Genomic DNA, 112,572 nt, shown 5'->3' on the forward strand with positions numbered 1-112,572 from the left:
GGGCGGCATGCTCGCGGCGGTGGAAAGCCTGAAGGGCGAGGCCGCGGCCAGCTATCATGGCGACCACAGCCAGCCGGACCTGCCGAAGATTCGCACCTTGAAGGAAGAGCTGAACCGGGTGATCCGTTCCCGGGCGGCCAATCCGAAGTGGCTCGAAGGCGTTAAGCGTCACGGCTACAAAGGTGCGTTCGAAATGGCCGCGACAGTCGACAACCTGTTCGCCTTCGATGCCACCACGCAGTTGATCGACGATCACCAGTACGCGTTGCTGGCCGATGCCTATTTGCTCGATCCGGACACCCGGGATTTTGTTCGTGAACACAATCCCCATGCCTTGCGCGACATGACCGAACGCATGCTCGAGGCGCAACAACGGGGGATGTGGAAGGAGCCCGGCGAGTACCGCGAGGCGCTGGAAAACTTGTTGCTGGATATAGAAGAAGACGGCTAATCACCGCAAATCCTGTAGGAGCGGGCTTGCCCGCGAAGGCAATTTGTCAGCCAACGATGATGTTGAATGTAATTGCCACTTCGCGAGCAAGCTCGCTCCTACAGGGATTGAGGCGTCCGTGAACCGACCATGACCGAGATAAAACGATGATCGACACCCCGCACTTTCCCCTCTCCGCCGTGGTCGGCGCTGACGATTTGAAGCTGGCCCTGTACCTGACCGCCATCGACCCGAAAATCGGCGGTGTGCTGATCGAAGGCCCGCGGGGCATGGCCAAGTCGACCCTGGCCCGGGGTCTGGCGGACCTGCTGGCCAGCGGTCAGTTCGTCACCTTGCCATTGGGCGCCACCGAGGAACGCCTGGTCGGCACCCTCGATCTCGATGCGGCGCTGGGCGAGGGGCGCGCACAGTTTTCCCCCGGCGTACTGGCCAAGGCTGACGGTGGCGTGCTCTATGTCGACGAGGTCAATCTGTTGCCCGATCACCTCGTTGATCTGCTGCTCGATGTGGCCGCCAGCGGCACCAATCTGGTGGAGCGTGACGGCATTTCCCATCGGCACTCGGCGAAGTTCGTGCTGATTGGCACCATGAACCCGGAAGAGGGTGAACTGCGTCCGCAATTGCTTGACCGTTTCGGCTTGAATGTCGCCCTCGGTGGTCACACTGCACCGACCGAGCGCGGGCAGATCATCCGTCGTCGCCTGGATTTCGACAGTGATCCGCAAGGTTTCTGCGCCGAATGGGAATCGGCGCAGGCGTCTCTGCGCGAGCGTTGCCAGAACGCACGCAATGCACTGGCTAGCATTCCCCTCGACGACCAGGCGCTGGCACAGATTACCGAGCGTTGCTTTGCTGCCGGGGTCGATGGATTGCGCGCCGATCTGGTCTGGCTGCGTGCCGCACGGGCTCATGCCGCCTGGCGCGGGGCGAACGCCATCGCCGAGGAAGATATCGACGCAGTCGCCGAGTTCGCCTTGCGCCATCGTCGTCGCGAGCATTCAGCTCCGGCGCCTCAGCCATCCCAGGCGACGCAACAATCGGCGCCGCAGCACGCCAACCCAAGCGAAGGGCAGGGCCAATGGGGCGAATTGCCGGCCCAGGCACTGGCGGTCGGCGCACGACGTGAAGTGCCGAGCTGGCCAAAAAAGCCCTAGGCATTCGCCCTCGCTGTGACGCGGGGGCGAATGCCAGACCCCGGGCCGGGCGGCTGGACCACGGCAAACAAGGCAAGCGTCATGCAGCACGTAGCGGTTCGGTCAACTGGCCCGGCACCTTGCTTAATGGTCGGCCCCGTCAGCGTGCTGATCTGTTGTATCAACTGCGCACCCGTTCGCCCCATGAACTGTGGCTGGTGATTGTCGATGCGTCGGCTTCGACCCGCCGTCATCAGGCGTTGAGTGATGCCAAAGGCTTGCTGGCGCAGCTGTTCGATGATGCCTACCGCCAACGTGCGCGCCTGGCGTTGCTGACCGCCAGCGGCTCGGTGCCCAAGTGGCAGGTGCAAGGGTTGAAGGCTTCCAACGGTTTGCGCCATTGGCTTGATGGGCTCGGCGCAGGCGGCGGAACGCCGTTGCTGGCGGCGCTGGGTGAGGCGAGGCACTGGCTGACCGCGCGGCAAAAACGCTTTCCGGCGGAACAGCAAAGACTTTTATTGGTGACCGATGGGCGGCTGAAGGACTGGTCCATGCTGCCGGCAATCGAATGTCCAGGGCTGGTGATCGACATCGAACGCGGGCCGATTCGTCTTGGGCGCAGCAAAGTATTGGCTGCGCAGCTGCAATCGGATTATCGACATATGGACGATCTGCTTCCAGGCTGAACATTGCGCTGTCTGTGCTGGCCTCTTCGCGAGCAAAGTTGCTCCCACATCAGATCTGGCAAAGATCCAGTGTGGGAGCGGCGGTGCGGCGATCCGACTTGCTCGCGACGGCATCAATCCGGTTTCGGGTCGTCAGGGTAAAAATTCATCGACGATCTATGCTCACTGGGCAAATCCATCACAGGAGTGAACCATGCGTATCCTGGCCGTCAATGAACAGGGCGATTTTCGCGTCAAGGCTTACGCCGGCACCAATGGCGTGCTGTTGGCCATGGACCTGGCCGAATCCCGTCGCATTGGCCTGTTGGGTTTTGCCATTGAAAAACAGCAGGGCAGCAAACCCTGGATGTTTCTGTTCAATAGCCTGACGTTCCCGGACAAGGACCATACCTTCCCCCAGTTGCACGCCACGCCCAGTGATATCGCACCGTTACAGAAATTCCGCTGGGCCGATTACGCGGTCAATCCGGGGATGACGATCCATTATCGGGTCTACCTGGTCTACGGCAGCCACAATGCGCCACAACTGGGTGAGTGCCTGGAGGTAACGGTCACCTCCGACGATGGCCATCCCGGCAACCAAAGTGTCAGTTTCAACCGCGCAGTAGCCGCCAGTCAGGCGTTCGAGCGCAAGTTTCCCGACCTCGATGCACTCATTGGCAAAAAGAACAAGCTGCCCATCGAAGCCTGGCCCGATGCCCCGCGTAGATGGTTGGAGAACGGTTTGCTCGGGCGCTTGTTGGGGTTTATCGCGCGTGCTGTCGATGGCCAGTGGGCGCTGGATATCGCCATCTATGAGTACCAGTTACAGGTGATAGTCGACGCAGTGGAGGCTGCGCTGGAACGCGGCGTGAAAGTTCGCGTCCTTTATCACGCGCAACCGGGCGAAGACACTACCGTCTTGAACGAGGTCAGCCTGAAAAATATCCCCCAGGCGAACAAACGCGGGCGGGTCACCCACAATATCTTTCACAACAAGTTCATGGTCTTGAGTCGGCTCGACGCAGCGGGGCAGTATCAGCCCGAAGCGGTACTCTGCGGCAGTACCAACTTCACCCCCAACGGCGTTTACCGTCAGGCCAACGTGGTGCATGTGCTGGACGATACGCGGCTCAGTACCCGTTATCTGCAAACCTTCGAGCAGGTCTGGAGCACGCCGGCAGATGTCGGCGCCACGCGGCAATGGATCACGCAGCACAACCCGATGGATCCGACGCAGGCACTTTTCGCCGGGTTCTCGCCGCGCTCGGGCGGGGGTGACCTGGATGAGTTCGTCTCGATCATCAATGCCGCGAAAAAGGACGTGCTGTTCGTCACTGCGTTCGCCTTGCCCGACGCCATCCTCAACGCCTTGCTCGGCTTGCCCCATGACGACATCCTGCGCTATGGCCTGCAAAACACCGCCAGCGAAATCACCGGGTTTCACGCCGACCGCACCGCTGAATTCACCACCGTTGCCCTGCTCGACAAAGGGCTGGAAGGCTGGCTCAAGGAAAGCAGGGAGGGTCAGAAGGGCAATATCCTGGTGCACACCAAAGCCATCGTCACTGACTTCACCAGTGATGCGCCGACGATCATAAGCGGTAGCCACAACCTCAGCGCCGCAGCCAGCAACGGCAATGACGAAAACTATCTGATCATTCGCGGCGACACCGATCTGGCAGACCGTTATGGCCTGGAATTGCTACGGTTCTACGAGCATTACCGCTTTCGTTATTTCGCGAAAAAACTTGCGCTCAAGCAGGTCCAGCCGTTGGCGACGGATAACAGCTGGACTGATCACTATTACCGCGCGGGGGATCTACGGATGTTGTCGCGACTGCGGTTTACCGGCCAATAGCGATCCATCAGTCCGCGTTCATGGCCCGGCGATACTGACGCGTGCGTTTGGCGATGTATAACTGATCAATAATCAACGCCAACAACGCCGAAATCTTGGGTCGGGTGGTGCGCCCACGACTCAAGCGATGCAGCTGGAATTTGACCACCGCCATGCTCGCCAGCGCCGCCAGCGGCTTGCGCTTCCAGCGGATCGGCGGCAGTTGCGGATGGCTGTTCTGGCCTTCGCGCCAATGCTTGACCAAGTGCGGCTCCACGGCCAGCGCGGTGCCGATGCCAGCCATGGCGATGCCGCTGTCGAGGACCTGTTCGACAATTTCCAAACGCCGGATCCCGCCCGTCACCATCACCGGCATCCGCGCCACGCTGGCCAGTTCACCGGCCATTTCCAGAAAGTACGCCTCCCGTGCCAGGGTCCGGCCGTCGCGCGCTTCGCCTTGCATGGCCGGTGCTTCGTAACTGCCACCGGAGAGTTCCAGCAGGTCGATCGGTTGTTCGTTGAGCCACAGGATCACCTGCCGTGCATCATCGGCATCGAAACCACCGCGCTGGAAATCCGCTGAGTTGAGCTTTACCGACACACAAAATTGCGGCGACACCGCGTGGCGAACCGCCGCGACGACGGACAACAGCAGGCGCGCACGATTTTCCAGCGAACCGCCCCATTGATCGGTGCGCCGATTGGTGAGCGGCGAAAGGAACTGGCTGATCAGGTAGCCGTGGGCGGCGTGGATCTGCACACCGGTAAAACCGGCTTTCTCCGCCAGTGCGGCGCTGGTGGCGAAGCGTCGGATCACTTCCTGGATATCGTCCTCGCTCATGGGTTTGGGCTCGGCGAACATCTTCGAAAACTGGCCGAGATCCAGCGCAACCGCCGATGGCGCCAAGGCTTGCTGGCCGAGGTTGGCCATGGTCTGGCGACCAGGATGATTGAGCTGCACCCAGAAATGCGCACCGCCGGCCCGACCGACGCTGGCCCACTGGCGGAAGCGTTCCAGGTGGTGCTCGTCCTCCAGCGCTACACCGCCGGGGCCGGTCATGGCGCGGCGGTCGATCATCACATTGCCGGTCAGCAACAAGCCGGCTTCGCCCCCGGCCCAGGCCTGATAGAGGCGCAACAGCGCCTGGTCGGGCACCTGATCGGTGTTCGCGAGGTTCTCTTCCATCGCGGCTTTGGCAATGCGATTGCCGATGGTCTGGCCGTTGGGCAAATTCAAGATCTGGAAGGGCGACATGCTTGACTCCTCGAAGTGATGAGCAGAGGCTAAGCTTAAAGTTAACTTTAATGTCAAGCGAATAAATGAGGCCCCTATGAAGATTGGTGAATTGGCGCAGTTGAGCGGGTTGACCGCCTCGCGCATCCGCTTTTACGAATCTCAGGGCTTGATCCGCCAGGTCGAGCGTTCTTCCAACGGTTATCGGCATTACTCGCAACAGGCGCTACAAACCCTGCAACTCATCCAGTGCGCACAACAGGCCGGTTTCAGCCTGGAAGAACTCAAGCAGTTGCTGCCGGATAATGTGACCGGCGCGTTCAAGCACGATGAGTTGATGGCGGGCCTGCATCGCAAGATCGAGCAGATCGAAGAGATGCAACGGCACCTGGCCCATAGCAAGGCGCAGTTGCAGGGGTGGATCGACACCATTCAGGACAAGCCCGAAGGCATGTCCTGCGATGAAAATGCCGAACGGGTGATGACGTCATTCAAGCATTAGGTCAGGTATCGACCTTGACCAGCGCCTGGTCCAGCGTGTCACCATCGAGCAACCGGGGCAGGCCGATGCTGATGGTCACCGGGTGTTGAGTGGGTTCAGCCTGCGCCGATTTTTCAGCACTTCATCTTCAATGGTTTTGTACGTCGCCGACCTTGGTGTTGTGCTGGTTATCGAGAATCACCTTACCCCACGGTCGGTAGCGTAGGGAGAACACTGACGTCGGGTGGCAACCCGGCGATGAAGTTTGCAGGGGCATCGGTTCGGCACGGAAGGGTTGCCCGGCAGCGCTGACTTGCCGAAAGGCTTCCCTGACGATGCCGATGGAGCAGGGCAGTGCATTGGCGTAGCCGTTGCGAACCAATGGTGGCAAACGTCCAGTGCCGGCGCCGTCCTGCCACCACACCTGAATACCGGCGCTCGCCACGTCGCCCAGCCATTGGCCATTCACTTGCGGTGCGAGTTTGCCGACGCTGAATACGCTGATGTGCAGTGGCGCGTCGAGCTTGCCGGCAAAGTCCTTGAGCTGGCGTTGCAACCTTTGCCGGCGATCCAGTGGCAGAAAGTGCAGGTCATCCAGTTCCAGGGGCAAATACCAACCGCTGACCGGCAGTTTCCACTCCTCGCGCAGCTTCTGCTGCTGGGCCAGTGACTGCCCCAGTTGCGTTTGCCAGTACGTTGCCAGCCCGGCGCTGTCCAGCTCATCGATGCGTTGGTAATAGGCCGGGTCCATGCGCAGCCCCAGCACCAGTTTCAGGCCTTGGGCCCGGGCCAGTTTCAGGCTGCCCGCAAGCCAGCCGTTGGCGCCGCCGAAGTCCGAATCGCCGTAGGCCGTCCACTGCACAATCACCGTATGCACGCCTTGGCGAGCGGTGTCCTGCCAGATCCGCTGCCATTGCGCCTGGCTCAGGTTGGCATCGGCATTGAGCGGCTGGTAGAAAATACGCTCGTCGGCATGGGTCGCCGCGCTGCCCAGCAACAGGCACAACGCCAAAAGAAGTTGCCTCATCAGAAATTCAACTCCACGCCCAGTAGCACGCCGTTGCCGCCGTCATACAGATTGCCGCCCAACGCTTGTTGATACTCGGTGCGTACAGTCAGGTGTGCGCGATAGGCGTTGTAAATGTCATCGTTGAACCACCATTGCCAACGCAGGCCCAGACCGGTGCGCAGATCCTGGCGCCAGTCGTTGCTCGGGTCCTGGCTGGCGAACTCGAGGAAACCGTACGGCATGATCGTTTGCGCGCCGTTGAACGGCAGCTTCCAGGTGTGCCCTTGCTGGAAGCGCGACAGCCATTGATGGTCGCCGGCCTTGGTCCACCACGCCGCGTCAAGGTAGAGGAAGCGCTCCTCCCAGTCGCTTTCATCGACTCGCCAATCGTTGCGGAATCGACCCTGATCAAGGAACGACGCCGTGGCGCGCAACAGGTAGTCAGTGGTGGTGTGTCCATCGTCACGATGATCGTCCACCTGATCGGACAGCTTTTCGGGTACCAGCATCTGGCCGAGGCTCAGGCCATGGTTGTCCTGGTCATCGAACTGGCTTTGTTTGTAGAGCTCGCCATAGAAGTTGATGTTGGCGGTGCCCCAGGGCTTGTAGCGCAGGCCGACGCCGGTGCCGAGGGATTCGGCATAGCTCGAACGGCCCACGCCGCCAAGCAGCACGCGGCCATAGACCGACAGCGTGCTGCCGGCGCGGCTGGGTTCATCGCCCAATGCGTGGTCCCACATGGCCAGTTGCACGTTCTGCGAACTGGAGCGCCGCTGCGTGCCGGTGCTCTGGTCAGGGCGCACGAAGTCGTTGGTCGATATCCCGGCCGGCGACCAGGTACTGGCGATGGTGACTGAGTCACGACGGGACAGGCTTTCGTGAGCGCGGCGCTGGCGATAGCGCCGCGCTTGCATGCTGCCTTCCTCGTCATCGGCGGCCACCGGGTTCTGCTCCAGGTCGATCACGCGTTCCAGTTCTTTGCGTGCCGAGGCGCTGTCTTCGACCTCGTCATAACGCCAGGCCAGGGTTTCGCCGAGGCGATAGTCTTCCGGGAAATCCTGGGTGGCGCGTTGCAGATACGGGATGGAGCGGGCGCGTGCTGCCTGGGTTTCTGCACTGGCCAGGCGCACGCCGTAGTCGGCACGATAACGGGGGTTGTTCGGCTCGCGGCGCGCCGCTTCGGCAAGCCATTCGGCGCTTTGTTGCAGGTCGCCGGCCTTTTGCGCCGTGACCGAAGCCGCATAGTAATGCTCGGCATCCGGTACCAGCTGCAGGGCGGAACGCTGGCGTTGCAGCGCGAGCGTGTGATCACCCCGGGCATCGGCAATCGCCGCGCCCAACGTCCACTCATTGGCGCCCCGGGTGCGGCTTAGCTGCCAGTAACGTTCGGCTGTTTGCGTGTCGCCGATATTCAGGGCGCCGCGGCTGGCAGTGAGGCGGGCATTGTCGCTGAGTTCGGCGTCCGGAATGCTGCGCCAGATGGCCAGGGCACCGGCCGAGTCTCCGGCAGCTTCCAGGGCGTAAGCGAGTGGCAAGCGACTGTTTCGGTCACCCATTTTTTCGGCGGTCTGGTAATACACCACCGCTTCGCCGGGGCGCTCAGGCATTGCGCAGCGGCCGAGGGCGCGGTAATCGCCTGCGGCTTGCGGGTGATCGCCAATGACCTGTTGAACCGCGCCGCACTGGCCGTTTTCCGCCAATTGCGCCAGCAGTTGCCCTCGAGTGGCGGGGTCGACGCGGTTGAGCAGCGAAACGATGCGTTGCTGTTGTGCCGCGGTCGGTGTCGACGCGGCATACAACCCTGCCAACCGTTGTAGCAAGGGCGTCGGCAGATTGCCGCCGTGGCGGTCGTAGGCGATCTCGAGCAACTGTTGCACATGTTCCCGTTGGCCGGCATTCAACGCCAGGTAGGTAGCCTGATTGAGCGAGTCGAAATTGCCGGTCTGCTGGTAATGCCGCTCCCAGAAGACCGCCGCTTCGCTGTTGCGGCCCGATGCCTGGAGCAGTTCGGCGCGGCGTTTGACCACGTCGGCGGTCTGCGGTTGGCTGGCGAGGTAGGCCATGACTTTGTCGCTGCGGCCCTCATCCTGCCAGACATCCAGCAGGCGTTCGCGGCGTCGCGAGTCCCAGGGTTCCGGCAGGCGTGTTGTTTGCAGCAGTTCGGTGGCTTGCAGACGCTGGGCGAGGATCAGCCAGGCCTGCGGATTTTCTTCGGGTTGGCAACTTTTCAACTGAGTCAGCGCAGCTTGCGGATCATGCCGCGACAGCCAGTCGGCGGTTTCCAGGCAGGGCCGCTGCAACTCACCACTCAAGCGTTGCACCGTGGCGCTGTCGCCGGTTTGCCGCGCCAGTTCCCACAGGCGCTGGCGCTGCGCCGGATCGGCAAGATCGGCAGGCGGCAGCGATTGCATCCAGCGCTGTGCCTGCTGGACGTGGCCCATGGCAATTGCCCGATCGACCATGGCCTGTCGAGTCTTGCGCGCGGCTTCCGGGCTTGGCGCTTTTTGCAGCAATTGCTGCAAGGGTTGCTCGTCAAGGCGTTGCACGTAGGCGTTGGCCAGGCGTTGCCAGCCTTGGGCATCGAGTTGTTGGTTCGCGGCCAGAGGCGCCAGTTCCTTGACGGTGCCATCCCAATCGCGCAATTGCTCGGACCAATTGGCCTGGGCCAGTTGCAGCGCTCGCTCATCACCCTTGGGCGGCAGTTGCGCCAGCCAGTCATGGGCCGAGGCTGCACCGCCGCGCTTGGCCAGGCTCGCGCTGTAGGCCTGCCACAGGCGCACGCGATGCTCCAGATTGCTGGAGGCTATCCACTGCTCCACCTGTTTTCTGTCTGGCGGATCCTGCTCGATCCAGGCCAGGCGCAGATTGAGCAGGGTGTCGCTGTTGGCCGGGGTATCCGGTAGCGCTTGCACGGCCTCTTCGTAGCGTTGCTGCTTGACCAGCGATTGCACCAGTAACGCCCGCGCTTCATCGTTTCCTGGCACTTCGCTCAGCAGGTGGCGCATCAGCCGTTCGACTTCCTTCCAGTTGCCGTTTTTCGCTTCGCGGTAACTGCGGTCCATATAGGGGTAACTGCGGAACTGATCGAAATCGGTCAACGGTTCGGCTTGCACCCACGCTGTCGTGTTCAGGCAGAGCAACAGGCTACCGGCCATCAAGGTTTGACGATGGACGGGCTTCATACGACCTCCCGGGCAATGCAGTAGGCAGCGTGCTGCTCGCTCGTCTGATCGGACAGGGCCTGTTCGAGGATTTCCTGGGTGATCATGCCGCGTTCAATCAAGTGTTCACCTAGAGACATTTTTTCCGCATCGAAATCGATCAGCGCCTGATTGAACAGGGTTGGCGGCACCATGCCGCGTACTTGCAACAGGTTGCCCAGCAACACCTGGTGATGGCTGACGCGCTCGATCAGGTCTTCGTCGTCCTGATGTTGCTCAAGCACCTCAAGCATCTGATGTACTTCCTCGCTTTGACGAGGGCTGGCGTACCAGTAGCGGATCCCCAGCGTAACCCGACCTTGTGGTGCAAGGCGGCAACGCACCGGGCGTTTCAGTTGACGGCTGATGGCTCCCAGAGACACCTGGCTCACCGGACCTTCGGAAGCCAGCACCAAGGTTCCGTTTTCCTCGGCGACCGGCAGCACGCCATAGTGTGTGGCGATTTTGCGCGGCACCGCATCGATCAGGCGCTTGTCGAGTTTGAACGGATTGAGTGGCGCCCATTCCAGGTCCAGCTGTTCGGCCAGGGTCTGCACCAGTTGCGTAGTGTCGATGTGTCCGCGCAGCAGCAGTTCGTGACCCAGGCGCCGGCGTACCGGGTTGGTGATCGCTGCCTCGAGTTGATCTTCAGTGAGCAGGCCTTTTTCCACCAGTCGATGGCCCAGCGGTGTGCGCTGGGCCTCGGCCAGGGCCGGAAATTCATGAGTGGTCTTGTCCCAGGCGACGCGACGTGAATCGCCCATTTGCATCACCTGGCGTAGCGCTCGAAGGTTGGCGAAGAAATTGACGAAATTGCTCCACATCATTCGGGGGGCTGACAGCAGCCCTTCGCCCAGACCGTAATAACGGGTGACAAACCAACCGCGCTGAAACAGCCGATTGAGCAGCATGAAACCGTTGAGCCACAGCAGGGTCGCCAACAACGTGCTGTCGGAGAGGAACGACGGGTACCGCCAGGCATTCGGCGTGATCACGGTGACCAGCCACATCGCCAGCAACACCAGAAGCAGAATGTTCACCAGGAAGCTCAACAGGTACGCAATCAGGCCACGGCGGTCGCGCCACAGAAAATAATTGAGCAGGCCCTTGGAGCTCCAGCCCAGATTCTTGGTGCCCTGGAACACTATACCGACGATCCATCGTGACTTCTGGCGGATCGCGTGCCGCAAATCCCTGGGGAAGTGCTCGCGCACGCAGATCACCTGGGAAAACGCACGGTCCATCCCGAACACCCAAGGCTGTTCAAGCGCCAGTTTCGGGTCGGTCACCGAGTAGCGGGCGAAGATGCACTTCATGCCTTTTTGCTTGAGGCGAAAACCGATGTCGTAGTCCTCGGTGAGGCTCTGCACGTCGAACGCAATGCCATCACCGTCCTCGAGCAGGGCACTGATGGCCTTGCGGCTGAAGCAAGTGCCGACCCCGGCGCTGGGCACTTGCCCGGTCAAGGCCTCGCGCACGATGACATCCTTGCCATGGTTCTCGGCGAACTCGTCGACATAGTGCCCGGCGGTGAAGCCTTTCCATTCCGGTGCGTAGGGGTAGACCGGAATCTGGATCAGGTCCTTGGCCGGCAGCAGGTAGTTGAACAGGCGCAATTCCATGGGCGAAATCACGTCCTCGGCATCGTGCAGGATGAAGCCGGCGAACTGGATTTTTGCATCGTTTTCAAAACGCAGGATCGCGTCGATCACATTGTTCAGGCAGTCGGCCTTGCTGGTGGGGCCGGGGCGCGCGCACACCACTTTGTGCACGTTGGGATAGTGCAGGCACACCGCATCGACGTCGGCCTGGGTCTCGGCGTCGTTGGGGTAGGTTCCGACGAAAATCTGATAGTTCTCGTAGTCGATGGTCGAGGCGGCCAGGCGCGCCATTTCGCCGACCACGCCGACTTCGTTCCACGCCGGCACCATGATCGCCAGGGGTTTTTCGCCGATGGAGTACAGCCGTTGCTCATCGGCGCGCTTGAACTTTTCATAGATCCGCCAGCGCCGGATCAGTTTGCGGGTCCAGTACACCAGGTCGATGAACAGGTCATCGAGCCCGAGTATGAACATCAGCAGGGCCAGGGTAATCGCGAGGTATTTGAGTGCGAACAACGCATAGGCAAAAAAGTCGACAAAAGCCAGGTTCATACGGCTTTACCCGCCGCCCGGTGTTTCAACCAGATGCCGAGGCGATTGGCGATGCGTTCGCTGGCGTGTCCGTCGCCATAAGGACTATGGACCCGGCTCATGCGCTGGAAGGTGGCGTCATCATCGAACAACAGGCTCGATTCCTTGACGATACGATCGGTGTCGGTGCCCACCAGCACCACCGTTCCGCCTTCGAGCGCCAATGGCCGCTCCGTGACATCGCGCAGCACCAACAACGGTTTGCCAATGGCGGGGGCTTCCTCCTGGATGCCACCGGAATCGGTGAGAATGAAATGCGCGCGGCCCATCAGCCAGACGAAATGCTGGTAATCCTGCGGCGCTACCAGATAGATATTGGGTTTGTCCGAGAGAACGCTGTAGACCGCCTTTTGCACCTGCGGATTGAGGTGCACCGGGTAGACGAATTGCACATCGGAATAACGTTCGGCGAGGGTGGCCAGGGCCAGGCAGATGTTGCGAAAGCCGCCGCCGAAGTTCTCCCGGCGATGCCCGGTGATCAGCACCATGCGCCTGTTGTCGTCGAGCACGGCCAGCGGCGAGTCGGCCGCCGGGTGCCAGTGGGTTTCCTGTTGGTGATTGCGCATCCATACCAACGCATCAATCACCGTATTACCGGTGACCTCAATGTTGGCCTTGGACACACCTTCGCGCAGCAGGTTGTCTTCGTTATTGGCGGTCGGCGCGAAATGCAGGTCGGCGATGACCCCGGTCAGGTGCCGGTTGGCTTCCTCCGGCCAGGGTGCGCGCAAGTTGCCGGTACGCAAACCCGCCTCGACGTGGCCGATGGGCAACTGGCGATTGAAGGCGGCGAGGGCGGCAATGAAGCTGGTGGTGGTGTCGCCGTGCACCAGCACGACATCCGGTTGCACCCGCTCGTAGGCTTTGTCGAGCTGCCCCAGCAATTGTTCGGAGAGGCCGTTGAGCGTCTGGCCCTGGGTCATCACCTGCAAGTCTTCATCGACCGTCAGTTCGAACGAGTCGAGGACCTGCTTGAGCATTTCCCGGTGCTGGCCAGTGGAGCAGATGTTCAGGGTGATACCCGGCCAATTGCGCAGGACCCGCGCCAAGGGCGCCATCTTGATGGCCTCCGGACGCGTACCGAAAACCATCATGACTTTAAATGACATCAACCCTCCTGGGACCGCACGCGCCGGATACGTCGCGGCTGCTAAAACCGGCTATTTCTCGGACATAGAATAAAGCAGTCGGGTGGGGCGTTGTCCAATGAACTGCACTGGCTCGCAGGTCTTGCTTCGAATGGGTTCATCTGCGCCCGGTTGTGAACCAGATACCCGCCCTTTGTAGCCAACGGTAGCGGTCAGGAGGCCGTGCGTTTGGTAACGATTTTTCCTGTTTGCATGCATCCCCCTGATTCAAAACAAATTTCAATCTCGCTCACATTTCCTCCACATCCGGTGGCACACTTTCTGCTGTCTATTCCGTTGTTACATACCTAGTTCCGGTATAACGGAATAAACATCACCCTGGAGTGCTTGCCATGCATCGCCGACCTTCCTTGTTCAAAGCGTGTGTTTTTCTTTTCGCAGCTTCTGCCGCTGCCATGGGCGTGGCCCAGGCAGCAGACAGCAAGCTCGATAGCGTTCTGGCCCGCGGCAAACTGATTGTAGGCACCGGCAGCACCAACGCGCCGTGGCACTTCCAGGGCGCGGATGGCAAGTTGCAAGGCTTTGATATTGATATCGGGCGCATGGTGGCCAAGGGCTTGTTCAACGATCCGGGCAAAGTCGAGTTCGTGGTGCAGTCGTCCGACGCACGTATCCCCAACCTGCTGACCGACAAGGTCGACATGAGCTGCCAGTTCATCACCGTGACGGCCAGCCGTGCCCAGCAAGTGGCGTTCACCCTGCCGTACTACCGCGAAGGTGTCGGCCTGCTGCTGCCGGCGAACAGCAAGTACAAGGAAATCGATGACATGAAAGCCGCCGGTGACAGTCTCACCGTGGCGGTGCTGCAAAACGTCTATGCCGAAGAGCTGGTGCACCAGGCGCTGCCCAAGGCCAAGGTCGATCAGTACGACAGTGTGGACCTGATGTACCAGGCCGTGAACTCCGGCCGCGCCGACGCGGCGGCCACCGACCAGTCTTCAGTGAAATACCTGATGGTGCAGAACCCCGGCCGTTACCGCAGCCCGGCCTACGCCTGGAGCCCGCAGACCTATGCGTGCGCGGTCAAGCGCGGCGACCAGGACTGGCTGAACTTCGTCAACACCACCCTGCATGAAGCCATGACCGGCGTTGAGTTCCCGACTTACGCGGCGTCGTTCAAGCAGTGGTTCGGTGTGGATCTGCCAACGCCGGCGATTGGCTTCCCCGTCGAATTCAAATGATTCCGTGAGAGTGGGGCGATTTGAGTCGCCCCGCTCAAGGTACTTCTGACCATGAACTATCAGTTGAACTTTGCCGCCGTCTGGCGCGATTTCGACACCTTGCTGGCGGGGCTCGGTATGGGCCTTGAACTGGCGCTGGTGTCGATCGCCATCGGCTGCGTGATCGGCCTGATGATGGCGTTTGCCTTGCTGTCCAGGCATCGCGCATTGCGGGTGCTGGCGTCGGTGTATGTCACGGTGATTCGTAACACGCCGATCCTGGTGTTGATCCTGTTGATCTACTTTGCGTTGCCGAGCCTGGGGATCCGGCTGGACAAGATCCCCTCGTTCATCATCACCCTGTCGCTGTATGCCGGGGCGTACCTGACTGAAGTGTTTCGCGGCGGCTTGCTGAGCATTCCCAAGGGTCTGCGAGAAGCAGGGTTGGCCATTGGCCTGGGCGAGTGGCAGGTCAAGGCCTACGTCACCGTGCCGGTGATGCTGCGCAATGTGTTGCCGGCCCTGTCGAACAACTTCATTTCGCTGTTCAAGGACACTTCGCTGGCGGCCGCGATTGCCGTACCTGAGCTGACCTATTACGCGCGCAAGATCAATGTCGAGAGCTACCGGGTGATTGAAACCTGGCTGGTGACCACGGCGCTTTATGTGGCGGCCTGTTACCTCATTGCCATGATGCTGCGTTACCTCGAACAGCGTCTGGCGATTCGCCGATAGGAGGCCCCATGTACGAATCCCCCAGTTGGTTGCATGAGTTGTGGGTGGCGCGGGAAGTGCTGTGGCAAGGCTTCCTGACCAGCGTCCAGGTGTCGGTGCTGGCGATTTTGCTCGGCACACTGGTTGGCGTCGTCGCCGGGCTGGTGCTGACCTACGGCAAATTCTGGATGCGCGCACCGTTTCGTTTTTATGTCGATGTGATTCGCGGCACGCCCGTGTTCGTGCTGGTGCTGGCGTGCTTTTACATGGCGCCGGCGCTGGGCTGGCAGATCAGCGCGTTCCAGGCCGGTGCGCTGGGTTTGACGCTGTTCTGCGGCTCCCATGTCGCCGAGATCGTGCGCGGTGCCTTGCAGGCCTTGCCGCGTGGGCAGATGGAAGCGAGCAAGGCCATTGGCCTGACGTTCTACCAGGCCCTCGGCTACGTGCTGTTGCCCCAGGCGTTGCGGCAGATTCTGCCGACCTGGGTCAATTCGTCGACCGAGATCGTCAAGGCCTCGACCCTGTTGTCGGTGATTGGTGTAGCGGAATTGCTGCTCAGCACCCAGCAGATCATCGCCCGGACTTTCATGACTCTGGAGTTTTACCTGTTCGCCGGATTCCTGTTCTTCGTCATCAACTACGGCATCGAGTTACTCGGCCGGCACATTGAAAAGCGGGTGGCTTTGCCATGACTCAGACTCAAACCAATGCACAAAACGGCCAACCCCTGCTGGACATTCGCGGCCTGCACAAGCGTTACGACCAGCTTGAAGTGCTCAAGGGCGTCGACCTGACCATGCAGCGCGGCAACGTGGTAACGCTGATCGGTTCCAGCGGCTCGGGCAAGACCACGCTGCTGCGCTGCGTGAACATGCTCGAAGAGTTCCAGGGCGGGCAGATCCTGCTCGACGGTGAATCCATCGGTTATGACGAGGTCAACGGCAAACGCATTCGCCACCCGGAAAAAGTCATTGCCCGCCATCGCGCCATGACCGGCATGGCGTTCCAGCAGTTCAACCTGTTTCCGCACCTGACTGCATTGCAGAACGTCACCCTGGGTCTGCTCAAGGTCAAGAAACTGCACAAGGACGAGGCGGTGGCCCTGGCCGAGAAATGGCTGGAGCGTGTTGGCCTGCTGGAACGGCGTGATCACTTTCCCGGTCAGTTGTCTGGCGGGCAGCAGCAGCGCGTGGCGATTGCCCGGGCGATTGCGATGAACCCAAGCCTGATGCTGTTCGACGAAGTGACCTCGGCCCTCGACCCGGAACTGGTCGGTGAAGTGCTGAGCGTGATCAAGGGCCTGGCCGAAGACGGCATGACCATGCTGCTGGTGACCCACGAAATGCGCTTTGCGTTCGAGGTTTCGGACAAGATCGTATTCATGAATCAGGGGCGTATCGAAGAGCAGGGGCCACCCAAGGACCTGTTCGAGCGCCCGCAATCGCCACGACTGGCGGAATTTCTCAAAAGCACTCGCTTTTAACTTTATTTTCAAAGCAGGAGAAACACCCATGAGCATTACTCGTTACGGCACCGGCAGCACCGCCGCTGGCGGTCAGCCTCGCCCTTTCGCCCGCGCCGTTGAAGCCGATGGCTGGCTGCACGTTTCCGGGCAGGTGCCGGCGGTGGACGGCGAGATCATTGTCGGTGGCATCGTCGAGCAGACCCACCAGACCATGAAAAACCTGATCGCGATTCTCGAAGAGGCAGGTTTCGGCCTGGAAGACGTGGTGCGTGCTGGCGTGTGGCTGGAGGATCCGCGGGATTTCACGAGTTTCAACAAGGTCTTCTCCGAGTACTTCAAACCCGAACACGCCCCGGCGCGGGCCTGTGTGCAGGCGAACATGATGGTCGACTGCAAGGTGGAGATCGACTGTATTGCTTACAAGAAAAAGGCTTGATCGGCGGTTGCTCTTGTAGGAGCTGCCGAAGGCTGCGATCTTCTGGCGTTTTTTGATGGGTGCTGCCAAGGCAAGATCAAAAGATCGCAGCCTGCGGCAGCTCCTACGGGCGACTTTGAATGGGAACCACTGAAATGACCGAAGACACCATCAAGCGCCGGGCACGCGGTCTGGACCGGGCGTTCGATATCCTCGATTTCCTCAAGGAGATCGGCCAGCCACTGCGCCCGAACGACATTGCAAACGGCATCGGCAGCCCCAAATCCACGGTCTACGAACTGGTGGCCTCGCTGCTGGAACGGCGGATCCTGGAGCCGGTGGGCAAGGACGGTCATGTCTACCTCGGTCGTCAGTTGTACTTTCTCGGCCAGGCCCACTTGCGCCATTTCGACCTGACCCGTGAAGCCGATCACGCGCTGCAGGAAATCGTCAGCCAGACCCATGAAACGGCGCAGATGTGTCTGCTCAACGGGCGCAAATACACCGTTGCGCTGATGAAGGAGGGGGAACGGCATTTCCGTATTTCCTCGGACATCGGCGAAAACGCGCCCATCCCCTGGACCGCCTCCGGGCGGCTGTTGCTGGCGCACCTGAGCGACCAGGCAATCGTCGACCTGATCGACCACGACGACTTCATCCTGCCCGACGGCGAACGCTTGCCGCTGGAACAGTTTCTCAAGGAAATCCGTCAGGCCGGGATCGATGGATTTTTCTCTTTCGATAGCGTCGCTGACACCTTTACCCATTGCTTCGCCGCACCAGTCAAAGACCCTGGCGGCGTGGCCATCGCGACCCTGTGCATCGTCGCCCCACGGGCCGATGCCAAGAAAAATTACAACGACTACCGCCGGGTGCTGATCGACAGCGCCAACAGCCTGGCCCGTCGCATCAACGAATAACAGCGGCTGCCTGCGGCCCCGTGAACGAGGAGTTCGACCATGTTTTCTGCCCCCCATACTGCCAACGTGGACAAAGGCGCTGCGCCGATCGGTGCCAGCCTGGTGCGTGACGTCAGCCTGCCCGCGCTGGTACTGCACCGCGAGGCGCTGGAACACAACATTCGCTGGATGCAGGACTTCGTCAGCAACAGCGGCGCGGAACTGGCGCCCCACGGCAAAACCAGCATGACCCCGGCGCTGTTCCGTCGCCAACTGGACGCCGGTGCCTGGGGCATCACCCTGGCCAGCGCCACGCAAACCCGTGCCGCCTACGCCCATGGCGTGCGCCGGGTGTTGATGGCCAACCAGTTGGTCGGCATGCCGAACATGGCGCTGATCGCCGACCTGCTGGCCGACCCGACGTTCGATTTCTATTGCATGGTCGATCATCCGGACAACGTCGCCGACCTCGGCGCCTATTTCGCCTCCCGCGGCGTGCGCCTGAACGTCATGATTGAATACGGCGTAGTCGGAGGTCGTTGCGGTTGCCGCAGCGAGCAGGAAGTGCTCGATCTGGCCAAGGCCATCGTCGCGCAACCGGCCCTGGCCCTGACCGGGATCGAAGGCTACGAAGGCGTGATCCATGGTGATCACGCCGTGACCGGTATCCGCGATTTCGCCGCGTCACTGGTGCGCCTGGCGGTGCAGTTGCAGGACAGCGGCGCCTTCGCCATTGCCAAGCCGATCATCACCGCGTCGGGCTCGGCCTGGTATGACCTGATTGCCGAATCCTTCGAAGCGCAGAACGCCGGTGGACGTTTCCTCAGCGTGCTGCGTCCTGGCAGTTACGTGGCTCACGACCATGGCATCTACAAGGAGGCGCAGTGCTGCGTACTCGACCGTCGCAGCGATCTGCACGAAGGCCTGCGTCCGGCGCTGGAAGTGTGGGCGCACGTGCAGTCATTGCCGGAGCCGGGGTTTGCGGTGATTGCCCTGGGCAAGCGCGACGTGGCCTACGACGCCGGCTTGCCGGTGCCGTTGTTGCGGTACAAGGCGGGTGTGGTGCCGGCCAAAGGCGATGACGTGAGTGCGTGCAAGGTGACCGCGGTGATGGACCAGCATGCGTTCATGACCGTGGCGCCAGGGGTTGGTCTGCGGGTGGGCGACATCATTTCGTTCGGCACATCGCACCCGTGCCTGACGTTCGACAAGTGGCGTGTCGGCTGTCTGGTGGACGAGCAACTGAACGTCATCGAGACCATGGAAACCTGTTTCTAAGGTGCAGGACCGAGGCGCGGCCTTCGCTGTAGGAGCGGGCTTGCCCGCGAAGAGGCCCTACCAGACAAAAGAGAAATCCGCGTATGAACACCATCAACACCCTGGGCCCCAACACTCCACGCATCGCCCTGATAGGCGAATGCATGATCGAGTTGCAGCATCGCGCCGACGGCAGCCTGCAACAGAGCTTCGGTGGCGACACCTTGAACACGGCGGTGTACCTGTCCCGGGAACTGGGAGAGAACGGCACCGTGGATTACGTCACCGCCTTGGGCGATGACAGTTTCAGCGACGCGATGTGCCAGAGTTGGGCGGAGGAAAATATCGGGCTCGGCATGGTTCAGCGCCTGCCGGGACGTCTGCCGGGTTTGTATTGCATACAGACTGACGCCGCCGGTGAGCGACGCTTTCTGTACTGGCGCAACGAAGCGGCGGTACGCGATTGCTTCACCACCCCGGCCGCCGTGCCGATCCTTGCGGCGCTGCCGGATTACGACGTGCTGTACTTCAGCGGCATCACCCTGGCGGTACTCGGCGTGCAAGGCCGGGAAAAGTTGCTGAACACCCTGATCGAAGCCCACCAGTGCGATGCGCGAATTGTGTTCGACAACAACTACCGGCCACGGCTGTGGGCGTCGGTCGAGGACGCCCGGGCGGCGTATCGCCGTGTGCTGCCGCATGTCGACCTGGCGTTGCTGACAGTGGATGACGAAGAGGCGTTGTTCGGTTACTCCGATTGTGAGGCGGTGTTCGCTGCGTATGAGCAGATGGGTACGCCGGAGGTGGTGCTCAAGCGCGGCGCCGAAGCGTGCCTGATTCGTTGTGATGGCGAGTCATTCGAGGTGCCGGCGCAGAAGGTAGCGCGGGTGGTGGACACCACGGCGGCGGGGGATTCATTCAGTGCCGCGTATCTGGCTTCGCGGCTCAAGGGCGGCAGCCCTTCGCAAGCTGCCGAGGCCGGGCATCGGTTGGCGAGCCGGGTGATTCAGGTACCAGGGGCGCTGATCCCGAAGTAAGCGTTGAGTGGCCGCTGGCTGCGCCATCGGTTCGCGGGCAAGCCCGCTCCTACAAAAATTACGCGTACCTGTAGGAGCTGGCTTGCCAGCGATACGGCCCTCAAGCCAAACCATCAATCCCGGAAAAACACCTGCACCAGGTGATAGCCGAACTTGCTCTTGATCGGCCCATGCACCACCCGCAGCGGTTTTTTGAAGATTACCGCATCGATCACGCCGACCATCTGCCCCGGGCGTACTTCACCGAGGTCACCGCCGCGCTTGCCCGAGGGGCAGGTCGAGTACTTCTTGGCCAGGACATCGAACGCTTCACCCTTGGCGATGCGTTGTTTGAGCTGCTCGGCTTCTTCCGAGGTTTTCACCAGAATATGGCGGGCTTGAGCTTTCATGTGGCGGTTACCTTGCAACGGTGGTGGCTATGTGGGTGGCAGCGGGGGCGCGCGATTATGCCTCAACTCAGTTTGGTTGACCGATCATCGTGCGAATCTTGTTGGCCAGCAGGTCGATGGAAAACGGTTTGGCCACCATGTCCATGCCTTCTTCGAGGAAACCCTGGCGTTCGGCGGCGATTTCCGCGTAACCGGTCATGAACAGTACTTTCAGTTCGGGGCGGTGCTGGCGGGCGATTTCTGCCAGTTGCCGGCCGTTCATGCCTGGCAACCCGACGTCGGTCACCAACAGGTCCAGCCGCAGGTCTGACTCCAGCACCGGCAGGGCACTCTTGGCATCTTCGGCTTCATGGGCGCGGTAGCCGAGCTCCTTGAGCAGGTCCAGTACCAGCATGCGCACCGCCGCATCGTCCTCTACCAGCATCACGGTTTCGCCGGCAATCGCCGCCGGTGCCTCGCCGCCGACGGGCGACAGGACTTTTTCCGACTCGGCCGAATGCAGACGCGGCAGGTACAAGCGCACGCTGGTGCCCCGTTCAGGCAGGCTGAACAGACTGACGTGGCCCCCCGATTGTTGGGCGAAACCGTAAATCATCGACAAGCCCAAGCCAGTGCCCTGGCCAATGGGCTTGGTGGTGAAGAACGGGTCGAATGCCTTGGCCAGCACCAAGGGCGTCATGCCGGTGCCGTTGTCGCTGACGGTAATCATCACGTAGTCGCCGGGCTTGAGTGGTTCCAGGGTCGTGATGTCGCTGCCGTCGAGGTACACATTGGCGGTTTCGATCTGCAGCACGCCGCCATCCGGCATGGCGTCCCGGGCGTTGATCACCAGGTTGAGCAAGGCGTTTTCCAACTGACTGACATCCGTGCTGATCCGCCAGATGTTTTCGGCCAGTTGCAGTTTGAGTTCGATGTGGTCGCCCTTGGTTCGACTGAACAAGTCTTCGAGCGAGTGAACCAACTCGTTGGGGTTCAGCGGCTTGCGGTTGAGCGACTGTCGCCGGGAGAACGCCAGCAAGCGATGGGTGAGGGCGGCGGCACGGTTGGCCGAGGACACTGCCGCCTCGGTGAATCGGCCGATCTCGCTGGCACGGCCGTCGGCGATGTAGCGCTGCATCAGGTCGAGGCTGCCGATGATGCCAGTGAGCATGTTGTTGAAGTCATGGGCGATGCCGCCGGTAAGCTGGCCGACCGCATCCATTTTCTGGGCATGGCGCAAGGCGTCTTCGGCACGCTCACGTTCGAACATCTCGTTCTGCAGGCGCTCGTTGGCCTCGGCCAGTTGGCGGGTGCGGGCGGCAACCCGTTCCTCAAGGGTTTCGTTCAGGTTGCGCAGGGCTTCTTCGGTCTTTTTGCTTTCGGTTTCATCGATCACGAAGATGTAGAAACCGTTTACCGCGCCGTCTGCGCCGTGGCGTGGCAGGTAATTCATCAAGGCCTGGCGGATGCTGCCGTCGCGGTGTGGCGTGCTGATGCTGAAACAGCAGGGCCTGCCGGACAGCGCCTCAGTGATGTACGGGGCGCGCAGTGCATAGGCTTCTTCGCCGATCACTTCAAGAATGGTTCGCCCGTAAAGTTCTTGCGGCGTCAGCCCGTACCAGTCGAGGTACGCCGCATTGTTCAGGCGAAAGCGTTCTTCGCGGTCAACGTAACTGATCAGGACCGGCATGGCGTTGATGATCAGTTGCAGCTCGGTCTGGCTCTGGCGCAGGGCCTGTTCGGTGTGTTTACGTTCGGTCAGGTCCAGGGCGGCGCCGAGGAAGCGCATCGGCCGGCCGTGGTGATCCTTGTAGCAGCGACCGCGGGCAAACACCCAACGCATCTGGCCGTCGGTTTGGAGCAGGCGATACTCCTCGGCGTACTCAGTGCCGTGGGTGATGCAATGCTTGATGCTGCGGGCGATCAGGGCGCGGTCTTGCGGGTGTACGCCGTGCAGGTACTCGCTGATCGGCAACTGGCTGGCCATGGCCGGGTCGATCCCGTGCAGTTGGGCAAAATGCGCATCGGCGATGAAACGGTCCTCGCTGATGTCCCAGTCCCAGGTGCCGACCGCATCGGTGGCGGCGAGGGCCAGTTGCAGGCGCTCCTCGGTTTCACGCTGGGCCTTGAGGCTGGCCGCCGAGCGCTGTTCGAGTTCGAGGGCGATGCGCCGGCGTTCGTTGGTTTCGATGGCGGTGACCAGGATCCCGGCCACCTTGGCACTTTCGTCACGGATCGGGCTGTAGGTCAGGTCGAGCCAGAAGTCGGATTCCCGGTCCCCGCGTTGCAGGGTAAAGCGCTGCTCGCTGTAGGTTCGCACCTGACCTTGCAGGACGGCGCTGTATATCGGGTCGGTAAAGTCTTGCAACTCTGGCCAGATCAGGTGTGTCGGTTGGCCGAAAGCGTGTGGATGTTTGCTTCCGGCGAGCAGGGCGAAGCCGTCGTTATAGATCTGCGTCAGCTGCGGGCCCCATAGCAGCAGCATCGGCATCGGTGAGTGAATGACGATGTCCACGGCGGTTCGCAGGCTTTGTGGCCAAGTGCTGGCAGCGCCCAGCGGGCTGCTTGCCCAGTCGATTCGGGCGATCAAGGCCTGGGCATCGCTGGCGGTTGGTGTTGCGTTCATCTGGGAGTCCTGCACATGAGTCGCTTTGGCTGGCCTCTATTCTTGCACAGGTGGTCGATTGTGGAGGACCCGTCAGGGTGAGCGGTCAAGCGACACAGAACCCTGTGGGAGCGGGCTTGCCCGCGAAAGCGGTTTCACATCCGACGCAGATGTTGTCTGAACCACCGCAATCGCGGGCAAGCCCGCTCCCACAGGGGATTGTGGCGCTTCAGGATTTGAGTTCGGGCCGGTCACGAAATTGTTCCAGCGCCTCGGGATTGGCCAGCGCATCAGTGTTCTTCACCTTCTGCCCGTGCACCACATTGCGTACTGCCAACTCAACGACTTTGCCGCTGATGGTCCGGGGAATGTCGGTAACCGCGACAATCTTCGCCGGCACATGGCGTGGCGTGGTGTTGGCGCGAATCGTCTGGCGGATCTGCTGTTGCAGCGCCTCGTCCAGTTCGAGCCCGTCGTGCAAGCGTACGAACAGCACCACCCGCACGTCATCCTGCCACTGCTGACCGATGGCCACGCTGTCGAGTACCTGGGGGACTTTCTCCACCTGACGATAGATTTCCGCCGTGCCGATGCGCACGCCGCCGGGGTTGAGCACGGCATCGGAGCGACCGTGGATCATCATCCCGCCATGGGGCAGTTGTTCGGCGTAATCACCTTGGGCCCAGACGCCGGGGAACAGGCTGAAATAGGATTGGCGCAGTTTCTCGCCATCGGGATCGTTCCACAGGCCAATGGGCATCGCCGGGAAATGCCGGGTGCAGACCAGCTCACCTTTTTCGCCGCTCACCGGGTGGCCTTCGTCGTTCCACACTTCGACGGCCATGCCCAGGCTCTTGCCCATGATCTCGCCACGCCTGACCTGCGACATCGGGTTGCCGTTGACGAAGCACGAGACGATGTCGGTGCCACCGGACATCGAGGCCAGGCACACGTCAGCCTTGAAGTCGCGATAGACGAAGTCGTAACTCTGCGGTGACAGCGCCGAGCCGGTGCATAGCAGCATCTTGAGGCTGCTCAGGTCATGGCTTTCACGGGGCTTGATACCGCTGCTTTCCAGGGTCGCGAGGTATTTGGGGCTGGTGCCAAAGACACTGATGCCCTCGTCGTCGATCAGGTCGATCAGGCGCTGCGGCTCGGGGTGGAACGGCGAGCCGTCGTACAGCACCACGGAGCTGCCTGTCGCCAGCGCCGACACCAGCCAGTTCCACATCATCCAGCCGCAGGTGGTGTAGTAGAACAGCCGTTCACCGGGGCCGAGATCACCATGCAGGCCGTGTTCCTTGACGTGTTGCAGCAACACGCCGCCGGTGCTGTGGATGATGCATTTGGGTACGCCGGTGGTGCCGCTGGAGTAGAGGATATACAGCGGATGGGCGAAGGGCACGGGGACGAAATCCGGCTCGCCGCCGGGCGTGTAGAAATCGTCCCACAACGTCACATTGGCCTGGGTGCGGAATTCTTCTATGTGCGCGTGTGGCCGGGCGTAAGGCACGATGATCAACTGTTGCAGCGAAGGCAGACGCTGGAGAATCTCGTTGACCTTGGCGGTTTGGTCGATGTCCTTGCCGGCGTAGCGATAACCGGCGCAGGTCACCAGCACTTTCGGTTCGATCTGGCCGAAACGGTCAACCACCCCTTGGGTGCCGAAGTCCGGCGAAGAGCAGGACCAGATGGCGCCAAGGCTGGTGGTGGCGAGCATGGCCACCAGGGTTTGCCAGGTGTTGGGCATGCACGCGGCGACCCGGTCGCCAACCCTGACGCCGGCTGCTATCAGCCCGTTTTGAAAGCCGGCGACATGTTCCGCGAGTTCGGCCCAGGTCAAATGTTCACGCAGACCGTTTTCGCCAACGGCTACCACGGCGATCGCATCATCGCGACGCTGTAGCAGGTGTTCGGCAAAGTTCAGCGTTGCGCCGGGGAACCACTGGGCGCTGGGCATCTGCGGGCCTTCGAGCAGCACCGCGTCAGGTTGCTCGTGGAAGCGGATGTCGAAGAAGTCGACGATGGCCTGCCAGAAGTCCGGGCGTTGCTCGATGGACCATTGGTGCAGGGCAGGGTAGTCGTCGATCTTGAGGTGATGCCGCTGATTGATGAAACGCCGGAAGGCCTCCATGCGGGTCTTGCCAATGCGTTTGGCGTCAGGTTGCCAGAGGATGTCGGACATGGTTTGCCTCTTCTTATGCCTTTAGATCCATTCGCGGGCAAGCCCGCTCCCACAGGTTTTGCTTTTTTGCTGGAAATCAGTTCAACACAAAATCCACCGGCTCCAGCTGTGGCGGCAACTCTGTCACACCCAGGGCCGCCAGTACATCACGCTCGATGTTGCGCACGATGGCGTCGGTGGGCAGGTCGTTTTCGTCGCGGCCGAAGGGGTCTTCCAGTTCATCGGCAATCGCATCCAGGCCGAAAAAGGTGTAGCTGACAATCGCGGTGAAAATCGGTGTCAGCCAACCCAGGGGTTCGGCCATGGCAAACGGCAAGAGGATGCAGAACAGGTAAATGGTGCGGTGCAGCAACAGGGTGTAGGGGAACGGCAGCGGGGTGTTCTTGATTCGTTCACAGACGGCCTGGGCATGGGTCAGGCTGGTCAGGTGGTTGGCCATGAGCGTGTAGCGCCAGTCGTTGATCGCCCCTGACTCGTTGAGTGCCGAGCACTGCTGACCGACCTGCATCAGTATCTGCCCGCTGACGTCCGTGGTGTTGCCCTTGGGCATCGGCTGCAGCCAGTCGCCACTGGCGGCCAGTTCGTTTTCCTGGCGCAGCCGCGCGTTGAGGGCATGGGCAAAGCCACACAGGTTGCTGAGGACCGTGTGTCGCTCATCCGTGTCTTTGATAGCCAGGGTTTCACGAATCATCGAGCGGACTTCCACGATCACATCGCCCCACGCCTTGCGCGCTTCATACCAGCGGTCGTAGCAGGCGTTGTTGCGAAAGCTCATGAAGATCGACAACGACAAACCCAGCAGCGTGAAGGGCGTGGCGCTGACCTTGGAAAAGTAGCTGGGGTGCAAGGTTTCGATGAGCACGATGGCCGAGGCGAGCAGCGTCACCATCAGGCTGCGCCAGGCGATGCGTTTGGCAATCGAACCCTTGAGGGACGTCAGCACGCCGATCAGGTTGGGTTTGGGTCTCACGATCATGGGTTTCAGCCGCCCGTCATGTTCATGAAGCGAATGACCTGAACATCGTCGTTTACTTCGAAGTTGTGTCGATAAGGCTTGAGTTTCATCGCCTCGATAATGGCTTTTTCCAGGCGCTCGGGCTGTCCGGGGTGGCTGCGCAAGACCGCCTTGAGATCCACGGCGTGGTCATTGCCCAGGCACAGCAGCAGACGTCCTTCCACGGTCAGTCGCACCCGGTTGCAGGTGCCACAAAAGTTGTGGCTGTGGGGGGAGATGAACCCCAGGCGAATCTGCGGCGCCTCGGCCAGGCGCCAGTAGCGCGACGGACCCTGGGTCGACTCGGCGGAATCAATCAAAGTGTAGCGTTCGCCGATGCGTTCACGGACCTGGGCACTGGAGAAAAACGCTTCGGCGCGGCTGTGCTCGTGGATGGTGCCCAGCGGCATTTCCTCGATAAAGGAAATGTCGAGGTTGCGGTCGATGGCGAAGCTCACCAGATCATTGATCTCATGGTCGTTGCGGCCCTTCATCACCACGCAATTGAGCTTGGTATTGCGAAATCCCGCCTGGTTGGCCGCGTCGATGCCCTTGATCACCTGCGCCAGATCACCGGTGCGGGTCAGTTCGCGAAAACGTTGCGGGTCCAGGCAATCGAGGCTGATGTTGAGGCGCTTGACCCCGGCTTCGAACAACGGCTTGGCCAGTCTGGCCAACTGCGAACCATTGGTGGTCATGCACAGTTCACGCAGGCCGGGCAGGGCGGCGATCCTCTCGCACAGTTGCACCACGCCCGGACGGATCAGCGGCTCGCCCCCGGTCAGGCGGATCTTGCGGGTGCCCAGTGCGACGAAGCTTTGTGCCAGCTGATAAATCTCTTCCAGGGTCAGCACCCGTTGGCGCGGCAGAAACTGCATGTCCTCGGCCATGCAATACACGCAACGGAAATCGCAGCGGTCGGTGACCGACATCCGCAGATAGTCCACGCGCCTTGCAAACCCATCGATCAGGACTCGTTCTGACATGACTTCCTCTCCTGGCACCGAAAAATCTGTAGGAGCGAGCTTGCTCCGGGCGGCGATCCGACGATGGTCGTTAACGATTACGCGCGCTTTCTGGTTAAACGCGGTGCCCTTGGGGCAATCGCGAGCAAGCTCGCTCCTACAGTTACGAACTCCGTTAATAACGGATTTGTTGAACGCAGGCTAAGAGCAACTTCAAGGGGCGTCCAATCACTATTAATAACCGGTTGATCGACCGGCTCTATGATGAATTTAATTTGGCTTTAAAAGTTGCTTTTGTTGATTTCAAGGTATTGAAAAACAAAGTAAAAATACCGTGATAGATGGTTTCGATAACCTGGTCATAAATAGCGATTAGACAATATTTAAACGCCATTCATATGCTTTCTCCGCAAATCGAACAATGACCTGAGTCAGGTCGAAGCCTGTGTGCATTGTCACGGAGAAGTACCATGTCTCAAGTCGACCGATACAAACCCTACAAAGGTGCCGCCGCTGGTTGGGCAGTGAAAACGCGCTGAAGAGCATTCGCGTCATGCTCAAGACCAACCAGAACAGCGGGTTCGACTACCCCGGTTGCGCCTGGGGCGAGTCGCCGGAAAACGGCATGGTCAAGTTCCTGCTGCAATGGGAGCGCGAAGCACAGGTCAGCGGCGGCGAGTGTGATCTGCGTGTGGACGCCAATCCTTCATCCGGAACTCGCCACGCGCTAGTTTGCCCATGCGCACCTGGCGATGTTCGGCTTGCTCAAGACCCTGCGCCAACGCCACACCCATTGGCCGTTCGCCTTCACCCTGATGCTGGTGTTCCTGGGCTACATCGGCCTGGCGTTCAGCCTCTGGCCGAACATCGTGCCGCCGTCGATCAGCCTGTGGGCGGCGGCATCACCGCCGACCAGCCAGTTGTTCATCCTGATTGGCGCGCTGTTCATTCTGCCGATCATCTGATGTACACGGTCTGGAGCTACTACGTGTTCCGCGGCAAAGTGAGGATTGGCGATGGCTAGCATTGAAACGAATCAAACCGCACCCGCGCGCTGGTACAAGCGCCTGGGATGGCTGGTGGTGATCTGGCTGGGCAGCGTGGTTGCCTTGGGTGTGGTGGCGGGGGCGTTGCGGATGTTGATGCACGCGGCCGGGATGAGTAGCCACTGATGGCAAGCCATTAAAGGGTTCCAGTTCACTTTGAGGCGTATGTATGGATTGGATTGGATGAATATCCATTTTTGCGGTAATGGCCACTAACGGTTCCGCCCTTACGGCGGGTTACTTGGGGCTTTTCCAAGTGACCCGCCGTAAGGGCGGAACCGTTAGTGGCCGTTACCAAAGAAACGGATATGTACACCATCGGCTGCACAGTCCGCCCGCGACACACTCTGTGCGCCAAGGACTTCAGTCTCACCGCAAAAACTTTCTTAAAGGGCACAGAGTCTTGTCTTTACTGAGCCCCAAACACCGCCGTCCAGTAAATCCCCGCATCGCTCTTCGGGTCGGTCGCATACGCTGCGCCCAATTCACGGAACTGCGGGTTCATCAGGTTGGCGCAATGACCAGGGCTGACCAGCCAGCCTTCGACCACCTTGCGTACGCTGTCCTGCCCGGCGGCGATGTTTTCGCCGATCTGCTGGAAGTCATAGCCGGCCAGTTCCGCGCGGTCGCCCGGGGTGCGGCCGTCACGGTCCTTGTGATCGAAGTAGTTATTGTTGGCCATGGAGCGCGAGTTGCCTTCGGCGGCGGTGGCCAGCGTGGCGTTCCAGGCCAGCGGCGCGGTCGCATTGAAAGACTGGGTGCCGCATTGACGCGGCTTGGCCCGTGCGGCGTTGAGTTCGATGAGCAGCTTCTGGCCCTCGGTCTGCCAGTCGCCCAGGCGTGAACTCAGCAGTGGCCGCGCCAAGACGATGCGCCACTGATTGTCCTGGCGGCTGACGCCGACATCGACGAATTGCGGGTCGAGTACGATCTGGCAAAAGCTCTCCTGAATCGCCTTCATCGCCGACGCCGCATCGCGCGGCCCGGACAGGCTGATGGCCTGCACGTTCTTCATCGGATAACCCGCAGTGGCCATGGCCTGCTGCAGATTGCCGATGCTCGGGCCGGACAGCACCAGGCGCGGGTCGGACGACAACGGCGGAAGCTCCGCTGAGACCTGGCCGGCACAGCGTTGCAGTTGGCTGCGGTAGACGTTGATCGATTCGACCAATTGCGCTTCGTCCGCCGCCACGGCGTGGGCGGCGAATACCAGGCCCAGAGACAAACCGGTCAAACGCATTGCGGATGAGATGAAACCCATGAATATCCCCTTGAGCAGATTGCGCCCATGATGCGCGAAGTTGGTCCATCCAGGACAACGGATTTATCCAGAGTGTAGTGGGGTGGGCGAAATCATTTCACTACTAGACTGAATCGAACCACTCACCGAGTGACACCGACCATGCGCCTCGACTGGATCGCCACTTGCCTCGCCTTCATGTTGTTTGCCGGCCCGGTGTCCGCTGCGGATCAAGCGCAAAAGCAGCAAGCGGCCGAGAACAAGGCCGAGGTGCTGGAACAGAAAGCCGCCGAGAACAACAACCCCGCACCGGTGCCCAAGGCTGAAGCGATTACCCCGTCCGAAGTCCAGGCCGTCGACCCGGCGGGCGTCGCGCCGCTGGACGATGCGATCACGTGCCTGGCCCGGTCCATTTACTGGGAAGCCAGGGGCAAGGACACCGCCGACATGGAGGCAGTGGCCAACGTGGTCATGAATCGCCTGGGCCACGAGGGCTTTCCGGACACGGTGTGCAAAGTGGTCAAACAGGGTTCAGAAACCAAGAGTTGCCAGTTTTCCTGGTGGTGTGACGGCAAATCCGATTCGGTCCAGGAAGAGGTGCCTTACGCGATGGCCAAGGAAATCGCGCGCAAGGCCCTGAACAAGGAACTGCCGGACCGCACGCAGGGTGCACTGTATTTCCACGATCGTACCGTCAAACCGGATTGGGCCACGCAATACATCAAGACCGTGGATATCGGTTTGTTCCGGTTTTACAAGCCACATGACAATTCGGCCAGATAATAGCGGCTGTTTCGGCCAGATATGGTTTTTTTTGCTGAGGTTGCGCACGGCGTTATCGAAACTGAAATGTTTCTGTTTTATAAGCTTCACAACGAAACCGTGCGCGAATGACGCCATAAGCAGGAGCTACATATGAAGCTGACGAGGGTCTGGATCAGTAATCTCGCGCCGATCGCGGCGCAGTCGCAGGCATGCGTCCAATGACCGTTCTGGTCACCGGTGCGGCCGGGTTCATCGGTTTTCATACGGTCCAGCGTTTGTGCCGCGAGGGTCAGGAGGTTGTTGGTATCGACAACCTCAACGACTACTACGACGTGGAGCTCAAGCACGCACGCCTCAAAGTGCTGGAGACTTTGCCGGGTTTTCGTTTCCGGAAAATGGACATCGTCGATAAACCGGCCCTGATGAGCCTGTTTCAAGAACACCGTTTTACCGAAGTGGTGCATCTGGCTGCTCAAGCCGGGGTGCGCTACTCGCTGGACAACCCGGATATCTATGCGCAATCGAACCTGGTGGGTTTCCTCAATGTGCTGGAAGCCTGTCGGCACCATCGCCCCGAGCATCTGATCTACGCTTCGAGCAGTTCGGTGTACGGCACCAACAGCAAAATGCCGTTCAGTGTCGAGGATCCTGTCGAACATCCCGTGTCGTTGTACGCCGCCACCAAGCGCTCCAATGAACTGCTGGCCGAAAGTTATTGCCATTTGTATGGCTTGAAAGCCAGTGGCCTGCGCTTTTTTACCGTCTACGGTCCGTGGGGCCGCCCGGACATGGCGCTGTTCAAGTTTACCGACGCCATCCTCAAAGACCTGCCCATCGACATTTACAACCAGGGGCAGATGTCGCGCGACTTTACCTACGTCGACGACATTGTCGAAGGTATCGCCCGACTACGCCCAAAGCCTCCGGTGCCGGAAGGCTCCGCCACCGGGGTAAACCGGCTCTTCAACATCGGGCGTGGCATGCCGGTGGCGTTACTGGATTTCGTCGACTGCCTGGAGTCCGCCCTGGGCCTGCAGGCCCGGCGCAACTACATGCCGATGCAGGCCGGTGATGTGGTCAAGACCTGGGCCGATGTCTCGGCACTGGCCGAGTGGGTGGGCTTCAGCCCGCAGGTGACGCTCGAAACCGGCGTCGGCGAGTTTGTGAAGTGGTATCGGCAGTTCTATCAGATTTGAAGCGTTCGCCTCTGATCTCGAAAAATCAAAAGGGCGAGAGAGACCCCATGAACCAAGACATTTTTGTATCCGTACTGATTCCCGCCAAAAACGAAGCGAACAACCTCAAGCCGCTGCTTGAAGAAATCCGCGTCGCATTGGCCGCTGAATCGTACGAAATCATCGTCGTCGACGATGGCAGCACCGATGCGACCCTGCAGGAATTGCGGCAGATCCGCCAGAACGGACTGAACACCCTGCGCATCCTGCATCACGAACGTTCGCTGGGGCAGAGCACTTCGTTGTACCACGCCGCACGGGAGGCCCGCGGGCAGTGGCTGGCGACCCTCGATGGCGACGGCCAGAACGACCCGGCGGACATCCCCGGCATGCTGGCGCTGGTGCGCGGCGAACCGGGCCAGGTTGACGTGCAACTGGTCGCCGGGCACCGGGTCAATCGCCGTGACACCGCGAGCAAACGTTACGCCTCGCGTTTCGCCAACAACCTGCGCCGCCGCCTGCTCAAGGACGCCACCCCGGACACCGGTTGCGGCCTGAAGCTGATCGAGCGCGCGGCGTTCTTGCGCCTGCCGTACTTCGACCACATGCATCGCTATATTCCGGCACTGATCCAGCGCCATAACGGGCGCATGATCGTCCACCCGGTCAACCACCGGCCGCGCACGGCCGGGGTGTCGAAATACGGCAACATCGACCGCGCGCTGGTCGGCATTCTCGATTTGTTCGGAGTCTGGTGGCTGATCAAACGCACGCGGCTGAACACCATTGCCCAGGAGATCGAAGGATGATGTTGTCTCGTGAAACCCTGTGGCTGATCGTCGGCTTTGCGGGGCAGGTTGCCTTTACCGGGCGGTTTGTCCTGCAGTGGCTGTACAGCGAGTACAAGAAACGCAGCGTGATCCCGACCAACTTCTGGTACCTGAGCATCGTTGGCAGTACCTTGTTGCTCGCCTACGCCATCTACCGCCAGGACCCGGTGTTCATCGCCGGTCAGGCGTTTGGCTCCATCGTCTATTTCCGCAACCTGCAATTGATTGCCAAAAGCAGAAGCGTGAAGGAATAAACCATGCGTAGATCACTGTCGCCCAGGGTCGAATGCCTGGGCCTGATGCTGCTTGCCCTGTTGCTGATCGGCGCCGGAATGGGGCTGCGCCAGGCACAGAATGTGGACGAAGAGCGTTTCCTCGGCGTCGCACTGGAGATGCTGCAAAACGGCTCGTGGCTGATCCCGCACCGGGCGGCCGAGATCTACGGCGACAAGCCGCCGATTTTCATGTGGACGGTGGCGTTCTTCACCTGGCTGACCGGCAAGCCGAACATCGCCCTTTATATCCCGGGGCTGTTTTCGGCCGTGACGGTCACGGCGATGGTCTATGACCTGGGTCGTCGCTTGTGGACCCAGCGTACCGGTCGCAACGCCGCGCTGTTGTACCTGGCGACATACCAGACCTACAGCATCCTGCGCACCGGCCAGATCGACAGCCTTTTGATTCTGTTTACCTCCCTGGGCCTCTATGGTCTGGCGCGACACCTGCTGCTCGGCCCGGCGTGGCGCTGGTTTTACGCGGGCTGCGCGGCCATGGGCATCGGCGTGATCACCAAAGGCGTGGGTTTCCTGCCGGCGCTGTTGCTGATTCCGTACGCCTATGCGGTGCGCAAAGACTGGCCCGGTGTGGTGGCCATGCCCGGCGAGGCGCGCAAGTGGTTGCTGGGGTTGGTGGTGATGCTGGCAGCGATTGCGATCTGGCTGTTGCCGTTGGCCTTGTCCATCATCGTCAATGGCAGCGCTGACGAAATTGCCTATGCGCGGGAGATCCTCCTGCACCAGACCGCGGGCCGTTATGCCGCCGCGTGGCATCACCGCGAACCGTTCTGGTACTTCTTCACCAACGTGATTCCGCAGTACTGGCTACCGCTGGTGCTAGTGCTGCCATGGCTGGTCCCCGCCTGGCGCCGGCAGTTGCAAAAACGTGACGGCCGGGTCCTGGTATTGCTCGGTTGGGTGGTGCTGGTGGTGCTGTTTTTCTGCATCAGCACTGGCAAGCGCAAGCTGTACATCTACCCGGCGCTGCCTGGGCTGGTGCTGGTCGCCGCACCGTTGATCCCGTGGCTGCTCAAGCGCTGGTTCAAACGGCACCCGCGTTTGCGTCGGGTGTTCCCGGCACTGGTCGCGACCTGGTTCGTACTGTGGTTCGCCCGTGGTTTCATCGAACCGCTCAAGGAAGGCGCCAACATTGATCAGGTGCTCATGACCCAGGCGGCATCCATGACCCAGGGCGCCGATCTGGTGCTGGTCAACTGGGAGGAGGGGCACTGGTTGTTCGCCCGTCAGCCGATCGTGCATTTCGGCATGGATTACTCCTCCATCGAGAAGGCTGCGCAGTATCTGCGTGAACACCCCAAGGCCTACGCTCTGGTACCGGATGACGTACTGAACCAGTGCTTCAAACCCGAAGCGGCCCGTGAACTGGGCGAAAACTCCCGGGCGAACTGGTCGATCGTGGGGGCGGATGCCGACAACGGCAAATGCCTCCCGCAAGAGGCCAGCAAAGCCTATCGGTTCACCTGGAATGACCCGCACATGCCCGCGCCGGCGCAGGTGGCTAATCCCTGAGGGTAAAAAAAGGGCCGCTTGAATAAGCGGCCCTTTTCTTCGTTCGTCGCCTGTCACTGACGGGCATCCAGCACCACGCGGTAGCGCGCCTTGCCGCTGCGCAAATGATCGATGGCTTCGTTGATCCGGCTCATGGGGAACATCTCGACCTGCGGCAGGATCTGATGACGGGCGCAGAACTCCAGCATCATCGCGGTGTTGGCCGGTGAGCCGACCGGTGAGGCGGACAAGACTTTTTGCTGGGGAATCAGGTTGAACACGTGCACCGGTATGGCGTCGGGCACGATACCGACAAAGTGCAGGCGGCCCTTGCCGCGCAGGGTGGCGAGCATGGCCGTCCAGTCGAGGTTGGCGTTGGCGGTGACCAGGAGAAAATCCAGGGTGCCGGCAATGGCATTGAGCGCATCCGTGTCGGTCGAGGCGACCACCTTGTGCGCGCCCAGGCGCCTGGCTTCGTCCTGTTTGCTCAGCGATGAGGTGAAGGCGGTGACTTCGCAGCCCCAGGCGTTGAGGAAGCGCAGCGCCAGGTGACCGAGGCCGCCGATGCCCACCACACCGACCCGATCAGTGGGCTTGATACCGAATTCCACCAGCGGGTTGAACACGGTCGAACCGGCACAGAACAACGGCCCGGCCATCGCCGGGTCGAGCCCGGCCGGGATCGGCAAGGCCCAGGCCCAGTGCGAGCGAATGCGGTCGGCAAAGCCACCGTTGCTGCCGATGATGGTCGGTTGCACGGTGCGGCACAGGTTATGGGAGCCTTCGATGCACGACGTGCAATGCATGCAGCTGCCCTTGTACCAACCGATGCCCACTCGTTGGCCCATTTCCAGGCCGCGAACCTGGTCGCCCAGCCGCACGATACGGCCGACCACCTCGTGACCGGGAATAAACGGGTAGCTGCTGATGCCCCAGTCGTTGTCGATCAGCGACTGGTCGGAGTGGCAGACGCCGCAATATTCCACGGCGACTTCCACCTCATCGCTTCCCAGCGGGCCGGGATCGTAGCTAAAGGGTTCCAGTGGCGCGCCCGCTGCCGTGGCGGCCCAGCCGGTAAAGGTGGTGAGTTCGCTGCTGTCGCTCATGGGATACCTCCAGATCAGAAGTCAGGGGTCTTGGCCGCTTTGGTGCCGCGGCGGAGCGAGGAAAGTGTAGCGGGTTGCCGACGTTGCATCGGGCGCGAGCGTTGATACTTGAACACCCGACGCATACACCCACGGTCACTGTTCGAACAATTGGCGATTGGCCTGTACGAAGTCAGCCACCGTTTGTGGTGCTTGACCGGTGACTTGTCCAATCACGCCATCCACTCCTGAAAAGATCCCGTTCTGGTAATCGACAGCGACTGCCAGGAAGTGCTGGATGACAAATTCCGGCAGATCGTAGGTCTGCAGGTGCTGACGATACTCCTCCAGCGTCGACGGACTGTAGATGATGGTGCGGCCAACGATGGCGCTGATTTCCTCGGCGATTTGCTGATGGCTCAGTTCTATGGGGCCGCACAGCGGGTAGGTCTTGCCGATATGACCGGACGGCTGGGTCAGGAGCTTCGCGATCAGGCGAGCCTGATCCTCTGCCGCAATCGGCGCATGCCGCCCGCTACCGTACGGCAGCGTTATCTTGTTTTCCTTGACGATCTGATCCAGCACCCACGGAAAAATCAGCCATTCGGAAAAGAACGTCGGGCGAATGTGCACCACTGGCACGCCCGACCAGTCGAGTACGCGCTCGGCAATCCAGTGGTCGCGGGCGGCATGGCTCAGAGAGTCTTCCCGCGCGGAAATCTGCGACATTTCCACCACCACCTCGACGCCTGCGCGCCGTGCGGCATCGGCAAAATAGGCGGTTGCCTGAATGTAGCCGGGGCGAACCGGGTAGCACAGGTACGCGCCGGTCACGCCATCCATGGCGCGCAAGATATCGTCATGTTCCAGCAGGTCGCCGACAAAGATTTCGGCGCCCTCGTTCTGCAAGGCGGCGCTGCGTTCGTCCAGTTGATGCACGAAGGCCCGCACTGTATGACCTTCATTGAGCAGATGACGGACGGTGTAGACGCCGGTTTTACCGGTTGCTCCGGTGATGAGGTATTTGTGTGGCTGCATGATGGGTTCTCTCACTGTAATAAACGGGAAGTGGATCAGCTGTCGAAGGGGGCGTTGTCGATCAGGTCGCAGACATTCGGGCAATCGAAACCATGGACATGGCGACGTCCGACATCGGCGAGCCCGGTACCAATGGCCGTATGGGGTTTGTTCCTGGCCACTTCGGCAACGGCCTGGGTAAAGGCCGCTTTCATGCCGATGCGGGGGTAAAGCGCGAGCGTGTCGTCGACCAGCGAAGGGGTGATTTCATCCAGGTGCAGGCCCATGACATCGACATGGGCGCCCAGATAGATCAGGGCGATTTCCGGCTGTTTGCGGTCGGCGATGCCGGCGCTGGAGTGCAGGGCAATTGCATCCCAGACCTGTTCAGCTTTCGCCTGCGGATAACCGTTGGCCAGGAGAAAATGACGGGCGGCATCGGCGCCATCGACTTCAAAGCGCTGGTCGGCGGCAAACTCGGGCGTCAGCCCCAAATCGTGCAGCAGTGCGGCGAGGTAGACCGCTTCACGGTCGTACCGCAAGCCCCGGCGCTGGCCAAGGAATTCGGCAAACCACCATGTCCGGTGCACATGATGCAAAAGCGCTCTGGAATGGACGCGCTCCACGAGCGATGCGGCTCTGCGGGCTAGCTCGGAGTCTGGAGCGCTGAAGCCGCTGATGTTGATGGGTGTATTCATGGTGCCTCCCGGTAATGAACTTGGCTTGCCATTCACTCTAGGGATGTATGGTGTGGCGTAATTGACTATTTGCGGATGATTTGTGCCAATATTGGTGCCTTGAACGAGCAGGAACCCGCCGTGATGAACAAGACGAAACCTGGCCATTCATTGAAGGGCCGCACACCAAAACGCGTGGTGATTCTGGGGTTGCCACCCGTCGACGGGCTCGACGTCATCGGCCCGGCCGAGGTGTTTTCCCTGGCGAACACTCTGCACGACGGAGCCTTCGCGCCCTACGTGCTTGAACTGGTCTGCGCGGGCGTCGACCCGCAAATGGCCAGCAGCACTGGCATCGGGCTCATGGCGCACACGACCCTCGAGCACGAGCGGCGTGCCGACAAGGCCATCGACACGCTGATCGTGGCGACAGGCTGGCAGGCAATCGATCAGCTGGACGGGGCGGCCATCGAATGGATTCGCACGAGGTCCGAAAGCGTACGACGGGTGTGCTCGATCTGTGTCGGCGCGTTCGCCCTGGCAGACGCAGCACTGCTGGACGGGCGCCGGGCGACGACTCACTGGCGCATGGCACGCGATCTTGCCGAGCGATATCCCAAGGTGCAGGTCGATCCGAATCCGATCTGGATCAAGGACGACAAAGTCTATACCTCGGCCGGCATCTCGGCGGGCATCGACCTTGCCTTGGCGCTGGTCAGCGAAGACCTGGGGGATGACGTTGCGCTGGACATCGCGAAAAACCTGGTGCTGTTCCTGCGCCGTCCCGGTGGGCAGGCGCAGTTCAGTGTCGCCCTGCAATCGCAGCAGGTCCCCGGTTCTAATCTGGATGAACTGTGCCACTGGATCAGTGAGCACCTGAGTTCACAGCTGACCGTGGAAATCCTCGCAGACCGCTTTGCTACCAGTGTCCGAACCTTGATCCGGATCTTTCAGCGCGAGTTGCAGACCACCCCGGCCAAGTACGTGGAAGACGTTCGGCTGGAAGCCGCGTGCCGGGAGCTCGAACTGGGTGGGCGCTCGATGGAGGAGGTCGCACGCCGATGCGGTTATCACAGCGTTGACGTACTGAGGAAGGTTTTCGTCCGGCGCCTTGGCGTGAGTCCCAGGGAGTACGCGCAACGTTTCGCGCCGGACGTGGGGTAGGGGCGCCCGAGGCTTTCGGAGAATGTCGAACGGTTCGATGCGCTGGAACTGTTGATCTGAGCGTTACCTCAGAACTCCAGATCGATCACCAAGGCCTCATCGAAATCAGGATTTTCATTGATGCCATTTTTGGCATAGCCCTGGGGGTTGCACACCACGCGGGTGTTGCCCACCCGATAATCGAAGCTGCCATGGGTGTGGCCATGCAGCCACAGTGCCGGCTGCCAGTCTTTGATCCGCGCTTCGAGGTCCGAGACAAAACTTGAGTTGATCGGCGAGCCGGCAAAGGTCGGGCTGATGCTCGACCGGGTCGGGGCGAAATGCGAGACCACCACCGTGGGCGTGCTGCTGTCGCGGGTGAAGCAGTCTTCCAGCCAGACGACGGTCTGTAGAAACACCAGTTGGGAAATGGCCGGGGTGAACAGGTCTGGAAAGTCGGGGGCGATCCTGATGTGGCTGAAGTCACGGATCAGCTGCGTCGCCAGATCGATGCCCAGCGCCCGATCCTCCGGGCTGTCGAGCAGGCGATAGTCAGACCACAAGGTGCAACCGAGAAAACGTACGCCGTCGTGGATGTACTCCGAACGTTCCAGTACGTGGATCTGTGTGCCTTGCGCCAGGCTGTTCAACTGCTCGTAGGTGGAGACCAGGTCACTGCCATAAAACTCGTGATTACCCGCCACGTACAACAACGGAACCGGGCAGGCTCTGGCCCACTCGATGGCCTTGGCCGGCCGGGCGATGTCCCCGGCGAGTACGACAATGTCGGCATCCACGGTGGGAAAAGGGACCGCGTTGACAGACAGGTGCATGTCGGACAGCAAGGCGATGCGCATGGATCAACTCCGGCGTGTCTTGAGGGGCAGGTCGTCCAAATTACCCGTTGTCGACCCGTTGCCACAAGCCGGCTTTATGCCACGCCGAAAATCCACTGTAGGAGCGAGCCTGCTCGCGATGGCTATGTGTTGGGTGATGTGGTTTTGCGGGTGTACATATCCGTTTTTGCGGTAACGGCGACTATTGGTTCCGCCCTTACGGCGGGTCACTTGGAAAAGCCCCAAGTAACCAAGGGCTCTTGCCCCTTTCGTTCGGTGCCTCGCCCAAGCTCGGCATTCCCTCGCTCCGGTCCTGCTCCGTGGGCCCGCCGCCATCGGCCATCCATGGCCGGCGGCGGCTAACCCGGCATCCATGCCGGGTTGCCCACTGCGCAGAACCTGCGCTCGGCCTCTCGAGGGGGCAAGAAGATCAAAAGCCAAAGCCAAAGCCAAAGCAAAAGCAAAGAGGTTGACTGGTTTATTTCAAGTACCAACCCCACGGCTCGTCACTGACGTACTCGGTCACCTGCTTGACCTCCAGGTAATTGTGCAACCCCCATTGCCCCAGCTCCCGGCCGATCCCGCTGTGTTTCATCCCGCCCCAGGGCGCTTCGACGAAGGTCGGTTGCGAGCAGTTGACCCAGACGATCCCGGCGCGCAGCTGGTTGGCGACCCGGGCGGTGCGCTGCAAATCGGCGCTCATCACGGCGGCGGCCAGGCCGAAGCGGCTGGCGTTGGCCATTTGCAGCGCTTGTTCTTCGGTCTTGAAGCGCTTGATGCACAGCACCGGGCCGAACACTTCTTCGCGCCACAAGATGCTGCTGTGCCCCGGCTCATCGAAGATCGCCGGCTCAATGAAATACCCTTCGGCCAGATGCGCCGGTCGCCGTCCGCCGGTGAGCAAACGGGCGCCGCTGGCCAAGCCCTGGTCGATGAAGCCGAGCACCTTGTCGTACTGGCCCTGGCTGACCAGCGGCCCGAGCAGAACGCCGGGCTGCATACCGGGGCCAATGCTGATCTTGCGGGTTTCCTCCACCAGCCGTTCGATCAGGCGCGGGGCGATGGTTTCCTGCACCAGCAGGCGTGAAGTCGCGCTGCACACCTGACCCTGGTTCCAGAAAATCCCGAACAGAATCCACTCCACAGCGGCTTCGACATCGGCGTCATCAAACACGATGAACGCAGACTTGCCCCCCAGTTCCAGGCTGATGTTCTTGATGTCCCGCGCCGCTGCCGACATGATTTTCGCCCCGGTGGGCACGCTGCCGGTGAAGGCCAGTTTGTCCACCCCCGGATGCTCGGTGAGCGGGCTGCCGGCGTCGGCGCCGAGGCCGGTGACCAGGTTCAGCACCCCGGCGGGCAAGCCGATACGATCGGCAGCGGCCGCCAGTTCCAGCGCGGTCAATGGCGTCAGTTCGGACGGTTTCAACACCACGGTGGCCCCGGCGGCCAAGGCTGGCGCCACCTTCCACGCGGCCATCAGCAGCGGGTAGTTCCAGGGAATGATTTGCCCGGCCACGCCAATCGGCTCGTGGCGGAGGCGGCAGCGAAAACGCTCATCCGGCAAGGCCAACGGCTGATCCTGCTGCTGGTCAAGATCGCGGGCCAAACCGGCGTAGTAACGGAAACAACCGATCGCATCGCCAATGTCCCATTGCGCTTCGGGCAGCGGCTTGCCGTTGTCACGCACTTCCAGTTCCGCCAGCGTCTGCTGGCCGCTTTCCAGCTCATCGGCCAGCGCCTCGAGCCACTGCGCACGCTCGGCGCCGCTGGTTTGTCCCCAGCCATTGTCGAAGGAGCGACGGGCCGCACGCACGGCATGGTCGACATCCTCTTCAGTGCCCGCCGCCACGCGGTGGAAGACCTGTTCGGTAGCCGGATCAATCACGTCCAGATAGCCGCCCAGGTCCGGGCTGACCCATTCGCCGTTGATGTAGAGCTGATCACGCATGGTGTGACTCCTGGACGCCGGTGCGGCGGTTTTGCAGATGGCGGGAAGTGAATAGCAGGGCCAGCGACACGCAGATGATCACCGTGGAAATCGCGTTGATCTCTGGCGTCACGCCGCGGCGGATGGAGGAAAAGATGTAGATCGGCAACGTCGTTTCGGAACCGGCAACGAAGAACGCGATGATGAAATCGTCGAAGCTGAAGGTGAAGGCCAGCAGGAACCCGGCCATGATCGCCGAACTGATCTGCGGCAGGGTCACCCGCCAGAAGGTGTCCATCGGTGGCGCATACAGGTCCGCCGAGGCTTCGAGCAAAGCCTTGTCCAGTGAATCGACGCGGCTGCGCACGATCACCATCACCAGGGCCATGGTGAACAGCGAGTGCGCGGCGATCACGGTGAAGAAGCCCATGTTCAATTTCGGCACCGTCGGCAGCCAGCTCGCCAGTAGCGGGTTGATCAGGTCGAACAGGCTGATGAACGCAATCAGCGTCGAGATACCGATGACGATGCCCGGCACGATGATCGCGCAATAGGTCAGCGCATCGAACAACATGCGCACCTTGCTGCCGCAACGCTGCAAGCCAAACACCGCCAGGGTGCCGAACAGCGTGGCGATCACCGAGGAACTTGCGGCAATCAGCGCGCTGTTGCCCAGGGCTTCCATGATGAACGGGTTGCCGAACGCAGTGCCGAACCATTGCACCGAGCAGCACTGGAACGCCAGGCCACTGCGCCCTGCGTTGAAGCTGAACAGCACGATCAAGGCAATCGGCGCATAGAGGAACAGGTACAGCGAGGTTGAATAGCTACGTAGCCACATGTCACAGGCCTCCGTCGGCAGGGCGGCCGCCATAGCGCGCCACCAGTTTCAGATACACGCCGATGATCAGCAGCATCATCGCCACCAACGTCATGGCCAGCGCACTGCCGAACGGCCAGTTGCGCGATTGCAGGAACAGGTCGACCAGCGCGTTGCCGACAAAGAACACCTTGCCGCCGCCGAGAATCGCCGGGATCAGGAACTCGCCCATCAACAGGATGAACACCAGCATCACCCCGGTGATGATCCCCGGCGCGGACAGCGGCAGGGTGATCCGACGGAAGCTTTCGAAGGCGCTGGCACCCAGGTCCGCCGAGGCTTCGAGCAGGCGCTTGTCGAGTTTTTCCAGGCTGACGTAGATCGGGAACACCATCAGCGGCAGGTAGCCGTAGACGATGCCGATCAGCACCGCCCACGGCGTGTTGATCAGCCGCACATCCTCAAGACCCAGGCTGGCCAGCAGTGCCGGAATGCCTTTGCCACTGAGGATGAAAATCCACGCATAGGTGCGGATCAGGAAACTGGTCCAGAACGGCACGATCACCAGGGTCAGCAACAGCGAGCGGTTCCTCGTGACCTTGACCGCGAGGAAGTACGCCAACGGATAGGCCGCCAACAGGCACACCAGGGTACCCAGCGGCGCGAGCATCAGCGTGTTGCTGAACGCCGCGCCGCGAGAACCGAGGTTCAGGTAGTTGGCCAGGGTGAAGCCACCGGCGTAACCGCCCACGGCGCTGCGCTCGCCGAAACTGAAGACCAGGATGATCACCAGCGGCATCAACAACAGCAGCAGAAACCACAGGGTCGAAGGCAAGAGCATCACCAGGGTGATGCGCCGGCCGAGGCTGCGCCGTTGGCGAACCTCGGCCGACAGGGCATGGCCCGGCTGTACCGTTTGCGGGTGGGCGACGGCATTCATGGGTGACTCCTCATTGGCCATGGTCAAGCGATCAGGCGGACTTGAAACGCGCCATCAGTTCGGCGCGCGCCGGGCTGGTCAGCGTCGCGGCGGCACCGAACTCCAGCGGGCTCAGGGCCTCGGCGGCCGGGTACATGATCGGATCGTCGAGCATCGCCACAGGCAGCAGCGCGTCGACACGCTTGTCGCCGCTCGGGTAGCCGTGGCTCAGCACTTCCAGCTTGTTGTGCTGCGGATCGAGCAGGTAATTGATGAACGCGTAGGCGGCATCCTTGTGCTCCGAGCTTTTCGGGATGGCGAAGAAGTCGCTCCACAGCTCGCCACCTTCCTTGCCCAGTTCGAACTGCATTTGCGCGTTGTCGCGGTGCAGTTGCGAGGCGTCGCCAGTCCACGACATCGCCAGCCAGGCATCGCCGCTGCGCATCGACGGCTGGATGTCGGAGTTGATCGCGAACAGGTGCGGCTTGACTTCGATCAGCAGTTTTTCCGCGTCGGCCAGTTCTTTCGGGTCCAGGGAGTTGAAGCTGTAGCCGAAGCTTTTCAGCGCGTTGCCGATGGCGGTCAACTGGTAGTCGTGGACCATCGTGCGGCCGCTGGCCGGGCCCTGGGCGGTGGCCCAGAATTCCTTCCAGCTGGCGGGGCCGTTCTTCAGCTTGCCGGCGTCGTAGAGCATGCCGGTGGTGCCCCAGTTTTTCGGCACCGCGTAGACCTTGCCGTCCACCGTGCCCTGGGCCATGAACTTCTGCTGGAACGCCGAGGCGTCGAAGTTGGGAATGCGCGACAGGTCCAGCGGCTCGATCAGCCCCAGGCCGACGTAGGTGCTGATGGTGTAGTTGGTCGGCACCAGCACGTCCCAGCCACTGCCGCCGGCCTGCAATTTGGCGAGCATTTCTTCGTTGGAGCCGAATACGCTCATCGACACCCGGGCGCCGGTGGTCTTGCCGAAGGCGTCGAGGTTTTCCTGGCTGTGGTAGTTCGGCCAGGTCGCCAGCGACAGGCGATCACCCAGCTTGGTTTGCTCGGCAGCCTCGGCGGTGGAGGTCAGCAGGCCGGGCATGTTGGTGGCGACCACGGCAGCGGCAATCCCCAGGCCGGTGCGGCCAAGGAAATCGCGACGACTGATCGAGCCGTTCTGCCAGCTGCGCAGGGTTTTTATAAAAGTCTTCTGGTCCATAGCACGCTCCACATCCGGTTGATGAAACGAATCGATGATTTACAACGCCATGGCCAGACCATTGGCGTGATCCCAGCCGACGCGCACTGGCGCGCCGTGTTCGAATGCATTGGCGCCGTGATCCTGCTGGCGCGGCACCCGCACGCAGACCACGCCGAAGGCTTGGGTGCGCACGCGGTATTCGGTGGAATTGCCCAGGTAGATGCGGTCCTCGACGCAGCCTTGCAGCTTCACTTCCCGGGCCATCTCGGCGTTGGCCCCGGCGATGCTGATCAGCTCCGGCCGCACCGCTATGCAGCCGGCAGCGTTGGCGCTCAGGCCCTTGCCGGTGGGGGTGAGTGGGCTGGTCAGCTCCAGCCCTTGCTCGGTGCGCAGCACCACCGAGTTGCCATTGAGTTGGCGCACGGTGCCGTCGAACAGGTTGGACTCGCCGATAAAGTCGGCCACGTAACGGCTGGCCGGGGCTTCGTAGAGTTGTTCCGGGGTGGCGGTCTGGATGATCGAACCGTTGTGCATCACGCTAATGCTGTCGCTCATCGACAAGGCTTCTTCCTGGTCGTGGGTGACCAGCACGAAGGTGATGCCGACCTCGCGCTGCAGACGCAGCAATTCCGACTGCATCTCCTTGCGCAGCTTGCGGTCCAGCGCGGCCAGCGGCTCGTCAAGCAGCAACACCGTCGGCTTGTTGACCAAGGCGCGGGCGAGGGCGACACGCTGTTGCTGGCCGCCGGACAACTCACTCGGCTTGCGCTGGCCGAAGCCGCTCAGACGCACCATCTCCAGCGCTTCATCGGCCATGCGCATTTGCTGTTTTTTGTCCGGGCGCGGCGTGCGATAACGCAGTCCGTAGGCAATGTTCTGCGCCACGGTCAGATGCGGGAACAACGCGTAATGCTGGAACACCATGTTCACCGGCCGCTCGAAGGCCGGCACATCGGCCACGCTTTTACCGGCCAGACGGACCTCGCCGCTGGTGGGCTGCTCGAAGCCGGCGATCATGCGCAAGGTGGTGGTCTTGCCGCAGCCAGAGCCGCCAAGAAAGGAATGAAACGAGCCGCGCCGCACCGCGAAATCCAGACCGCTGACGGCCTGCACCTCGCCATAGCGTTTGACCACATTGCAGAATTCGATATCGCTTGGCGGGGTGTTGTTCACGAGGCGGGCTCCCTTGCAGTGATGAATCAGTGCGTCGGGGGCCAAACTAGCAATCGGGGTTTTGCGGTGTATATATCCCTTGGGGGATAGGAACAGCTTGTTGTAGGAGCGAGCCTGCTCCGGGCGGCGTTCCGACGATGGGCTCAAGAGCGCTGCGTTCAGCCAGTCATCACGCGTATTCGTTAACGACCATCGCGAGCAGGCTCGCTCCTACAAAATGCAGATGCGTGTTTAAAGACACCCGGAGTTACTTCGCGAAGGCTACACCACCTTGCGTCGTTGCCTACAGGTACGCCAGAATCCGCCGGCTTGTGCGCCTTGGGGTCGGGTCTTATCGTTTGCCGGTCACTGAAAAACAGTGATCGGGTTTGGTAGCCCGGTGTTACAAGGTGCAATGCGTCACTATCAGCAGCGTTTTTCTGCTCTGCTGCTACATGGTGGCCATGCACAGGGCGCCTTCGGGCGCGCCGGTTTCCTTGTACCCGGTCTACCAACCTGCGTATGGCCACCACCCAACGTTTGGTAGCGTGAGAGTGATGGCTCTTTTTTACGGTACAAGGAGTTTCACTATGTTCAAAGTCACACCCAACCCGCCTGACACCGATCCGGCATCTCCGTACGAAAGCCTCGATCACGACCTCAACCCCGTCCCCCACATCATGGCGACGCCGCGCAAGCCCAGCACGATGTTCATCGTCAATCCCGAACTCAATACCGAAACCCTGCTGGTGCGCGCCTGTGAATCCCTGGCGTCGGCCAATGTCATGGCCAACGATCTGGTGGATCATCTGGAGGGGACGAGCCGCAATGCGCTGTTGGGGATTGCGCAGGTGATCATGCTGGGGGAACTGGCGGTGAACCGGGCGTTGGATCAGCTTGATCCGCCCTGACCACAATCTCCAGATCACCCACAGACCTGTAGGAGTGGCTTGCCAGCGAAAGCGGTGTGTCAGGCAACTGACTTGTCGGCTGAATAACCGCATTCGCTGGCAAGCCAGCTCCTACAGGTGGGGCGGACAACCGATGGGTATCAGGCCTGTAGCTTGAGGCCGGAGGCTTGCAACGGATCCTCCGTCAATTCCCGAATAAACAACCCCAGCAATTCCGACTGGCTGCCAATACCCAACTTGGCATAGATGTTCTTGCGGTGAATCTTCACCGTGCCGGGGCTGATGTTCAGTTGTTCGGCCACCGAAGCACTGGAGTGGCCGCGCAACAACAGTTGAACGATTTCCTGCTCGCGGCCGGTGAGGATGTGCGCGCCGAACTGGTCGAAGGCTGCGCGGATCTTGAAGTCCAGGTCCTGTGCCGGTCGCGGTTGCTGGGCCTGACGCAAGCGCCAGGCCTCATTGATGACTTGTTCGACCACCGCTTGCGCGCACTCGACCAGTTGCATTTCGTCCCGGCTGAACGCACAGCTGGCGCTGGAGCGCATCAGTGACAACACCGCCGTGGCACCACCGCCGAGGTCGACGAAAAACGCCACTTCCTCGGCCAGACCCGTCTGCTGGTAATAGGTCAGGAAGTACTCGCCGAGGTAGAAGTGGTCGGGGGCGAACTGGCGCAGACGCCACAGCCCCGGTGCCTGCTCGCGTGTGCAGGCCAGGTAGAACGGATCGAGCAGGTAAGGCCCGCACTGATAGTCATCGACATACACCGCCCGCTTGTCCGCCGAGAACGTATCGAACAACGCCAGTGGCCGGTGATTGCCTTCGTAGACAAACAACACGAAATGATCGACCGGGCAGATTTGCCGAAGCCAATGGCTCAACCCCGACAGCCGCGCATGCCCGGCAGGCAGGTCGAGCAGGTGGGCGACTCCGGTGGTCCAGAGTTTCAGTTCCTTGGGGCGCATGGCGGCTACAGGCAGAAGAGGATGGCCTTTGGATGCACAAAGTACGCCATGGCGGTTTTGCCCGTGTGGCGCGGGGCGGGTGGCGGTGCGTCGTGGCAAAGACGCACCGCAACAGGGCCAGGTGTTACCGAGTGCTACAGGGCGGGTATCAAAAATGATCGGCTGAATCCTTCAGCGAGCACTCCGGGTCGAAGGCAACAGGATCGTCAAAATCCCCAGCAACGGCAGGTACGAACACAGCATGTACACGTACTCGATGCCATGGATATCCGCCAGATGCCCCAGCAGCGCGGCGCCAATGCCGCCGAATCCGAACATCAGGCCGAAGAACACCCCGGCGATCATGCCGACGTTGCCGGGCACCAGTTCCTGGGCGAAGACCACGATCGCCGAGAATGCCGAGGCGAGGATGAAGCCGATGATCATGCTCAACACGCCCGTCCAGAACAGGTCGACGTAGGGCAGGGCGAGGGTGAAGGGGGCGGCGCCGAGAATGGAAAACCAGATCACCTGCTTGCGGCCGATCCGGTCGCCGATCGGGCCACCAAAGAAGGTGCCCGCCGCGACGGCGCCAAGAAACAGGAACAGGTACAACTGCGAACTGGCCACCGACAGGTCGAATTTCTCGATCAGGTAGAAGGTGAAGTAACTGGTGAAGCTGGCCATGTAGAAGTATTTGGAGAACACCAGCAACGCCAGCACCACCAGGGCGAAGGTCACTCGCCGCTTGGAGAGGCCGTGGGTGGCCTTGCTGCCTTGCTTGAGCTTGAACAGGTTCAGGTGGTTGCGGTACCAGCGGCTCAGCCCGTACTGCACGAGGATGGCGAACACCGCGAACAGGCCGAACCAGGCGACGTTGCCCTGGCCATAGGGAATGATGATCGCGGCGGCCAGTAGCGGACCGAAGGCGCTACCGGCGTTGCCACCGACCTGAAAGGTCGACTGCGCCAGGCCGTAGCGACCGCCTGAGGCCAGTCGCGCCACCCGTGAGGTCTCGGGGTGAAAGGTCGACGAGCCAACCCCCACCAGTGCCGAGGCCACGAGAATGGCCGGGAAGCTGCCGACCATCGACAGCATCAGAATACCGATCAGGGTGCAGACCATGCCCGCTGGCAGCAGCCACGGTTTGGGATGCCGGTCGGTGTAGAAACCGATCCACGGTTGCAGCAGTGAAGCGGTGAGCTGGAAGGTCAGGGTGATCAGGCCGACCTGGGTGAAACTCAGGCCATAGCTGGCCTTGAGCATCGGGTAGATCGAAGGCAGCACGGCCTGGATCAAGTCGTTGATCAGGTGCGCCAGGGCGCAAGCGCCGATGACGCGCATGACCAGGGGGCTGGCCTGGCTTGCAACCGAGACGGTGGGCGAGGGTGAGCTGAGGGTAGTGGTCGACATAGGCGAGTTTCCGGATAAAAACGCGAACTGCGAACGCAAGGCGCAGCCCATTTCAGGGTTCGGCGTTATCCTAGGGGCCTCAAAGGCGCCCGTCTCGCGCAACTCGGGCATTGACCATCGCAAAAAGGGCGTCATGATCAAACCATTGCAGGCATTTCTTGCGGAGATCGACCAGGGCGGCTGGAGCGTACGCAGCAGTGCGACCGACTACGCGGAAAACTGGTTCATCGCGCCGCATTCCCATGAAAAGCATCAACTGATCTATGCCATCGAAGGCGTGATGGTGGTGCACACCGCCACCAGCCAATGGACGGTGCCGCCGAGCCGTGGCATCTGGATGCCAAGTGGAGAAGTGCACTCGATTCGCTGTGTGGGGGCGATCAAGATGCGCAGCGTTTTCGTGCGCCCTGACCCGAGCCTGGAGCTGCCCGCCGAAACCCGGGCGGTGAGTGTTTCCGCGTTGCTGAGCGAGCTGATCAAGGTCTCGGTCGATTTTGACTTTGCCTGTGAGCCGGACTCGCGGGAAGCCCGGGTGCTGCGGCTGATTCTGGATGAACTGACGATCCTGCCGACCTTGCCGTTGAACCTGCCACAGCCCACCGATCCACGGATCAACCTGATCTGCACCGCGTTGCAGCGTAATCCCGGGGATGGCTCGACGTTGTCGGACTGGAGTACGCGATTGAGCCTCGACGCAAAAACCATCCAGCGCAGGTTGCGCAAGGAAACCGGTATGACCTTCGGCCAATGGCGCCAGCAAGCGCGACTGCTGCTGGCGCTGGAACGAATCGCCGTCGGCGAGAAGATCATCGACATCGCCGGGGAGCTGGGATACGACAGCCCAAGCGCGTTCACGACCATGTTCAAGAAGCAGTTCGGCAAGACGCCGAGTGATTTTTTCAAGTGATCCTCAGAAACGATCGAGCCGGTACGGCGCAGTCGCCGGCAGGCCGTGAGGCTGGGCTTCGATCAAAGGCGAGGCCATTTGCGCAATCATTTCCGCCGTGACCGCCGCCTGGGTCAGCCCCAGATGCTGATGACCGAAGGCGAGCAGGACCTTGCCGTGGCACACCCGGTCGATGATCGGCAGGGAGTCGGGCAGGGAGGGGCGGAAACCCATCCACGGCGTGGCGGCTTCGGCACTCAGGTCGTGTTTGAACAGGCCTTTGCTCAGACGGTGCAACTGCCAGGCGCGCTCCATGGTCGGCGGGCATTCCAGACCGGCGAATTCAACGGTGCCGGCCAACCGCAGGCCCTCGGTCATCGGCGTCATGATGAACTTGCGCTCCAGCGATGTGACGGCGAACGGCAAGCGCCCGTGTTCGTGGGGCAGCATCAGGTGATAACCGCGCTCGGTGTCCAGCGGCACCTTCTTGCCGGTCAGTGCGGCGGTGAGCTTCGCTGAATGGGCGCCACAGGCAATCAATACCTGGCGACTGTTGAAACGGCCTTGATCGGTGATCAACGACACGCCGTTTTCATGCAACTGCCCGGCCTCGACCCGTTGCTTGAGGAACTGTACGCCGCTGCTTTTGGCGGCGTGGACCAGTTCGCCGACCACCCGGAAGGGATCGAGAAAGTGCCCGGTGCGCGGGAAGAACAAGCCGCCGCGGATCTGCTCGCTGAGTTGCGGCGCGGCATCGCGGACCGCCTGGGCCTGCCAGAAATCCACCGGCACTTGCTGCTGGCGCATGCGCGCCTGCAGCGCTTCGATGGCCTGTTGCGAGTCGGGGCGTTCGAACACCAGCAGCGAGCCGTCTTCCTTGAGCAATCCGGGGCGGTCTATGGTCTCCAGCAACCGGTGCCAGGCACCCAGGCTGCTTTCATTGAGCGCGCGGATGCCGGCCACGGTGCGCTGGAACGGCGCCGGGCGCAGGTTGAGCAACAGACGCACGAACCAGGGCAGGGCCCGGGGCATGTATTTCCAGTCCAGGCGCAGCGGGCCCATCGGGTCCATGAGCATGGCGGGCAGGCGTTTGAGGATCGACAGGTCGGCGATGGGGAAGACCTGCTCGGTGGCCAGGTGCCCGGCATTGCCGAACGAGGCGCCACGGCCGGGCTCCTGTTGATCGATGACCACCACCCGCCGGCCCTGGCGGGCCAGACGCAGGGCGCAGGCGACGCCGATGATTCCGGCGCCGATCACGGCAACGTCCGCCGCTGTGTGCGGGCTGTTGAAAAGGGAGTCGTTGGACATGGCCTAGGCTTCTCTCTGGCCGTCGAGCAGGCGACGCAACTGCAACGGATTGCCGTGCTTGAGCGCGGCCGGCAACAGGGCGTCGGGGAAGTCCTGATAGCAGACCGGGCGCAGGAAACGCAGGATGGCGGCGGTGCCGACCGAGGTGGTGCGCGCATCGGACGTCGCCGGGAATGGGCCGCCATGGACCATGGCGTCGCACACCTCGACCCCGGTCGGCCAGCCATTGACCAGCAGGCGTCCGGCCTTGCGCTCAAGGGTCGGCAACAAGGCCCTGGCGCTCTCCACGTCGGCATCGTCCAGGTGCAGGGTGGCGGTCAACTGGCCTTCCAGGTGTTCGATGACCTGGCGGATTTGCTCGTCGCTGGCGCATTGCACGATCAGCGAAGCGGCGCCGAACATTTCTGCCTGCAGCGCCGGGTCGGCGAGAAACTCACTGGCCTGGGTGACGAACAGGTGAGCCTGGCACTGGTTCGAGGTTTCGCCCCGCAAGCCGATGGCCACCGCGTGTGCATGTTTGAGCAGTGCGTCGACTCCGGCCTCGTAGGCGTTGAAAATACCGGGTGTGAGCATGGTCTGCGCCGGGCTGCGTCGTACATGATCTGCCGCCGCATTGATGAAGCGCTCAAGGTCCGCGCCTTGGCGGGCAATCACTAAACCGGGGTTGGTGCAGAACTGGCCGGCGCCTTGGGTGAGGGATGAAACGAAGCCTTGCGCCAGCGCTTCGGCACGCGATTGCAGTGCCGCGGGGAATAGCAGTACCGGGTTGATCGAACTCATCTCCGCATACACCGGGATCGGCTCGAGCCGTGCCTGGGCCGCGTTGTACAAGGCCATGCCACCGCTGCGCGAGCCGGTGAACCCTACCGCCTTGATGCGCGGGTCGGTGACCAGGGCGATGCCCACATCGCGGCCGGAGCCGTACAACAGCGAGAACACGCCGTCGTGCAGCCCGCAAAGTTTGACCGCACGGGCCAGCGCTCGGCCTACCAGTTCACTGGTGCCAGGGTGCGCGCCATGGGCCTTGACGATCACCGGGCAACCGGCGGCCAGCGCCGAAGCGGTGTCACCGCCGGCGACGGAGAAGGCCAGGGGAAAGTTGCTGGCACCGAACACCGCCACCGGGCCGAGCGGCACCTGACGCTGACGCAGGTCCGGGCGGGGCAGGGGTTGACGCTCCGGCAGTGCGGAGTCGACCCGCACATCCAGCCATTCACCGGCACGCACGGTGCGGGCAAAGGTGCGCAGCTGCTGGCAAGTGCGGCCTCGTTCACCCTGGATACGCGGGCGCGGCAGGCCGGTCTCGGCCACGGCGCGGTCGATCAATTCATCGCCCAGGGCTTCGATTTCGCTGGCGATGGTTTCGAGGAATTCGGCGCGGGCGTCCAGGGACGTCGCGCGATAGCTGTCCAGGGCACTCCACGCCAGGGCGCAGGCCTGTTCGACGTGCTCGCCGCTGCCACCGTGATAGGCCGGTTCAAGGGGCAGATCAGTGGCGGGATCAATGCCGCGGATCGCTTCGCGACTGCCGGGGATGGCCTGCTGGCCGATCAACATGTTGCCTGTCAGAGTCATGGTCGTTCCTGAAAAAAAGAGGGGAGGCGTTTGCGAAAAAACGCCGTACCGCCGTGGGCGAAAATAAAAGCGGCGCGCATTGGCACGCCGCTGTACAGGCTGGATGTCAGGCGAAGTTCTGCTCGGCCGACCACTGCTCGTACCACTGACGGAACAGTGCGTACTGGTTCTCGGCATAACGACGCTGGGCATCGCTGAGCACATCGGTCTCGTTGAAGTGCAGGGTGTATTCCTTGTCGCCATTGAGCACCATCAGGTGCTTGTAGTAGAGCACTAGGTCGCAACCCTCATCGAAGGACGACAGCACGGCGAGTGCGGATTCCAGCTCCCGCGCCTGACGACGCGCCTTGGCATCGCCCTTGGCCGCTTGTTTGCTCAAGGCCACCAGGCGCAACACTTCGCGCGGCAGTGCGTTGCCGATGCCGGTGATGGCGCCGGTGGCATTGCAGTTGACGAAGCCATGCACCACCTGGGTGTCGACGCCGACCATCAGGGTCACGTCATCGTCCTTGGAGGTGATGTGTTCGGCGGCGTAGCGCAGGTCGGCGGCACCGCCGAACTCCTTGAAGCCGATGAGGTTCGGGTACTCGCGGCGCAGTTCGAAGAACAGGTCGGCGCGGGTGGCGAAGCCGTAGTAAGGGCTGTTGTAGATCACCGCCGGCAGGCCAGGAGCGGCCTGGAGGATCGCGGCGAAGTGGGCTTTTTGCGCGGTGGCCGAAGCGCCGCGAGACAGCACGCGGGGAATGACCATCAAACCATGGGCGCCGACTTTGGCCGCGTGTGCCGCATGGGACACCGCTTCGCGGCTGTTGACGGCACCGGTGCCGACGATGGTCGGAACGCCGGCGGCCACCAGGCGCGCCACGCCTTCCTGACGCTCGGCTTCGGTCAGCAGCGGCCAGTCACCCATGGAACCGCAATACACCACGGCGCTCATGCCGATGTCGATCAGCTCGCGACCCTTGGCCACCAGCGCGTCGAAGTCCGGCTTGCGTTCGGCGGTGCACGGAGTCATCAGTGCAGGGATGCAGCCAGTGAAAATGTTATCGCTCATTGTGTAGTCACTCCTTGAAGCGTTCATTCAGATCGGGTTAGGGAAAAGGCGTGGCGGCTCAAATGCCCCACGCAAAGGGATCCTGTTCGTCGATCAGCAAGGTGCTGTCGGCGGCCATGTAGGCGCGGCCAGTGATGAAAGGGATGATGCGTTCGCCCTCCCATTCGTAGCTGCCGACGAATTGGCTGGCGGTGATGCTGGCCTGGACCCAGCGTTCACCGGCGGCCAGTTTTCCGTCGGCTGCCAGGCATGCCAGTTTCGCGCTGGTGCCGGTCCCGCAGGGCGAGCGGTCGTAGGCCTTGCCGGGGCACATGACAAAGTTGCGGCTGTCGGCGTGGTCGTCGTCGGCGAACAGTTCGATGTGGTCGATCAGCGCGCCGTCTTCGCCGTGGATGCCTTGAGCTTCCAGGGCCTTGAGCATTGCCCAGGTGTATTCGGTGAGGAACTCGACGTTGTCCATCTGCAACGCCTGACCGTGATCGGACACCAGGAAAAACCAGTTGCCGCCCCAGGCGATGTCGCCGTACACGCGGCCATGCCCCGGCACTTCGACCGGCACCTGTTGGCGGTAGCGGTAGGCGGGCACGTTGCGCAGGGTGACGTTGCCGTCCTCATGCAACGTGGCGCTGACCGGGCCGACCGGCGTATCGATCTTGTGCTCGCCGGGCTGGATATGCCCCAGGTAATGCAGCGAGTTGACCAGGCCGATAGTGCCGTGGCCGCACATGCCGAGGTAGCCGGCGTTGTTGAAGAAGATCACGCCGCAGGTGGCATCCGGCGACACCGGTTCGCAATACAGCGCACCCACCAGCACATCGTTGCCACGGGGCTCCAGCAGGCAGGCGCGACGCCATTGGTCATGCTGCTCGCGCAGGGCATCGCGCTTCTCAGCCATGGTCCGGCCAGGCAGTTGGGGCAGGCCCGACATCACCAGGCGAGTCGGTTCGCCGCCGGTGTGGGAATCAATGACATGTACTTTTTTCATAAACCTTTCCATTGGAAAAACTCAGAGGTTTTGCTGGCCTGAATCTCAGCGGGAAGTCTGGATGGACGCGCCAATCGGACGCTGGCCGCTGTAAACGGGATCGGCTTCGGCTTCACCGTCCTCGTCTTCCAGGCGAACCAGATGCGCCGGTACGCCGGTGGCCGCGCCCCAGTAGTAGATGCCCATCGCACAAGCCGCCACGACCACGGTGTCGAAGGGATGGGTGAGTACGCCCATGCCGCCGAAACTGCCCAGCCAGGACAGCACGATGGTCACGGCGTAGAAGCCGATCAGCCATGCCGAAGAGCGCACTTGCTGGGCCAGGCTCAGGTGTTGGGTCGGCACGAAACGTCCGCACAGCAGGTACACCACGAACATCAGGATCTGCAGGCCGAGCAGCCAGGACACGGTGCTCCAGCCGGACCAGTAGACGATCAGCGCGGCGATGATGAACGACACCGGGCCGAGGACACCCATGCGCTTGACCTTGAACGGACGCGGCATGTCCGGCGCATTGCGGCGCAGGGCAGCCACCGACACCGGGGCCACGGCGTAGCTCAACACCAGCGCGGCGGAGACCACGTTGATCAGGGCTTCCCAGGAGGGGAAGGGCAGGGTCCAGAACACCGACAGGGCAAAGGTCAGCCACAGCGCCGGACGCGGGATGCCGGACTTTTCATCGATACGGGTGAAGACCTTGAAGAAGGTGCCGGTTTGCGCCCAGCCGTAGATCACCCGCGGGGTGGCGTTCATGTAGATGTTGCCGCAACCGCTGGGGGAGATCACCGCGTCGGCCACCACCAGATAAGCCAGCCAGCCCACACCCAATGCCAGGGCGATGTCGCGGTAGGGCAGGGCCAGTTCCTTGGCGACGCCGGCCCAACCGTTGGCGAGCATTTCGGTGGGCACGCCGCCGAGGAACGCCACTTGCAACAACACATAGATGGCTGTGGAGAGCAGTACGGAGAGGATCAATGCAATCGGAATGGTACGTTGCGGATTCTTCACTTCGCTGGCCACCGAGATGATCGGCGTCAACCCCAGGTAGGCGAAGATAATGCCGCCGGCGGACACTGCCATCTCGACACCTGACAGCCCGAACGGCATGAAGCCCTGGGACTGGAAGTTCTCCGGTTTGAAGAAAGTGAACAGCACGCCGATCACCAGCAACGGCACGATGAACTTGAACAGGCTGATCAGGTTGTTGGCCTTGGCGAAGGTTTTCACGCTGTAGTAGTTGAGCATGAAGAACAGGCACAGCAGGCCGAACTGCACCAGCCAGCCTAGCGCCGTTGGATTGCTGGAACCGGCCTGGGTCAATGCGGGAAACCACGCAGCGGCATACTGGCGCGCGGCGACCACCTCGATGGCCACCAGGCTGGAAAACGCGATCAGCGTGATGAAGCCCATCAGGTAACCCAGCAGCGGGCCGTGGGAGTAAACCGGGTAGCGAATCACACCGCCGGCACGCGGCAATGCGGCGCCGAGTTCACAGTAGACGATGCCCAGCAGCAGCACCGCAAAACCGCCCAGCAGCCAGGAAAAGATCCCCGCCGGTCCCGCGATGGCGGACACGTGACTGGCTGCGAACAGCCAGCCGGAGCCGAAGATCGCCCCCAGTCCGATAAACGTAAGGTCTATCAACGAAAGTTGTTTTTTGAACTTGCCTTGGCCTGACATGGCATCGCCTTCTTGTGAGTTATTGGATAGGCAGGTATGCACTTCAAATCGCCCTTTTCGGTTTTGCCGAGGAGGGCGGTGGCCATAGAGTGAACTCGGCGGCTTACTCGCGATTGATGTTTTCCTTGGGTGTCGATGACGAAATCAGCACAATGGGAAATGTCTGATTTTTGCGAGGGACCGGTTGATGACTCAGGATGCGTTTGCGCTGTTGTGCCAGGGCGACGACTCGAACCGCCCCGAATCCATCGAACAACTGCTGGCCGGCGTGGCGCTGCTGCTGCCCATGCTCGATGTCATTCCCAATGCGGCGATCTTCATCAAGGATGTGCAGGCGCGCTATGTCATGGCCAATCGCACGCTGGTGCAACGCTGTGGCTTGAAGCAGCTAAAACCTCTGCTGGGGAAAACCAGCGCCGAGGTGTTTCCCGAACAATTGGGGCCTGGTTACACCGAGCAGGACCGGCGAGTGCTGGAGCAGGGTTTTGTACTGGAAGACCAGCTGGAGTTGCATCTGTACGGCAGCCGCGAGCCGGGCTGGTGCCTGACCCATAAACGACCCTTGTATAACCGCCACAATGAAATCATCGGCTTGGCGGGCATCTCGGTCGATCTGCAATCGGCCAGTGATACGCACCCGGCGTACCAGCGCCTGGCGGCGGTGGACGAACACATTCGCGCGCATTTCAACCGTCGCGTCACCCTCGGCGAGTTGACGCGGATCGCCGGCATTTCAGTGGCGCAGCTGGAACGCTACTGCAAGCGCGTGTTCCACCTGACGCCCCGGCAGATGATCCAGAAGGTTCGCCTGGAGCATGCGCATCGGTTGCTCCACACCGATATGCCGATCACCGAGGTTGCCCTGCAGTGCGGCTATACCGACCACAGCGCGTTCACCCGGCAGTTCAAGGCCTTGACCGGCTTCACCCCGCGCCAGTACCGCCAGGCCACGGGACACGAGCAGCCGTCCGGTCTGGATTAGCGACGCGCCAGGGATCGCCCTGTAAACTGGCCGCGCAAAAGGCGCCTGCCTTACCCTTTCAAGCAAGAGAACCTGCAATGGCAAATCACGACCTGACCTTTACCCCCGATCCTGATGCCGATTCGATTTCCTCCGACGTCGTCGGTTTCGGCGGTGTGCTGGTCTCCACCCAGATCCCCACCCGCGCCGACGGCAGCCTCGAATTGGGCGACATCACCTTGCAAAGCGAATGCACCCTGCAAGCGCTGAAGGTTGCGCTGGAGCGTGCCGGCAGCTCCATGGACCGCGTGATGCACCTGACCATCTACCTCACCGACATGGCCGACCGCGCCGCGTTCAACGAAGTCTACAAGCGCTACTTCGCCAAGCCATGGCCGGTGCGCGCTGCTGTCGGGGTTGCCTCGTTGGCAGTGCAAGGCATGCGCGTGGAAGTGACCGCGATGGCCGCCAAGGCCTGATCGAAGCAACACACTCAATACTGTAGGAGCGAGCTTGCTCGCGATGGACGTTAACGATGACGCGGGCATTCTGTATGCACGCGTCGTCCTTATGTTCATCGTCGGAACGCCGCCCGGAGCAAGCTCGCTCCTACAAGGATTCAGGCAGGCTGGGCCTACGCAATACACCATCGGGCAGCGCACGAGTGCCGGTCAGGCGTTTCGCCGCTACAATGCACGCCTCGACCGTGACAAGCCTGACTAAAAAAACTATGTCTTTGCCCAAACATCACCTGGAATTGCTCAGCCCTGCCCGCGATGTGAGCATCGCCCGCGAGGCCATCCTGCATGGCGCCGATGCCATCTACATCGGTGGCCCGAGCTTCGGCGCCCGCCACAATGCCTGCAACGAAGTGAGCGATATCGCCCAGTTGGTGGAATTCGCCCGTCGTTACCATGCCCGGGTGTTCACCACCATCAATACCATCCTGCACGACAACGAACTGGAGCCGGCCCGCAAGCTGATCCACCAGTTGTACGACGCCGGCGTCGATGCGCTGATCGTCCAGGACCTGGGGGTGATGGAGCTGGATATTCCGCCGATCGAACTGCACGCCAGTACCCAGACTGACATCCGTACCCTGGAGCGGGCGAAGTTCCTCGATCAGGCCGGTTTCTCGCAACTGGTGCTGGCCCGTGAGTTGAATCTCCAGGAGATCCGCGCCATTGCCGACGAAACCGATGCGGCCATCGAGTTCTTTATCCATGGCGCGTTGTGCGTGGCGTTTTCCGGCCAGTGCAATATTTCCCACGCCCAGACCGGGCGCAGCGCCAACCGTGGCGACTGCTCGCAAGCCTGCCGTCTGCCGTACACCCTCAAGGACGAAAAGGGCGGCGTGATCGCTTACGAAAAGCACCTGCTGTCGATGAAGGACAACAACCAGAGCGCTAACATCCGCGCCCTGGTCGAGGCCGGCGTGCGTTCGTTCAAGATCGAGGGCCGCTACAAGGACATGGGCTATGTGAAGAACATCACGGCCTACTACCGCCAGCGCCTCGACGATGTTCTCGAAGATCGTCCTGACCTGGCCCGCGCTTCCAGCGGCCGCACCGCGCACTTCTTCCTGCCCGACCCGGAAAAAACCTTCCACCGTGGCAGCACCGATTACTTCGTCACTGACCGCAAGATCGATATCGGCGCCTTTGACTCGCCGACCTTCACCGGTCTGCCGGTGGGTGTGGTGGAGAAAGTCGCCAAGCGTGACATGCAGGTCGTGACGCACGAGCCGCTGTCAAACGGCGACGGCCTCAACGTGCTGGTCAAGCGTGAAGTGGTGGGTTTCCGTGCCAACATCGCCGAGCCCAAAGGCGAGTTCGAGGAAGACGGCGAGAAGCGCTATCGCTATCGCGTCGAGCCCAACGAGATGCCGGAGGGGATGTACAAGCTGCGCCCCAACCATCCGCTGAATCGCAATCTCGATCACAACTGGCAACAGGCGCTGCAAAAGACCTCTGCCGAGCGTCGTATCGCCCTGAGCTGGGTCGCTCGCCTGCGTGAAGAACAGCTGGAACTGAGCGCTACCAGCGAAGAAGGCATCAGCGCCAGCGTCACCCTGAACGGCCCGTTCGGCGCCGCCAACAAGCCGGAACAGGCGCTGGAGCAATTGCAGGATCTGCTCGGTCAACTGGGCACCACGCAGTACCACGCCATCGACATCAAGCTGGACGCGCCGCAGGCGTACTTCATCCCGAACTCGCAGCTCAAGGCCTTGCGCCGTGAAGTGATCGAAGCCTTGACCCAAGCGCGGATTGCCGCCCACCCGCGTGGCAGCCGTAAAGCTGAAACCAGCCCGCCGCCGGTGTACCCGGAGTCGCACCTGTCGTTCCTGGCCAACGTCTACAACCAGAAGGCCCGCGACTTCTATCACCGCCATGGCGTCAAGCTGATCGACGCGGCCTACGAGGCCCACGAGGAAACCGGCGAGGTGCCGGTGATGATCACCAAGCACTGCCTGCGTTTCTCCTTCAACCTGTGCCCGAAACAGGCCAAGGGCGTCACCGGCGTACGCACCAAGGTCGCGCCGATGCAACTGATCCACGGCGATGAAGTACTGACGCTGAAGTTCGACTGCAAGCCTTGTGAAATGCACATCATCGGCAAGATGAAGGGCCACATCCTCAACCTGCCGCAACCGGGCAGCGTGGTAGGGCACATCAGCCCCGAAGACCTGCTCAAGACCATCCCGCGCGCGCCGCACTGAGTGACCGGTGAGTGCGCCGCAACGGCGCGCTCATCTGTTGTTCAATACCCTGTGTAGTTGAAGTAAACGAATGCCACGGCAACAGCCAGACCAAACGCTGCCAGGGCTTTTGTTTGTGCGGTTGCCTGAAATTCGCTCGACCCTTGCTCATGGGGTTGCGAGTACGCGGTGGCGTCATGGCGGCGCTGCAGAATGGCCCGATAGGTGTAACCCAAGCCGACCAGCAGGAAAATAGCCATCAGGCCAAGGGTCAGCCAACGTATCGTTGCCGGTTTTCCAGCGGCGGATACGCGCATCTCGTCTTCACAGGCCGCGCTCTCGAACTCCAGGACAGAAATGGGTTGGTAAACCGTCAAGGGCCGCTGCACATCACTGTGTATCGCCGCCATTTGTTCCAGGTCCAGTGCCTGATACTTCCAGAGCGTCATCGATCCTTCCCGGCAGTAGGTGAACGAAGCGGGGCTCGAGGCGCCGATGATGCAGGCATCGTCAATTCCGATTTTTTTCAGGGTTTCCATCGCAGACCGTGTGAAGTCCATTTCGAGAATGGGAATGACGCCGTTGGCAGACACCGCGACCGACACCAGCAGGCTCGCGATGACGCAGAGGGTTGATATTTTCAAAGTCGAGCCCCCCTCGTTTTTTGTAGGTTCTTTGTGATAAACGCGGGGTCTGGTTGCAACCTGCTTTTGCTGAAGTCTAGACGCTGGCGACAAACCTGGAGCTGGCGGTTGAAACTATTCGCAGGTTTCGGCGACGGCTTTTTCAGCTCGTTTGTATTCCTGTTTGACGTCGGTGGGGATGCGCTGCTTTTTCAGTTCCTGACCGAGGAAGGGTTGCTCGCCCCTGGACTGGACCTCTGCGTCCTCGGCCGTTATCTGCGCTTCGATGGCCGCAGCATGCTTGTCGATGACGGCATCGACCTCGGCTGCATTTTTGGCGGTATCGAGCGCTAGAACCAACTGGCCGGCCTCGGCTTTTTCGGCTTCGGCATAGGCTTCGACCGTCAACCCGGAGGCCAAGGCTCTCGTCTGGGTTTCCAGCCGATTGAGATGCTCCCGGGCGGCCTTGCAGACCGTTTCCTGTCGCTGGCTCTGGATGTGTTCCCAGGTGTGCAACCCATAGATCGCGGCCCCGACCACCAGTAGGGTTGCAGCGGTAGCCATTAATTTGCCTTTCACATTGGCGCCCTCAGATGACAAGGGGAAGGGTGTTGCGCACACGATTCCCGATTCCATTCGAGTAAGGAAAAGCGTAGCAGACCTGGTCGGGCTGAACGTGTGTCGACCACTCGCCAAGATGCGGTTCAACACTAAGCGTCTGTTTTAAAAAACAAATTGTTTTGTTGGGGCTTCCCAAACGAGACAAAGGTTGGTAAATTTGCGCCCACTCTTGCACAGGCCCTCAGGGAGCCTCTCGCGCAAGCAGGCAACAGCTCTTGTTGCCACTCAAGAAAGCGAGTGCCAGGCACTCATCGCAACAGATACAGGGGCGTCGCCAAGCGGTAAGGCAGCAGGTTTTGATCCTGCCATGCGTTGGTTCGAATCCAGCCGCCCCTGCCATTTTTTATTCCTGCGTAATCAGATAACACTCGACCGACGGTTATTATTCGTCGTTTTTTCCGTTTTTTCGCCCGTTGTCCACCTCTACCGAAAGCGCTCCGGGATGGCATCGACAAACGGATACCAGGAAAACCAGGGTCTTGCCTCGCCGATCACGCGCTTGACCGAGGGCCTTTGGACCAACCTGTCGAAATAAGCACTCAAGTGCTGGTAATCGTCGGGAAACGGCACGAGGGTGCTGGCGTAGAACAGCGCCGGGGCGGCGGCGCAATCGGCCATGCTGAACGCCGGGCTGGCCACCCAGGTTCTTGCCGCCAGTTGACGTTCAAGCATGCCGTACGCCGTTGTCAGCGCGGCGCGTTCCCGGGTCAGGTCACCGTTGGCGGCGTTCATTCGGTCAGCGACGATCTTCTGCATCGGCACCTGAACGTGCAGGTCGAAAAAACGATCCCACAGACGTACTTCCAGGGCGGTTTCCCGATCTTCGGGAATCAGCTGCGCCTGGCCGGGATGAATCCGGTCCAGGTACTCAATGATCATGCTCGACTCCGGCACAACCTTTTGCCGGGCGTGATCGCGAAGCACCGGGAACTTGCCGATCGGCCACAGCGCTTGAAGTTCGGCCCGGTCGGCATCGTTGCCCAGATCGATAACTCTTTTTTCAAACTCGATGTTCAGTTCATAGAGCGCGATCAGCGCTTTGTGGCAGAACGACGAGAGCGGGTGGAAATAAAGAGTCAGTGACATCCTTCAAATCCTCGATGAGATGGAAACCACTTGATTATCCGTCGCCATCGGCCAATGCGCGAGGTGCTCCATCCCGATGTCCGGTGGGGGCTATTCGGGTTAGAGTGCAGATCCTGGCCTGAATATCAGGTATGACGCGTTTAAGGTCATATAACCATGCACCAGATCGGACTCATTGTTTACCCTGGTTTCCAGGTTCTGGGCCTGGCCATGTGTGCCGCCTTCGAGTTGGCCAACAGCGCCGCAGATGAGCCGTTGTACAGCATTGCATTACTGTCCGAACCGGGCGGCATGGTGCAGACGTCCGCCGGTTTTGCTGTGCAGACCGAGGCGTTCGACCAGCGTGCGTTCGATACGCTACTGGTCATGGGCGACAACCTGATCCGCCCGACCACGCCGGGCATGCTGGAGTTTTTGCGCCGCGCCAGTCACGGCACCCGGCGTCTGGGCTCGATTTGCACGGGGGCGAATGCGTTGGCGGAGGCCGGTTTGCTCGACGGTCGGCGGGCGACCACCCATTGGGCGCATGTGCCGTCCTTTCGCAAGGCGTACCCGAACGTGAAGGTCGAGGAAGACCGGATCTTCATCAACGATGGCCACCTGTGGACCGCGGCGGGGATGAGCGCATGCGTGGACCTGGCGTTGGCACTGGTGGAGATGGATCTGGGGGCCGACGTTGCACGCAAGGTGGCGCGGCAATTGGTGGTGTACCACCGGCGTTCCGGTGGGCAGTCGCAGTTTTCGGTGATGCTGGAACTGGCCCCCAAGACCGATCGCATACAGGCCGTGCTGAACTACGCCAAACAGAATCTCAAGTCCGCGCTGTCAGTCGAGGAACTGGCCAGCGCGGCCAATCTCAGCCCTCGGCAATTCAGCCGGGTGTTTCATGCCGAAACCGGCCAGTCTCCGGCCAAGGCCATCGAAAACCTGCGGGTCGAGTCGGCCCGGTTGATGATGGAAAGCGGGCGGTACTCCATCGATGTGGTGGCGACGGACACGGGCTTTGGTGACCGGGAACGTATGCGTCGCGCTTTTATTCGGGCGTTCGGGCAGCCGCCACAGGTGATTCAGCGTGCCAGTCGGGGCTGAATCATGATGTCCTGAAAGGTGGTGTATACGACATTCATGTCGATATATTATTATCGTAATATTTATCTCGTTGAAACTTTTCCCTCAATGAGATCACCGCCATGACCCTCGTCAAAGCCGCTGCCGTACAAATCAGTCCCGTTCTTTACAGCCGTGAAGGCACCGTCGACAAAGTGGTGCAGAAGATTCTCGACCTCGGCGAGCAGGGCGTGCAATTTGCCGTGTTCCCGGAAACCGTTGTGCCCTACTACCCGTACTTTTCCTACGTGCAGTCGCCGTTCGAAATGGCCGCCGAACACCTCAAGCTGCTGGACCAGGCTGTCACCGTGCCTTCGGACGCCACCGATGCCATCGGCGCTGCGGCCAGGCAAGCCGGCATGGTCGTGTCCATCGGCGTCAACGAGCGCGATGGCGGCACGCTGTACAACACGCAGTTGCTGTTCGATGCCGACGGCTCGCTGATCCAGCGTCGCCGCAAGATTTCCCCGACCTACCACGAACGCATGATCTGGGGCATGGGCGACGGCTCCGGCCTGCGGGCCGTCGACAGCGCGGCAGGGCGCATCGGGCAACTGGCCTGCTGGGAGCATTTCAACCCGCTGGCCCGTTATGCCTTGATGGCCGATGGCGAACAGATCCATGCGGCCATGTACCCGGGGTCGTTTGCAGGTCCGTTGTTCGCCTCGCAAATGGAAGTCAGCATTCGCCAGCATGCCCTGGAGGCCGCCTGCTTTGTGGTCAATTCCACGGCGTGGTTGTACCCCGAGCAACAGGCGCAGATCATGGCCGACACCGGTTGCGCCATTGGTCCGATCTCGGGTGGCTGCTACACGGCGATCGTCGGCCCGGACGGTGTGGTGCTGGGTTCGTTGCAGGAAGGTGAGGGCGAGGTGATTGTTGATCTCGACATGAGCCAGATCGACAAGCGCAAACGCATGATGGATTCCCGTGGCCACTACAGCCGCCCGGAATTGCTGAGCCTGCTGATCGACCGCACCCCGCAATCCCATGTGCATGAACGCAGCGCGCATCCGAAGCTGGCCGAGCAGACCGGGCTGGAAGAAGTGATGGGTTAGTTCCGGGCAAAAAAACAGGGGACTTCATGGAAGTCCCCTTTTGTTTGTCCGCGTTGCAGGTTTCGTTTCAGCGACGCCAGAAGCAACGAGCCAGCAGTGCATCGATGCTGAGCTTGCCGCCACCCATCAGCAACAGCGGCGTGAAGGCCACCAGGTAGATCAATGGCAGTTTGAAGTTGCCGTAACCCTTGTTGCTGATGGCATAGCCTTGGGCAAGTTCACTCAGGGTATGCCAGTCGGCGGGCCAATGGATGGCGGCGGTTGCGACGAGGGTCACCACCATCAGGCTCAACGCCGAAAAACGTGTGCCCAGGCCCAGCAGCAAGGTCATGGAAAAGACCAGTTCGGCCCACATCGACAGTTCCCAGTTCAGCGTCGCTGGAAGGTGGTCGAACGGAAACGGGAAGCGCTCCTGGATATCGGTGAACCAGTTCTGGCCGTTGAATTTCTCCAGGCCGGACTCCAGGAATTCCCAGGCGAGGAACACCCGCAGCGCCAAAGGCGCAACCCAGTCGCCGGCACGGTCGAGGTTCAGGTACAGGCCTTTGACGGCCGAAGAAATGGAGGTGCTCATGGATGTTGATCTCTTTCAGGTCAGGGAGGCGGGGCAACGGCGTGCCCGGTGAGTTGAGCGCTTTGATCGGCCTGGCCAATCGACAGGCGTATTTCATCAAAGGGGTGTATCTGCGGTGTGTCGTTGTGGCGGGGTTTTGAGTGTGGGGTGTGTCAGGGGCGGGGCTGTATACATTGAGATACGTAAACGGCCACCACTGTCCTTGTGGGAGCGAGCCGGCTCCGGGCGGCGATCCGACGATAGCGGAGTGTCGGGAGGCCGCTATGTTGGATGTGCCGGCCTCTTCGCGAGCAGGCTCGCTCCCACAGGAAAATTGCTATACATTTTCCGGCCGCCCTTTGCATGGTGTAACCGCTTCATGTCTCTTGCGCTCGAACGTCTAGTCGCTGGCACGCCAATCCCTTTTGCCGGTAATCGTGTCACTGTTGTCAGCCCCGAACTGGCGCAACGCTTCCAGCCCGGTGACCACCTGCTGGTGGAGCAGGTCAGCGGCGAGTTGCTGCTGATCCCCGTGGCGGACCAGCAAGCGGCCAGCGTCGCGATCGAGCGCGCCGAAGCGGCGTTTACCGCGCTGTCGGCGGTGTCCGATCAAGCGATCAGCGCCTTCTTCGATCTGTTTGCCCAGCGCCTTGAAACCCCGGAGTGCTGGGCCTTTATCGAGGCCGCCAACCTGGCCGACATCGAACGGGCCAAGGCGCGCGGTCGCTCGACCACCCGGTTGCTGGCCGATGAGCGCATGCGTCGCGACATGATCGCCGGCCTGCGCGCCTGGCGTGATGCAGCGGCCAGCCGTGGCAAGGTGATCAGTTGCGTCGAGCATGATGGCTGGAAAGTCGAACAAGTGGTCTCGCCGCTGGGCATCGTCGCGTTCGTCTTCGAAGGTCGGCCGAATGTGTTTGCCGATGCGGCCGGTGTATTGCGCACCGGCAACACCGCCGTGCTGCGCATTGGCAGTGATGCGTTGGGCACGGCCCAGGCGATCGTCACCCATGCACTGAACCCTGCGCTGAGCGACGCCGGCTTGCCGGCCGGTGCAGTGTCGCTGGTGGAAAGTGTCAACCACGCCGCCGGTTGGGCGATGTTCGCGGACCGACGCCTGTCGTTGGCGGTGGCCCGTGGTTCGGGGCGCGCCGTCAGCCAGTTGGGCAGCATCGCGCAGCAGGCCGGCACGGCGGTCAGCCTGCATGGCACCGGTGGTGCGTGGCTGATCGCCAACGCCGATGCCGACGCCCCGCGTTTTGCCGCCGTGGTGCGCAACTCCCTGGACCGCAAGGTCTGCAACACCCTGAACGTCTGCCTGATTCACCGCGACCGTGCCGCTGAACTGGTGCCGCTGTTCCTCGACGCACTCAAGCAGGCCGGCACTGCACGTGGGCAGGGCTGCAAGCTGCACATCGTCGAAGGCAGCGAGTCGCATTTGCCGCAAGACTGGCTGGCTGCAACGGTCGAGGTGTACCGCGCCGAAGGCTATCAGACCGAAGCGCAGGCCGAGCCGTTGGCGGAAGATCAATTGGGCCGTGAATGGGAGTGGGAAGAAACCCCGGAAGTCAGCCTGAAAATCGTCGACGACCTGGACAGCGCCATTGCCTTGTTCAATCGCTACAGTCCGCAATTCACCGTGTCCTTGATCAGTGAAAGTGCCGAGGCCCAGGAGCGTTTCTACAACGCGGTCAACGCGCCTTTTGTCGGCAATGGCATCACCCGTTGGGTCGACGGCCAGTATGCGCTGAGCAAGCCGGAACTGGGGCTTTCGAACTGGGAGAGCGGGCGCCTGTTTGCTCGCAGTGCGATTCTCTCGGGTGATGGCGTGTTCACCATTCGCAGCCGCATGACCCAGATCGATCTGGGCGTCAAACGCTGAGATGGCGGAACCAGTGACCGCTGCAAGGGCGGTCACTTTTTTACGCAAACGACAGTTCTGATCAAGCGGCTTTGATCGCCTTGGCCGATACCGCACAAGTGCGCGGATGCTCGACCAGCGACACAAAGCTTCGGCTGTTGGCATCCAGCGCATCGATCGAACCGGTCTCGATGTCGTACACCCAGCCATGCAGGTTCAACAGGCCCTTTTCCTGGGCCAGTCGCACACTCGGGTGTGTCTGGATGTTGGCCAGTTGGGCGATGACATTCTCCCGAACCGTCGAATTGACCTTGGCCGCCTCACTGGTGTGTGGCCGGGCTTCGTTGATCACTTTCGCCGACTCGGCATGTTGCAGCCAGCCGCTGACGGCGGGCAGGTGATCCATGCATGTGCACTTGGCCACGGCCGTCATGGCGCCGCAGTCCGAATGGCCGCAAATCACGATGTCAGTCACGCCGAGCACGGCGACGGCGTATTCGACCGTGGCCGAGACACCTCCCGGATGCGGGCTGTAGGACGGCACGATGTTGCCGGCGTTACGGATCACGAACAGTTCACCGGGTTCTTGTTGGGTCAGCAGCTCCGGCACTACACGGCTGTCGGAACAGGTGATGAACAGCGTGCCCGGATGCTGGGTCGTGGCCAGGTGCTTGAACAGATCGGTGCGTTGTGGAAAGGCTTCTTTCTGGAACTTCAAAAAACCGTCGATGAGCGCTTTCATGTTCTTGTCCTCAAGGGGGAGCAGGGTGTGGCCCGCACGGGGCGTGCGAGCCGCTAGCAACTTAGAAAGGACGCAGCGGCAGGAACTTGCCGTCGAGGGTGATGACGGCGCGGGAGCCGCCTTCCGGATCTTCGACTTTCTTCATGTCGAGCTTGAAGTTGATCGCGCTGATGATGCCGTCGCCGAACTGCTCATGAACCAGGGCTTTGAGGGTGGTGCCGTAGATCTGGATCATTTCGTAGAAGCGGTAGATGGTCGGGTCGGTCGGCACGCCCGAGAGACTACCGCGCAGCGGGATGATCTGCAGCCGGGCCACGGCGTCGGCGTCCAGTTCCAGCTTGTCGCCGACCACTTTGGCAGCGCTTTCAGGCAGCGGGTGTTGACCGAGCAGGGCGGCGGTGACATAGGCCAGGCTCAAACCTGTGCCGTCGGCCAGGTCCTGCCACGACAGGTTTTTGCGCGCCTTGGCGTCCAGGACAGAAGTGGTCAGGGCCAGGCTTGGGTCGTTGTAGGCATGGGACTGTTGCATGGTGATTCTCCTATCGGAAGGGGTGTCGCTTGGGTGTGGGGCCATCTTCTGCCGATCCATCCATAGCGTCCAAGACCGATATACAATGAAAGCCATAAGTACTGCCTATAGATTGAGAATCCCATGTTGCTTCGACATTTGCGTTACCTGCTGGCGGTGGCCGACCATGGTGGTTTCACCCGCGCCGCCGAAATGCTGCACGTGTCCCAGCCGACCTTGTCGCAGCAGATCCGGCAGTTGGAAGAATCCCTCGGTGTGAGCCTGTTCGACCGCACCTCGCGCACGGTCAAACCCACCGATGCCGGCGAGGCTTACATTGAATGCGCGCGGCGGGTGTTGGTGGAACTGGAAGCGGGCAAGCGTGCTTTGCATGACGTGAAGGATTTGTCTCGCGGGACCTTGCGCCTGGCCATGACGCCGACGTTCATGGCCTATCTGGTAGGGCCACTGGTGCGCGACTACCTGGCGCGCTACCCGAACATCCACCTGGAGATTTTCGAGTTGTCGATGGACGAAATCGAGGTCGGGCTGGCGGATGATTCGCTGGATATCGCGATTGCGTTTGATCAGGTGAGAAGCACCGACATCGAATCGATCCCGGCCTTTACCGAAACCCTGGGGTTGATGGTTGGGCGGGATCATCCGCTTTACGAACATCAGGACGCGTTGTCCGCAGAAGAGGTGGCTCGCCTTGAATTCGCGCTGCTGACCCCGGACTACATCACCCGGACCTGCATCGATGAGTATTTCACTCAGGCGCAGATCACGCCCAAAGTGGTGATTGAAGTGAACTCGGTCAACACACTGCTGGAAGTCATCCGGTATTCGGCCATCGCCACTATCCTGCCGGAACCCATCGCCACTCAGGATCGGGCATTGCGCAAATTGTCCATGCGAGGCGCAGCGCCAGAGCGCGGGGCCGCGTTGCTGCGGCGCAAGAACAACTATCACAGCGCGGCGGCGTTGGCGTTTGTGGAGCTGGTATTGGGAATGGGGATTTCTTGACTACTACAACTCCCACAGTTGATCTTCGTTCAGACATAAAAAAGGCCTGCTCCTTATCGGGAGCAGGCCATGTTTATCAATAAGTCAGTAGTGACTCATTTCAATTAGTAGAACCGGTCAATCACCCGAACTTCGTTCTGATTCTGCATCGAGGCCCAGGCCTGTTTCAGGGTTTGCAGAACATTACCGATGAAGTCCTTGTCGGCCGCGGCCTTCTTGCCGACATAGCCCTGGCCGCGACGGTACATCTTCAGTCGGGCCAGCAGGTTCTGGTTGTTCTGGTCGAACTCTGCTTCATGGGCGTGCGGCGACAGGCAGTCGATATGAACCTGGCCACACTTGCTGATCCAGAGAATATGGTTGTCGTGGCTGTCTTTTTTTGCAGCGAAGATACGAGCCAGTTCATCGATAGTTGGTTGATTGTTCAGATTCATCATAAAGCCCCTTGACCAATTGGTGATCTTTCAAAGTTGATTCGCTAATACAGGTAGCCCATCGGTTAGTTGATCCCTGGCACCGAAACCAGGACGTCAGCGTTCGACCGCCTTATCGGGCGGGGTCCTGCGTCTGCTGCATGTAGTCGTGTTGAATAACTGCTACGCAATAGCGTCACAACGAAGAGAAGCGGCGAAAACCTTAAGGCCACTGCCGACGTTTTCAGGGTCGGCCACAAGCGTCATGAGGATTGCTCGCCAAGTCTTCTCGCCCTTGTACTGGACGTTCAGGCCAGGTCAGCTTCTTCAATCTGCCTTGTGGGCAGCGTGTATCCGGGAAAAACAGCTCGGCGGTCAGACGAGCTTGCTCAAACGTGTTGCCTGTACTCCCGATCGGGGAGACGTCTGCATCATGCAAGGGCAGATCGAAGGCGTCAACGGTTTTGTAGTGAATATTTTTAGTCACTACATATTGTCGGACAAAGCTGTTCGGAATTAGCGGGCGGAGTCGAGGACGTGTCGGTCAGGACGACAAAGGCGGACACTCAAAGCGGTAAAAAGTGCAGGGATGGCGGTCAACGACCTGCTGATGCACGGTGAGTCCGACAACGCTGAGCCCCGGCATCACGGCGGCCCAGAACAGGCGTGCCGGCTGGTTCGCCTCGATGTGGAAAATCTGCCATTGACCGGGGAATCGGCTCAAGAGGGTGGAAACGACAAATCGCGCGACACCCCGGCCACGCAAGCGTCGACTGATAAACAGATAGCCGATGTTGTACTCGGCACCGGGTAGGTGGGTCTGGTTATCCACGGTCGCGAAACCGGCCAGTTCTCCGTCGACCTTGATCAGGAAGGGGCGGGTGGCCGGGTTTCGCCAGTAGTCCGGCATGGGCAGGATGTTGAACAAACCGTATTCGCCCAGTTTCAGCGGCAACCATTCGCTGAAGTCGTAGGTGTAGAACTGCATCAGGTTCTCGATGGTTTCCAGCTCATCGCGTTGGGCGGCGTGCAGTTCTATCGAAGACATAAGGGTTGGCTCCAGATACGCCGGGGCGGGGACACCATTCATTATGGTTGGCGACAAGTAATCTGTGGCGAGGGAGCTTGCTCCCGCCGGACCGGTCCGCGTTCGGGCGCAGCAGTCCTTTATTTGGGAGCCGCTTCGCGACTCGACGGGGGCAAGCCCCCTCGCCACAAGGTTCGGTGTCAGGTTTGAGAGTTGCTTGCCGGTTTTGACCTGCGCTTGGTGCCGTTCGCTGGTTTACGCGGGGCGCCTTTACGTTTTTTCTTCCAAGGGGCTGCGGCGGAGCCGGTGGGCGGCGGGCCGCTGATGGTCATGCTCAGCCCGGCGCAACGGCTGACCTGCTTGCTCATCCACGCCGCCTGTTTGGTGACGAATTCTTCCAGGCTCATTTCCCCGCTTTGCACCATGTCCAGGGCCTGCTCCCAGATCGCCGTGGTGCCCGGATCGGCGATGGCCCGCGGTACGGCGTCGATCAGGCTGAACGCGGCTGGCGTCGCGGCCAGGGCCTTGCCGTTCTTGACCAGGTAACCACGGTCGAGCAGGCCCTGGATGATCGACGCGCGAGTCGCTTCGGTGCCGATGCCGGTGGTGTCCTTGAGCTTTTGCTTGAGCAGCGGGTCTTCCACCAGTTTGGCGACGTTCTTCATGGCCTTGATCAGATCGCCTTCCGTGAACGGCTTTGGCGGTTGTGTCCAGAGGTCTTTGAGTTGCACGCCGGCCACTGCGCAATCGATGCCTTCGGCCAGGTTGGGCAAGGTCTGCGGCGCGGGAGCTTCGCGCCCCTTGGCCGGAGCCAGCGCTTCGGGCAGGGCGCGTTTCCAGCCTGGCTCGATGATCTGCTTGCCGACAGCGCGCAAGGCCTCGCCGGCGCAGTCGAAGTCGGCCTGGGTGCGGTCGTATTCGTGATTGGGCAGGAACTGCGCCTGGTATCGCGCGCGGATCAGGGTGTAGACCGCGCGCTGTTTGCCCGCCAGCTTGTCGAGATTTTTCGCCGCAGCGGTGGGGATTATGCCGTGGTGTGCGCTGACCTTGGCATCGTTCCAGGCCCGTGAGCGCCGTTGCGGATCAAGGTGATCGTGCAAGGCGCTCAACGCCGGATCGGCCTGGCGCAACGCCGCCAGAATGGCCGGCGCCTCGCTGTGCTGGCTGAGGGGTAAGTAGCCGCAATCACTGCGCGGATAGGTAATGACTTTGTAGGTTTCGTACAGCGCCTGGGCGATGTCGAGGGTTTCCTGGGCGCCGAGGCCGAGCTTCTTCGAGCAGACCTCCTGCAGGGTGCCCAGATCGAACGGCAGCGGGGCCACTTCGCGCATGCGTTCGGTGCGCAACTTGATCACCCGCGCACTGGCCGCGCCGCTCATGGCGGCCGCCGCTTGTTGTGCCAGCGCCTGATTCAGGCAGCGGTCCTGATCGTCGCAAAGGTCCGATGCCGCGCGCCATTGAGCGGTGAACGCGGTGCCGTTGTGCAGCAGTTGCACATCGATGGCCCAATAGGCGACGGGCACAAAGTCGGCGATGCTGCGATCGCGATCCACCACCAGGCGCAAGGTCGGCGTTTGCACCCGGCCGACCGGCAACACGCCTTGGTAACCGGATTGGCGCCCCAGCAGGGTGAACAGCCGACTCATGTTCATGCCGATCAGCCAGTCGGCCCGGGAACGCCCCAGGGCCGAGTGATAGAGGCTGAAGGTCTCGTTCCCCGGTTTAAGTGCCGCCAGGGCCTTGCGAATGGACGCATCGTCCAGCGCCGACAACCAGAGGCGGCGGATCGGCCCGCGATAGCGGCAATGCTCCACCAGTTCCCGGGCGATCATCTCGCCCTCGCGGTCGGCGTCCGTGGCAATGATCAGTTCGGACGCTTCACCGAGCAGACGCTTGACCGCCTTGTATTGGCTGGCGGTGCGCGGCTTGACGGTCATTTTCCACTTTTCGGGAATGATCGGCAGGTCCGCCAGCACCCAGCGCTTGTAGCGTGCGTCGTAGGCGTCCGGCGGTGCGGTTTCCAGCAGATGGCCGATGCACCAGGTCACCGTGACGTCCGTTCCCAGCCAGCAGCCATCGCCCCGGCGCCTGGCGCCGAGGACTGCCGCGATGTCTTTGGCCTGGGAAGGTTTTTCACAGAGGTACAGCCGCATAACCACCATCGTCGATCAATGTGCGAGAGGTGCACAGAATGGCGGTTGATGGACGATGGAGCAATCTTTATCTGTATGGATGTACAGCTTGGTGTGTCGCTCCCGTTCGGCTGCGAAGCCGTCGCGAGGGTGAAACTTGGGTTATACCTGATAAATCGTGGTCTCAGGTTTTGGGGCTGCTGCGCAGCCCATCGCGGGCAAGCCACGCTCCTACAACGATTTGCAGGTCCATCACCGTCATGAGGAACGCATTCCATGAAAAGCTCCGGTCCTAGCCCTGTCATCACCATCGCCGAGCAGCCTGGCTGCCTGCTGGTAAGGTTTCACGGTATTCAAGTAGCCGCCTCGGCGCGGGCCCTGGTGTTGCTGGAGGCCAACTACCCGCCGGTGTACTACGTGCCGCGTGAGGATATCGACGAGAAGTATTTCGCCCGCACCGACCACACCAGTTATTGCCCGTACAAGGGCGATGCCAGCTATTTCAGTTTGCAGGTGCCAGGGCATGAAGGTGCCAATGCGGTGTGGAGTTACGAGGACCCCAAGGTGTCGGTAGAACAAATCCGCGGGTACATGGCGTTCTATCCGGATCAGGTGAAGTTCGAACTGCTCGATGCCGAAGTTTGATTGTGGCTGATAGCCGCGACGAGGGACCCGCTCCCTCGTCGCGAGCAATGACCTCAGTTCTTGTCGAGATCCACGTTGCGCGTCTCACGCAGACAAATCATCCCCACCACCAGGCTCACCCCGGTGATCACCACCGGATACCACAGCCCGTAGAAGATGTCCCCGGTGTACACCACCAGCGCGAACGACACTGTCGGCAAAAAGCCGCCGAACCAGCCGTTGCCGATGTGATAGGGCAGGGACATCGAGGTGTAGCGGATGCGGGTCGGGAACAGTTCGACCATCAGCGCCGCCAGCGGGCCGTAGCACATCGCGGAAATAATGATCAGCGCGACAATCAGCGCCACGATCATCGGTTTGTTGATTTGCTGCATGTCCGCCTGTTGCGGGTAACCGGCGAGGGTCACGGCACCGCGCAAGGCGGCTTCGTCGAAACCATCGATCTTCACGTCACCGACGCTCACCTGCACGCCGCTGCCGGCCGGGGCCGCTGTGCTCTGGTACGGCAGGCCCTGCTTGACCAGGAAGGTCTTGACCTTGTCGCACGGGCTGTCGAATTTCGCCTTGCCCACCGGGTCGAACTGGAAGGTGCAGGTGGCCGGGTCGGCCATTACGGTGATCGGTGCCTGGCGACTGGCCTGGTCGATGGCCGGGTTGGCGTAGTGGGCCAGGGTCTTGAAGATCGGGAAGTACAGCGCGGTGGCCAGCAGCAGGCCGAGCATCAGCACCGGCTTACGCCCGACCTTGTCCGACAGCCAGCCAAAGAAAATGAAGAAAGGGGCGCCGATGGTCACGCTGACAATCAGCAGACCGTTGGCCACCGCCGGGTCCATTTTCAGGAACTGGGTGAGGAAGAACAGCACATAGAATTGCGCGGCGTAGAAGGTCACCGCTTGCCCGGCATTGATGCTGAACAGCGCGATCAGCACCACCTTGAGGTTTTCCCATTTACCGAAGGAGTCGCGAATCGGCTGTTTGCACAGCTTGCCTTCTTCTTTCATTTTCACGAAGGCCGGCGACTCGTGCAGGCTCATGCGAATCCAGGTCGAGATGCCCAGCAGCACGATGGAAAACAGGAACGGAATACGCCAGCCCCAGACTTCGAACTGATCGCCGGTGAAGTAGCGGCAGCCCAGCACCACCAGCAGCGACAGCAGCAGGCCCAGGGTCGCGGTGGACTGAATCCAGCTGGTGTGGAAGCCCCGCTTGCCGACGGGCGCGTGCTCGGCGACATAGGTCGCGGCGCCGCCGTACTCACCGCCCAGGGCCAGGCCCTGGAGCATGCGCAACACCACCAGGATGATCGGCGCAGCGATGCCGATACTGGCGTAGGTCGGCAGCAATCCGACGCAGAACGTTGCCAGGCCCATGAGAATGATGGTGGCGAGGAAGGTGTACTTGCGTCCGATCATGTCCCCCAACCGACCGAATACCAGCGCACCGAACGGCCTGACGATGAAGCCGGCGGCGAAGGCCATCAGCGCGAAGATGAACGCTGTGGTGTCGTTTACCCCGGCGAAAAACTGCTTGCTGATCACCGCCGCGAGGGCGCCATAGAGGAAGAAGTCGTACCACTCGAAGACCGTCCCGAGGGACGAGGCAAAGATGACTTTCTGGGTTTCCTGACTGGTGCCCGCGCTGCGCACGGCTTCCAGGGACTGAACGTGTTCTGACATACCGGTATCCCTCACAGTGATTGTTTTTGTTGTTCCACTGGTGTTGCGTGTTCCTTGCAGGGGTGATGCTCGATGTCCGTGAATCTAATGCGGTCCTTGTAGGAGCGAGCCTGGTCGCGATGGCGTCGTTCCATTCAACGTTTATACTGGCTGATCCACCGCTTTCGCGAGCAGGCTCGCTCCTACAGGGATTGTGTTTGCAGCGGAGTTGAGGATCATCTGCGCAGCCTTCTCGGCAATCATCAGTGTCGGCGAGCAGGTGTTGCCCGAGGTGATGCGCGGCATGATCGAGGCGTCGGCGATGCGCAGGCCGGGGATGCCATGGACCATGAGCTGCGCATCGACCACGGCGTCGGCGTCGTTGCCCATGCGGCAGGTGCCCACCGGATGGAAAATCGTGGTGCCGATCCGCGCGGCGGCTTCGTGCAGCTGTTCTTCGCTTTGCAGGCTGTCACCGGGCAGATATTCCACGGGATTGAAGGGTCGCAGGGCCGGCGCGGCGACGATGCGCCGGGTCAGGCGAATGGCATCGGCGGCGACCCGCAGGTCTTCCGGGTGGCTCAGGTAATTGGGTTGAATCAGCGGTGCTTCTTGCGGGTTGGCCGAGCGGATATCGACTCGGCCACGGCTTTGCGGACGCAAATCGCAGACCGAAGCGGTGAACGCCGGGAACGTATGCAGCGGTTCGCCAAAGCGCTCCAGCGACAGCGGTTGTACGTGATATTCGAGGTTGGCTGAAGTCTGCTCCGGCCCCGAGCGGGCAAAGGCGCCCAACTGGCTCGGCGCCATGGACAGCGGACCGCTGCGGTCATACAGGTAGCGCAGGCCCATGCCCATCTTGCCCCACAGGCTGCCGGCAATCTGGTTCAGGGTGCGGGCATTTTCCAGCTTGTAGATCAGCCGCAGTTGCAGGTGATCCTGCAAGTTACCGCCGACACCGGGCAGTTCATGGGCGACACCGATGCCCAGCCGTTCCAGCAGCGGACGCGGGCCGATGCCGGAGCGTTGCAGGATGCTCGGCGAACCGACCGAGCCGGCACACAGGACAATCTCCTTGCGCGCCTTGAAGGTCTTCGACTGGTCTTGCCAGCGGGCGCTGACCGCCGAGGCGCGGCCATTGTCCAGCAGCACGCGATCGACTTCGACACTGGTCAGTACGGTGAGATTCGGACGCTGGCGACTGGGTTTTAGAAAGGCCTTGGACGCGTTCCAGCGGATGCCGGCCTTCTGATTGACCTGGAAATAGCCGCAACCTTCGTTGTCGCCCTGGTTGAAGTCATCGATGCTGGCGATGCCGCTTTGTTCGGCGGCGCTGCGGAAGGCGTCGAGAATCGGCCACGACAGGCGCTGGCGTTCGACTCGCCATTCGCCCGCGGCACCGTGAAATTCGGCGGCGCCGGCAAAGTGGTTTTCACTCTGCTTGAACAGCGGCAACACGTCCTGCCAGCTCCAGCCGGGGTTGCCGTCGGCGGCCCAGCGGTCGTAGTCAGCGGCCTGGCCACGCATGTAGATCATGCCGTTGATCGATGAGCAGCCACCCAGCACCTTGCCGCGCGGGTAGCTCAGGGCGCGGCCTTGCAGGCCCGGTTGCGCTTCGGTCTTGAAGCACCAGTCGGTGCGCGGGTTGCCGATGCAGAACAGGTAGCCCACGGGGATGTGAATCCACGCGTAGTTGTCGCGGCCACCGGCTTCGAGCAACAACACACGATGTTGCGGGTTGGCCGACAGTCGATTGGCCAGCAGACACCCGGCCGGCCCGGCCCCGACCACGATGTAATCGTATTCATCCAGGGGAGTCTGCATCCCTGACCTCGTTTTGTTGTTCTTGTTGTCTGTCATCCTAGTTGTTAGCTTTCGTCAAAAGAATGTTAGTTTTTGCGCAGCCGCTGTGCGTTTTTAAACAGCATCCCGAACAGCAAAGAACAAGGACGATTCATGTTCGACTGGAATGACCTGCGGTTTTTTCTCGAATTGCAGCGCAGCGGGCGTTTGCTCACGGCCGCCCGCCGCCTGAACACCACCCATGCCACCGTGGCGCGGCACATCGAGGCCATCGAAAAGAGCCTCGGCACGGCGTTGTTCGTTCAACATGCCCAGGGATATGAGATGACCCCGGCGGGCGAGGCGTTGCTTAAACACGCCGAGGCGATGGAGAACGTGGCGTTGCTGGCCCAGGAGGAAATCACCCAGTCCACCGCGCCGCTGGGTAAGATCCGCGTCGGGGTGACCGAAGGGCTGGGCATCATGTTCCTCGCCAGTCGCATGAACGGCTTGTTCGAACGCTATCCGGGGCTGGAAGTGGAGCTGGTGGCGGTGCCACGTTTTGTCAGCATCCTCAACCGTGAGGCGGAAATCAGCATCCACCTTGAGCGCCCGGCGGCTGACATGCTGGTCACCCGCAAACTCACCGACTATCGCCTGGCGTTGTATGCCAGCCAGGACTACCTCGATCGTTCGCCGCCATTGCGCAGTCGTGAGGACCTGGGGCGTCATGCGTGGATCGGCTACGTCGACGATCTGCTGTTCAGCCAGGAACTGATGTTTCTCAACAGCTTCTGCCGCAACCCGCAGGTGGTGTTTCACAGCACCAGCGTGATCGCCCAGCAACAGGCGGCGCGCTCAGGCCTGGGGATTGCCGTGCTACCGTGCTACATGGCCTGTGCTGATCCCGGTCTGGTGCCATTGTTGCCGGACGAAAGCATCCAGCGCAGCTACTGGATCAGCACGCGTCGCGAGCTGCACAAATCGGTGCGGTTGCGGGTGTTGTGGGATTATGTGGTGCAGTTGTGTGAGCGGGAGCAGGGGTTGTTGTTGGGCGGTGCCTGAACGGACGCCTTCGCTGGCAAGCCAGCTCCTACAGGGGCAACGCATACCTATGTAGGAGCTGGCTTGCCAGCGAAGGCGGCGGCCCATTCGGAATTGATCTTGCGGTTTAACCCTCAATCTCGAACGCGGTACTGGCCAGCCGCTCACCATTAACCATGATGTGCACCGCATGACGCCCCGCATAATGCCGGCGGGTGGTGAGCTCCTTGATGTGCTGACCGCGACTGACGGCTTCGCTGGCTTTGCCGGGCAGCGTCAGCGCCTTGAGCTTGAACACCTTCGCCGAGGTGCTGCCGTTGGCCTTGACGTAATCAATGGCATAGTCGATCACCAGACGCTGACTGCTTTCTACCGTGGATCTGATGGCAAACGACAGGGTGATTTTTTCTCCCAGGCCAATCACCGGCGGTTCGACTTTCACATCGACGATCTCGACTTCAGGCTTGCCGCCCGCGCCGATGATCGCCAGTGCCCGCGGGTTGCCCTGTTTGATCAGGCTGCGCAGGGCGTGCCTGGCGATCCATGCGGTGTGCCTGTTGTCCAGCGCCCAGCCTTCGATCAGGTCCAGCACCCAATCGGAGTGATCCTTGGTGATGTCGTTGAGGTGGTTGGCCACGGATTTGCGTACATACAGGCTGGTGTCGGCCTTGAGGTTGTCGAGGATGTTCGCGGCGAGTGTCGGATCGGCCTGGATGGGCTCCAGCCGGAATGACCAGGGCAGGCGCGGCCGGCATCCTTCGCTGGCCAGGCGCCGCACATGCTCGTTGTCGTCCAGCGACCAGGCATGCATCAGCTTGAGCGAGCGCTTGAGGTCGCTGCGCAGAAAGTGACGGATCGCGAATTCCGAAGAGCCAAAAGCGGTGAAGTACTTCAGCGCGTCCATCGACTGATCGAACGCATGGGCGCCGTAGCTGGCGACATAGTGCGGCAGGCACATGCTGACGAAGCCGCTGTTGAGGCGCGGGGCGAGGGCGCGCAGCACCTCTAGCGACGCCTCATAGTCCAGCGGCAACACCGCGTGCAGGCATTCGCTGACCCGGGCCATGCGCTGCATGACGCTGAGGTCTGCCAGGCCGGACTGGGCCAGCTTCAGGAAGCGCCTGGCCTCGAATGGCGGATAGATCGCGGTCATTTCGCTGGCGATGTGCTGGAGGCGCTCGGTGTTGAAGATTTCCTTCAGGGCGGGGGCAGGTTGGTCAGTCATGGTGGTTCCCTGGCAATTGTTGTTGATCCATCACACCGCGTCATCGTTCATCGCGAGCAGGCTCGCTCCTACAGAAGAGCGTGTGAGCAGCCTGCTCGCGAAGGGGCCCTCAAATTCACCTCATTTTGTGCCCGCTTGCTCTTGCAGTTGATCCGACTCGAATAACCTGGCCAGTTCGACCCGCGCTTCCTGCGCGGTCTGCATCACTTTCACTGCGTCGTCATACACCGCGTGCTGGGCTTCAAGCACCTCTTCGTCATGCTGCTTGAAGCGTTTGATCCGCGCATCCGCCTGGGCCTGGGTCAGACCCAGCCCGATCAGGGTTCGCCGGCTCATTTCCAGGCTCGAATGGAAGGTTTCGCGCACGGCGTGAGCGCCGACGTCCATCAGCCGGTGCACATGCTGACGGTTACGGGCACGGGCGATGATTTTCATCTGCGGGTAGAGCTTGCGCACCAGTTCGGCGGTCTTGATGTTGGTGTCCGGGTCGTCGGTGGCGATCACGAAATACTCGGCTTCCCCGACCTTGGCCGCGCTGAGGATTTCCGGGCGCATCGGGTCGCCGTAGAACACCGGCACGCCACCAAAGCTGCGGGACAGCTCGATGGTTTCCACCGAGGTGTCGAGGGCCACGAATTTGATGTTCTGTGCGCGCAAAATCCGCGCAATGATCTGGCCCATGCGACCCATGCCGGCGATCACCACCCGTGGCGCGTCGGTGTCGATTTCGCGGAACTTCTCCGGTACTTCCACCGGTTGCACTTTCGGGCTGACCAAGCGTGCGCAAAGCAGCAGCAACAGCGGCGTCACGGCCATGGACAGGGTGATGGTCAACACCAGCAAGTCATACAGTTGCGCGGCGAACAGCCCGTGGTCGCGACCGATCTTGAACACCACAAAGGCAAATTCACCACCGGCCGCCAACACGATACCCAGGCGGATCGCACTGACCTTGTTCAAGCCGCCGGCCAGGCGCCCGACAATAAACAGCAGCGGCAGTTTGATCGCGATCAGCAGCAGAGTCAGGCCCAGCACTGCGACCGGTGTGCTCAGCAACAGGCTCAGGTTCGCACCCATGCCGACGCTGATGAAAAACAGCCCGAGCAACAGGCCCTTGAACGGTTCGATCTGGGCTTCCAGTTCATGGCGATACTCGGAGTCCGCCAGCAGCAGGCCGGCGAGGAATGCACCCAGGGCCATGGAAATACCGGCCAGCTCCATCAACCATGCCGTGCCGATCACCACCAGCAACGCCGTGGCGGTGGAGACCTCTGGCAACGCGGTTTTGGTCACCACGCGAAACACCGGTCGCAGCAGATAGCGCCCGCCGATCACCACCACCGCAATGCTGACCAAGACTTGCAGGCCATGGTTCAGGTCTTCACTGGGGGTGGTGCTGTGATCGCCGCCGGCCAGCAACGGCACCATGGCGATCAAGGGGATTGCGGCGATGTCCTGAAATAACAGAATCGCGAACGCCAGTCGCCCGTGGGGGCTGGTCAGTTCCTTGCGTTCAGCCAGGCTTTGCAGGCCGAAGGCCGTGGACGACAGCGCCAGGCCCAGGCCCAGGACGATCGCGGTGTTCAGCGGCTGGCCAAAGCCCCACAGCGCCACCACGCCAATCACCGAGCCGGTCAGCAGCACTTGCGCCAGACCCACGCCGAACACTGATTTGCGCATCACCCACAAGCGTCGCGGCGACAGCTCCAGGCCGATGATGAACAACAGCAACACCACGCCGAGTTCGGAAATGTTCGCGACGCTTTGCGGGTTGTCGATCAGGCCCAGCACCGACGGGCCGATGATCACTCCGGCGAACAGGTAGCCCAGCACTGCCCCCAGTTGCAGGCGCTTGGCCAATGGAACGATGAGCACGACCGCCATCAGAAATACGACAGCAGCTTGTAGCAGGTTGCCTTCATGGGGCATGAGAAAACTCCAGGACTCGGTACAGCGGGGGTGACAAGAATAAAGGCTGGGCCCTTCGGCGTCAGCAAAACGCTCGGGCTCAGATGTTACAGTTTGCATTAATTAGTTACATTTATAGAATTAGCTGATCAATCCAACTGTCCCTCTCGAGTAGCCCCCATGGCGATCAACTTCGACCTCAACGATCTGCAAGCCTTCCGTGCCGTGGTCGAGCAGGGCAGCTTTCGCAAGGCCGCCGATACGGTGCGTATTTCCCAGCCAGCCTTGAGCCGGCGCATCGAAAAACTCGAAGACGCCCTCGGCGTGCGGCTGTTCGAGCGCACCACGCGCAAGGTCAGCCTGACCCAGGCCGGCCGCGGTTTCATGCCCAGCGTCGAACGCCTGCTGGACGATCTGGACGTGGCATTGCTGGGCATCAGCGAAGTCGCTTCGACCCGGCTCGGCCATGTCACGGTCGCCTGTGTACCCTCGGCGGCGTATTACTTCATGCCGCGAGTGATCGCGCACTATCACCGGCAGTTTCCGCGGATCAAGGTCAAGGTGCTGGACTCCAGCGCCCACGACGTATTGAGCGCGGTGGTCAATGGCGAAGCGGATTTCGGCCTGAGTTTCATGGGCACCCTGGAAGCCGAAGTGGATTTCGAGCCCTTGGTGCAAGAGGGGTATGTCGTGGCGTGCCGGCGCGATCATCCGCTGGCGGGGCGAAGCAGTGTCACCTGGGACGAGTTCTATCAGCAGGATTACATCTCGCTGGATAAAACCTCGGGCAACCGTTTTCTGCTGGACCAGGCGCTGACCGGCGTGGTGCCGCAGCGGCCGAGCATCTGCGAAACCCGGCACGTGACCACCATGATCGGTCTGGTGGAGGCCGGGTTGGGCGTGGCGGCGGTGCCGTTGATGGCGATGCCGGCGGCGGATCATCCGATCCTGACGCGGGTGCCATTGACCGAACCGCAAGTGATGCGCAGCGTCGGTCTGATCAAGCGCCGGGGTCGAACCCTGACCCCGGCGGCATTGGAGCTGGAGCGGCTGGTGGTGGAGATGAAAGTCCTGCAGCCGTCGGTCAGCGACTGACCGAGTCCAGTCCGGTCGCTTTCACGTCCGGTTGAGCCTGGGCCGAGGCCATGTATTCCAGCAAGGCCTTGGCTTCGGCCGGGTGTCGGGCACCTACCGGGATACCGGCGGCAAACCGGGTGACCGACTGCACCGACTCCGGAATCTTCGCCACGAAACTGACCCCCGGAACCGGCAACAGTTCGCTGACCTGCTGGAAACCCAGTTGATAGTCACCGGTGGCAACCACCGAGCCCACGGGGATTTTCGGCACCATGGTCGACTTTGGCTTGAGCTGGTCCTCGATCCCCAGGCGCTTGAACAGCTGCTGCTCGATGTACACGCCGCTGGCGCTGTCTGAGTAGGCCACTGATTTGGCGTCGAGCAGCGTCTTTTTCAGGCCCTCGACGTTGCTGATATCCGGTTTCGGCGCACCTTCGCGCACCACCAGGCCAATGCGTGAATCCGCCAGTTCGACTCTTGAAGCGGGATCGACTTTGCCTTGTTTGATCAGATCGTCCAGCGCGTAGCCGACCATGATCACCACGTCGGCTTGCTCACCCCGGGCCAGGCGATTGGGGATCGCTTCCGGGGCCTTGCCCATGGAGGGGCCGAGTGCGGTGTCGAGGGTGTTGCCAGTGGAGGCGGCGAACTTCGGGCCGAGGATCTTGTAGGCCGCCGTGAAGCCGCCGGAGGTCATCACACGGATCTCTTCAGCCTGGGCAATGCCGCTCAAGCCCAGACTGGCCACCAACGCAAGGGCGGCAAAACTGAAGGTTTTTTTCATGGTCAAGTTCTCGATAAAGGGCCGGTTCACGAGGCCACCGGTTGCAGATGGTTCGAGGCGCGTCGATAGAGCATGAGCGTCGCGCACAGCGCGCACAGGGCTGCAAAGCTCATCCAGTAACCCGGCGCCGCCTTGTCGCCGGTGTACTGGATCAGCAAGGTCGACATCGCCGGGGTGAACCCGCCGAACACGGCCGTAGCCAGGCTATAGGCGAGGGAGAAACCGGCCACCCGGACTTCCACTGGCATGATCTCCGTCAGCGCCGGGATCATTGCGCCGTTGTACAGGCCGTAGATGAACGACAGCCACAGCAACACCAGCAGCATGTGGATGAAGCTGGGCGCGTTGACCAGAAAGGTCAGCATCGGATAGGTGGTGGCGATGGCCAGCACAGCCATGACAATCAACACCGGGCGGCGACCGATTCGGTCGGACAGGGCTCCGCCAATCGGCAGCCAGATGAAGTTCGAGACGCCGACCAGCAATGTCACCAGCAGCGCATCGGACGTGCTCAGGTGCAGCACGGTTTTACCGAAGGTCGGCGCGTACACCGTGATCAGGTAGAACGCGGTGGTGGTCAGGGCGACCATCATCATGCCAGCGAACACGGTCAGCCAGTTTTGCCCCAGGGTGCGGAACACTTCACCCATGCTCGGGCGGTGTTTACGGGTGGCGAACTCTTCGGTTTCTTCCAGGTTGCGGCGCAGCAGGAAGATGAACGGCACGATCATGCAGCCGACGAAGAACGGAATCCGCCAGCCCCAATCGGCAATCACGTTCGGCGCCATCCACTGGTTCAAGGCGTAACCCAGCGCGGCGGCGACGATGATCGCCACTTGCTGGCTGCCCGACTGCCAACTGGTGAAAAAGCCCTTGTGGCCGGGTGTGGCGATCTCGGCGAGATACACCGACACGCCGCCCAATTCCGCACCGGCGGAAAAGCCCTGCAGCAGCCGCCCGATCAGCACCAGGGCCGGGGCGAACAAGCCGATGGTTTCGTAGCCGGGCACCAGCACAATCAGGATGGTGCCGCTGGCCATGATCGACAGAGTCACGATCAACCCTTTGCGTCGGCCCACATCATCGATATAGGCACCCAGCACCACCGCGCCCAACGGACGCATCAGAAAGCCTGCGCCGAACACTGCGAAGGTCATCATCAGCGAGGCGAATTCGCTGCTGGCCGGAAAGAATACGGCAGCGATTTGCGTGGCATAGAAACCAAAAAGGAAGAAGTCGAACTGTTCGAGGAAGTTGCCCGAGGTGACCCGGAAAATGGCACTGGCGCGAGAGCGTCCGCGCGGGATTGAGGCTGTCATCGATAAATACTCCACCGCTTTTATGACGTGCGCTGCCTGGACGCGGCGCACGGTTCTTATTGGGGCGGATAGTGGAGCAGGGGGATCGATATGTTAATTGCATAGTTGGCATGCATTGATGTGTGAAGTGGATCAATGCATTCGTGGACGTGCTCGTGCAGTTACCGGTACAGGCACCCGTCGACGAAACGCTATTCGCTATGTGCCCGCACTACGCTCTCGGTGCCCAGCCGATACTGATTGTTCCCGCTGCGCTTGGCCTCATACATCGCCAGGTCGGCAATGTGCAGCAAGCGGTCGATGCTCGGCGCATGATCGGGGAACACGGCGACGCCGAGACTGGTGCCGATGTGGCGCTGGTCGTTGCCGATGGTGACGGGCGGGGAGAGTTCGACGAAGATTTTCTGGCAGATGGTGCGCGCTTCGTCTTGCAGGCTTTTACCTTGGGGCAGGTCCTGGAGGATGACCACGAATTCGTCGCCGCCGATCCGGGCGACGGTGTCGGTGCCACGCAGAATGCGCTTGAGCCGTGTGGCGGTCGTGACCAGCACCCGGTCGCCCGCCGCATGACCATAGCGGTCGTTGATGGCCTTGAAACCATTGAGGTCGACAAACACCAGCGCCACCCGCGTGGCACCGGCGCGTGCCTGTTCCAGCGCTTCGGACAGGCGCTCTTCGAGCACCAGGCGATTGGGCAGGCCGGTCAGCCGGTCGTAATGGGCCAGGTGCTTGAGGTAGTTGGCCGAGGCCTTTTCTTCGGTGATGTCGCGTACCACGCCCATCATCTTGATCGTTTCGTTGTGGTCATTCTTGACCACGTTGCCGGTTTCCCGCAGCCAGCGGATCGTTCCGTCGAGCCAGACCACGCGGTACTCCTCGTCATGGTTTTCGCCGGTTTCCAGGCAACGCAGTTCGCCGGCCCGAACCCTGTGCCGGTCGTCCGGATGCACGCAGGAGCAGAACAGGGCGTAAGAGGGCATCACTTCGCCGATCTTGAAGCCGAACATGCCGAAAATTGCATCTGACCAGTACAACCGGTCGGTGTCGACATCCCAATCCCAGGTGCCGATACGAGCGAAATACTGGCTGCGTTTGAAGCGCTCGGCGTCGTCATCCTGGTGGATGCTCCGGCCTTCGGACAGGCTGTTGATGATCGCGCGATACTCCGCCAGCTGCTTGTGCAGCGAGCGTTCGCGCCAGACCAGCGCGACGATCAGGGTAAGCGTCATTGAACCAAGGATGACGCTGGTCCAGAGCAGGATCATTCGGGGGAGGCCTTCAGGGCGGTGAACCGTTCGGGTAATTGTTGATTATTTTAGTTCAGTAAACAGCTTTAAACGCCGCGCGCGGAGACGGCAATGGTTGCCAATCGAGAGCAAATCTGGGAAAACGGCGCCCGTCAGGCCCTTGAGGGCGAGAGAGCATACGAGTGAATTCAATGAATGACGAGCTTCAGGTAATCGATCTTCAGGTGGGTGACGGAAAAACCGCCATCAAAGGCGCACTGATCACCACCCAGTACCGTGGCTGGCTGGAGGACGGCACCGAATTCGACTCTTCCTACAGCCGTGGCAAACCCTTCCAGTGCGTGATAGGCACCGGGCGGGTCATCAAGGGCTGGGATTTGGGCATCATGGGCATGCAGGTCGGCGGTAAGCGCAAGTTGCTGGTGCCGGCGCACCTGGCCTATGGCGAACGCACCATGGGCAAGATCACGCCGAATTCGAACCTGATCTTCGAAATTGAATTGCTGGAAGTGCTGACGCGGGATGATTGACTTGAAGCTGGCTAGCCAATGCGAACGTCTGGCGCCGGCCCATGAGTTGTCTCACCTGACCGTCGAATACCGCACTGCTTGAGCGGTTTTCGGTCGGTCACTGAACAGCGCAATCCGCCCATTCAAGGAAGGGCGGTAATGCCAGGTCAGGCGATCCAGTGCCGTCTTCATCGCCAGAATTTGCTGGACGGTAGCGCCCGCAATGCATAACGCCAGTCGTTGCCCCGGACATTGATGGCGCCCCGCACCAAAGGTGAAGCTGCGCCGGTTCGGGCGGTCGAGCAGGAACGCGTCGGGGTTGTCGTTGAGCTGCGGGTCGCGATTGGCCGAGGCCAGCAGCACCAGGATCACGTCTGCGGCTTTCAGCTGCACCCCGTCAATCTCGCAGGGGGCGGCGACGAAGCGGCGGGTGTTCTGTACCGGCGGGTCGAAACGCTGCACTTCGGCCAGCAGGTCTTCGACAGGGGTTGATTCGCTGCGCAACGACGGATGTTGAATCAATGCCAGCACGGCGTTGCCGATCAGTCCGGCAGTGGCGTCGAAGGTCTGGGAGAACAGGCCGATCAGGTTGGCGATCAGCGTTTGCGGTGCGCCGGACGCGAAGCGCTGGCGGATGCCTGCAAGCAGAAGGCTGTGGTTGTCCGGGTCGGCCAGAAGCTCGACACAGTAACTGCTCATTTGTTCGGCGGCAGCGTGGGCGGCGGTCAATTGCGCCGCGTCACTCAAGGGCGACAGGCAGGCGACGAAATCCGCCGTCAACTCGCTGATGGCGCGGCCCTGAGCCGGGGTGAATCCCAACAACGCCGCCACCACGCACACCGGTCCGCGAAACATGGCGTTGTACAGGCCTGCGGCATCCGCGGTCATCAATCGGGCGCTGACCAGGGCCTCGACTTCCCGCGCATCGATCAACTCCAGCCCCGGCTCAATCGCCGACCGTGGGCAACGCTGGCGTTCACCCTCATTCATGCGCATCAATTGGCCGAACACCTGGCCGGCCATGCCGTCGGCAATCGCCTTGGGGACTGGCTCCTGCGCCGGTCGAACGTGGCAATCGGGATGCGCCAGCACGGCGGCCACCGCCCGGGCGCTGCTGGCCACCCACAGGTTCAGTTCTGGATGAAAAGCCAGCCCACCTTCGGCACGCAGTCGTGCGTAGTAGGGATAAGGATCGGCATGGGTCGCAGCAATGATCGGGTCCATGGGGCGCAGCCTTTTGTTGTTGGAAAGTGTTGCTACTATCTCCAGTCCGAAAGGGCGTTGATTCGTCCGGGAGCGAAATATGAGCGCAGAACAACACGACATCGGTGTCTCGCAGGTAGCGGCAGCCATCGCCGAGCCTGCACGGACGAAAATCCTCTGTTCGCTGATGGACGGCCACGCCCGCACCAGCACCGAACTGGCGACGGTGGCCGAAGTCAGCGCGTCGACCGCCAGTGCCCACCTGGCCAAACTCAAGGAGCTGGCGCTGGTGCGGCTGCACGTTCAGGGACGTCACCGCTATTACAGCCTGGCGGACAAACGCGTGGCCCAGGCCTTGGAGGCGCTGATGGTGATCGGCCAGAACACTGCGCCGGGCTTCAACTCGCGGACCCCGGATCGCCTGCAGTTTGCCCGCACCTGCTACGACCACATGGCGGGCACCCTGGCCGTGCTGATGCATGACCGGATGCTCGAGGCGGGCTGGCTCGAGGAAACCGACGAACAGGCCTATCGCTTGAGTGACAGTGGTTCGGCAATGTTTCAGGGGCTTGGGATCGAGGTACAGGACTTGAGCACCTTGCGCCGCCGCTTCGCCTGCCCGTGCCTGGACTGGAGCATGCGTCGGCCGCATCTGGGCGGATCGCTGGGTGCGGCGTTGCTGCAAACGGCGCTCAAGCGCAAGTGGGTGACCCAGGATCTGGACAGTCGCGCGTTGGCGTTGACGGCGTTGGGGCGCAAGGAGGTAGCGGGGCGGTTCGGGGTCGATTTGCGGTTGGATATTGAGGAGAAGAGCAAAAGATCGCAGCCTGCGGCAGCTCCTACAGGGGCTGCGATCTTTTTACGCCCATGAAAAAGCCCCCCACCGGTCACCCGATGGGGGGCTTTTGTGCGTCTGGCGTCAGATCAAACCTTGACGATCCAGCCCGCTGGCGCTTCGATGTCGCCGGTTTGCACGCCGGTCAGCTCTTTGTAGAGCTTCTGGGTGATCGGGCCGACTTCAGTTTCGCTGTGGAACACGTGCAGGTGGTCGTTGTAGTTGATGCCGCCAATTGGCGTGATCACTGCAGCGGTGCCGCAAGCGCCGGCTTCCTTGAAGTCCGACAGTTTGTCGATGAACACGTCGCCTTCGACCACATCCAGACCCAGGCGGGACCGGGCCAGTTCGATCAGCGACAGACGGGTGATGCCCGGCAGTACCGATGGCGAGTTCGGGGTCACGAACTTGTTGTCGTGGGTGATCCCGAAGAAGTTGGCCGAACCGACTTCCTCGATCTTGGTATGGGTCAGCGGATCCAGGTAGATGCAGTCGGCGAAATGCGCTTTCTTGGCCTGGGAACCCGGCATCAGGCTGGCGGCGTAGTTGCCACCGACCTTGGCGGCACCGGTGCCTTGTGGCGCGGCACGGTCGTAGCTGGAGATCAGGAAGTTGTGCGGGGTCAGGCCGCCCTTGAAGTAGGCGCCGACCGGGATGCAGAAGATCGAGAAGATGAACTCGGGGGCGGTACGCACGCCGATGTTGTCACCCACACCGATCACGAACGGGCGCAGGTACAGCGCGCCGCCGGTGCCGTACGGCGGAATGAAACGCTCGTTGGCGCGGACCACTGCTTTACAGGCTTCGATGAATTGCTCGGTGTCCACCTGCGGCATCAGCAGGCGGGCGCAGCTGCGCTGCATGCGCAGGGCGTTCTGGTCCGGGCGGAACAGGTTGATCGAACCATCCTTGCAACGGTAGGCCTTCATGCCTTCGAAGCATTGCTGGCCATAGTGAAGGGCAGTGGAGCCTTCGCTGATGTGCAGCACGTTATCTTCGGTCAGGGTGCCTTTGTCCCACTCGCCATTGCGAAAGTACGACAGATAGCGCTTGTCGGTCTTGATGTAGTCAAAACCCAGCTTGTCCCAATTAATGCTTTCGTTACCCATGACACCCTCTATCTCTTAACAACCGCCGAAACGGTTCAAGGCTTCTGACGTTTTTTGGATGGGGACAACAATACTTCATTCTTGGGCTAAATCGCAGCCCGGACGATAGGGGGAGAAGCAGATTTATTAGCCTGCTTATTAGACTTCCCGGTCTATCGTCGAAAAGATCGCAGCCTGCGGCAGCTCCTACGGGATCGGCGGCCACCTGTAGGAGCTGCCGCAGGCTGCGATCTTTTGATCTTTACAGGTGCAACGCATGCCCCAACGCCCGCAACGCCGCTTCCTGCACCGCCTCACCCAGCGTCGGATGCGCATGGATGGTGCCGCCGATGTCTTCCAGCCGCGCGCCCATCTCCAGGCTCTGGGCAAACGCCGTGGACAACTCCGATACGCCGACGCCCACCGCCTGCCAGCCGACAATCACATGATTGTCGCGACGGGCAACCACGCGCACGAAGCCGCTTTTCGACTCCAGGGTCATCGCCCGGCCATTGGCGGCGAACGGGAAGCTCGACACGATGCAGTCCAGACCTGCGGCCTTGGCTTCGTCCGGGGTCTTGCCGACTACCACCAGTTCCGGGTCGGTGAAGCACACGGCGGCGATGGCGGTCGGGTTGAACTCGCGGGTCTTGCCGCTGATCAGCTCGGCGACCATCTCGCCCTGGGCCATGGCCCGGTGCGCGAGCATCGGTTCGCCGCTCAGGTCACCGATGGCATACACGTTGCGCATGCTGGTCTGGCAGCGGTGGTCGATCTTGATCGACGAACCGTTCATGTCCAGGTTCAGCGCTTCGAGGTTCCAGCCCTGGGTGTTCGGCTTGCGACCGACGGCCACCAGCACCTGATCGGTTTCCAGGTTCAGGGTCTCGCCGCCTGGTTCCAGTACTTGCAAGGTATTGTTAGAAGAATCAAAACCTTGAACGCTATGTTTCAAGTAAAGCTTTACGCCGAGTTTTTTCAGTTCGTCGTGCACCGGTTGAGTCAATTCGGCGTCGTAGGCCGGCAGGATGCGCTCCTGCGCTTCCACCACGCTGACTTCGGCGCCGAGCTTGCGATAGGCAATGCCCAGCTCCAGACCGATGTAACCGCCGCCGACCACGATCAAGCGCTTGGGCACGGAGGTTGGCGCCAGGGCTTCGGTGGACGAGATGATCGGCCCGCCAATCGGCAGCATCGGCAGGTTCACGCTTTTCGAACCGGTGGCCAGCACCAGGTGCTCGCACTGGATACGCGTGTCGCCGACTTCAACGGTCTTGCCGTCGATGACCTTGGCCCAGCCTTGAACAACCTGGACCTTGTTCTTTTTCAGCAGCGCCGCAACGCCAGTGGTCAGGCGATCGACGATGCCGTCCTTCCACTCGACGCTCTTGGTGATATCCAGGGTCGGCGCCGAGACGCTGATGCCCAGCGCCGAGTGCTGGTTGTGGTGCCGGGTCTGGTGGAACTGCTCGGCAACATGAATCAGTGCCTTGGACGGAATGCAGCCGATGTTCAGGCAGGTGCCGCCCAGGGATTGGCCTTCCACCAGAATGGTCGGAATGCCCAGCTGGCCGGCACGGATCGCTGTTACGTAACCGCCGGGGCCGCCGCCGATGATCAGCAGCGTGGTGTTCAAAGTCTGCATTCGTTACTCCACAAACAGAGTGGCGGGTTGTTCGAGCAAGCCGCGAATGGCCTGGATGAAGAGCGCCGCGTCCATGCCATCGACCACGCGGTGATCGAAGGAGCTGGAGAGGTTCATCATCTTGCGGATCACGATCTGGCCTTTGATCACCATTGGCCGTTCGACGATCTTGTTCACGCCGACAATCGCCACTTCCGGCAGGTTCAGCACCGGCGTGCTGACGATGCCGCCCAAGGCGCCAAGGCTGGTCAGGGTGATGGTCGAACCGGACAACTCGTCGCGGCTGGCCTTGCCGTTGCGTGCGGCGTTGGCCAGGCGAGCGATTTCCGCTGCGCTGTCCCACAGGCTGCGGGCTTCGGCGTGACGCACCACCGGCACCATCAGGCCGACATCGCTCTGGGTCGCGACGCCGACATGTACCGCGCCGAGGCGGGTAATGACCTGGGCTTCGTCGTCGTAACGGGCGTTCATCTGCGGGAAGTCGCGCAGGGCGACGACCATGGCGCGGACCAGGAATGGCAGCAAGGTCAGCTTGCCGCGGGTGGCGCCGTGTTTTTCGTTGAGGTGCGCGCGCAACTCTTCCACAGCCGTGACGTCGATTTCTTCGACATAACTGAAGTGGGCGGCACGCTGGGTGGCGTCCTGCATGCGCTGGGCGATCTTGCGGCGCATGCCGATCACCGGGATCTGCTGTTCATCGGTACGTTGGGCGTAAGCAGCCGCCACCGGTGCCGAGGCGGTCGACTGACCCTGAGCCAGGTAGGCGTCGAGATCTTCGTGCAGTACGCGGCCGGCAGGGCCGGTGCCTCGGACCAGACGTAGCTGAATACCGAGGTCCAGCGCATGCTTGCGCACGGCCGGGGAGGCCAGCGGACGCTCATCGGCTTCGCGAGCGACCATCGGGCCCTGGCAAACGGCGGCTTTCGGCGCTGGGGCAGCGACCGGTTTGCTTTCAACCACGGCTTCTACTTTAGCTGCGGCCACCGGGGCTTCTTTAACGGGAGCCGGTTGCGCCGACTCCTTAACGTTGCCCGCGCCTTCGACTTCAATGCTGATCAGCACGCTGCCGACCGCCATGACTTCACCCGGCTGGCCACCGAGGGCAATGACCTTGCCATGCACCGGCGACGGGATATCGACCATCGCCTTATCGGTCATGACATCGGCCAGTACCTGATCTTCGACGACCATGTCGCCGACCTTGACGTGCCATACCGACAATTCAACTTCTGCAATGCCTTCACCAATGTCCGGCATTTTAATGACGTGCGTGCCCATTCAGACCTCCATGACCCGTTTCAACGCCGCGCCCACTCGGGACGGCCCTGGGAAATACGCCCACTCTTGCGCGTGCGGGTAAGGGGTATCCCAACCGGTGACGCGTTCGATCGGCGCTTCCAGGTGGTGGAAGCAGTGCTCTTGCACCAGCGCTGTCAGTTCGGCGCCGAAGCCGCAAGTGCGGGTGGCTTCGTGAACGATCACGCAGCGCCCGGTTTTCTTCACCGATTTGGTGATGGTTTCGAGGTCCAGCGGCCACAGGCTGCGCAGGTCGATGACTTCGGCATCCACGCCGCTTTCTTCAGCGGCCACTTGCGACACGTAGACGGTGGTGCCGTAGGTCAGTACGGTGACGTCCTTGCCCGGACGGGCGATAGCGGCAACGTCCAGCGGTACGGTGTAGTAACCGTCCGGAACCTGTGCGGCGGGGTGTTTCGACCACGGGGTTACCGGGCGGTCGTGGTGGCCGTCGAAAGGACCGTTGTACAGTCGTTTCGGCTCCAGGAAGATCACCGGGTCATCGTTTTCGATGGAGGCAATCAGCAGGCCTTTGGCGTCGTAGGGGTTGGACGGCATGACGGTGCGCAGACCGCATACCTGAGTGAAGAGTGCCTCGATGCTCTGGCTGTGGGTCTGGCCGCCGTAGATGCCGCCGCCACAGGGCATGCGCAGGGTCATCGGCGCGGTGAATTCGCCAGCCGAGCGATAACGCAGGCGCGCGGCTTCGGAAATGATCTGATCGTAGGCCGGGTACACGTAGTCGGCGAACTGGATCTCCACCACCGGGCGCAGGCCGTAGGCGCCCATGCCCACGGCGGTGCCGACGATACCGCTTTCAGAGATCGGCGCGTCGAACACCCGGGAGGTGCCGTACTTGGCTTGCAGGCCTTCGGTGCAGCGGAACACGCCGCCGAAGTAGCCCACGTCCTGGCCGAAGACCACGACGTTGTCGTCACGTTCAAGCATCACATCCATGGCCGAGCGCAGGGCCTGGATCATGGTCATGGTGGTCGTGGTCATGGCGGTTTCCAGCTCGATATTGTTGTTGTGATCGTTCATGTCAGATCCCCAACTCTTGACGCTGGCGCTTCAAGTGCTCCGGCATCTCTTTGTAGACGTCTTCGAACATGGTCGCGGCGCTCGGAATCTGGCCGCCGGCGAGGGTGCCGTACTGCTCGGCTTCTTTCTGCGCGGCGATCACTTGGGCTTCCAGTTCGGCGCTGACCGCGGTGTGTTCCTCTTCGGACCAGTGACCGGTCTTGATCAGGTGCTGCTTGAGGCGCGCAATCGGATCGCCCAACGGGAAGTGGCTCCAGTCATCGGCGGGACGGTATTTGGACGGATCATCGGAGGTCGAGTGCGGACCGGCGCGGTAGGTGACCCATTCGATCATGGTAGGACCGAGGCCGCGGCGGGCGCGTTCGGCGGCCCAGGCAGAGGCGGCGTAGACCGCGTAGAAATCGTTGCCATCGACCCGCAGGGAGGCAATGCCGCAACCGACGCCACGACCGGCGAAGGTGGTGGCTTCACCACCGGCAATCGCCTGGAAGGTGGAGATCGCCCACTGGTTGTTGACCACGTTGAGGATCACCGGCGCGCGGTACACGTGGGCGAACGTCAGGGCAGTGTGGAAGTCCGACTCGGCGGTGGCGCCGTCGCCGATCCACGCCGAAGCGATTTTGGTGTCGCCCTTGATCGCCGAGGCCATGCCCCAGCCCACGGCTTGCACGAACTGGGTGGCGAGGTTGCCGGAGATGGTGAAGAAACCGGACTCCTTGACCGAGTACATGATTGGCAACTGACGTCCCTTGAGCGGATCGCGCTCGTTGGACAACAGTTGGCAGATCAGGTCGACCAGCGGTACGTCGCGGGCCATCAGGATGCTTTGCTGGCGGTAGGTCGGGAAGCACATGTCGTCGATGTTCAGGGCCAGGGCCTGGGCGCTGCCGATGGCTTCTTCGCCAAGGCTCTGCATGTAGAACGACATTTTTTTCTGACGCTGGGCAACCACCATGCGGTTGTCGTAGATCCGCGTCTTGAGCATGGCGCGCATGCCCTTGCGCAGGATCTCTACCGGCACGTTTTCAGCCCATGGACCGAGGGCATTGCCCTGGTCGTCGAGCACGCGGATCAGGCCACGGGCCAGATCCGCCGTGTCAGCCGGTTCAACGTCGATTGGGGGTTTGCGCACCGTGCCGGCATCGGTCAGATGCAGGTAGGAGAAGTCGGTTTTGCATCCTGGACGGCCCGAGGGTTCGGGGACGTGCAGACGCAGCGGTTCATACGCTTGGGTCATGGCTTCTACGCTCGATCTTGTGAATTTCTTGTAGTGAGCTGACAGATTTCGTTCGGTAGAAGAAATCTTGTCCTACAACAATCATAGGCCCGGCCAAGAAGAATATTTCTCTCTGTTTCGTTGCGTTAAAGATCATTTGAAGATAAAAAACCTGCATAAACATAAAAAACAGGTGGTTTTATCTCATGCGCAAACTGGACCGTACCGATATCGGCATTCTCAACAGCCTTCAGGAGAACGCACGCATCACCAACGCCGACCTCGCGCGTTCGGTGAACCTGTCGCCGACGCCATGTTTCAACCGGGTCAAGGCCATGGAAGAACTGGGGGTGATTCGCGAGCAAGTGACGCTGCTGGATGCCGACCTGCTGGGGCTGCACGTGAACGTGTTCATTCACGTCAGCCTGGAGAAGCAGGTGGAGGAGGCGCTGCAGCATTTCGAAGAGGCGATTTCCGATCGCCCCGAGGTGATGGAGTGCTACCTGATGGCCGGCGACCCGGACTATCTGATCCGGGTGCTGGTGCCGACCATCCAGTCGCTGGAGCGCTTCATGATGGACTTTCTGACCAAGGTGCCGGGGGTGGCGAACATCCGCTCGAGCTTTGCGCTCAAGCAGGTGCGCTATAAGACCGCGCTGCCGTTGCCGGCGAATGGGCTGACGTTGGGTAACTGAAAATCAAGGATCGCGCTTTGTAGGAGCTGCCGAAGGCTGCGATCTTTTGATTCTGGCGACAGTTGGATCGCTGAAGATCAAAAGATCGCAGCCTTCGGCAGCTCCTACAGGGTTAGAGTTTGTTCAGGGGGATTTTCAGGTAGGTCACGCCGTTGTCTTCGGCCGGCGGCAAATTCCCCGCCCGCACATTCACCTGGATCGCCGGCAGCAACAGTGTCGGCATCCCCAATCCCGCATCGCGCCGGGTGCGCATTTCCACGAAGGCGTTTTCGTCGATGCCATCGCGTACGTGAATATTGCTTTTGCGCTGTTCACCCACGGTAGTCATGCATTGGGAGGAGCGGCCCTCGGGCGGATAATCGTGGCAGATGTACAGGCGCACGCTGGCGGGGAAGGCCAGCAGCTTGTGGATCGAGGCGTACATCTGGTTGGCATTGCCGCCGGGAAAGTCGCAGCGCGCGGTGCCCACGTCCGGCATGAACAGCGTGTCGCCGACCAGGATCACCTCGTTGCCGATCAGGTAGGCCATGTCCGCCGGGGTATGACCGGGCACGTGCAGGGCGGTCGCCTTGAGATTGCCAATCATGAACGATTCGTCGGGGGCGAACAGGTGATCGAATTGGGAGCCGTCGACGCGAAAGGCGGGCTCCAGATTGAACAGCGCCTTGAACACGTCCTGCACCTTGCTGATCGACTCGCCAATGGCGATCTTGCCGCCCAACTCCCCGCGCAGATACGGCGCAGCGGACAAGTGATCGGCGTGGGCGTGGGTTTCCAGCAGCCATTGCACTTGCAAGTGATGGGCGCGGACGAACGCGATGATTTTGTCAGCCTGGGTGGTCGCGGTGCGCCCGGCGGCACCGTCGTAGTCGAGCACAGGGTCGACAATCGCACACTGCCCGCCATCCGCCTCGTAGACCACGTAGCTGTAGGTCGAGGAGGCGGGGTCGAGGAATGCTTCAATCAACGCGGGCATGGACACGAACCTGTGCAGGGGTAGAAAAGTCAGTCATGGGTTGCAACACTTTATGTAAAAACATAATGTTCGCAGCTTAAGTGACATTGAAGGCATCCTGCAAATGCAATCCAGTCTGACCGAATGTGAAGTCGCCCAACTGCGCGCCTCGGCCTCCAAGGCGTGTGCGCTGCTCAAGGCCCTGGCCAATGAAGATCGCCTGTTGATCCTGTGCCAGCTCACCCAGGGTGAGCGCAACGTAGGCGAGCTGGAGAAAATGACCGGCGTGCGCCAACCGACTCTGTCCCAGCAGTTGGGCATCCTGCGCGATGAGGGATTGGTCGCGACCCGTCGTGAAGGCAAGTACATTTTTTATGGTCTTGCCAGTCACGAAGTGATCCAGGTGATGAAAACCCTCTCCGGGCTGTATTGCGGGGCGTTGCTCAAAAGCTGGGTTCAACCCTGAATGCAAGCCAACACTCAGAACCTGTGGGAGCGAGCCTGCTCGCGATGGACGTAATGGCACCGCGTTTATACAGATAACACGCGTAATCGTTAGCGACCATCGTCGGAACGCCGCCCGGAGCAAGCTCGCTCCTACAGTAATTTTGTATTGCGGCTGGAAGAAAACTTGCGTGCAGCAAAAGGAACAAGCAATGAACGATCAACACTGGGGCCCATCCATCAGTGCAGATATCGTGCTCATCGGCGGCGGCGGCGGCGGCGGCGGCACGGCGGGCATCGGCTTTGTCGCCAGCCTGCTCAAGCTGAAGGCGACACTGCTGCCGTGGTTCTACTGGAACGGTATGCTCAAGGGCCGCGAGTGGCTGACACATGTGTCCAGGGTCGACTGAGAACTCCCTATGTTGCTGGCAAGTCTGTTTGGCGTAGTGATGGGGTTGGTGCTCGGCTTGACTGGCGCCGGTGGCGGTATCCTTGCGGTCCCGGCCCTGGTGTTGGGGTTGGGCTGGAGCATGACCCAGGCCGCTCCGGTGGCGTTGTTCGCGGTGGGCAGTGCGGCAGCGGTCGGCGCCATCGACGGTTTGCGCCATGGCCTGGTGCGGTATCGCGCGGCGCTGCTGATCGCCGCGCTGGGTGCGGTGTTTTCGCCGGTGGGCATCTACTTTGCCCATCAGTTGCCGGAAAAAATCCTGATGATCCTGTTCAGCCTGCTGATGGTCGTGGTGGCCGGGCGGATGTTGCGCCGCGAGCGCAAGGAAGAGGGCCCCAGCGATCACGGTCAGGCCAACTGGGGCCAGAAGAACTGCATGCTCGATCAACAGACCGGGCGTTTTTCCTGGACCGCCAAATGCACTGCGACCCTCGCCGCACTGGGGGCGGTGACGGGAGTGGTGTCGGGGTTGCTGGGGGTGGGTGGCGGCTTTCTGATCGTCCCGGCCTTCAAGCAACTGACCGATGTGCAGATGCGCGGGATCATTGCCACCTCGCTGATGGTGATCAGCCTGATTTCCGCCATCGGCGTGATCGGCGCCTTCCAGGCCGGCGTGCGCATCGACAGCGTCGGCGCCACCTTCATCGGCGCCAGCATTGCCGGCATGATCGTTGGCCGCAAGCTCTGCGCCCAGGTACCGGCGCGGGCGTTGCAGGTCGGGTTCGCCAGCATCTGTTTCGTGGTCGCCGCGTACATGCTGATAAAAACGAGCGCTTGACCTATAGAAGCCCGGCTTGCCGGCGAAGGGGGCTTCAAGTGCGCCTTCGCCGGCAAGCCGGCTCCTACGAAAAGCGGTTCTTTACAACTTTAGTGGCTTGCCCTGCCGACAAGCGGTCGTACGCCTTAGTTGTCGCGCACCGCCGGCCAATCCAAAGCACCTGAAAACCACCCCCAAGGCAGCGTATGGCGCCGCCGGTCAGGTTTCGATAATCGCCTCCGACACTCAGTCCCCCGTTTCGGAGCGCGCCATGCACAACAATAAGAACGTCACGCATCGTTTTCTGCCTGCCTTTATCGCCAGCCTGTCTGCCCTTGGCCTGAGCCCGCTGGCCGAGGCGGATATCATGCTGTACGACAAGGACCAGACCACGTTCTCCACCGACGGCTACATCAACGCCTTCTACGTGAACAGCGATGTCGACCGCGCCGGCGAGCAGTTCGACCGTCGGCAGTCGCGGGTCAAAATGGGGTTCCTGCCCAACTACCTGGGGTTCAACATGGGCAAGCAGGTAGACGATCTCAAGCTCGGTGCCCGCGCCTCGTTCTGGGTCACCATCAACGACAGCCAAACCAACGGCACCGACACCGCCATCGATGTGCGGCAGTTCTTCGGCACCGTGGCCAACCCGGAGTGGGGCGAAGTGCTGATCGGCAAAGACTTCGGGCTGTTCGCCCGTTCCAACATCCTGCTCGACGAAATGCTCGCCGGTTACGGTCAGGTCAGCGATACGTTGGGGCTGGTGGATGGCGGCGGGGTGTCGTTCGGCAACATTGGCACCGGTTACCCGTATCCGTTCCCGACCTCGCAGATCACCTATCGCACCCCGGTGATGGACGGTCTGCGTGTGGCGGTCGGCATCATGGACCCGGTGGACACCAACGACAGCAGCCCGACGGGCAAGGCCTATCAGGAAAACCCGCGTACCGAGAGCGAAGTCACCTATCAGTTCGACCTGGCCGGGGCAAAGATCTACAGCTGGGTCAACGGCAGCTACCAGACTTCGGACAACACCGATTCCACGGTCGAGACCGTCACCTCCAAGGGTGTCGGTTATGGCGTGCAGGCGAAGATGGGCGGCTTGTCCCTCACCGGGTCGGGTTTCCAGGCCAAGGGCATCAACCCGTTTTTCACCAACAATGCCGGCGAGCCGACCCTGCGCAACGTCGACAGCGACGGCTACCTGCTGCAGGGCTCCTACAAACTGGGCAAGAACCGCCTGGCCTTGTCCTACGGCAAGACCAATGACGATGGCAACGGCGTGGTCGGCAGCGGCGCAGACTACGAGACCCGCGGCATCGCGTTGTTCCATGACGTGAACGATAACCTCAAGCTGGTGGCCGAGTACAACCAGTTCGAAATCAACGGCCACGACACCAGCGAGCAGAACGAAAACACCGACACCTTTGCCGTGGGTGCGGTGCTGACCTGGTAACCCCGGGAGGTGGCCCTGGCCGTGCGCATCGCGGCGAGGGTCGCCACCCGTCTCATCCCATCGAAGTGGCTACCCGCTACCCAAGTAGCATTCGTCGCACCTCGCAGGCTTCGTACACTCGTGCCTCATACACACGCACCTGCGGGAGGTAAGGATGCAGCAGAGCGAAGGCGTCGTCAGTGCAATGTCCCAGGCCACTGATGCCCGGCAGGTCGCGCAGGAACTGGCACGACAGTTGTTGCATCCGCACCTGGGGTTCGTGCTGTTCTTCTGTTCCGCCGAGTACGACTTGCAGGCGCTGGGCCAGGCCTTGCAGCAAAGCTTCGGCGGCATTCGCCTGGCGGGCTGCACCAGCGCCGGGGAAATCACCCCGCTGGGCTACGGGCGCAATTGCGTGACGGCGGTGGGCTTTGATCATCGGCACTTTTCCATCGCGATCGAGCTGATCGACCAGATGGAGCACTTCAGCCTGATCGACGCCCAGCAAATGGTCGAGCGCCTGGTCAGTGGCTGTCGCAGCAACACCCTGGCGCCGATCAAGGGCAACAGCTTTGCCCTGACCCTGCTCGATGGCCTGTCCAGCCGCGAAGAAATGGTCCTGGCGGCCTTGAGCGCGGCATTGGGCGACATTCCGCATTTCGGCGGCTCGGCCGGCGACGACAACTACCTGACCCATACCCATGTGTACTTCGATGGCGAGTTCCACAGCGGTGCGGCCGTGGTGGTGCTGGTCAATACCTGGCTGGATTTCGAAGTGTTCACCACCCACCACGTGCTGCCCCGCGCCGAGAAGCTGGTGGTCACCGGAGCCGACAGCGCCTCACGGCGGGTCTTCGAACTCAATGCCGAGCCGGCTGCCGCCGAGTACGCCCGGCACATCGGCGTGCCGGTGGCGCAACTCGATCACCGGGTCTTCGCCGCGCACCCGCTGGCGGTGCGGATCAACCAGCAGTACTACGTGCGGGCCATCCAGCAGGTGCATCCGGACCTGAGCCTGAGTTTCTACTGCGCCGTGGAAAACGGCATCGTCCTCACCGCCATGACCCCGGGGTCGATGCTGCCGAACCTGCAGAGCCTGTTCGAAGGGTTGCAGGAGCGCCTGGGCGATTTGCTGCTGACCATCGGTTGCGACTGTTTCCTGCGGCGTCTGGAACTCGAAGACGACGGCAGTCTTGATCAGATCGGCTCGTTTTTGCGTGAACAACGGGTGATGGGTTTCAACACCTATGGAGAACAGTTCAATGGCATGCACATCAACCAGACCTTCACCGGCGTTGCCATTGCCCGTGGCCGTGCCCCAGGACATCGCTGAGCTGCAGGCCGAACTGGCCAGGCTGCGCCTGGAAAACCATAAACTGCAGCGCATCAATGGCGCGCTGATCGAACGGGTCGAGTCCGGGGGGACCCGCGGCAACGATCCGTACGCGGCATTCCAGCATTCGGTGGTGTTGGCCGAGCAAGTGCGCGAACGCACCGATGCCCTGAACCAGGCCATGGCCGAACTCAAGGCCGGTAATCATTTGCTCAGCGAAGCCCGCCTGCGCGCGGAAACGGCGCATCAACACCTGATCGATGCCATCGAAAGCATATCCGACGCCTTCGTGCTGTTCGACGCCGAGCAGCGCATCGTGCTGTTCAACAGTCGCTTCAAGGCGTTCTGGAGCAACAGCCGGGTGCGGATCAACGCCGGCATGCGCCTGACCGAGGTCAAGCGGTTGATGATGAACAACGGCCTGTTCACCGAAGAGCCGCGCGGGCATGCCGACGAAAACCTGCTTTACCGCCTGCAGAACGGGCGCTGGCTGCAAGTCAGCGAGCGGCCGACCCAGGAAGGGGGGCGGGTGATTCTGTTCACCGACATTACCGACGTCAAACTCAGCGAAACCATGCGCCGTGAGCAGGCGGTGGCGCAGAAGTCGCACCTGTTGCAGCGGGCGGTCGACAACCTGTCCCAAGGGGTGGCGATGGTCAGCGCCGAGGGCATCCTGGAGTTGTGGAACCGGCGTTTCCTGGAATTGAGCGGGCTGGCGCCGGTGGCGGCCCATCGCCCCTTTGCCGAAGTGATCGCCGACAGCGAGTTGAACCTGCTGACCCCGGCCAGTCGCGATGGCAACGGACGACCGGTCCGCGAATGCGAGCAGCGCCTGTACGATGGCCGGGTCCTGGAAATCCGCACCCATCCGCTGCCCACCGGCGGTTTCGTCAATACCTTCACCGACATTACCGAACGCTACCAGCACGCCGAGGCGCTAAGTGAAAGCGAACACTGGATTCGCCTGATCACCGATCACGTACCGGCATTGATTGCCTACCTCAATGCCGACCTGGTCTACGAGTTCACCAACAAGGTCTACGAAGAGTGGTACTGCTGGCCCCGCGGCGTGATGCTCGGCCAGAGCCTGCGCGAAGTGCACAGCGAACAGCATTACCAGCGACTGGAGTCCTACGTGGCCAGGGCACTGGCGGGCGAGAGCGTGACCTTCGAGTTCGCCGAAACCAACGTCAACAACCAGGAGCGCTACATGCTGCGCTCCTATGTGCCCAACCGTCTGGCCAGTGGCGAGGTGGTGGGGATTTTCGTGCTGATCCGCGACATCACCGAACGCCGCCGCACCGCCGAGGCGCTGCATCAGGCTTATCAGAACCTGGAGCTGCGGGTACGCGAGCGCACGGCGGAATTGACCACCCTCAACGACCAGCTGCTGCGCGAGATCGATGAGCGGCGCCTGGTCGAGTCACGCTTGCGCGAGGCCAAGCAGGAAGCCGAGCAGGCCAACCTGTCGAAAACCAAGTTCCTCGCCGCCGTCAGCCACGACCTGCTGCAACCGTTGAATGCCGCGCGCCTGTTTACCAGTGCCTTGCTGGAGCGGCGCGAGCCGATGTCCAGCGAGGTTCTGGTGCGCAACGTGAGCAATTCCCTGGAAGACGTGGAGAACCTGCTCGGCACCCTGGTGGATATTTCCAAGCTCGATGCGGGGGTGATCAAGGCCGACATTGCGCCATTCGCCCTCAGTGAGCTGCTGGAGAACCTGGCCGCCGAATACACCCAGGTGGCGCGCAGTGAAGGCCTGCAACTGCACTTCATCGGCTGTTCGGCGCTGGTGCGCAGCGACATCCAGTTGCTGGCGCGGATTCTGCGCAATCTGCTGAGCAATGCGATTCGCTATACCTACAGTGGTCGCGTGGTGCTCGGTTGCCGGCGGCATCATCAGTGCCTGACGATCGAAGTCTGGGACAGCGGCATGGGCATTGCCGAGCATCGCCTGGAGGAGATTTTCCAGGAGTTCAAGCGCGGTGATGTGCAACGACCCGATCAGGATCGCGGCCTGGGCCTGGGCCTGGCGATTGTCGAGAAGATTGCCGGCATCCTCGGGCATCGCATTCATGTGCGTTCGTGGCCGGGCCGGGGCTCGATGTTCTCGGTCGAAGTACCCTTGAGCGCCACCGCGCCCAAGCCGCAGCCGGCGTTGCAGATGAGCGAGCCGATGCTGGAGCGCCTGCGGGGTGCGCGGATTTGGGTGCTGGACAATGACGCGACCATCTGTGCCGGCATGCGCACCTTGCTGGAGGGGTGGGGGTGTCGGGTGGTGACGGCACTATCGGAGGAGGACCTGGCACGGCAAGTGGACAACTATCACGCCGAGGCCGACCTGCTGATCGCCGACTATCACCTGGATAACGATCGCAACGGTGTCGACGCCGTCGCCCGAATCAATGCCCGGCGCGCGTCACCGATCCCGGCCATGATGATCACGGCCAACTACAGCAATGAACTCAAACAGCAGATCCGCGAACTGGGCCACACCCTGATGCACAAGCCGGTGCGGCCGTTGAAACTGAAGACGGCGATGAGTCATCTACTCACCAGACCTTGAAATCTTCGGTGCATGGGACGGCCCCTTCGCTGGCAAGCCAGCTCCTACAGGATTGCGGTGATCTGTAGGAGCTGGCTTGCCAGCGAAAGGGGCGACTCGGTCGTCAACGCCGCAGATAAGACCCGAAATCAATATCCCCGGCACTCAGGATTGCCTGCACCCGGTTGTGCACGTTGAGCTTGCGCAGGATCGCCGAGACGTGGGCCTTGACCGTGGTCTCGGCGATTTCCAGGGTGTAGGCGATCTGCTTGTTCGATTCGCCCTTGGTCATGCGTTCCAGTACCTGCAATTGCTTGCGGGTCAGGGCCTGGAGCAGTTCGGGCGGGAAGCTCGGGGTGTCGTTCATGCGCCGGTGGGTGCTGCTTTTGGCGGTGCGGATGATGTCCGGGGGCAGGTAGACATTGCCGTTGAGAATCTGCTGGATGGCATCGGTCATCTGGGTGCGTGGCGAAGATTTGGTGATGAAGCCCACCGCGCCGTAGGTGATGGCTTGCAGCACGATCTGTTTGTCCTGCTCGGCGGAGACAATCACCACCGGAATGGTCGGCGCCTCGTTACGCAAGTTGATCAGGCCATTGAGCCCGTGCATGCCGGGCATGTTCAGGTCGAGCAGGATCAGGTCCAGATCGTCGTGTTCCTGGGTCAGGGCCAGGGCGCTGTCCAGGTCAGCGGTTTCCATCACCTCGCTGCCGGCAAAACCGTCGCTGATGACGTTGTGAATGGCTTCGCGAAACAGCGGGTGATCGTCGGCAATCAGAATTTTGTACATGGCCTTTCACCTCATTATTTTGATTATGGTGTGGCAACAACACGCACGCGTAAAGCTCAGGGAAAGGGTTCGGGCCGGGCGGGCGAAACCGGCAGGTTGGCCGCTTGCCAGGCGTCCAGGCCATCGCGATACCAATACAGCGTCTTATAGCCCATGGTGGCTGCGCGCTTGACCGCATTCCAGCTCAACCAGCAGTCGGAGCGGCAATAGAAGACCAGCGGTTGCGTCGGGTCGCCGGCGGTCAGCTTTTTCAGGTTGGCGGCGAAATAGTCCTGCCATTGCGGCGTCAGGTCACCGTCCCCGGTATTGGCCAGCCAGTGGCTGCCGGGCAGGTTTTCATGGGGCTGGTCTTCGATGAATTGCCCTTGCAGCCACTGACGGCGGTAGACGTCGATCAGCACCGGGCGCGGGGTTTGGCCGAGCAGCGTTTGCAGGGCGCGGGTGTCGATGATGGTTGCGCCTTGCAGCTGGTCGGGCGTCGGGCTGCGGTACAGGCCGATGCGAAAGCCGTCGGTGGAGAACAGCGCTGTGTCGGCCTGCGCAGTACTCAGCAGCAGGCCCAGCGACAGGGCGGCGAGAACAGGGCGCAACAGGCAACGTCGGGCACGTGGCATGGGTTCAGTCCTTATAGTTATGAACCTATTACATGCCAGTCGGGGGGCATTGGGAATGCGACGATAGACAGGGAAACCAGTACTAAAGTAGTAATTTCCCTGTGATTGTGGAGAACCCTTGTAGGAGCTGGCTTGCCAGCGAAGAGGCCGGCAGCTCCAGCATTAATGTTGGCTGGCATACCGCCTTCGCCGGCAAGCCGGCTCCTACAGGGGCGTGTTGTCAGTTGGCTTTGCGCAAGGCCGCATGCTGCGGGTTGAAGGTCAGTACGGCGAGCAACGCAAACAACAGCGTCAGCCCCATGCACACCGCCAACGCCAGTGGATTGAAGCGCTCATACAGGGCAAAACGCACCAGCTCCACCGCATGGGTAAACGGATTCACCGCGCACAGCCAGTACAACCACTCGCTGGCGTCGCGCATCTTCCACAGCGGATACAGCGCCGATGACAGGAAAAACAGCGGGAAGATCACGAAATTCATCACCCCGGCAAAGTTCTCCAGCTGGCGGATCGCGTTCGACAGCAACAGGCCCAGGGCGCTGAGCAGCAACGCCACCAGCAGCAGGGTCGGCAACGCCAGCAACAGCCCCATGGCGGGTGGCCGCACGCCGTAGACCCAGGCAATCGCCAGGAACGCATACACCTGCAACAGCGAAATCAGTGACGTGGCCAGCAGCTTGCTGCACAGCAGAAAGGTTCGGGGCAGGGGGCTGGTCAGCAGCACGCGCATGCTGCCCATCTCGCGGTCGTAGACCATCGACAGAGACCCTTGCATGCCGTTGAACAGCAGGATCATGCACGCCAGGCCGGGAATGATGTAGACCTCATAGGGAATGTAGGTGTCGTAGGGCTCGATGATCGCGATCCCCAGCGCTGCGCGAAAACCGGCGGCGAACACCAGCAGCCACAGCAGCGGCCGCACCAGGGCGCTGAGAAACCGCGTGCGTTGCAGCACAAAGCGCAGCCATTCGCGCAGCACGATACCGCGCAAGCATTGCCAGTAAGCAGTCATTGCATGGCTCCCGTGGTTGTCAGGCGGGTGAAGGCCGAACCGAGATCGCCGCCGTGTTCCAGGCTCAGGGCATCGGCCTGTCCGCTGGCCACCAGCCGGCCTTGATGCAGGATCAGCAAGTCGTCACCAGGCTGCACTTCGTCGAGCAGGTGGGTGGTCCAGAGCACGCTGATGCGCTCCTCGCGACACAGGCTGCGGATGTGTTGATTGAGCGCCAGGCGACTCGCCGGGTCGAGGCCGACACTGGCTTCATCGAGCAGCAACAGGCGCGGCTCGTGCAACAGGGCGCGGGCAATTTCCACCCGGCGGCGATGGCCGCCATTGAGTTCACGCACCCGTTCGCGGCGGCGGTCGGTCAGGGCCTGGCGGTCCAGTTCGGCGTCGACCCGAAGGTCGGTCTGACGCCGGGACAGGCCATGCAATGCGGCGTGATAGCGCAGGTTCTGCTCGACGCTGAGGTCCAGGTCCAGGGTGCTTTGCTGGAACACCACGCCCAATTGCCTGAGTGCCGGGCGTGCGGCGCTGCGCAATGAATTGCCACCGACGCGGATCTCGCCGTGCTGCAGATCATAGAGCCGGGTCAGCAGGGCAATCAGGGTCGACTTGCCGGCGCCATTGGGCCCCAGCAGCGCAGCGAAACGCCCGGGCTCCAGGCTGAAACTCACTTTGCGCAAGGCCTCTCGAGTACCGTAGGCGAAGCTCAGGTCGCTGACTTCAAGGGCGTTCATGGCGTCACCACCACGCCCCAGGGGTAGCGCCCGACCTTCACCGATTTGCTGACCTTGAGGCTGTCGACATCGATCACCGACACGTCACTGCTGACGCCGTTGGTGGCCAGCAGTTGCTTCTGGTCCGGGGTGAACGCCATCTGCCAAACCCGTCTACCCACCAGCAGGTAATCGACAATCTCGAAGGTTTTGGCGTCGACCACCGCGACGTGATTGGCCGGGCCGAGGGCGACGAAAGCGTATTTTCCATCGGCGCTGAGCTTGATGCCCACCGGTTGCACCTTGTCCGGATGCACGCCCTTGATCTGGAAGTTCAGGGTCTTGAGCGCGGTGCGGCTGGCCACGTCGAGAATGGTCACGGTGCCGCCGATTTCCGCCGAGGCCCAGAGTTGGGCGCCGTCCGGGGAGAACTCGACGAAGCGCGGGCGCTGGTCCACCAGGGTGCTGTCGGCCAAGGTCTGGGTACTGGTGTCGATCCAGTGCAGCATGTTGGTGGTTTCGCTGGTATTGACCGCCCACTTGCCGTCGGGGCTCACCGCCATGCCTTCGGGTTCGACACCGACGTTGATCTGGCCGAGTACCTTGGAGGTCTCGGTGTCGATCACCGTGACCAGCGCATCGTCTTCGTTGGAGACGTACAACCAGCGATTGTTCGGGTGCAGGGCGAATTGCTCGGGGTCTTTGCCCGAGGGCAGTTCCTTGATGATCTTGCGCGTGGCCACGTCCATCACCTGGACCCGGTCCGAGTCACTGGCGCAGATGTACAGCAGCTTGCTGTCATGGGACAGCAGCAGGCCGCGGGGGCGCTGGCCGACGGGCAGGGTGTCGGTGACTTGCAGGGTCTGCAGGTCGATCAGGCTCAGGCTGTTGTCCTTTTCGTTGGAGACCCAGGCAGTGCTGGCAACGGCATGGCCAGCGGCGAGCAGCATGACCCAAGAAAGTAGGGAGCGGCAGAGCAGGGTGCGGCGCATGGCGGATTCCTTGTTGTTGTGATGATCGGATCAGGGAAAGCGGCAGCTGACCTCGGGCTTGTCGTAACCCAGACTGTCCATCTCGTTGAACGGGTGCAGAAAGCCGTCCTGGGGTGAGGTGCTGACTAGCGCCCGGGGCTGGACGATGGGAATCGGCTGGCGCAACTGGCCGTTCCACGGCCGGTAGCTGAGCTTGCGTCCCTTGAAGCCATCCAGCGGCAGTTGATCGCTGATTTCCAGCGTACGGATCGCCATTGGCTCGGCCTGGCGCAGTTTGCTCACGGCGCTGGCGATACTGCGCACGGCCATCCAGGCGGCGAAATCGCGGTCATTCATCCAGCGCCCGGTCAGGGCTTCGAAGCGTTTTTGCAGCTGCGCGGCACCGTAGGTTTCCACAGTCTTGTGCCAGCCCACCGGGGTCAGGCCCTGGGTGCCGGCGACCGGGCGCGGGTACCAGGTCTGGTAGGGCACGTATTCACCGAAGTCGCCGCGTTCATCGGCCACCAGTACCACGTCGTACTCGGCGGTCTGGGTGAACAGCGGCATGTCGGCCTGGGCGCTGCGTCGCTGGTCGTTGTCGAAGCTCCAGGTTTTTTCCGCCACCAGTTGCAAGCCGAAGCGCTTGGCGGCGCGGCGCAGGGCGGCGGCATAGGCTTGATCGTCCGGCGTCGGGCCGACAATCAGCAGCGCTCGCTGCCATTTGCGCAGCACCAGAAACTGCGCCAGTGCATCGGCGAGCATCGCCCGGCTCGGCAAGGTGTGCAGCACGTTCGGCAGGCAATCGGAGGTGCGCAAGTTGTCGTCCGGGCTGCCGGCGTTGAACAGCAGGCTGTCGGGCAGTGCGGCACTGAGTTGGCGCAGGCTGGTGGCAGGTGCGTTCACCACGAACAGGCGCAGGCCTTGTTCATGCTGCACCTTTGCCGCTTCGAGCAAGGCCTCGGGGCTGTCGACACTGGCGCTGAACAGACTGTAGCCGTGGTTGAGAAAACGCCCGGTGCTGTTGCTGTCGGTGATCGCCAGTTCGGCACCGCGCAGCCCGGCATCGGTGGGCTCGGGGATGACGTTCGACAGCAACGGGCCTGGGTCGGGGCGATAACCCAAATAGCCGATGCGCACCTGCAAAGGTGCATCCGCCGCCTGGCTCTGGGTGGCCAGGCCGGCGGCGCAGGCAATCGCCAGCAGGTAGATCAGGGCGTAAGGGGCAAGCTGGCGCATAGGGCACTCCATTACAGGTAGCGCCAGCTTAGGTAGCCCGTGATGGTGAGGAAATATGCAGAAAGTACCGGTGGTGTCCATCCGGCGCCTTACTACCAAGGGACTAGGTGGCGACCACCAAAGCAGCATGGGGTGAGTGCGATACCGTTTCTAAGATGGCTGCCATAGCCTCTGCCAAGAGGTTTTGCGTGCAATCCAGAGGGCATAACAATGACAACAAAACGCAACGCCTTGCTCGTGACCGGGCTATTGGCCAGTTTGATCAGCGCAGGTTCCGTCTGGGCCCACGGCAACGTGGTCCCACAAGCCGTGGCGACCCCGGGGCTGACCCCGATCAAGGACGCCGGTGTGCAACTCGATGCCGATGGCTGGGCCGCGGTGAACCCGTATCGCACCGCTGCGGAACACGACAAGGCAGTGGAAATCGGTGCCTCGGCCTACACCCAGAATTGCGCGGCCTGTCATGGCCTGGAAGCCAAGTCCGGCGGTATCGCCCCTGACTTGCGCATGCTCGATGTCGGCGAGGCGGGCGATGAATGGTTCGCCGAACGGGTGCGCCATGGCGCGGTGCGCGACGGTCGGGTGTACATGCCGAAGATGGCCGATTACCTGAGCCAGGAAGCTCTGTGGGCGGTGCGCACTTATCTGGACACTGTGCACGTCGAGGAGTGACCCATGCGCCTGCTCGCGGTGTTGATCGGCGCTCTGTGGCTGTGCTGCCAGCCGGCGCAGGCGCAGGTTCGCAACTACGACGAAATGATCGCCGCCGGGGAGCTGAAGGTGGCGGTCTACAAGGACTTCGCCCCCTACAGCTTTGAAAGCGCCGGAAAGCCCCAGGGTGTCGATGTCGAACTCGCCGAAGCCTTGGCCAAGGCGCTCGGCGTGCGCCTGACGCTGATCTGGGCGCCGGCGGGAGAAAAGCTCGATGACGACCTGCGCGATTACATCTGGCGTGCCAGTGCCTTGCACAACCAGCAACTGGCCGACCTGATGATGCGCGTGCCCTATGACCGTGACTACGCGCAGAAGCGCAACGAGTTCGGCGAACTGGTCAACGGCCACGTGGTGATGTTCGGTCCGTACCAGAACGAGCAATGGCAGGTGGCTTATGACCGCCGGCGGCTGGACAAGGTCGCCAGCGTCGCGGTGTTCGAGCAACACCCGATTGGTGTCGAAGTCGACAGCGTACCGTCGTTCTACCTGACCTCGGTGTTCAACGGCATGCTCGCCGGCAAGACCCATCACTATCCCGGCGTGCGCCAGGCGTTTGCCGCGATGAAGGCCGGTGAGGTCGACGCGGTGATGGCCATGCGCGGCGAGATCGACTGGCAAGTGCATGAAGCGGCCGACCCGCAAGTGGCACTGGCTGAGAACGCCTATCCGAACATGGGCAAGCAGCTCTGGGAGATCGGCATGGCGGTGCACGAAAGCAACCGTCAACTGGCCTATGCCGTGGAAGAGGCGCTCGAAGGCCTGATCCGCGAGGGCGCGGTGAAGACCATCTACGGCCATTACGGCCTGCGTTACGACGTGCCCGAGATGTATCAATAAGGAGCAGGCGATGAAATGGCGAAGGAGTTGTCTGTTGGCCTGCTGGTTAAGCCTGGCGGCACAGGCCGCCGAAATCGATCCCGGCAAAGACCCGGTGCCATCGGTGATGTGGACGTTCTATCACCAGCAGTTTCTTGGCAATGCGCCGTTCGTTTTCGACGATCGGGTCAAGTTGCTGGCGCCGCCGTTTGCCGAAGATGCCCGGCAGGTGCCGCTGGAAATCGACGCCCGGGCGTTCAACGGCGAGGTGGTGAAAATCCTCGCCTGGGCCGAGCTGAACCCTTTGCCGAAAATCGTCGACTTCCAGCCGCTGAATTCGGTTTTGCCCTGGTTGTCGTTGCGCATTCGCATCGAACAGGCCACCCCCTTGCGCGCGGCGGTGTTGACCCGTGACGGCCTGTGGCATGTCGGCTCGACCCTGATCGACGCGGCAGGTGGCGGCTGCACTGCGCCGAGCGTGGTACGCAGCCAGCCGGGCTGGGAGGAGCACATCGGCGAAGTGCTCGGCGGGCGTTATCCCCGGGGCGAGTTCAGCCGTTTGCGTTTGCAGGTGGCCCATCCCATGGACAACGGCATGGTCAGTGGCATCCCGGAATTCTTCATCAACCATGCCGAGTTGCGTGACCGTAGCGAGCAAGTGCTGGCCCGGCTGGAGCTGTTTCCCGCGGTCAGTGAAAACCCCAACCTGGCCTTCGACATCGAAGGGGCAGGGCAAACGCGCCTGCTGCTACGGGACAACAGCGGCAATGAGTTCGATGCGTCGATCCCCTGACCCCAAGGAGCGTGGCATGCGCTGGATCCTGTTGATGGTGTTAAGCGTCAGTCTGCCGGCCCTGGCCGATCTTGAATACTCGCTCAAGCCCCGGCAGATCGCCCAGGACACCTGGCTGCTGGAAGGCAGCACGGATAATTTCGCCAAGGCCAACGGCGGCAACATCGTCAACACCGCGTTTATCGTCACTGAACGCGGTGTGGTGGTGATCGACACGGGGCCGTCCCGGCGGTACGGCGAAGCGATGCGCAAGGCCATTGCCGCCACGACCGACAAGCCGGTGATCGAGGTCTTGCTGACCCATCACCACCCGGATCATGTGCTGGGCAATCAGGCCTTCAGCGACGTGCCGATCGGCGCCTTGGCCGGCACCACCGAGCTGTTGCACCGGCAAGGCGATGCCATGGCCGGAAATATGTACCGGATGGTCGGCGACTGGATGCGTGGCACCGAAGTGTTGTTGCCGACTCAGACGCTGACACCCGGCGTGAAAAGTTTTGGGAATCACGATTTGCGTCTGCTGAGCCTGGGTGGGCATACGGGCGCGGATCTGGCTATTCTCGACCAGCAAACCGGCGTGCTGTTTGCCGGGGACCTGGTGTTTTATCAACGGGCCCTGACCACGCCCAACAGTCCAGGGCTGTCAGTGTGGCTGGCGGACATTGCGACCCTGCAAGGCTTGCCCTGGACGCTGATCGTGCCGGGCCATGGGCCGGTGGCCAGTGATCGGCAACCCTTCGAGCAAATGCGCGATTACCTGACCTGGCTCGATCAGCTGATGCGCGACGGCGCCGCCAATGGCAGCGACATGGCCGAGATGATCCGCAGTCCCATCCCTGAACGCTTTGCCGGGATCAACCTGAGCCGTTATGAACTGATCCGCAGCGTCAGCCATCTGTACCCGCGCTACGAGCGCGAGCGGATGACGCGGGTGGATGCCATCCGCTAACAGGCGACCCACATCCCCTGTGGGAGCGGGCTTGCCCGCGAAGGCGGAGTATCAGGCGACATCGATGTCGAATGTGCCGGCCTCTTCGCGGGCAAGCCCGCTCCCACAGGGGGCAGTGTCGATCACAATATCCCGTATTTATCTCACACGACCCGCTACTAAGGGATTAGCAATCTCCTCATTGCGGGCAATTGTTGCCAGGGCGGCGGCGCCCAAGAATCTGCACCAGACCGGGAAAATTTTCCGGACATAACAAAAATCCGCAGAGGAAGCCGTCATGACCCAACCCGCACGTCGCCAGCCCTTCGTCTTGAGCCTGCTACTCAGTGCCATGCTGTTGTCCGGCCAGGCATTGGCCGGGGTTTCCGACCAGGACATTCTCCAGGACCCGAAGAACCCGGAACAGGTCGTGACCAACGGCTTGGGCGTTCAGGGGCAGCGTTACAGTCCGCTGGATATTCTCAACGTCGACAACGTCAAGGAGCTGCGACCGGCCTGGGCGTTTTCCTTCGGCGGTGAAAAACAGCGTGGCCAGCAAGCGCAGCCGATGGTCAAGGACGGCGTGATGTACATGACCGGTTCCTACTCGCGGGTGTTCGCCGTGGATGCACGCACCGGCAAGAAACTCTGGCAATACGACGCGCGCCTGCCGGATGACATCCGCCCCTGCTGCGACGTGATCAATCGTGGCGTCGCGCTGTATGGCGACCTGGTGATTTTCGGCACCCTTGACGCCAAGCTCGTGGCGCTGAACAAGGACACCGGCAAGGTGGTGTGGAGCAAGAAAGTCGCCGACCACAAGGAAGGCTACTCGATCAGTGCCGCGCCGCTGGTGATCAACGGCAAGCTGATTACCGGCGTGGCCGGTGGCGAGTTCGGTGTGGTGGGCAAGATCGAGGCCTACGACCCGAAAAACGGTGATCTGCTGTGGACCCGGCCGACGGTCGAAGGCCATATGGGCTACGTCTACAAGGACGGCAAAGCGGTGGAGAACGGCATCTCCGGCGGCGAGGCGGGCAAGACCTGGCCGGGCGATCTGTGGAAAACCGGCGGCGCGGCCCCTTGGCTTGGCGGCTATTACGACCCGGAAACCAACCTGCTGCTGTTCGGTACCGGCAACCCGGCGCCGTGGAACTCGCACCTGCGCCCTGGCGACAACCTCTACTCCTCATCGCGCCTGGCACTCAACCCGGACGACGGCACCATCAAGTGGCACTTCCAGAGCACGCCCCACGACGGTTGGGACTACGACGGCGTGAACGAGCTGGTGTCGTTCAACTACAGCGAAGGCGGCAAGGAAATCAAGGCGGCGGCCACTGCCGACCGCAACGGCTTCTTCTACGTGCTGGACCGCACCAACGGCAAATTCATCCGTGGCTTCCCGTTCGTGGACAAGATCACCTGGGCCACCGGCCTGGATAAGAACGGCCGGCCGATCTACAACGAAGCCAGCCGTCCCGGCGCCCCGGGCTCGGAAGTCAAGGGCAGTTCGGTCTTCGTAGCACCGGCGTTCCTCGGCGCGAAAAACTGGATGCCGATGGCTTACAACCAGGACACCGGGTTGTTCTATGTGCCGTCCAACGAATGGGGCATGGACATCTGGAACGAAGGCATCGCCTACAAGAAAGGCGCGGCGTTCCTCGGCGCCGGATTC

102 protein-coding genes, 1 tRNA gene and 2 pseudogenes (2 of these 105 running past the window's edge) are annotated in these 112,572 nt (G+C 61.5%); 49 read left to right on the top strand and 56 right to left on the bottom strand.

From position 1 onward, the window contains the following. From cobN to AC1D19_RS18410, 4 genes are all read left to right on the top strand, one after another. Window positions 1-451 carry the 3' end of a cobaltochelatase subunit CobN gene (gene cobN, locus AC1D19_RS18395; protein ID WP_477764029.1) on the top strand. 3,416 nt of this gene lie to the left of the window's left edge, so only the last 451 of its 3,867 coding nucleotides appear in the window; its start codon lies beyond the left edge, outside the window; its stop codon occupies window positions 449-451. Between the two features lie 146 nt (window positions 452-597). After that, window positions 598-1,605: a magnesium chelatase ATPase subunit I gene (locus AC1D19_RS18400; RefSeq protein WP_477764030.1), complete on the top strand. Its 1,008-nt coding sequence runs from the start codon at window positions 598-600 to the stop codon at window positions 1,603-1,605. A gap of 119 nt (window positions 1,606-1,724) precedes the next feature. After that, window positions 1,725-2,270, top strand: a complete 546-nt coding sequence (locus AC1D19_RS18405; protein WP_477764031.1) for a vWA domain-containing protein — start codon at window positions 1,725-1,727, stop codon at window positions 2,268-2,270. Window positions 2,271-2,463: 193 nt separating this feature from the next. Further along, on the top strand, window positions 2,464-4,110 hold the full coding sequence (locus tag AC1D19_RS18410; protein WP_477764032.1) for a phospholipase D-like domain-containing protein: 1,647 nt from the start codon (window positions 2,464-2,466) through the stop codon (window positions 4,108-4,110). 7 nt (window positions 4,111-4,117) lie between these two features. Here the strand turns inward: AC1D19_RS18410 and AC1D19_RS18415 are convergent, their stop codons facing one another. Next, a complete protein-coding gene (locus tag AC1D19_RS18415; protein ID WP_477764033.1) occupies window positions 4,118-5,344 on the bottom strand; it encodes an NADH:flavin oxidoreductase/NADH oxidase family protein in 1,227 nt (408 codons plus the stop codon). Between the two features lie 76 nt (window positions 5,345-5,420). Here AC1D19_RS18415 and AC1D19_RS18420 point away from each other — a divergent pair, with 76 nt between their 5' ends. Beyond that, the gene (locus AC1D19_RS18420; protein ID WP_477764034.1) at window positions 5,421-5,825 is read left to right on the top strand and encodes a MerR family transcriptional regulator; all 405 of its coding nucleotides are present in this window, start codon (window positions 5,421-5,423) and stop codon (window positions 5,823-5,825) included. A gap of 127 nt (window positions 5,826-5,952) precedes the next feature. Here AC1D19_RS18420 and AC1D19_RS18425 read toward each other — a convergent pair whose 3' ends face one another. Genes AC1D19_RS18425 through wecB form a run of 4 tightly spaced genes read right to left on the bottom strand, consistent with a single transcriptional unit; the run spans window position 5,953 to window position 13,314 of the window. Continuing rightward, entirely contained in the window at window positions 5,953-6,831 is an 879-nt protein-coding gene (locus tag AC1D19_RS18425; protein ID WP_477764035.1) for a DUF4434 family protein, read from the bottom strand. Continuing rightward, complete coding sequence (locus AC1D19_RS18430) at window positions 6,831-9,995, bottom strand: NfrA family protein (RefSeq protein WP_477764036.1); 3,165 nt, start codon at window positions 9,993-9,995, stop codon at window positions 6,831-6,833. Before AC1D19_RS18430 ends, AC1D19_RS18425 begins: the two co-directional genes overlap by 1 nt. Further along, window positions 9,992-12,166 (bottom strand): cyclic di-3',5'-guanylate-activated glycosyltransferase NfrB, encoded by a 2,175-nt coding sequence (gene nfrB / locus AC1D19_RS18435; RefSeq protein ID WP_477764037.1) that lies wholly within the window; start codon window positions 12,164-12,166, stop codon window positions 9,992-9,994. The genes AC1D19_RS18430 and nfrB overlap by 4 nt, the downstream gene beginning before the upstream one ends. Then, on the bottom strand, window positions 12,163-13,314 hold the full coding sequence (wecB, locus tag AC1D19_RS18440) for a non-hydrolyzing UDP-N-acetylglucosamine 2-epimerase (protein ID WP_477764038.1): 1,152 nt from the start codon (window positions 13,312-13,314) through the stop codon (window positions 12,163-12,165). The genes nfrB and wecB overlap by 4 nt, the downstream gene beginning before the upstream one ends. Window positions 13,315-13,685: 371 nt before the next feature. Between wecB and AC1D19_RS18445 the strand changes: the two genes are divergently transcribed. The 8 genes from AC1D19_RS18445 to AC1D19_RS18480 all read left to right on the top strand — a co-directional run bounded on the left by AC1D19_RS18445 (window position 13,686) and on the right by AC1D19_RS18480 (window position 20,300). Further along, on the top strand, window positions 13,686-14,534 hold the full coding sequence (locus AC1D19_RS18445; RefSeq protein ID WP_477764039.1) for a transporter substrate-binding domain-containing protein: 849 nt from the start codon (window positions 13,686-13,688) through the stop codon (window positions 14,532-14,534). A 51-nt stretch (window positions 14,535-14,585) separates the two neighbouring features. Then, on the top strand, window positions 14,586-15,248 hold the full coding sequence (locus AC1D19_RS18450; protein ID WP_108217292.1) for an amino acid ABC transporter permease: 663 nt from the start codon (window positions 14,586-14,588) through the stop codon (window positions 15,246-15,248). A gap of 8 nt (window positions 15,249-15,256) precedes the next feature. Beyond that, window positions 15,257-15,919, top strand: coding sequence for an amino acid ABC transporter permease (locus AC1D19_RS18455; RefSeq protein ID WP_477764040.1), 663 nt, complete (start codon window positions 15,257-15,259; stop codon window positions 15,917-15,919). Continuing rightward, window positions 15,916-16,710, top strand: coding sequence for an amino acid ABC transporter ATP-binding protein (locus tag AC1D19_RS18460; RefSeq protein ID WP_116260650.1), 795 nt, complete (start codon window positions 15,916-15,918; stop codon window positions 16,708-16,710). The genes AC1D19_RS18455 and AC1D19_RS18460 overlap by 4 nt, the downstream gene beginning before the upstream one ends. 28 nt (window positions 16,711-16,738) lie before the next feature. Further along, a complete protein-coding gene (locus tag AC1D19_RS18465) occupies window positions 16,739-17,128 on the top strand; it encodes a RidA family protein (RefSeq protein ID WP_477755210.1) in 390 nt (129 codons plus the stop codon). A 134-nt stretch (window positions 17,129-17,262) separates the two neighbouring features. Next, on the top strand, window positions 17,263-18,027 hold the full coding sequence (locus tag AC1D19_RS18470) for an IclR family transcriptional regulator (RefSeq protein ID WP_108217296.1): 765 nt from the start codon (window positions 17,263-17,265) through the stop codon (window positions 18,025-18,027). A gap of 39 nt (window positions 18,028-18,066) precedes the next feature. Beyond that, window positions 18,067-19,284 (top strand): amino acid deaminase, encoded by a 1,218-nt coding sequence (locus tag AC1D19_RS18475; RefSeq protein WP_477764041.1) that lies wholly within the window; start codon window positions 18,067-18,069, stop codon window positions 19,282-19,284. A gap of 83 nt (window positions 19,285-19,367) precedes the next feature. Further along, window positions 19,368-20,300, top strand: a complete 933-nt coding sequence (locus AC1D19_RS18480; protein ID WP_477764042.1) for a sugar kinase — start codon at window positions 19,368-19,370, stop codon at window positions 20,298-20,300. Between the two features lie 113 nt (window positions 20,301-20,413). Here the strand turns inward: AC1D19_RS18480 and AC1D19_RS18485 are convergent, their stop codons facing one another. The 5 genes from AC1D19_RS18485 to moaA form a co-directional block, all read right to left on the bottom strand. After that, window positions 20,414-20,689, bottom strand: coding sequence for a peptidylprolyl isomerase (locus tag AC1D19_RS18485; RefSeq protein ID WP_008066899.1), 276 nt, complete (start codon window positions 20,687-20,689; stop codon window positions 20,414-20,416). Window positions 20,690-20,756: 67 nt separating this feature from the next. Then, on the bottom strand, window positions 20,757-23,294 hold the full coding sequence (locus AC1D19_RS18490; protein WP_477764043.1) for a PAS domain-containing hybrid sensor histidine kinase/response regulator: 2,538 nt from the start codon (window positions 23,292-23,294) through the stop codon (window positions 20,757-20,759). A 208-nt stretch (window positions 23,295-23,502) separates the two neighbouring features. Further along, entirely contained in the window at window positions 23,503-25,458 is a 1,956-nt protein-coding gene (locus AC1D19_RS18495; RefSeq protein WP_477764044.1) for an acetoacetate--CoA ligase, read from the bottom strand. Window positions 25,459-25,534: 76 nt separating this feature from the next. Continuing rightward, window positions 25,535-26,434, bottom strand: a complete 900-nt coding sequence (locus AC1D19_RS18500; protein WP_477755215.1) for a bestrophin family protein — start codon at window positions 26,432-26,434, stop codon at window positions 25,535-25,537. A gap of 5 nt (window positions 26,435-26,439) precedes the next feature. Next, window positions 26,440-27,438 (bottom strand): GTP 3',8-cyclase MoaA, encoded by a 999-nt coding sequence (gene moaA / locus AC1D19_RS18505; RefSeq protein WP_477764045.1) that lies wholly within the window; start codon window positions 27,436-27,438, stop codon window positions 26,440-26,442. Window positions 27,439-27,887: 449 nt separating this feature from the next. On the opposite strand from moaA, the pseudogene AC1D19_RS18510 reads away from it, so the two are divergent. From AC1D19_RS18510 to AC1D19_RS18520, 3 genes and pseudogenes are all read left to right on the top strand, one after another. Next, a pseudogene (locus AC1D19_RS18510) lies at window positions 27,888-28,054 on the top strand (hypothetical protein); the annotation flags it as partial. A gap of 31 nt (window positions 28,055-28,085) precedes the next feature. Next, window positions 28,086-28,441 (top strand): annotated as a pseudogene (locus AC1D19_RS18515) (cytochrome d ubiquinol oxidase subunit II); the annotation flags it as partial. Further along, window positions 28,434-28,589 (top strand): DUF2474 domain-containing protein, encoded by a 156-nt coding sequence (locus AC1D19_RS18520; RefSeq protein WP_477764046.1) that lies wholly within the window; start codon window positions 28,434-28,436, stop codon window positions 28,587-28,589. The pseudogene AC1D19_RS18515 and the gene AC1D19_RS18520, both read left to right, overlap by 8 nt. 283 nt (window positions 28,590-28,872) lie before the next feature. Here AC1D19_RS18520 and AC1D19_RS18525 read toward each other — a convergent pair whose 3' ends face one another. Beyond that, window positions 28,873-29,724 carry a CAP domain-containing protein gene (locus AC1D19_RS18525; RefSeq protein WP_477764047.1) on the bottom strand — a complete coding sequence of 284 codons (852 nt, stop codon included), beginning with the start codon at window positions 29,722-29,724 and terminating at the stop codon, window positions 28,873-28,875. A gap of 141 nt (window positions 29,725-29,865) precedes the next feature. Here AC1D19_RS18525 and AC1D19_RS18530 point away from each other — a divergent pair, with 141 nt between their 5' ends. The 5 genes from AC1D19_RS18530 (at window position 29,866) to AC1D19_RS18550 (ending at window position 34,278) form a co-directional block, all read left to right on the top strand. Beyond that, window positions 29,866-30,486, top strand: coding sequence for a cell wall hydrolase (locus AC1D19_RS18530; protein WP_477764048.1), 621 nt, complete (start codon window positions 29,866-29,868; stop codon window positions 30,484-30,486). 200 nt (window positions 30,487-30,686) lie between these two features. After that, on the top strand, window positions 30,687-31,664 hold the full coding sequence (locus AC1D19_RS18535; protein WP_477764049.1) for an NAD-dependent epimerase: 978 nt from the start codon (window positions 30,687-30,689) through the stop codon (window positions 31,662-31,664). Between the two features lie 47 nt (window positions 31,665-31,711). Beyond that, a complete protein-coding gene (locus AC1D19_RS18540; RefSeq protein ID WP_477764050.1) occupies window positions 31,712-32,452 on the top strand; it encodes a glycosyltransferase family 2 protein in 741 nt (246 codons plus the stop codon). Next, a complete protein-coding gene (locus tag AC1D19_RS18545) occupies window positions 32,449-32,727 on the top strand; it encodes a lipid-A-disaccharide synthase N-terminal domain-containing protein (RefSeq protein ID WP_223456783.1) in 279 nt (92 codons plus the stop codon). The genes AC1D19_RS18540 and AC1D19_RS18545 overlap by 4 nt, the downstream gene beginning before the upstream one ends. A 3-nt stretch (window positions 32,728-32,730) precedes the next feature. Beyond that, on the top strand, window positions 32,731-34,278 hold the full coding sequence (locus AC1D19_RS18550; protein ID WP_477764051.1) for an ArnT family glycosyltransferase: 1,548 nt from the start codon (window positions 32,731-32,733) through the stop codon (window positions 34,276-34,278). A 53-nt stretch (window positions 34,279-34,331) separates the two neighbouring features. Here the strand turns inward: AC1D19_RS18550 and ahr are convergent, their stop codons facing one another. The 3 genes from ahr to AC1D19_RS18565 form a co-directional block, all read right to left on the bottom strand. Next, window positions 34,332-35,363 (bottom strand): NADPH-dependent aldehyde reductase Ahr, encoded by a 1,032-nt coding sequence (gene ahr / locus AC1D19_RS18555; protein ID WP_477764052.1) that lies wholly within the window; start codon window positions 35,361-35,363, stop codon window positions 34,332-34,334. Between the two features lie 135 nt (window positions 35,364-35,498). Beyond that, window positions 35,499-36,380 carry an NmrA family NAD(P)-binding protein gene (locus tag AC1D19_RS18560; protein WP_477764053.1) on the bottom strand — a complete coding sequence of 294 codons (882 nt, stop codon included), beginning with the start codon at window positions 36,378-36,380 and terminating at the stop codon, window positions 35,499-35,501. Window positions 36,381-36,415: 35 nt separating this feature from the next. Further along, window positions 36,416-37,057, bottom strand: coding sequence for an HD domain-containing protein (locus AC1D19_RS18565; RefSeq protein ID WP_477764054.1), 642 nt, complete (start codon window positions 37,055-37,057; stop codon window positions 36,416-36,418). Window positions 37,058-37,180: 123 nt separating this feature from the next. Here AC1D19_RS18565 and AC1D19_RS18570 point away from each other — a divergent pair, with 123 nt between their 5' ends. After that, the gene (locus tag AC1D19_RS18570; RefSeq protein WP_477764055.1) at window positions 37,181-38,200 is read left to right on the top strand and encodes a GlxA family transcriptional regulator; all 1,020 of its coding nucleotides are present in this window, start codon (window positions 37,181-37,183) and stop codon (window positions 38,198-38,200) included. Between the two features lie 68 nt (window positions 38,201-38,268). On the opposite strand, the gene AC1D19_RS18575 is transcribed toward AC1D19_RS18570, so the two are convergent. From AC1D19_RS18575 to AC1D19_RS18600, 6 genes are all read right to left on the bottom strand, one after another. Beyond that, entirely contained in the window at window positions 38,269-39,036 is a 768-nt protein-coding gene (locus AC1D19_RS18575) for a metallophosphoesterase (protein ID WP_477764056.1), read from the bottom strand. A gap of 457 nt (window positions 39,037-39,493) precedes the next feature. Continuing rightward, on the bottom strand, window positions 39,494-40,966 hold the full coding sequence (locus tag AC1D19_RS18580) for an aldehyde dehydrogenase family protein (RefSeq protein WP_477753989.1): 1,473 nt from the start codon (window positions 40,964-40,966) through the stop codon (window positions 39,494-39,496). Continuing rightward, window positions 40,959-41,786, bottom strand: coding sequence for an ABC transporter permease (locus AC1D19_RS18585; protein ID WP_477764057.1), 828 nt, complete (start codon window positions 41,784-41,786; stop codon window positions 40,959-40,961). Before AC1D19_RS18585 ends, AC1D19_RS18580 begins: the two co-directional genes overlap by 8 nt. Before the next feature lies 1 nt (window position 41,787). Next, the gene (locus AC1D19_RS18590; RefSeq protein ID WP_477764058.1) at window positions 41,788-42,705 is read right to left on the bottom strand and encodes an ABC transporter permease; all 918 of its coding nucleotides are present in this window, start codon (window positions 42,703-42,705) and stop codon (window positions 41,788-41,790) included. A gap of 31 nt (window positions 42,706-42,736) precedes the next feature. Continuing rightward, a complete protein-coding gene (locus AC1D19_RS18595; RefSeq protein WP_477764059.1) occupies window positions 42,737-43,879 on the bottom strand; it encodes an ABC transporter substrate-binding protein in 1,143 nt (380 codons plus the stop codon). A 39-nt stretch (window positions 43,880-43,918) separates the two neighbouring features. Continuing rightward, the gene (locus tag AC1D19_RS18600) at window positions 43,919-45,034 is read right to left on the bottom strand and encodes an ABC transporter ATP-binding protein (protein ID WP_477764060.1); all 1,116 of its coding nucleotides are present in this window, start codon (window positions 45,032-45,034) and stop codon (window positions 43,919-43,921) included. A 569-nt stretch (window positions 45,035-45,603) separates the two neighbouring features. On the opposite strand from AC1D19_RS18600, the gene AC1D19_RS18605 reads away from it, so the two are divergent. Then, a complete protein-coding gene (locus AC1D19_RS18605) occupies window positions 45,604-45,924 on the top strand; it encodes a DUF6124 family protein (protein ID WP_477764061.1) in 321 nt (106 codons plus the stop codon). A 140-nt stretch (window positions 45,925-46,064) separates the two neighbouring features. Here the strand turns inward: AC1D19_RS18605 and AC1D19_RS18610 are convergent, their stop codons facing one another. Then, on the bottom strand, window positions 46,065-46,889 hold the full coding sequence (locus AC1D19_RS18610; protein WP_477764062.1) for a helix-turn-helix transcriptional regulator: 825 nt from the start codon (window positions 46,887-46,889) through the stop codon (window positions 46,065-46,067). A 171-nt stretch (window positions 46,890-47,060) separates the two neighbouring features. Further along, window positions 47,061-48,281 carry an MFS transporter gene (locus AC1D19_RS18615; RefSeq protein WP_477764063.1) on the bottom strand — a complete coding sequence of 407 codons (1,221 nt, stop codon included), beginning with the start codon at window positions 48,279-48,281 and terminating at the stop codon, window positions 47,061-47,063. A 133-nt stretch (window positions 48,282-48,414) separates the two neighbouring features. Here AC1D19_RS18615 and AC1D19_RS18620 point away from each other — a divergent pair, with 133 nt between their 5' ends. Further along, entirely contained in the window at window positions 48,415-49,188 is a 774-nt protein-coding gene (locus AC1D19_RS18620; RefSeq protein ID WP_477764064.1) for an AraC family transcriptional regulator, read from the top strand. Window positions 49,189-49,191: 3 nt separating this feature from the next. Here the strand turns inward: AC1D19_RS18620 and AC1D19_RS18625 are convergent, their stop codons facing one another. The 5 genes from AC1D19_RS18625 to AC1D19_RS18645 form a co-directional block, all read right to left on the bottom strand. Beyond that, the gene (locus tag AC1D19_RS18625) at window positions 49,192-50,478 is read right to left on the bottom strand and encodes an NAD(P)/FAD-dependent oxidoreductase (protein ID WP_477764065.1); all 1,287 of its coding nucleotides are present in this window, start codon (window positions 50,476-50,478) and stop codon (window positions 49,192-49,194) included. A gap of 3 nt (window positions 50,479-50,481) precedes the next feature. After that, window positions 50,482-52,053 carry an aldehyde dehydrogenase (NADP(+)) gene (locus AC1D19_RS18630; RefSeq protein ID WP_477764066.1) on the bottom strand — a complete coding sequence of 524 codons (1,572 nt, stop codon included), beginning with the start codon at window positions 52,051-52,053 and terminating at the stop codon, window positions 50,482-50,484. Window positions 52,054-52,159: 106 nt separating this feature from the next. Then, on the bottom strand, window positions 52,160-53,107 hold the full coding sequence (locus AC1D19_RS18635) for a dihydrodipicolinate synthase family protein (RefSeq protein ID WP_477764067.1): 948 nt from the start codon (window positions 53,105-53,107) through the stop codon (window positions 52,160-52,162). A 58-nt stretch (window positions 53,108-53,165) separates the two neighbouring features. Beyond that, complete coding sequence (locus AC1D19_RS18640; protein WP_477764068.1) at window positions 53,166-54,092, bottom strand: 4-hydroxyproline epimerase; 927 nt, start codon at window positions 54,090-54,092, stop codon at window positions 53,166-53,168. 45 nt (window positions 54,093-54,137) lie between these two features. Continuing rightward, window positions 54,138-55,772: an APC family permease gene (locus AC1D19_RS18645; RefSeq protein ID WP_477760689.1), complete on the bottom strand. Its 1,635-nt coding sequence runs from the start codon at window positions 55,770-55,772 to the stop codon at window positions 54,138-54,140. 187 nt (window positions 55,773-55,959) lie between these two features. Here AC1D19_RS18645 and AC1D19_RS18650 point away from each other — a divergent pair, with 187 nt between their 5' ends. The 3 genes from AC1D19_RS18650 to AC1D19_RS18660 all read left to right on the top strand — a co-directional run bounded on the left by AC1D19_RS18650 (window position 55,960) and on the right by AC1D19_RS18660 (window position 59,452). Then, on the top strand, window positions 55,960-56,754 hold the full coding sequence (locus tag AC1D19_RS18650; protein WP_477753975.1) for a PAS domain-containing protein: 795 nt from the start codon (window positions 55,960-55,962) through the stop codon (window positions 56,752-56,754). A 77-nt stretch (window positions 56,755-56,831) separates the two neighbouring features. Continuing rightward, window positions 56,832-57,212, top strand: coding sequence for a RidA family protein (locus tag AC1D19_RS18655; RefSeq protein ID WP_477753974.1), 381 nt, complete (start codon window positions 56,832-56,834; stop codon window positions 57,210-57,212). A 251-nt stretch (window positions 57,213-57,463) separates the two neighbouring features. Continuing rightward, complete coding sequence (locus tag AC1D19_RS18660) at window positions 57,464-59,452, top strand: peptidase U32 family protein (RefSeq protein ID WP_477753973.1); 1,989 nt, start codon at window positions 57,464-57,466, stop codon at window positions 59,450-59,452. Window positions 59,453-59,493: 41 nt separating this feature from the next. On the opposite strand, the gene AC1D19_RS18665 is transcribed toward AC1D19_RS18660, so the two are convergent. Together AC1D19_RS18665 and AC1D19_RS18670 are read right to left on the bottom strand one after the other, a co-directional pair. Then, on the bottom strand, window positions 59,494-60,075 hold the full coding sequence (locus tag AC1D19_RS18665) for a hypothetical protein (RefSeq protein WP_477764069.1): 582 nt from the start codon (window positions 60,073-60,075) through the stop codon (window positions 59,494-59,496). 114 nt (window positions 60,076-60,189) lie between these two features. Continuing rightward, complete coding sequence (locus tag AC1D19_RS18670) at window positions 60,190-60,618, bottom strand: hypothetical protein (protein ID WP_477753971.1); 429 nt, start codon at window positions 60,616-60,618, stop codon at window positions 60,190-60,192. A 321-nt stretch (window positions 60,619-60,939) separates the two neighbouring features. Here AC1D19_RS18670 and AC1D19_RS18675 point away from each other — a divergent pair. After that, window positions 60,940-61,014 (top strand) — tRNA-Gln (locus AC1D19_RS18675). An 84-nt stretch (window positions 61,015-61,098) separates the two neighbouring features. On the opposite strand, the gene AC1D19_RS18680 is transcribed toward AC1D19_RS18675, so the two are convergent. Beyond that, window positions 61,099-61,761, bottom strand: coding sequence for a glutathione S-transferase family protein (locus AC1D19_RS18680; protein WP_477764070.1), 663 nt, complete (start codon window positions 61,759-61,761; stop codon window positions 61,099-61,101). A 156-nt stretch (window positions 61,762-61,917) separates the two neighbouring features. Here AC1D19_RS18680 and AC1D19_RS18685 point away from each other — a divergent pair, with 156 nt between their 5' ends. Both AC1D19_RS18685 and AC1D19_RS18690 read left to right on the top strand, forming a co-directional pair. Next, window positions 61,918-62,850, top strand: coding sequence for a GlxA family transcriptional regulator (locus AC1D19_RS18685; RefSeq protein WP_477764071.1), 933 nt, complete (start codon window positions 61,918-61,920; stop codon window positions 62,848-62,850). A 101-nt stretch (window positions 62,851-62,951) separates the two neighbouring features. Then, window positions 62,952-63,926 (top strand): nitrilase-related carbon-nitrogen hydrolase, encoded by a 975-nt coding sequence (locus AC1D19_RS18690; RefSeq protein ID WP_477753968.1) that lies wholly within the window; start codon window positions 62,952-62,954, stop codon window positions 63,924-63,926. Window positions 63,927-63,993: 67 nt separating this feature from the next. Here the strand turns inward: AC1D19_RS18690 and AC1D19_RS18695 are convergent, their stop codons facing one another. Beyond that, complete coding sequence (locus AC1D19_RS18695) at window positions 63,994-64,500, bottom strand: HvfX family Cu-binding RiPP maturation protein (protein ID WP_477764072.1); 507 nt, start codon at window positions 64,498-64,500, stop codon at window positions 63,994-63,996. 358 nt (window positions 64,501-64,858) lie between these two features. Here AC1D19_RS18695 and AC1D19_RS18700 point away from each other — a divergent pair, with 358 nt between their 5' ends. Further along, on the top strand, window positions 64,859-66,361 hold the full coding sequence (locus tag AC1D19_RS18700; RefSeq protein WP_477764073.1) for an aldehyde dehydrogenase family protein: 1,503 nt from the start codon (window positions 64,859-64,861) through the stop codon (window positions 66,359-66,361). Between the two features lie 61 nt (window positions 66,362-66,422). Here AC1D19_RS18700 and AC1D19_RS18705 read toward each other — a convergent pair whose 3' ends face one another. Both AC1D19_RS18705 and cynS read right to left on the bottom strand, forming a co-directional pair. Continuing rightward, entirely contained in the window at window positions 66,423-67,082 is a 660-nt protein-coding gene (locus AC1D19_RS18705) for a carbonic anhydrase (RefSeq protein ID WP_477764074.1), read from the bottom strand. A gap of 61 nt (window positions 67,083-67,143) precedes the next feature. After that, complete coding sequence (gene cynS / locus AC1D19_RS18710; protein WP_007971791.1) at window positions 67,144-67,611, bottom strand: cyanase; 468 nt, start codon at window positions 67,609-67,611, stop codon at window positions 67,144-67,146. A gap of 123 nt (window positions 67,612-67,734) precedes the next feature. On the opposite strand from cynS, the gene cynR reads away from it, so the two are divergent. Beyond that, window positions 67,735-68,616: a transcriptional regulator CynR gene (cynR, locus tag AC1D19_RS18715; protein WP_477764075.1), complete on the top strand. Its 882-nt coding sequence runs from the start codon at window positions 67,735-67,737 to the stop codon at window positions 68,614-68,616. A gap of 104 nt (window positions 68,617-68,720) precedes the next feature. On the opposite strand, the gene AC1D19_RS18720 is transcribed toward cynR, so the two are convergent. The 3 genes from AC1D19_RS18720 to AC1D19_RS18730 all read right to left on the bottom strand — a co-directional run bounded on the left by AC1D19_RS18720 (window position 68,721) and on the right by AC1D19_RS18730 (window position 72,209). Then, window positions 68,721-69,050 carry a hypothetical protein gene (locus AC1D19_RS18720; RefSeq protein WP_032829393.1) on the bottom strand — a complete coding sequence of 110 codons (330 nt, stop codon included), beginning with the start codon at window positions 69,048-69,050 and terminating at the stop codon, window positions 68,721-68,723. A 523-nt stretch (window positions 69,051-69,573) separates the two neighbouring features. Further along, the gene (locus AC1D19_RS18725) at window positions 69,574-70,077 is read right to left on the bottom strand and encodes a GNAT family N-acetyltransferase (protein WP_477754557.1); all 504 of its coding nucleotides are present in this window, start codon (window positions 70,075-70,077) and stop codon (window positions 69,574-69,576) included. Window positions 70,078-70,256: 179 nt separating this feature from the next. Then, window positions 70,257-72,209: a DNA topoisomerase III gene (locus tag AC1D19_RS18730; protein WP_477764076.1), complete on the bottom strand. Its 1,953-nt coding sequence runs from the start codon at window positions 72,207-72,209 to the stop codon at window positions 70,257-70,259. A 255-nt stretch (window positions 72,210-72,464) separates the two neighbouring features. On the opposite strand from AC1D19_RS18730, the gene AC1D19_RS18735 reads away from it, so the two are divergent. Beyond that, window positions 72,465-72,833, top strand: a complete 369-nt coding sequence (locus tag AC1D19_RS18735; protein ID WP_477764077.1) for a DUF427 domain-containing protein — start codon at window positions 72,465-72,467, stop codon at window positions 72,831-72,833. A gap of 53 nt (window positions 72,834-72,886) precedes the next feature. Here the strand turns inward: AC1D19_RS18735 and AC1D19_RS18740 are convergent, their stop codons facing one another. Both AC1D19_RS18740 and AC1D19_RS18745 read right to left on the bottom strand, forming a co-directional pair. After that, complete coding sequence (locus tag AC1D19_RS18740; protein WP_477754560.1) at window positions 72,887-74,509, bottom strand: MFS transporter; 1,623 nt, start codon at window positions 74,507-74,509, stop codon at window positions 72,887-72,889. Between the two features lie 141 nt (window positions 74,510-74,650). Next, window positions 74,651-76,312 carry a GMC family oxidoreductase gene (locus tag AC1D19_RS18745; RefSeq protein WP_477764078.1) on the bottom strand — a complete coding sequence of 554 codons (1,662 nt, stop codon included), beginning with the start codon at window positions 76,310-76,312 and terminating at the stop codon, window positions 74,651-74,653. 132 nt (window positions 76,313-76,444) lie between these two features. On the opposite strand from AC1D19_RS18745, the gene AC1D19_RS18750 reads away from it, so the two are divergent. Then, window positions 76,445-77,335, top strand: a complete 891-nt coding sequence (locus tag AC1D19_RS18750) for a LysR family transcriptional regulator (RefSeq protein ID WP_477764079.1) — start codon at window positions 76,445-76,447, stop codon at window positions 77,333-77,335. A gap of 106 nt (window positions 77,336-77,441) precedes the next feature. Here the strand turns inward: AC1D19_RS18750 and AC1D19_RS18755 are convergent, their stop codons facing one another. Both AC1D19_RS18755 and AC1D19_RS18760 read right to left on the bottom strand, forming a co-directional pair. Next, window positions 77,442-78,539, bottom strand: coding sequence for a DNA alkylation repair protein (locus AC1D19_RS18755; protein ID WP_477764080.1), 1,098 nt, complete (start codon window positions 78,537-78,539; stop codon window positions 77,442-77,444). A 120-nt stretch (window positions 78,540-78,659) separates the two neighbouring features. Beyond that, complete coding sequence (locus AC1D19_RS18760) at window positions 78,660-80,468, bottom strand: monovalent cation:proton antiporter-2 (CPA2) family protein (RefSeq protein ID WP_477764081.1); 1,809 nt, start codon at window positions 80,466-80,468, stop codon at window positions 78,660-78,662. A gap of 159 nt (window positions 80,469-80,627) precedes the next feature. Here AC1D19_RS18760 and AC1D19_RS18765 point away from each other — a divergent pair, with 159 nt between their 5' ends. Beyond that, window positions 80,628-81,542: a LysR family transcriptional regulator gene (locus tag AC1D19_RS18765; RefSeq protein ID WP_414918781.1), complete on the top strand. Its 915-nt coding sequence runs from the start codon at window positions 80,628-80,630 to the stop codon at window positions 81,540-81,542. On the opposite strand, the gene AC1D19_RS18770 is transcribed toward AC1D19_RS18765, so the two are convergent. The 3 genes from AC1D19_RS18770 to AC1D19_RS18780 all read right to left on the bottom strand — a co-directional run bounded on the left by AC1D19_RS18770 (window position 81,532) and on the right by AC1D19_RS18780 (window position 84,892). Continuing rightward, window positions 81,532-82,308: a substrate-binding domain-containing protein gene (locus AC1D19_RS18770; RefSeq protein ID WP_477764082.1), complete on the bottom strand. Its 777-nt coding sequence runs from the start codon at window positions 82,306-82,308 to the stop codon at window positions 81,532-81,534. The genes AC1D19_RS18765 and AC1D19_RS18770 overlap by 11 nt on opposite strands. 26 nt (window positions 82,309-82,334) lie before the next feature. Beyond that, complete coding sequence (gene tcuC / locus AC1D19_RS18775; protein ID WP_477764083.1) at window positions 82,335-83,627, bottom strand: tricarballylate/proton symporter TcuC; 1,293 nt, start codon at window positions 83,625-83,627, stop codon at window positions 82,335-82,337. Between the two features lie 191 nt (window positions 83,628-83,818). Continuing rightward, entirely contained in the window at window positions 83,819-84,892 is a 1,074-nt protein-coding gene (locus AC1D19_RS18780) for a diguanylate cyclase domain-containing protein (protein ID WP_477764084.1), read from the bottom strand. Window positions 84,893-85,065: 173 nt separating this feature from the next. Between AC1D19_RS18780 and AC1D19_RS18785 the strand changes: the two genes are divergently transcribed. After that, the gene (locus AC1D19_RS18785; protein WP_477764085.1) at window positions 85,066-85,404 is read left to right on the top strand and encodes an FKBP-type peptidyl-prolyl cis-trans isomerase; all 339 of its coding nucleotides are present in this window, start codon (window positions 85,066-85,068) and stop codon (window positions 85,402-85,404) included. Between the two features lie 51 nt (window positions 85,405-85,455). On the opposite strand, the gene AC1D19_RS18790 is transcribed toward AC1D19_RS18785, so the two are convergent. Next, the gene (locus tag AC1D19_RS18790; RefSeq protein WP_477764086.1) at window positions 85,456-86,607 is read right to left on the bottom strand and encodes a cytochrome P450; all 1,152 of its coding nucleotides are present in this window, start codon (window positions 86,605-86,607) and stop codon (window positions 85,456-85,458) included. Between the two features lie 79 nt (window positions 86,608-86,686). Between AC1D19_RS18790 and AC1D19_RS18795 the strand changes: the two genes are divergently transcribed. After that, on the top strand, window positions 86,687-87,457 hold the full coding sequence (locus tag AC1D19_RS18795; protein WP_477764087.1) for an ArsR/SmtB family transcription factor: 771 nt from the start codon (window positions 86,687-86,689) through the stop codon (window positions 87,455-87,457). Between the two features lie 53 nt (window positions 87,458-87,510). Here the strand turns inward: AC1D19_RS18795 and AC1D19_RS18800 are convergent, their stop codons facing one another. The 5 genes from AC1D19_RS18800 to AC1D19_RS18820 all read right to left on the bottom strand — a co-directional run bounded on the left by AC1D19_RS18800 (window position 87,511) and on the right by AC1D19_RS18820 (window position 93,728). Continuing rightward, window positions 87,511-88,530, bottom strand: a complete 1,020-nt coding sequence (locus AC1D19_RS18800) for a branched-chain amino acid aminotransferase (protein ID WP_223455986.1) — start codon at window positions 88,528-88,530, stop codon at window positions 87,511-87,513. 241 nt (window positions 88,531-88,771) lie between these two features. Further along, complete coding sequence (lpdA, locus tag AC1D19_RS18805) at window positions 88,772-90,154, bottom strand: dihydrolipoyl dehydrogenase (protein ID WP_477764088.1); 1,383 nt, start codon at window positions 90,152-90,154, stop codon at window positions 88,772-88,774. Between the two features lie 3 nt (window positions 90,155-90,157). Then, window positions 90,158-91,432 (bottom strand): dihydrolipoamide acetyltransferase family protein, encoded by a 1,275-nt coding sequence (locus AC1D19_RS18810; protein ID WP_477764089.1) that lies wholly within the window; start codon window positions 91,430-91,432, stop codon window positions 90,158-90,160. After that, complete coding sequence (locus tag AC1D19_RS18815) at window positions 91,433-92,491, bottom strand: alpha-ketoacid dehydrogenase subunit beta (protein ID WP_477764090.1); 1,059 nt, start codon at window positions 92,489-92,491, stop codon at window positions 91,433-91,435. It abuts the gene before it with no gap. Window position 92,492: 1 nt separating this feature from the next. After that, complete coding sequence (locus AC1D19_RS18820) at window positions 92,493-93,728, bottom strand: thiamine pyrophosphate-dependent enzyme (protein ID WP_477764091.1); 1,236 nt, start codon at window positions 93,726-93,728, stop codon at window positions 92,493-92,495. A 185-nt stretch (window positions 93,729-93,913) separates the two neighbouring features. Between AC1D19_RS18820 and bkdR the strand changes: the two genes are divergently transcribed. Then, a complete protein-coding gene (gene bkdR, locus AC1D19_RS18825; RefSeq protein WP_007976593.1) occupies window positions 93,914-94,402 on the top strand; it encodes a Bkd operon transcriptional regulator BkdR in 489 nt (162 codons plus the stop codon). 112 nt (window positions 94,403-94,514) lie between these two features. Here bkdR and AC1D19_RS18830 read toward each other — a convergent pair whose 3' ends face one another. Next, window positions 94,515-95,378, bottom strand: a complete 864-nt coding sequence (locus AC1D19_RS18830; protein WP_477764092.1) for an MBL fold metallo-hydrolase — start codon at window positions 95,376-95,378, stop codon at window positions 94,515-94,517. A 103-nt stretch (window positions 95,379-95,481) separates the two neighbouring features. Between AC1D19_RS18830 and AC1D19_RS18835 the strand changes: the two genes are divergently transcribed. The 6 genes from AC1D19_RS18835 to nahK all read left to right on the top strand — a co-directional run bounded on the left by AC1D19_RS18835 (window position 95,482) and on the right by nahK (window position 102,337). Beyond that, window positions 95,482-95,823, top strand: coding sequence for an ArsR/SmtB family transcription factor (locus AC1D19_RS18835; protein WP_477764093.1), 342 nt, complete (start codon window positions 95,482-95,484; stop codon window positions 95,821-95,823). A 190-nt stretch (window positions 95,824-96,013) separates the two neighbouring features. Then, window positions 96,014-96,211: a hypothetical protein gene (locus AC1D19_RS18840; protein WP_477764108.1), complete on the top strand. Its 198-nt coding sequence runs from the start codon at window positions 96,014-96,016 to the stop codon at window positions 96,209-96,211. Between the two features lie 9 nt (window positions 96,212-96,220). Next, window positions 96,221-97,027: a sulfite exporter TauE/SafE family protein gene (locus AC1D19_RS18845; protein ID WP_477764094.1), complete on the top strand. Its 807-nt coding sequence runs from the start codon at window positions 96,221-96,223 to the stop codon at window positions 97,025-97,027. Window positions 97,028-97,277: 250 nt separating this feature from the next. Next, window positions 97,278-98,462, top strand: coding sequence for a porin (locus AC1D19_RS18850; RefSeq protein ID WP_477764095.1), 1,185 nt, complete (start codon window positions 97,278-97,280; stop codon window positions 98,460-98,462). A 154-nt stretch (window positions 98,463-98,616) separates the two neighbouring features. Next, window positions 98,617-99,774 (top strand): nitric oxide-sensing protein NosP, encoded by a 1,158-nt coding sequence (gene nosP, locus AC1D19_RS18855; protein WP_477764096.1) that lies wholly within the window; start codon window positions 98,617-98,619, stop codon window positions 99,772-99,774. Continuing rightward, window positions 99,704-102,337 (top strand): hybrid sensor histidine kinase/response regulator NahK/ErcS', encoded by a 2,634-nt coding sequence (gene nahK, locus AC1D19_RS18860; protein ID WP_477764097.1) that lies wholly within the window; start codon window positions 99,704-99,706, stop codon window positions 102,335-102,337. The genes nosP and nahK overlap by 71 nt, the downstream gene beginning before the upstream one ends. 103 nt (window positions 102,338-102,440) lie before the next feature. On the opposite strand, the gene AC1D19_RS18865 is transcribed toward nahK, so the two are convergent. The 6 genes from AC1D19_RS18865 to AC1D19_RS18890 all read right to left on the bottom strand — a co-directional run bounded on the left by AC1D19_RS18865 (window position 102,441) and on the right by AC1D19_RS18890 (window position 107,646). Further along, the gene (locus AC1D19_RS18865; protein WP_108215949.1) at window positions 102,441-103,106 is read right to left on the bottom strand and encodes a response regulator transcription factor; all 666 of its coding nucleotides are present in this window, start codon (window positions 103,104-103,106) and stop codon (window positions 102,441-102,443) included. A gap of 56 nt (window positions 103,107-103,162) precedes the next feature. Beyond that, entirely contained in the window at window positions 103,163-103,720 is a 558-nt protein-coding gene (locus AC1D19_RS18870) for a PQQ-dependent catabolism-associated CXXCW motif protein (RefSeq protein WP_477764098.1), read from the bottom strand. Between the two features lie 220 nt (window positions 103,721-103,940). Then, window positions 103,941-104,732: an ABC transporter permease gene (locus AC1D19_RS18875; RefSeq protein WP_477764099.1), complete on the bottom strand. Its 792-nt coding sequence runs from the start codon at window positions 104,730-104,732 to the stop codon at window positions 103,941-103,943. Beyond that, window positions 104,729-105,460, bottom strand: a complete 732-nt coding sequence (locus AC1D19_RS18880) for an ABC transporter ATP-binding protein (protein ID WP_477764100.1) — start codon at window positions 105,458-105,460, stop codon at window positions 104,729-104,731. The genes AC1D19_RS18875 and AC1D19_RS18880 overlap by 4 nt, the downstream gene beginning before the upstream one ends. Beyond that, complete coding sequence (locus AC1D19_RS18885) at window positions 105,457-106,431, bottom strand: YVTN family beta-propeller repeat protein (RefSeq protein WP_477764101.1); 975 nt, start codon at window positions 106,429-106,431, stop codon at window positions 105,457-105,459. The genes AC1D19_RS18880 and AC1D19_RS18885 overlap by 4 nt, the downstream gene beginning before the upstream one ends. Window positions 106,432-106,461: 30 nt before the next feature. Then, entirely contained in the window at window positions 106,462-107,646 is a 1,185-nt protein-coding gene (locus tag AC1D19_RS18890) for an ABC transporter substrate-binding protein (protein ID WP_477754593.1), read from the bottom strand. Window positions 107,647-107,856: 210 nt separating this feature from the next. Between AC1D19_RS18890 and pedF the strand changes: the two genes are divergently transcribed. From pedF to AC1D19_RS18915, 5 genes are all read left to right on the top strand, one after another. Continuing rightward, the gene (gene pedF / locus AC1D19_RS18895) at window positions 107,857-108,318 is read left to right on the top strand and encodes a cytochrome c-550 PedF (protein ID WP_477764102.1); all 462 of its coding nucleotides are present in this window, start codon (window positions 107,857-107,859) and stop codon (window positions 108,316-108,318) included. Between the two features lie 3 nt (window positions 108,319-108,321). Then, window positions 108,322-109,197, top strand: coding sequence for a substrate-binding periplasmic protein (locus tag AC1D19_RS18900; RefSeq protein WP_477764103.1), 876 nt, complete (start codon window positions 108,322-108,324; stop codon window positions 109,195-109,197). Window positions 109,198-109,207: 10 nt separating this feature from the next. Beyond that, a complete protein-coding gene (locus AC1D19_RS18905) occupies window positions 109,208-109,969 on the top strand; it encodes a quinoprotein dehydrogenase-associated SoxYZ-like carrier (protein WP_477764104.1) in 762 nt (253 codons plus the stop codon). 16 nt (window positions 109,970-109,985) lie between these two features. Further along, a complete protein-coding gene (locus AC1D19_RS18910; RefSeq protein ID WP_477764105.1) occupies window positions 109,986-110,918 on the top strand; it encodes a quinoprotein relay system zinc metallohydrolase 1 in 933 nt (310 codons plus the stop codon). A gap of 277 nt (window positions 110,919-111,195) precedes the next feature. Then, window positions 111,196-112,572 carry the 5' portion of a PQQ-dependent methanol/ethanol family dehydrogenase gene (locus AC1D19_RS18915; RefSeq protein ID WP_110661132.1) on the top strand. It continues 399 nt past the right edge of the window, so the window shows 1,377 of its 1,776 coding nt (coding positions 1-1,377); it begins with the start codon at window positions 111,196-111,198; its stop codon lies beyond the right edge, outside the window.

The sequence above is a fragment of the Pseudomonas sp. P1_C12 genome (assembly GCF_056406435.1).

What these genes read in the sequence shown, in the direction of transcription:
- AC1D19_RS18400 (WP_477764030.1), top strand. Translation starts at nt 598, where the DNA reads ATGATCGACACCCCGCACTTTCCCCTCTCCGCCGTGGTCGGCGCTGAC.
- AC1D19_RS18410 (WP_477764032.1), top strand. Translation starts at nt 2,464, where the DNA reads ATGCGTATCCTGGCCGTCAATGAACAGGGCGATTTTCGCGTCAAGGCT.
- AC1D19_RS18415 (WP_477764033.1), bottom strand. Translation starts at nt 5,344, where the DNA reads ATGTCGCCCTTCCAGATCTTGAATTTGCCCAACGGCCAGACCATCGGC.
- AC1D19_RS18420 (WP_477764034.1), top strand. Translation starts at nt 5,421, where the DNA reads ATGAAGATTGGTGAATTGGCGCAGTTGAGCGGGTTGACCGCCTCGCGC.
- AC1D19_RS18425 (WP_477764035.1), bottom strand. Translation starts at nt 6,831, where the DNA reads ATGAGGCAACTTCTTTTGGCGTTGTGCCTGTTGCTGGGCAGCGCGGCG.
- AC1D19_RS18430 (WP_477764036.1), bottom strand. Translation starts at nt 9,995, where the DNA reads ATGAAGCCCGTCCATCGTCAAACCTTGATGGCCGGTAGCCTGTTGCTC.
- nfrB (WP_477764037.1), bottom strand. Translation starts at nt 12,166, where the DNA reads ATGAACCTGGCTTTTGTCGACTTTTTTGCCTATGCGTTGTTCGCACTC.
- wecB (WP_477764038.1), bottom strand. Translation starts at nt 13,314, where the DNA reads ATGTCATTTAAAGTCATGATGGTTTTCGGTACGCGTCCGGAGGCCATC.
- AC1D19_RS18445 (WP_477764039.1), top strand. Translation starts at nt 13,686, where the DNA reads ATGCATCGCCGACCTTCCTTGTTCAAAGCGTGTGTTTTTCTTTTCGCA.
- AC1D19_RS18450 (WP_108217292.1), top strand. Translation starts at nt 14,586, where the DNA reads ATGAACTATCAGTTGAACTTTGCCGCCGTCTGGCGCGATTTCGACACC.
- AC1D19_RS18455 (WP_477764040.1), top strand. Translation starts at nt 15,257, where the DNA reads ATGTACGAATCCCCCAGTTGGTTGCATGAGTTGTGGGTGGCGCGGGAA.
- AC1D19_RS18460 (WP_116260650.1), top strand. Translation starts at nt 15,916, where the DNA reads ATGACTCAGACTCAAACCAATGCACAAAACGGCCAACCCCTGCTGGAC.
- AC1D19_RS18465 (WP_477755210.1), top strand. Translation starts at nt 16,739, where the DNA reads ATGAGCATTACTCGTTACGGCACCGGCAGCACCGCCGCTGGCGGTCAG.
- AC1D19_RS18470 (WP_108217296.1), top strand. Translation starts at nt 17,263, where the DNA reads ATGACCGAAGACACCATCAAGCGCCGGGCACGCGGTCTGGACCGGGCG.
- AC1D19_RS18475 (WP_477764041.1), top strand. Translation starts at nt 18,067, where the DNA reads ATGTTTTCTGCCCCCCATACTGCCAACGTGGACAAAGGCGCTGCGCCG.
- AC1D19_RS18480 (WP_477764042.1), top strand. Translation starts at nt 19,368, where the DNA reads ATGAACACCATCAACACCCTGGGCCCCAACACTCCACGCATCGCCCTG.
- AC1D19_RS18485 (WP_008066899.1), bottom strand. Translation starts at nt 20,689, where the DNA reads ATGAAAGCTCAAGCCCGCCATATTCTGGTGAAAACCTCGGAAGAAGCC.
- AC1D19_RS18490 (WP_477764043.1), bottom strand. Translation starts at nt 23,294, where the DNA reads ATGAACGCAACACCAACCGCCAGCGATGCCCAGGCCTTGATCGCCCGA.
- AC1D19_RS18495 (WP_477764044.1), bottom strand. Translation starts at nt 25,458, where the DNA reads ATGTCCGACATCCTCTGGCAACCTGACGCCAAACGCATTGGCAAGACC.
- AC1D19_RS18500 (WP_477755215.1), bottom strand. Translation starts at nt 26,434, where the DNA reads ATGATCGTGAGACCCAAACCCAACCTGATCGGCGTGCTGACGTCCCTC.
- moaA (WP_477764045.1), bottom strand. Translation starts at nt 27,438, where the DNA reads ATGTCAGAACGAGTCCTGATCGATGGGTTTGCAAGGCGCGTGGACTAT.
- AC1D19_RS18520 (WP_477764046.1), top strand. Translation starts at nt 28,434, where the DNA reads ATGGCTAGCATTGAAACGAATCAAACCGCACCCGCGCGCTGGTACAAG.
- AC1D19_RS18525 (WP_477764047.1), bottom strand. Translation starts at nt 29,724, where the DNA reads ATGGGTTTCATCTCATCCGCAATGCGTTTGACCGGTTTGTCTCTGGGC.
- AC1D19_RS18530 (WP_477764048.1), top strand. Translation starts at nt 29,866, where the DNA reads ATGCGCCTCGACTGGATCGCCACTTGCCTCGCCTTCATGTTGTTTGCC.
- AC1D19_RS18535 (WP_477764049.1), top strand. Translation starts at nt 30,687, where the DNA reads ATGACCGTTCTGGTCACCGGTGCGGCCGGGTTCATCGGTTTTCATACG.
- AC1D19_RS18540 (WP_477764050.1), top strand. Translation starts at nt 31,712, where the DNA reads ATGAACCAAGACATTTTTGTATCCGTACTGATTCCCGCCAAAAACGAA.
- AC1D19_RS18545 (WP_223456783.1), top strand. Translation starts at nt 32,449, where the DNA reads ATGATGTTGTCTCGTGAAACCCTGTGGCTGATCGTCGGCTTTGCGGGG.
- AC1D19_RS18550 (WP_477764051.1), top strand. Translation starts at nt 32,731, where the DNA reads ATGCGTAGATCACTGTCGCCCAGGGTCGAATGCCTGGGCCTGATGCTG.
- ahr (WP_477764052.1), bottom strand. Translation starts at nt 35,363, where the DNA reads ATGAGCGACAGCAGCGAACTCACCACCTTTACCGGCTGGGCCGCCACG.
- AC1D19_RS18560 (WP_477764053.1), bottom strand. Translation starts at nt 36,380, where the DNA reads ATGCAGCCACACAAATACCTCATCACCGGAGCAACCGGTAAAACCGGC.
- AC1D19_RS18565 (WP_477764054.1), bottom strand. Translation starts at nt 37,057, where the DNA reads ATGAATACACCCATCAACATCAGCGGCTTCAGCGCTCCAGACTCCGAG.
- AC1D19_RS18570 (WP_477764055.1), top strand. Translation starts at nt 37,181, where the DNA reads ATGAACAAGACGAAACCTGGCCATTCATTGAAGGGCCGCACACCAAAA.
- AC1D19_RS18575 (WP_477764056.1), bottom strand. Translation starts at nt 39,036, where the DNA reads ATGCGCATCGCCTTGCTGTCCGACATGCACCTGTCTGTCAACGCGGTC.
- AC1D19_RS18580 (WP_477753989.1), bottom strand. Translation starts at nt 40,966, where the DNA reads ATGCGTGATCAGCTCTACATCAACGGCGAATGGGTCAGCCCGGACCTG.
- AC1D19_RS18585 (WP_477764057.1), bottom strand. Translation starts at nt 41,786, where the DNA reads ATGTGGCTACGTAGCTATTCAACCTCGCTGTACCTGTTCCTCTATGCG.
- AC1D19_RS18590 (WP_477764058.1), bottom strand. Translation starts at nt 42,705, where the DNA reads ATGAATGCCGTCGCCCACCCGCAAACGGTACAGCCGGGCCATGCCCTG.
- AC1D19_RS18595 (WP_477764059.1), bottom strand. Translation starts at nt 43,879, where the DNA reads ATGGACCAGAAGACTTTTATAAAAACCCTGCGCAGCTGGCAGAACGGC.
- AC1D19_RS18605 (WP_477764061.1), top strand. Translation starts at nt 45,604, where the DNA reads ATGTTCAAAGTCACACCCAACCCGCCTGACACCGATCCGGCATCTCCG.
- AC1D19_RS18610 (WP_477764062.1), bottom strand. Translation starts at nt 46,889, where the DNA reads ATGCGCCCCAAGGAACTGAAACTCTGGACCACCGGAGTCGCCCACCTG.
- AC1D19_RS18615 (WP_477764063.1), bottom strand. Translation starts at nt 48,281, where the DNA reads ATGTCGACCACTACCCTCAGCTCACCCTCGCCCACCGTCTCGGTTGCA.
- AC1D19_RS18620 (WP_477764064.1), top strand. Translation starts at nt 48,415, where the DNA reads ATGATCAAACCATTGCAGGCATTTCTTGCGGAGATCGACCAGGGCGGC.
- AC1D19_RS18625 (WP_477764065.1), bottom strand. Translation starts at nt 50,478, where the DNA reads ATGTCCAACGACTCCCTTTTCAACAGCCCGCACACAGCGGCGGACGTT.
- AC1D19_RS18630 (WP_477764066.1), bottom strand. Translation starts at nt 52,053, where the DNA reads ATGACTCTGACAGGCAACATGTTGATCGGCCAGCAGGCCATCCCCGGC.
- AC1D19_RS18635 (WP_477764067.1), bottom strand. Translation starts at nt 53,107, where the DNA reads ATGAGCGATAACATTTTCACTGGCTGCATCCCTGCACTGATGACTCCG.
- AC1D19_RS18640 (WP_477764068.1), bottom strand. Translation starts at nt 54,092, where the DNA reads ATGAAAAAAGTACATGTCATTGATTCCCACACCGGCGGCGAACCGACT.
- AC1D19_RS18645 (WP_477760689.1), bottom strand. Translation starts at nt 55,772, where the DNA reads ATGTCAGGCCAAGGCAAGTTCAAAAAACAACTTTCGTTGATAGACCTT.
- AC1D19_RS18650 (WP_477753975.1), top strand. Translation starts at nt 55,960, where the DNA reads ATGACTCAGGATGCGTTTGCGCTGTTGTGCCAGGGCGACGACTCGAAC.
- AC1D19_RS18655 (WP_477753974.1), top strand. Translation starts at nt 56,832, where the DNA reads ATGGCAAATCACGACCTGACCTTTACCCCCGATCCTGATGCCGATTCG.
- AC1D19_RS18660 (WP_477753973.1), top strand. Translation starts at nt 57,464, where the DNA reads ATGTCTTTGCCCAAACATCACCTGGAATTGCTCAGCCCTGCCCGCGAT.
- AC1D19_RS18670 (WP_477753971.1), bottom strand. Translation starts at nt 60,618, where the DNA reads ATGGCTACCGCTGCAACCCTACTGGTGGTCGGGGCCGCGATCTATGGG.
- AC1D19_RS18680 (WP_477764070.1), bottom strand. Translation starts at nt 61,761, where the DNA reads ATGTCACTGACTCTTTATTTCCACCCGCTCTCGTCGTTCTGCCACAAA.
- AC1D19_RS18685 (WP_477764071.1), top strand. Translation starts at nt 61,918, where the DNA reads ATGCACCAGATCGGACTCATTGTTTACCCTGGTTTCCAGGTTCTGGGC.
- AC1D19_RS18690 (WP_477753968.1), top strand. Translation starts at nt 62,952, where the DNA reads ATGACCCTCGTCAAAGCCGCTGCCGTACAAATCAGTCCCGTTCTTTAC.
- AC1D19_RS18695 (WP_477764072.1), bottom strand. Translation starts at nt 64,500, where the DNA reads ATGAGCACCTCCATTTCTTCGGCCGTCAAAGGCCTGTACCTGAACCTC.
- AC1D19_RS18700 (WP_477764073.1), top strand. Translation starts at nt 64,859, where the DNA reads ATGTCTCTTGCGCTCGAACGTCTAGTCGCTGGCACGCCAATCCCTTTT.
- AC1D19_RS18705 (WP_477764074.1), bottom strand. Translation starts at nt 67,082, where the DNA reads ATGAAAGCGCTCATCGACGGTTTTTTGAAGTTCCAGAAAGAAGCCTTT.
- cynS (WP_007971791.1), bottom strand. Translation starts at nt 67,611, where the DNA reads ATGCAACAGTCCCATGCCTACAACGACCCAAGCCTGGCCCTGACCACT.
- cynR (WP_477764075.1), top strand. Translation starts at nt 67,735, where the DNA reads ATGTTGCTTCGACATTTGCGTTACCTGCTGGCGGTGGCCGACCATGGT.
- AC1D19_RS18720 (WP_032829393.1), bottom strand. Translation starts at nt 69,050, where the DNA reads ATGAATCTGAACAATCAACCAACTATCGATGAACTGGCTCGTATCTTC.
- AC1D19_RS18725 (WP_477754557.1), bottom strand. Translation starts at nt 70,077, where the DNA reads ATGTCTTCGATAGAACTGCACGCCGCCCAACGCGATGAGCTGGAAACC.
- AC1D19_RS18730 (WP_477764076.1), bottom strand. Translation starts at nt 72,209, where the DNA reads ATGCGGCTGTACCTCTGTGAAAAACCTTCCCAGGCCAAAGACATCGCG.
- AC1D19_RS18735 (WP_477764077.1), top strand. Translation starts at nt 72,465, where the DNA reads ATGAAAAGCTCCGGTCCTAGCCCTGTCATCACCATCGCCGAGCAGCCT.
- AC1D19_RS18740 (WP_477754560.1), bottom strand. Translation starts at nt 74,509, where the DNA reads ATGTCAGAACACGTTCAGTCCCTGGAAGCCGTGCGCAGCGCGGGCACC.
- AC1D19_RS18745 (WP_477764078.1), bottom strand. Translation starts at nt 76,312, where the DNA reads ATGCAGACTCCCCTGGATGAATACGATTACATCGTGGTCGGGGCCGGG.
- AC1D19_RS18750 (WP_477764079.1), top strand. Translation starts at nt 76,445, where the DNA reads ATGTTCGACTGGAATGACCTGCGGTTTTTTCTCGAATTGCAGCGCAGC.
- AC1D19_RS18755 (WP_477764080.1), bottom strand. Translation starts at nt 78,539, where the DNA reads ATGACTGACCAACCTGCCCCCGCCCTGAAGGAAATCTTCAACACCGAG.
- AC1D19_RS18760 (WP_477764081.1), bottom strand. Translation starts at nt 80,468, where the DNA reads ATGCCCCATGAAGGCAACCTGCTACAAGCTGCTGTCGTATTTCTGATG.
- AC1D19_RS18765 (WP_414918781.1), top strand. Translation starts at nt 80,628, where the DNA reads ATGGCGATCAACTTCGACCTCAACGATCTGCAAGCCTTCCGTGCCGTG.
- AC1D19_RS18770 (WP_477764082.1), bottom strand. Translation starts at nt 82,308, where the DNA reads ATGAAAAAAACCTTCAGTTTTGCCGCCCTTGCGTTGGTGGCCAGTCTG.
- tcuC (WP_477764083.1), bottom strand. Translation starts at nt 83,627, where the DNA reads ATGACAGCCTCAATCCCGCGCGGACGCTCTCGCGCCAGTGCCATTTTC.
- AC1D19_RS18780 (WP_477764084.1), bottom strand. Translation starts at nt 84,892, where the DNA reads ATGATCCTGCTCTGGACCAGCGTCATCCTTGGTTCAATGACGCTTACC.
- AC1D19_RS18785 (WP_477764085.1), top strand. Translation starts at nt 85,066, where the DNA reads ATGAATGACGAGCTTCAGGTAATCGATCTTCAGGTGGGTGACGGAAAA.
- AC1D19_RS18790 (WP_477764086.1), bottom strand. Translation starts at nt 86,607, where the DNA reads ATGGACCCGATCATTGCTGCGACCCATGCCGATCCTTATCCCTACTAC.
- AC1D19_RS18795 (WP_477764087.1), top strand. Translation starts at nt 86,687, where the DNA reads ATGAGCGCAGAACAACACGACATCGGTGTCTCGCAGGTAGCGGCAGCC.
- AC1D19_RS18800 (WP_223455986.1), bottom strand. Translation starts at nt 88,530, where the DNA reads ATGGGTAACGAAAGCATTAATTGGGACAAGCTGGGTTTTGACTACATC.
- lpdA (WP_477764088.1), bottom strand. Translation starts at nt 90,154, where the DNA reads ATGCAGACTTTGAACACCACGCTGCTGATCATCGGCGGCGGCCCCGGC.
- AC1D19_RS18810 (WP_477764089.1), bottom strand. Translation starts at nt 91,432, where the DNA reads ATGGGCACGCACGTCATTAAAATGCCGGACATTGGTGAAGGCATTGCA.
- AC1D19_RS18815 (WP_477764090.1), bottom strand. Translation starts at nt 92,491, where the DNA reads ATGAACGATCACAACAACAATATCGAGCTGGAAACCGCCATGACCACG.
- AC1D19_RS18820 (WP_477764091.1), bottom strand. Translation starts at nt 93,728, where the DNA reads ATGACCCAAGCGTATGAACCGCTGCGTCTGCACGTCCCCGAACCCTCG.
- bkdR (WP_007976593.1), top strand. Translation starts at nt 93,914, where the DNA reads ATGCGCAAACTGGACCGTACCGATATCGGCATTCTCAACAGCCTTCAG.
- AC1D19_RS18830 (WP_477764092.1), bottom strand. Translation starts at nt 95,378, where the DNA reads ATGCCCGCGTTGATTGAAGCATTCCTCGACCCCGCCTCCTCGACCTAC.
- AC1D19_RS18835 (WP_477764093.1), top strand. Translation starts at nt 95,482, where the DNA reads ATGCAATCCAGTCTGACCGAATGTGAAGTCGCCCAACTGCGCGCCTCG.
- AC1D19_RS18840 (WP_477764108.1), top strand. Translation starts at nt 96,014, where the DNA reads ATGAACGATCAACACTGGGGCCCATCCATCAGTGCAGATATCGTGCTC.
- AC1D19_RS18845 (WP_477764094.1), top strand. Translation starts at nt 96,221, where the DNA reads ATGTTGCTGGCAAGTCTGTTTGGCGTAGTGATGGGGTTGGTGCTCGGC.
- AC1D19_RS18850 (WP_477764095.1), top strand. Translation starts at nt 97,278, where the DNA reads ATGCACAACAATAAGAACGTCACGCATCGTTTTCTGCCTGCCTTTATC.
- nosP (WP_477764096.1), top strand. Translation starts at nt 98,617, where the DNA reads ATGCAGCAGAGCGAAGGCGTCGTCAGTGCAATGTCCCAGGCCACTGAT.
- nahK (WP_477764097.1), top strand. Translation starts at nt 99,704, where the DNA reads ATGGCATGCACATCAACCAGACCTTCACCGGCGTTGCCATTGCCCGTG.
- AC1D19_RS18865 (WP_108215949.1), bottom strand. Translation starts at nt 103,106, where the DNA reads ATGTACAAAATTCTGATTGCCGACGATCACCCGCTGTTTCGCGAAGCC.
- AC1D19_RS18870 (WP_477764098.1), bottom strand. Translation starts at nt 103,720, where the DNA reads ATGCCACGTGCCCGACGTTGCCTGTTGCGCCCTGTTCTCGCCGCCCTG.
- AC1D19_RS18875 (WP_477764099.1), bottom strand. Translation starts at nt 104,732, where the DNA reads ATGACTGCTTACTGGCAATGCTTGCGCGGTATCGTGCTGCGCGAATGG.
- AC1D19_RS18880 (WP_477764100.1), bottom strand. Translation starts at nt 105,460, where the DNA reads ATGAACGCCCTTGAAGTCAGCGACCTGAGCTTCGCCTACGGTACTCGA.
- AC1D19_RS18885 (WP_477764101.1), bottom strand. Translation starts at nt 106,431, where the DNA reads ATGCGCCGCACCCTGCTCTGCCGCTCCCTACTTTCTTGGGTCATGCTG.
- AC1D19_RS18890 (WP_477754593.1), bottom strand. Translation starts at nt 107,646, where the DNA reads ATGCGCCAGCTTGCCCCTTACGCCCTGATCTACCTGCTGGCGATTGCC.
- pedF (WP_477764102.1), top strand. Translation starts at nt 107,857, where the DNA reads ATGACAACAAAACGCAACGCCTTGCTCGTGACCGGGCTATTGGCCAGT.
- AC1D19_RS18900 (WP_477764103.1), top strand. Translation starts at nt 108,322, where the DNA reads ATGCGCCTGCTCGCGGTGTTGATCGGCGCTCTGTGGCTGTGCTGCCAG.
- AC1D19_RS18905 (WP_477764104.1), top strand. Translation starts at nt 109,208, where the DNA reads ATGAAATGGCGAAGGAGTTGTCTGTTGGCCTGCTGGTTAAGCCTGGCG.
- AC1D19_RS18910 (WP_477764105.1), top strand. Translation starts at nt 109,986, where the DNA reads ATGCGCTGGATCCTGTTGATGGTGTTAAGCGTCAGTCTGCCGGCCCTG.